This window comes from Streptomyces sp. Ru71 (assembly GCF_002920535.1).
In the GTDB taxonomy this organism is placed as follows: Bacteria; Actinomycetota; Actinomycetes; order Streptomycetales; family Streptomycetaceae; genus Streptomyces.
Genome location: NZ_PQSS01000005.1, coordinates 1 through 115343 on the forward strand (window position 1 = coordinate 1; position 115343 = coordinate 115343).

The following is a 115343-nucleotide window of genomic DNA, read 5'->3' on the forward strand; positions in this document are numbered from 1 at the left end:
GCCGCGTCAGCGCCGGCCTCGGCCTCGGCCGAGCGCGCGACATCCGCGTCGCCCGAGCGCACGACGTCCGCCTCTGCCGACCGCGCACCGTCCTGGCTGGCCGAGCCCTCCGAAGCGCTACGCGCCCGACGCGGACGCGCGGCTGCCCCGCCGGAGGTCTCCGTCGCCTCAGTCCCCGCCGAATCCGGCGCCCCCGCGGCGACCTGGCTCGCCGAGCCCTCCGAAGCACGTGCGTGCCCGACGCGGACGCGCAGCCGCCGCACCGGTGGCCTCCGCCGCCTCGGTCCCCGCCGAATCCGGCGCCCCCGCGGCGACCTGGCTGGCCGAGCCCTCCGAAGCACTACGCGCCCGACGCGGACGCGCAGCCGCCGCGCCGGTGGCCTCCGGCGCCTCGGCTCCCGCCGAATCCGGCGCCCCCGTGGCCGCCTGGCTGGCCGAGCCCTCGCCTGCGGTGCGCATCCGGCGTGCCGGACGCTCCCCCGGCGCAGCCGCGGCGCCCGCCGCGCGACCGGTGCCTGCCGCGCGGCCCGCTCCCCGTGCCGGGCGAGCCGGGGCAGGGGGGAGCTGGCCCTTGAGCGGGCCCCACTCGTTGGGGTCGGGGACGCCCGGTGGAAGCATCTGGCGGCGCTTGGGGCCGCCGTGGTCGGACTCGCCCGGTTCCTTCGCGCCGGGCCAGGCCTTGGCGACCCGCGCCGCGAGGACGAAGTCCTTGCGCAGCGGGTGGCCCTCGAAGGTGTCGGGGAGAAGGAGGTGGTCGAGGCCGGGGTGGTCCTCGAAGCCGACACCGAACATTTCGTGCGTCTCGCGCTCGTGCCAGGCCGCGCCCGCGTAGACCGAGACGGCCGACGGCAGCACAGGTGCCTCGTGCGGGACGGTCGTGCGCAGCAGCAGCCGCCGCACCGGGCCCAGCGCGGCGACGTGCGCGGCGACGCGGAAGCCGACGCCCGGTTCGTCGACGGCGCTCAGCCAGTCGAAGTAGGTGCAGCCCAGCCGGTCGCGGGCCGTGGTGAGCGCGGCGATCCAGGACGCCGGGGGGACGTCGACGGTGAGGACGTCGTAGGACTCCTCGGCCGTGGCGTCCGTACCGAAGAGGTCCTCGGCGCCGGCGGGCAGCCAGCCGACCGTGCCGCTCATCGGTCCTCCCCGGACACCGGACCCGGCGTGGCCGGCGTGGCCGGCGGCTGCACCAGGCCGCTCTGCAGGGCCGCCGGCGAGGGCTGCGAGGCACCGTGGCCGTACCGCTCCCCCAGCGACTCCCGGGCGATCTTCTCCTGCAGCTTGAGGATGCCCTGGAGCAGCGCCTCGGGGCGCGGCGGGCAGCCGGGGACGTACACGTCCACCGGGATGATCTGGTCGACGCCCTTGGTGACGGAGTAGGAGTCCCAGTAGGGGCCGCCGCAGTTGGAGCAGGCGCCGAAGGAGATGACGTACTTCGGCTCGGGCATCTGCTCGTACAGGCGCTTCACGGCCGGCGCCATCTTGTCCGTCACCGTGCCCGAGACCACCATCAGGTCGGCCTGGCGGGGGCCCGGCGCGAAGGGGATGACGCCGAGGCGGATGAAGTCGTGGCGGGACATCGACGCGGCGATGAACTCGATCGCGCAACAGGCCAGGCCGAAGTTGAAGACCCACAGCGAGTAGCGGCGGCCCCAGTTCAGGACCACCTTCATCGGCTCGGGGGCCAGGCGGGCGAGCGCGCCCAGCCGCTTGGGCTCGGGAAGCGACACCGGAGCGGGGTTCACGTCCATGCCAGGACGCCCTTCTTGTACGCGTACAGCAGGCCCACGGCGAGGAAGCCGAGGAAGATGAACATCTCCACGAGCGTCGTCGCGCCGTAGCCGGGGGCGGCGAAGACCGTCGCCCACGGGAAGAGGAAGATCGAGTCGACGGCGAAGATGACGTAGAGGAACGCGTAGACGTAGTAGCGGACCTGGGTGTGCGCCCAGCCCTCGCCGACGGGGTCCACGCCGCACTCGTAGGTCAGGAGTTTCTCGGGGGTGGGCACGACGGGCCGCAGCAGCCGTCCGGCCCCGAAGGCGACGGCCACGAAGAGCACGCCGACGACGGCGAGCAGTCCCACGACCGAATAGGAATGGAAGTAGTCCGCCGCGACGACGACGGTCGAATCCCGCACGTCCGTCTCCTCGCTCCCTGGCTTCGCGTTTGTCGGCTCTCGACGACCGTCGACAGTGTTCGACGATCTGTACGCACGGGAGTCTAGGCCCTGATAAAGAAGCGGTAAGCAGCCCGTCACGCCTTGAGACGCGACACCGGGGACGGCGGGAGGCGCCCATCGCGGACAGGGTGGGGTTTTCCCCACCGCGGCGACGGCGGGCGACCTCATGGCGCGGGGGCGCGACGCGCGGCACGCTAACCCATATGACCGCAACCGACCCCGCCCGCCGGCCGGCCGACGACGACCGTCCGCCACCGGCCCGCCTGGCCTACGACGCGCACACCTGGAAGGAGATCGCCCATCTGCTGGCGAACTTCCCGCTGGCGCTGATCGGCTTCCTCTACGTCATGACCGTGCTGCTGGTGAGCGGCACACTGACGATCACCGTGATCGGCTTCCCGCTGCTGTCGCTGGCGCTGATGGGCGCTCGGCTGCTGGGGCGGTTCGAGCGGGCGCGGGCGCGGGCGCTGCTGGGGGTGCGGGTGGAGGAGCCGAGCCGGCTGCCGCTGCACCGCGCGGACGGCTTCTTCGGCCGCATGTGGATGGTGCTGAAGGACTCGGTGGCCTGGCGGACGGCGCTGTACGACTTCGTCCGGCTGCCGTGGGGCATCCTCACCTTCACGGTGACGCTGACCTCGCTGTTCGTGCTGTGGCCGGTGCTGCCGTTCCTGGCGCGCGGGATGACCAACGTGGACCGGGCGCTGGTGCGCGGTCTGCTGTCGCCGTCGGACGAGCTGGAGCGCCGTATCGCGGAGCTGGAGTCGGACCGCGGGGTGGTCGTGGACACGGCGGCGGCCGATCTGCGGCGCATCGAGCGCGATCTGCACGACGGGGCGCAGGCCCGCCTGGTGAACCTGGCGATGGGGCTCGGCCTGGCGAAGGAGAAGCTGCTGGAGGGCCAGGCCGACGAACACGTGGCCGCGATGGTCGAGGAGGCGCACGGCGAGGTGAAGCTGGCGCTGCAGGAGCTGCGGGACCTGGCCCGCGGCATCCATCCGGCGGTGCTGACCGACCGGGGCCTGGACGCGGCGCTGTCGTCGGTGGCGTCCCGGTGCACGGTGCCGGTGAAGGTGACCGCCGAGCTGGCCTCGCGGCCGGCCGCCGCGATCGAGGGCATCGCCTACTTCACGGTGTCCGAGCTGCTGCAGAACATCAGCAAGCACAGCGGGGCGAAGTCGGCGACGGTGGACGTGTGGCGTTCCGACGACCGGCTGCTGATCCAGGTGCGGGACGACGGCCGGGGTGGTGCGTCGCTGGATCGCGGGACCGGGATGCGGGGGCTGGCGGAGCGGCTGGACGCCGTGGACGGCCTGTTCGTCGTCGACTCGCCGCAGGGCGGGCCTACGACGATCACGGCGGAGCTGCCCTGGCGGGACCGGTCGGAGGACGCCCACCGGGGGTAGGGAAAACCCCCCGCCCAAGACGCCGACGGCCTCCATGGTCCGCCGACCTGCGGCGCAGCAGGCTGGACGTACGACACAAGGCGTGCAGCCGGACGACCGCGAACGAGCAGAAACGGACGACACCGATGGCCATGGAGTACGGACAGCCTTACCGGCCGGGGTACGACGACGGCACCCGCCGGCACCGGGTGCCGGCGGCGCTGCGGGCACCGCTGGAGGCGCGCAGCTGGCGCGAGTTCGGGTACGTGCTGCTGGGCCTGCCGATCGGCATCGCGCTGTTCGTCTTCGCGGTGACGATGGTCTCCCTCGGGGTGGGCCTGCTGGTGACGTTCCTCGGGGTCCCGGTGCTGGCGGCGGCGCTGGCCGGCTGCCGGGGCTTCGGCGCGCTGGAGCGGGCGCGGGCGCGGGGGATGCTCGGTCTTGAGGTGGCCGACCCGGAGCCGCTGCGGGTGCGCCGGAACAGCCTGATGGGCTGGATCGGCGCCGTCCTGAAGAGCGGCACGTCGTGGCGGCACCTGCTGTACGCGGTGCTGCAGTTCCCGTGGGCGGTGTTCTCCTTCAGCGTGGCCGTCGCGTTCTGGGTGTACGGCTGGGCGATGCTGACGTACCCGCTGTGGTTCTGGGTGTTCCCGATGTACGCGGGGCAGGGCGGCATCCAGCTCTACGGCGACGACCACCACCGGATCTATCTCGACAACCCGTTCGAGATCACCGTGACGGTGCTGGTGGGAGCGTTGTTCACGATGGCCTCGCCGTGGATCGTGCGGGCGCTGACGACGGTGGACCGGCTGCTGGTGCACGGGCTGCTCGGGCCGTCGCGGCTGGGCGCGCGGGTGGTGGAGCTGGAGTCGGACCGCGGGGTGGTCGTGGACACGGCGGCGGCGGACCTGCGGCGCATCGAGCGCGATCTGCACGACGGGGCGCAGGCCCGGCTGGCGAGCCTGGCGATGGACCTGGGGCTGGCCAGGGAGAAGCTGCGCGAGGACCCGCAGGCGGCGGCGCGGATGGTGGACGAGGCGCACGGCGAGGTGAAGACGGCGCTCAAGGAGCTGCGGGACCTGGCCCGTGGCATCCATCCGGCGGTGCTGACCGACCGGGGTCTGGACGCGGCGCTGTCCTCGGTGGCCTCCCGGTGCACGGTGCCGGTGCGGGTGGAGGTGGACCTGCCGGCCCGGCCGGCCCCGGCCATCGAGGGCATCGCGTACTTCACGGTCTGCGAGCTGCTGCAGAACATCGGCAAGCACAGCGGGGCGAAGTCGGCCACGGTGGACGTGTGGCGGGCGGAGGACCGGCTGCTGCTGCAGGTCATGGACGACGGCGTCGGCGGCGCGCACACCGGGCAGGGCTCGGGCCTCGCCGGCCTGGCCGAGCGGATCGGCGCGGTCGACGGCATCCTCGTCGTCGACTCCCCGCCCGGCGGCCCGACCCGCGTCACGGCGGAACTCCCGTGGCGCGACACACTGGCCTGACCGGCCGACGGTGATCGGGGCCACGCCGGCCGACCTCCCCCACCGTGCCGGCCGGGCCCCGGCAGCCCCCGCCGTACCGGCCCGGCCCCCAGGGGCCTCCCCACCGTGCAGGCCCCTGGCCTCCCCCACCGTGCCGACCCCCGGCCTTCCCCACCGTGCCGGCCGGGCCCCCGGCCGCCCCGCCGTGCCCAGCCGGCCCCCGGCCTCCGCCGCCGTGCCGGCCCGGCCCCCGGCCGGACCCACGCGTCAGCCCCACCGTGTCCGCCCCCGGCCCCCTCCCACCGCGTCACCCCCACCCCGGCCGAAACCCGACACCCCCACCCCCTCGCCGCCCCTCCGCAGCCGCGTTCCGGTTCCGTTGATGGAATGCTGGACCTGTTGACACGCGGCACGCGGGGGGACGAGGGACGTGGAGGACAGGGTGCGGGTGGTCATCGCCGAGGACTCGGTGCTGCTGCGGGAGGGGCTGACCCGGCTGCTCACCGACCGAGGGCACGACGTCGTGGCCGGGGTGGGGGACGCCGAGGCCCTCGTGAAGACGATCGCCGAACTGGACGCGGAGGGCGCCCTGCCCGACGTCGTCGTCGCCGACGTACGGATGCCGCCCACCCACACCGACGAGGGCGTACGGGCGGCGGTACAGCTGCGCCGTACCCACCCGGGGCTCGGCGTACTCGTGCTGTCGCAGTACGTGGAGGAGCGGTACGCCACCGAGCTGCTGGCCGGTTCCAGTCGCGGGGTCGGCTATCTGCTGAAGGACCGCGTGGCCGAGGTCCGCGAGTTCGTGGACGCGGTGGTGCGGGTCGCCGAGGGCGGTACGGCCCTCGACCCCGAGGTCGTCGCCCAGTTGCTGGGCCGCTCCCGCAAGCAGGACGTCCTCGCCGGGCTCACCCCGCGCGAGCGTGAGGTGCTCGGGCTGATGGCCGAGGGCCGTACGAATTCGGCCATCGCCAAGCAGCTCGTCGTCAGCGACGGCGCGGTCGAGAAGCACGTCAGCAACATCTTCCTCAAGCTCGGCCTGTCCCCGAGCGAGGGCGACCACCGCCGGGTGCTCGCCGTGCTGACGTATCTGAACTCCTGACCGGTCCCGCCGGGACAGTGCCGTGCGTGGGGGAACCCGAACCGGTGACGAGCGAGGCCGCGGCTGCTGTCCGGCGGGTGACCACCATGCGAAAGGTCAAGGGAAGGCGCCCCTCACGGACGTAGGGTTGATTTTGGGAGGACCCGCGGGAGGGCCGCTCCCCGACAGCCGCCTCTAGGGAGGTCCAGTTCAGTGACCAGTCAGGTCAGCAGCCCAGCGGAGCAGGCCGACACCACCGTCGTAGGAGAGCAGCGCAGACCGGCCGGGGGCAAGGATGTGCGCCGGCTGGACCGGGTGATCATCAGGTTCGCGGGGGACTCCGGTGACGGTATGCAGCTCACCGGGGACCGTTTCACCTCGGAGACGGCGTCGTTCGGCAACGACTTGTCCACGCTGCCCAACTTCCCGGCCGAGATCCGCGCGCCCGCCGGCACCCTGCCGGGCGTGTCGTCCTTCCAGCTGCACTTCGCCGACCACGACATCCTCACCCCCGGCGACGCGCCCAACGTGCTCGTGGCCATGAACCCCGCCGCGCTGAAGGCCAACATCGGCGACATGCCGCGCGGCGCGGAGATCATCGCCAACACCGACGAGTTCACCAAGCGGGCCATGCAGAAGGTCGGCTACGACTCCAACCCGCTCGAAGACGGCTCGCTGGACGGCTACAGCCTGCACCCGGTGCCGCTGACCACGCTGACCGTGGAGGCGCTGAAGGACTTCGACCTGACCCGCAAGGAGGCCGAGCGCAGCAAGAACATGTTCGCGCTGGGTCTGCTGTCGTGGATGTACCACCGGCCGACCGAGGGCACGGAGAAGTTCCTCAAGGCGAAGTTCGCCAAGAAGCCGGAGATCGCCGAGGCCAACCTCACGGCGTTCCGCGCGGGCTGGAACTTCGGGGAGACGACGGAGGACTTCGCGGTCTCCTACGAGGTGGCGCCGGCGGCGAAGGCGTTCCCGCCCGGCGTGTACCGCAACATCTCCGGGAACCTGGCCCTGGCCTACGGCCTGGTCACCGCCTCCCGCCAGGCCGATCTCCCGCTCTACCTCGGCTCGTACCCGATCACGCCGGCCAGTGACATCCTGCACGAGCTGAGCAAGCACAAGAACTTCGGCGTGCGCACCTTCCAGGCCGAGGACGAGATCGCCGGCATCGGCGCGGCGCTCGGTGCGGCCTTCGGCGGCTCGCTCGCGGTGACGACGACCAGTGGCCCGGGCGTGGCGCTGAAGTCGGAGACGATCGGGCTCGCGGTCTCCCTGGAGCTGCCCCTGCTGATCGTCGACATCCAGCGCGGCGGCCCATCGACCGGTCTGCCGACCAAGACCGAGCAGGCCGACCTGCTGCAGGCGATGTACGGCCGCAACGGTGAGGCCCCGGTCCCGGTGGTCGCGCCGAAGACGCCCGGGGACTGCTTCGACGCGGCGCTGGAGGCGGCGCGGATCGCGCTGACCTACCGCACCCCGGTGTTCCTGCTCTCCGACGGCTACCTGGCCAACGGCTCCGAGCCCTGGCGCATCCCCGAGGTGGACGACCTGCCCGATCTGCGGGTGCAGTTCGCGCAGGGCCCGAACCACACCCTCGACGACGGCAGCGAGGTGTTCTGGCCCTACAAGCGCGACCCGCAGACGCTGGCCCGCCCCTGGGCGATCCCGGGCACGCCCGGCCTGGAGCACCGCATCGGCGGCATCGAGAAGCAGGACGGCACGGGCAACATCTCCTACGACCCGGCCAACCACGACCTCATGGTCCGCACCCGCCAGGCCAAGGTCGACGGCATCGACGTCCCGGACGTGGAGGTCGACGACCCGCAGCAGGCCCGCACCCTGGTGCTGGGCTGGGGTTCGACGTACGGGCCGATCACCGCGGCGGTGCGGCGGCTGCGCAGGGCCGGTGAGGCGATCGCGCAGGCCCACCTGCGCCACCTCAACCCGTTCCCCCGCAACCTCGGCGAGGTCCTCAAGGCTTACGACAAGGTCGTGATCCCCGAGATGAACCTCGGCCAGCTCGCCACCCTGATCCGGGCGAAGTACCTGGTCGACGCCCGCTCCCACACCCAGGTCAACGGCATGCCGTTCAAGGCGGAGAAGCTCGCCGCGGCTCTGAAGGAGGCCATCCATGACTGACGCCGAGACGCTGCTTCAGCTGGTCCCCAAGGCCGAGGCCAAGCAGTCGATGAAGGACTTCAAGTCGGACCAGGAGGTGCGCTGGTGCCCGGGCTGCGGCGACTACGCGATCCTGGCGGCGGTGCAGGGCTTCATGCCGGAGCTGGGCCTGGCCCGGGAGAACATCGTCTTCGTCTCGGGCATCGGCTGCTCCTCCCGCTTCCCGTACTACATGAACACCTACGGGATGCACTCCATCCACGGCCGCGCCCCCGCCATCGCCACCGGCCTGGCCACCTCCCGCCGCGATCTGAGCGTGTGGGTCGTCACCGGTGACGGCGACGCGCTGTCCATCGGCGGCAACCACCTGATCCACGCCCTGCGCCGCAACGTCAACCTCAAGATCCTGCTGTTCAACAACCGGATCTACGGCCTGACCAAGGGCCAGTACTCCCCCACCTCGGAACTCGGCAAGATCACCAAGTCCACGCCGATGGGCTCCCTGGACGCCCCGTTCAACCCGGTGTCCCTGGCGCTCGGCGCCGAGGCCTCCTTCGTGGCGCGGACGATCGACTCCGACCGCAAGCACCTCACCGAGGTGCTGCGCCAGGCCGCCGACCACCCGGGCACCGCGCTGATCGAGATCTACCAGAACTGCAACATCTTCAACGACGGCGCCTTCGACGCGCTCAAGGACAAGCAGACGGCCACCGAGGCCCTGATCCGCCTGGAGCACGGGCAGCCGATCGTCTTCGGCCCCGACGGCAGCCGCGGCGTGGTCCGGGACGTACGGACCGGTGACCTGCGGGTGGTGGACGTGACGCCCGAGAACGAGGCCGACATCCTCGTCCACGACGCCCACGCCGACTCGCCGAACACGGCGTTCGCGCTGTCCCGGCTCGCCGACCCCGACACCCTGCACCACACCCCGATCGGCGTGTTCCGCTCCGTCGACCGGCCGGTCTACGACACCCTCATGGCCGACCAGCTCGACACCGCGGTCGAACAGCGCGGCAAGGGCGACCTCGCCACGCTGCTGGCCGGCGGGGACACCTGGACGGTCGTCGGCTGACGACCGTCGCGCACGCGCATCAGGCCCGGGACGACGACGCGTCCCGGGCCTCGTCGTATGCCGTGCGGGCACGCTCCACGTCGGACATCCGCCGCTCGGTCCACTGCGTCAGCGCCTTCACCTGCTCGGCGGCCTCCCGGCCCAGCCCGGTCAGGGAGTAGTCGACGCGGGGCGGGATCACCGGCTTGGCGTCGCGGTGGACCAGGCCGTCGCGCTCCAGCGTCTGCAGGGTCTGGGTGAGCATCTTCTCGCTCACCTCCCGGCCGACACGGCCGATCTCGCGGCGCAGCTCGCTGAACCGGTAGGAGCGCTCCAGCAGCGCGATCAGGACGAGCACGCCCCAGCGGCTGGTGACGTGCTCCAGGACGAGCCGGTACGGGCACAGCGCCTCGGCGTCGGACGCACTCGCCTTGCTGCTTACTGCCATGCCAGTACCTTACTTCAAAGTGGGTACTTTCCAATAGTTAGCGCCATCCCTAGGGTGAGTGGTGAGACAGAGGGACCCACCCCTGAGGAGTACGCAGATCATGAGCATCGTCGTCACCGGAGCCACCGGAAAGCTCGGCCGCCACGTCGTGGAGCAGCTGCTGCAGAAGGTGGCGGCCGACCAGGTCACCGCCGTCGTCCGCAGCCCGGAGAAGGCCGCCGACCTGGCCGAGCGCGGAGTGCGCCTCGCGGTCGCCGACTACAACGCCCCCGAGACCTTCGACGGCCTGTTCGCGGCCGGCGACAAGGTGCTGCTGATCTCGGGCAACGAGTTCGACAAGGGCCGGGTGCGGCAGCACCAGGTCGTCATCGACGCCGCGAAGGCCGCCGGGGTGGCCCTGCTCGCCTACACCAGCGCCCCGGGCAGCCTCACGGCCGCGCTCGCCGACGACCACCGGGCCACCGAGGAGGCGCTGCTCGCCTCCGGGCTGCCGTACGTCCTGCTGCGCAACGGCTGGTACCACGAGAACTACACCGAGAACCTCGCCCCGGTGCTGGAGCACCACGCCGTCGTCGCGGCGGCCGGTGAGGGCCGGGTGTCCTCCGCCTCCCGCGCCGACTACGCGGCCGCCGCGGTCGCCGTCCTGACCGGCGAGGGGCACGAGAACCGCACGTACGAACTCGGCGGCGACACGGCGTGGAGCTTCGCGGAGTACGCCGCCGAGCTGAGCCGCGCCACCGGTGAGGAGATCGTCTACAACGCGGTCAGCCCGGAGGCGCTCACCGGCATCCTGACCGGCGCCGGGCTGCCCGAGCCGCTCGCCGCGATCTTCGCCGGCGTGGACGTCTCGATCGAGAAGGGCGAGCTGGAGGTCACCTCCGGCGACCTGTCCCGCCTGGCCGGCCGCCCGACGACCCCGCTGGCCGAGGCGATCGCCGCCGCGCTGAAGGGCTGAGCGTTTCACCCGCCCCGGCTGTCATGACCGTATGGCGATACGGGCATGACAGCCGGGGTCGCTCGGCGCTACCTTCGTGGACGCATGTCCACACACGAAGGAGGGACCCGTGGGCGGGACGTCGAAGGGTGAGCAGCGCATAGGTCTGCTGAACGGCTTCGCGGCGTACGGGATGTGGGGCCTGTTCCCGCTCTTCTTCCCGCTGCTGGAGCCCGCCGGCGCCGGCGAGGTGCTCGCCCACCGGATGATGTGGTCCTTCGTCGTGGTCGCCGCGGTCCTGATCGTCGTACGGCGGTGGAAGTGGGCCGGCGAGCTGCTGCGGCAGCCGCGCAGGCTCGGGCTGGTCGCGGTCGCCGCGGCCGTCATCAGCATCAACTGGGGCGTCTACATCTGGGCCGTGAACAGCGGCCACGTCGTCGAGGCCTCGCTCGGCTACTTCATCAACCCGCTCGTCACCATCGCGATGGGCGTGCTGCTGCTCAAGGAACGGCTGCGGCCCGTGCAGTGGGCCGCCGTCGGGGTCGGCGTGGCCGCCGTCCTCGTCCTGACCATCGGCTACGGCCGGCCGCCGTGGATCTCCCTGATCCTCGCCTTCTCCTTCGCCACCTACGGGCTGATGAAGAAGAAGGTGAACCTCGGCGGCGTGGAGTCGCTGGCCGCCGAGACCGCGATCCAGTTCCTGCCCGCGCTCGGCTATCTGCTGTGGCTGACCGCGCACGGCGACTCGACGTTCACCACCGAGGGCCCCGGCCACACCGCCCTGCTCGCCTCGACCGGCGTGGTCACCGCGCTCCCCCTGGTCTGCTTCGGCGCGGCCGCGATCCGGGTGCCGCTGTCCACCCTGGGGCTGCTGCAGTACCTGGCGCCGGTGTTCCAGTTCCTGTGCGGGGTCCTGTACTTCCACGAGGCCATGCCGCCCGAGCGCTGGGCCGGCTTCGCCCTCGTGTGGCTGGCCCTGATCCTCCTCACCGCCGACAGCCTGCGCACGGCCCGCCGAGCCTCCCGCCTGCGCACCGCACTCAGGGAAGCGACACCGGCCACCGAGACCGCGCCCACGGAGACACCGACGGCCCCTCGGGTGGAGGCCTAGCCGCGACCAAGGCCCCGGCGGGTGTGCTGGACCTTCCGAACTCCCCCTCGGCTTCGTGGAATTGCTCTCACGAGAGCACCACAGGACGCTATCGTTTCGATGAACGCAATGTGCAGACACATCGCCGTATGGGGCCGGGAATAGTCCTGGAGGCCGTCGTCGAGCAGCTCCTCGGCGTGGCCAACGCTGGCGGGGGTGGCGCTTCCGGAGAAGCCTGATCGCCCGCCGAGCGCTGACCGCCGCGGTTTGCTGGACGTGGCGTGGCGCGTGGTGAAGAGGCACCCCACGCCCTGCTCCGGCGGCACGCCCGGCAGGAAGGGTCCGGCGATGGCGCCGGAAGCGGCCCGTGTGTGTCTCCATGCGGAGTTGGTCGCCCCATGACCATCACAGCCGCCGCGGCGCCGCTGCGGCTTTACTTCGTCGACGATTCCGGCGACGGCAGAGCCATCGTGTCATTCGCCGCGCTCGGCCTGGATCTCCCCCAAACCAGTGGCGCCCTCGCCCACTGGCTCGCCTTCCGCGCCGAACTTGCCGCGGACGCCCGCCTGTTGATCCCGGCGACGGCCGCCCTGCACTCCCATGAACTGGCCGGTGGCCGCGGCCGGCACATTCACCACTCCCGCAGCACGGACCGCGACCTGCACCGGCGGCACGCCCGAGAGGTGATCCTGCGCGGCTTGCGCGCCGTGTCCGGCTTCCCCGGTGTCCGGGTGCGCGCGGTGTACCGCGAGACCGATGACTACGCCCGCGACCGACCGGACCTCTATGCCGCCCTGCTGGCACAGATCAGCGAGGAACTCGCCACGACCGGACACCACGGAGTCGTCATCGTGGACGGTGACGGCACCGAGACCGCGCTGCGTCACGCTCACCGCCGCCTGCCCGACCCGGGGCGCCGCGTCGTCGGAGATCCGGTCTTTCTCGCCGCCCGCACGAGCCAACTGCTCCAGGCGGCCGACATGGTGGCTTACGCCGCCTTCCAGACTGTCGCGAAGCGGGAGAACCGGCGCTTCATGTGGGACTGGTTCGGCTCCGTACTGCCCGGTGCCGACGGGCCGCGCGCCCTGTGAGACGCCGATGCCCGAGCCGCCCGGGCAGACGGTGAATCCCCTCTGTGAAGGGACTGGGCCCCGGCCGTACGACCAGGGCCCAGCCGGGCCGGACCTGGGCCCGACACCTCGGGCCAGGACCGCGTTTTCAGTCTTCCATACCAACCACCGATCCCGGAGGGTCCATGTCGAAGCCCGCCAGCCGCCCCGTCACGGTGCCCTGGGGCAAGGAGTCGATCGTCGTCTCCGACTTTCCGCGCGTCCTGCCCGACGCCTCCGACGTCGACGACCGCAACAAACTGGTGCGCGCCGGTGCCGCCCACCCGCTGACCGGACTCACCGAGGACGCCTGGCACGCGGTGGCGCGCGCCGGCACCGTCCCCTCCCTCATCACGCAGCAGTTGCGCCTGCCCCAGCAGGACGGCTCCAGCCTGCTGCTGGAGGAGCACGTGGACGGGGCGACGCTGCGCTCGGTCCACGCGCGCGTGTGGTTGAGTGAGCTCTTCCCCGGTATCCAGCCGCGCACCAGCCAGGAGCAGCTGGACGTGGACGACCCGAAGGTGATCGGCGAGGCCGAGGGGGAGAAGCCGCTCGCGCTGCTGCGCTACCGCTACCGCGACCGGCAGCATCTGTTCGATCACGTCCGGCAGACACTGTGCGCGACGCTGTACCGCAACTCCTACGCCGAGTCGATTCTGGCCCGCCGGGTGACCAGGGCCTTGATCGTTCATCCTGTGGTGTTCGAGTTCGAGGACGGTGAAGAGTCCGTCACCGCACTGGTCGCCCGGGACGGCATCACTCGACTCGCCAGCGCCTGGAAGGTCCTGGCCGGACACGGCACCACGCCCGACGACGTCGCCAAGATCGCCGCGGGTGCCCTGCTCACCCCGCGCGAGCAGTCCCCCAACGAGCCCCGCAAGCCGTTCACTCAGCGCCTCGCGCTCGGCCGTGAGCAGTACCGCAGCCAGCTGCACGCCGAGTTCTCGGACGCGGTCGCGGCCGCTGGTGCCGCCGGGGAGGTGCCGGACCGCACCGTTCGCATCGCGCAGACCTACGTGGTGCCCGCGCACATCGCGGTCGGCATCGAGGCCCACGAACTCAGCACGCTGCGGATCTCCGACGTGTTCGACGACGCGCTGCGCTCGATCCTGGCCTCGGTGCACGTGGAGTTCAAACCGTGGGACGAGTCCGCCCAGAACGTGGAGGTGGCCACCCGCGCGCTGAAGCTCGTCGTGCAGACGCGAGCGGCCGAGTGGGGCATGGAGAAACTGCTCCAAGGCGTGCACGCGCTGGCCACGGGCCGGCTGGCGGAGACCGCCGTGCCGGACGTCTTCAACGACACACGGATTCCCGGGACGCCCCTGTGGCGGGCGGTGTATCTGGTATACGCGCTGACGCGTCCTCCGCTGCACGACGAGCTGAAGGCCCGCGCGAAGGACATCAAGAACGACCGCCGGATGTCGACGAAGGGGTATGCCGGTCTTCTCGGCCCCATCATCGACCTGGCGTGGCGCTCCCAGAAGGGTTCCGCGCTGGCCCAGGCCCGCAACGCCTGGGCCAACGGCGGAGTGCTGTGCACGGACGTCCTGACCAAGGAGTGGGACCCCGTGCCGACCGACGACTTCACCGGCCTGGTGGAGCCGGCGCTGAAGGGCGACACGAACGCCCGCTGCACCCTGGCCGTCGCGGGTGGCATCGCTCTCATCGCCGACAAACTCCTCACCCGTAACGTCGGCTCCGCGGTCTCGCCGACCCGCCAAGCGGGCAAGGTGCCGTTCCGGGCCGACGTCTCGGTGGTGATCGGCGGGCTGGCCAAGGAGGGCAACGCCCACGGACTGTGGCTGCTCGCGCACGCGGCCCAGCGGTTCCGGGCGCTGACCATGCCGGGCAACACCAGCGCGCGGCCCCGGCTCGGGCAGGCGGGCAGCTCACCGCCCTACGAGCATGTCGCCATCGATCTTTCCGCGGCGGACCGCGTGGCCCGGGATGGGTCCGCCGAGCGCGCGCTGACCACGTGGGACGTCGTGTACGCGTCCGATGAGAACCGTGCCGAGGACCAGATCCGCAAAGCGCTGAGGCTGTACGCGCCGGCCACCGGGTCCGGCACGCAGCCCGCCGGGACGCAGGGCACACCCGGCGCCGGTGGTACTTCGGTGGTTTCACCCGGTCAGAGCAGCAGCCGGGGGCAGGGAGCCCAGCCGGTCGCACCGACGCTGCGGATCGAGGACGTGCGGCGGGAGCTGGCCAAGCTGCTGGAGGAAGCCAAGGAGTCGCTGACGGTGCTCGACACCCTCGGGCAGGGCCGGACGTACCCGCCGCTGCTCGGGGCCGCCGAGGAGTGGACCGAGCTGCGCGAGACAGCGATCGAGATCTTCAAGTTCATCGACGACCACGGCCCGTCCCAGGCGGACGCGGACAGCGACGGGGAGGAAGAGGAAGAGGTGCCGGCGGAGAGCGAGCCGGACGAGGAGGCGCCGGCCGCGGAGTGAGACCGGCCGAGTGCGGGTTTCTTCGTATGGTGCCGGGACCGGGGCGGTATCACTGGTTGCATGACCACGACGACACCGGCCCCGGTGCACTTCAAGATCGTCATCGACGCCGCAGATCCGCACGCGCAGGCCGACTTCTGGGCCGCCGCCCTGCACTACGAGGTGGAGGACAACGCCGCGCTCATCGAGCAGCTGCTCGCGGCCGGCGCGCTGCCGGGTGCGGCCACGGTCGAGTTCCACGGCCGTCCGGCCTTCCGCGACCTGGTCGCCGTTCGGCATCCCGACGACCCCTATGACCCGCGCAGCGGCACCGGGCTGGGGCGGCGGCTGCTGTTCCAGCGGGTGCCGGAGCCGAAGACGGTGAAGAACCGGCTCCATCTCGACCTGCACCCCGGGGACGGGCGGCGCGCGGGTGAGGTGGAGCGACTGACGGGGCTCGGGGCGAGTGTGCTGCGGGAGGTGAAGGAGCCCAGCGGGCAGTGGGTGGTGATGGCCGACCCGGAGGGAAACGAGTTCTGCGTGCACTGAGCGTGGGGCATCCGCGAGAGTCCGGTGAACGATCCGGAATGCGAACAGTACTGTCCGGATTGCGCTCTTGACGGAACGTCAGGCTCAGCTTCACCATCGGGCACCCCATTCCTCAAGGAATTCGGAGCCCCCCACATGAACCTCTCCGGTTCCGCGCGGGCGACGGCCGCTGCCGTCGTCGCCGGCGCCACCCTGCTCGCCACCGGGTCCATAGCCGGCGCGGCGCCCGCACACCCGGTCGCCGCCGCCGCACCCGACATCCCGGTCGCGGGCGTCAAGGCCCACCTCGCCCAGTTCCAGTCCATCGCCACCGCCAACGGCGGCAACCGCGCGCACGGCCGGGCCGGTTACAAGGCCTCGCTCGACTATGTGAAGGCCAAGCTGGACGCGGCCGGGTTCACCACCACCGTGCAGCAGTTCACCTCCTCGGGCCGCACCGGGTACAACCTCGTCGCCGACTGGCCCGGCGGCGACACCAGCCAGGTCCTCATGGCCGGCTCCCACCTCGACAGCGTGACCGCCGGACCCGGCGTCAACGACAACGGCTCCGGCTCGGCGGCCGTCCTGGAGACCGCCCTCGCCGTGGCGCGGGCCGGCTACCACCCCGCCAAGCACCTGCGCTTCGCCTGGTGGGGCGCGGAGGAGCTGGGCATGGTCGGCTCCCGCTACTACGTGGGCAGACTGTCCTCGGCCGACCGCGCCCGCATCACCGGCTATCTGAACTTCGACATGATCGGCTCGCCCAACCCCGGGTACTTCGTCTACGACGACGACCCGGCCATCGAGAAGACCTTCAAGGACTACTACGCCGGTCTCGGCATCGCCACCGAGCCCGAGACCGAGGGCGACGGCCGCTCCGACCACGCCCCGTTCAAGAACGCCGGCGTGCCGGTGGGCGGGCTGTTCAGCGGCGCCGACTACGTCAAGACGCAGGCCCAGGCCGCCAAGTGGGGCGGCACGGCGGGCCAGGCCTTCGACCGCTGCTACCACTCGTCGTGCGACACGACGGCCAACATCGACGACACGGCGCTGGACCACAACAGCGACGCGCTCGCCTACGCGGTGTGGGCGCTGTCTTCGTGACGCGGATGTGAGTTCCGGCTGCGCGTCAGTCGCCGTCGGCGGCGGCCCGGGCGGTGAGGCGGTCCATGCGGGCACGGGCCGACCGCAACTTCTCGGCGTCGTCGGCGGCGGGGCCGTCCTCGGCGGCGAGCTCGGTCCATACGGCGATCAGCTCGCCGCCCAGCCGCAACCCCTGCCGCGGGTCGCGCACCGCCCGCCACGCGGTGGCCGCGCTCTGCACGTTCCCGTAGGCCGCCTCCGCGTCCTGCCGCCGGCGGTGGATCAGGGCCAGGTCGAGGGAGATACGGAAGGCGTGCTCCGACTCACCGGCCAAGTAGGCGATGTAGGCGGTCAGTTCGCGCATCCTGAGCACCTCGGGGTGCTCCCGCCCCAGCGTCGCCTCGCCCTCGGCCACGATCCGCTCGGCCAGCTCCGCCGCCACGTCCGTCCGCCCCTCCCGCACGGCCTCGTTGACCCGCGCGACCTGCCCGGCGGGCAGCGCCGAGCCGACGCCGCCCTCGGCGAGCGGCACGTCCTCCAGCACGGCCTCGGCGACCGCGTCGAACCCCCGCGCGGGCGTCGGCCTGGCCTCGGCGGCGGCTTCGGCGAGGGCGGCGTAGGAGTCGCGGGTGGGGCTGGGAGCAGGGACGGGTGTCGGGGTGGGGGCGGCGGCCCGGGGCGGGGTGGGGGCCGGAACGGGTTGGGGGGCGGGTGCCGGAACGGGTAGCGGGGCGGGTGCCGGAGCGGATTCCGGGGTGGGTGCGGGTGCCGGGGCGGCGGTGAGCGGTCGCGGGTGATCCGTGACCTCGGATATCGGGGCCGTCGGCTGGGCGGGAGGTGGGGGCATCTCGGGCGGTGGGCCGAAGACGCCCAGGGGTGCGGTGACCGTGCCGGGGGCGGGCGCGTCCTGCCGGGGCTCGGGCACCGCCCGCAGCGTGACCGTCCGGGGCGTGTCCCGCCGTACCGGGTCCGACGTGAGGTGGCTGGAGCCGTCCGGGTCCACCCGCAGCGGGACGACGTAACCGATCCGCTCGTCGTGGATCGTGGCGTGCACGGCGCGGCCGCCGGCGCGGGCCAGACGATGCAGGTGGGCCAGGACGGCGTCCTGCGCCTCCTCGCCGGGCGCCACCGCGACCGGCACCCCGGCGATCCACACACCGGCGGACATCACCGCCGCGCCCCCGTCGCCCGCGTCCGAGCCGGCCGCCCTGACGTGGACCTCCAGCGGCTCGGCCGGCCACGCCGGCGGCACCGCCGGGCCCGCGGCCGGCTTCGCTTCCCGCTTCTGCGCTCGGCTGAGTCGAGTCATCGCTTCCTTCACTCCCGATGCGTCACTCGGACTCGTCGGCGAGCCGGCGGACGGCACATGCGTTTCCATGGTCCTCCCGGCGATGAAGCCGTTCGAACACGTACTGCCGAGTCTCGCCGCTCCCTCCCCCCGCGCGCGTCACCACCCCGTCACAGCCTCGTCCCGACTTCCCGCCCCGCCACGCGCGGCCCCGCGGGATTAAATGCACGCGCATGCAATGTTGACGCTCATGGCCGCCGTACACCGAGTATCAAGGGGATGCCATGACCCGCCGTTTCCTGTTCGTCCTGGGCAGCAGCCGCGACGACGGCAACACCGAACTGCTCGCCCGCAAGGCCGCCGAGCAGCTCCCCGCGGACGTCGAGCAGGAGTGGATCAGCCTGGCCGAGCACCCGCTGCCCGACTTCGCCGACCTGCGGCACGACAGCGACCACGTCCGGCCCACCGAGGGCAACACCGCACTGCTGCTGGACGCCACGCTCGCCGCGACGGACCTGGTGATCGCCTCGCCGCTGTACTGGTACTCGGTCTCCGCCCACACCAAGCGCTACCTGGACCACTGGTCGGGCTGGCTGCGCACCCCGGGCCTGGACTTCAAGGCGCGGATGGCCGGCCGCACCCTGTGGGGCGTGACCGCCCTCGCGCACCGCGAGGAGGAGGTCGCCGACCCGCTCGTCGGCACGCTCAACAACTCCGCCGCCTACCTGGGCATGCGCTTCGGCGGCGTCCTGCTGGGCAACGGCAGCCGGCCGGGCGACGTACTGAACGACCACGCGGCGCTGGTCCGCGCCAAGACGTTCTTCGACCGTACGGCACCGCTCGCCCGCTTCCCCTACGAGCGCCCGTGAACCCCTGCGAGCGCCCGTGAACCCCTGCGAGCGCCCGGTGAACCGCTGCGGGCGCCCGTGAACCGCTAGACGGTGATGTCCTTCGCCGTGAACCGGGCCCAGGCCGCCGAGCCGAACACCGCCGCGTACAGGCCCTGCAGGCCGAGGTTGCGCACCAGGTCGTCCCAGTAGACCGGCTCGCGCATCAGGTCGGCGAAGGACAGCCAGTAGTGGGAGAAGAGATACGGCTGTATCGCGTGCAGCTGGGGGAACTGGTCCAGGATCTGCACGGTGATCAGCAGGCCCACGGTCGTCGCCATCGCCGCGATGCCGCTGTTGGTGAGCGTGGAGACGAACAGGCCGAGCGCCGCCACACCGATCAGGGACGCGGCGACGACCAGCGCGATCAGCAGCGCGCGGACCAGACCCTCCGCGAAGCTGATCCGGGTGCCGGAGATGGTCGTCAGGTCACCGAGCGGAAAGAGCAGGGCGCCCACCAGCAGCGCCGAGACGGCGACGACCAGGGTCGCGATCACGCAGAACGCCATCGTCGTCGTGTACTTGGCGAGCAGCAGCCGGGTGCGGCCGGCCGGCGCGACGAGGAGGTAGCGCAGGGTGCCCGCGCCGGCCTCGCCGGCGACCGCGTCACCCGCGATCACCCCGACCGCCATCGGCAGGAAGAACGGCAGGGTCGCCGCCAGCGCGGTGAAGACGAGGAACAGGCCGTTGTTGGTGACCTGCGAGATGAACGCCGGCCCCTCACCGCCCCGGGGCCCGGCCGACGAGCCGTCCCCCGTCTCGATCTTCACGGCGATCCCGACCAGGACCGGAACCGCGGCCAGCACGCCCAGCAGCGCGAGCGTGCGCCAGCGCCGCAGGGTGACCAGCAGTTCGCTGCGGAACAGCCCGAGCGTCCACAACGGACGCACCGTCCCCGGGGACTTGACCACCGTGTCAGCCTGCGACATCGAAACCCTCCCCGGTCAGCGCCACGAACGCCTCCTCCAGCGAGGCCCGTTCCACCCCGAACCCGCGCACCCGCACCCCGGCCGTCACCAACGCGGCATTGACCTCGGCCAGTTCACGCTCCGGGGGCTCGCCCGTCACCCGGTCCTCGGCCACCACGACGTCCCCGACGCCCTGTTCCTTCAGCACCCGGGCCGCGTCGGAGGTGTCCGGCGTGGTCACCACCAGCCGTCCGCGGGCCCGCGCCGCCAGGTCGGCGACTTCGCCCTGGACGAGGAGCCGCCCGCGTGCCATCACCGCGGCGTGTGTGCACACCTGCTCGATCTCGTCGAGGAGATGGGAGGAGAGGAAGACGGTCGTGCCGTCCGAGGCGAGCTCCCGGACCAGCGCGCGGATCTCGCGCATGCCCTGCGGGTCGAGCCCGTTGGTCGGCTCGTCCAGGACGAGCAGGCGGCGGGGCTGGAGCAGGGCGGCGGCGAGCCCGAGCCGCTGCTTCATACCGAGCGAGTACGCCTTCGCCTTCTTGCCGGCCGCCGCCGTGAGCCCCACGCGCTCCAGCGCCGCCGCGACGCGGGTGCGCCGGGTGCGCGGGTCGGCGGTCGGGTCGGCGGCGTCGTAACGCAGCAGGTTGTCCCGGCCGGACAGGAAGCCGTACAGCGCGGGGCCCTCGATCAGCGCGCCGACCTGGGGGAGCACCGAGCGCACGGACCGGGGCATCGGCTGCCCCAGCACCCGCGCGGCGCCGGACGTCGGCTCGATGAGGCCCATCAGCATGCGGATCGTGGTGGTCTTGCCCGATCCGTTGGGACCGAGGAAGCCGAAGACGCTGCCCGCCGGGACGGCCAGGTCCAGCCCGTCGACGGCGAGTTGCCCGCCGCGGTAGCGCTTGGTGAGGGCGCGGGTGTGGATGACGTACTCGTCCTCCGGCACCTGCTCGCCCCGTGCGGCGGGCGCGTCGTCCATCGGCTCCCCGATCGTTTCCGTGGGTCGGCGGTGTCCCGCCGGCTTACCTGCCCGCGTCGGCGGCCTTGACGAGGGCGTCCTTGGTGACCGCGCCGACGTAGACCTTGCCGTCGTCGGTGATCAGGGCGTTGACCAGGCGGGTGGAGAACACCGTGCCCTTGCCGAACTTGCCGGAAACCTTGTCGCCGAGCGAGTCCAGGAAGCCGCCGAGGTCACCGCCGACCTCACTGCCGGAGGGCACGCCGCCCCGGGCGCCGGTGTCGAAGGTGGCGATCGCGTTCCAGCCCTCGCCGAGCACCTTGGGTCCGTCGCCCTTGGCCGCGTCGCCGCCCGGGACGGGCAGCATGTGCTCCGGGAGGCCCTTGGCAGGCCCGTCGCCCTTGGCGTGCTCCCGGTCGCCGCCCTCGGTGACCTTGGCGCCCTTCGGCGGGGTGAAGTCGAAGGTGGAGGCGGCCGGCTTGGCGAAGCTGACCTGGGTGAAGCCCGCGTCGACGACGGCGGCGCCGCCGCTCTTCGGGGTCAGGGTGAACTTCAGCGGCACACCGGTCTTGGCGTCCACGGCGATGCTGATCGCACCGACGGTGGTGCCGGACTGCTTGGGCTTGATCAGCAGCTTGTAGGCGTCGCGGCCGGCGACGTGGACGCTGCCGTCCACGGTGACCGAGGTGGTCGAGTCGACGGCCTTCAGGGCCTGTTCGGCGAAGTCCTTGGGCGTGCCGGAGAAGTCGTCCGCACCCCGCTCGTCCTGGCGGCCCTGCTCGTCCGAGGTGGCGTGGTACACCTCGTTGGACTTGCTGTCGTAGCCCCAGACGTCCTTGCCGTTGTGGATGAGGCTGTACTCGGCGGCGTCCTCCAGCACCGAGATCTTCTGCCGCTCCGGTCCGTCGGCGGCCACGCGCAACGTGTGCCGGCCGGTGGCGAGTTCGGCGACCTTGGCCGAGGGGTCGGCGGACGACCCGTCACCGGACGCGCCCGCACCGCCGCCGAACCCGCCCGCGAGGCCGCCGAAGTCGGGCAGGCCGAGGTCGGTGTTGATCCGCACGGTGCCGGACAGCTGCTGCGTGTCCGACGCCGCGATCTTCTCGATGAGCTGCTGCGCGCTGATCTCGGGCAGATCGGGGTCGCCGGAGTCGGCGAGCGCGGGGACGATCCCGATCGTCGCGGCGGCCAGCCCCACGACGGTCGCGGGGACGGCATAGCGCGCGGCTGCCCTGCGCCGCCCCCCGCGCGCCGCGCCGGGCTCCTCGGCCGCGGCCGTCGCCCTGTCGTCGGTTCCATACGGTGCCATGTGTGCGCTACCTCCGTCGTCGGCGGCGGCTGTCCGTCCCATGACCCGCGGCGTGCGCTCCCGGCGGGCCCCACCCCAAGCCGCCATTCTCACCCGAATCGGTGAGGAGTGGTGTCTTCCGTGCTTCCCATCAGACCAAATCGGCCAGGGGGACCGCGTCACCCCGCGGACGCAACTCCATGTACTGCTGGGGTATGACGTGGCGGAGGGTCAGGCCCCCCTACCCGTAGGGGATGTGGAGGGCCGGGGCATACCGGAGAGTGAGGGGCGCGGGGGATACCTGAGAGGGAGCGCGCGGGTGGGAGCGCGTTCAGGAGGGGCGCGCGGGGCACGGCGCGCGTGGCAGGGGCCCGCGTGGCAAGGGCGCGCGTGGGAGGGGCCCGCGTGGCAGGGGCCTGGGAGGCAGGCGGCTCCTCAGCCGGCCCGGTGCACCACCGCGTCGCACAGTTCGAGCAGCGCGGCCTTCGCGTCGCACTCCGGCAGCGGTGCCAGCGCGGCCCGCGCCTCCTCGGCGTACCGCACGGTGTCCCGCCGCGCCTGCTCCAGCGCGGGGTGCGCGCGCAGCGCGGTGAGCGCCTCGGTGTGCCGCGCGTCGTCGCTCAGGTCGGAGTCCAGCAGCTCGCACAGCGCGCGGTCCTCGGGCAGCCCGAGCCGCTCGGCCCGCTCACGCAGCCGCAGCACGGGCAGCGTCGCGATGCCCTCGCGCAGGTCCGTCCCCGGCGTCTTGCCCGACTCGTGCGAGTCGGACGCGATGTCGAGCACGTCGTCGGCCAGCTGGAAGGCGACGCCGAGGCGCTCCCCGTACTGCGTCAGCACGTCGACGACCGTCTCGTCGGCGCCGGACATCATCGCCCCGAACCGGCACGACACGGCCACCAGCGACCCCGTCTTGCCGCCGAGCACCTCAAGGTAGTGGTCGACCGGGTCCCGCCCGTCCTGCGGGCCGGCGGTCTCCAGGATCTGCCCGGTGACCAGCCGCTCGAACGCCAGTGCCTGTACGCGTACCGCCTCGGGCCCGAGGTCGGCGAGGATCTGCGAGGCCCGGGCGAAGAGGAAGTCCCCGGTCAGTACGGCGACCGAGTTGCCCCACCGGGTGTTCGCGCTGGCCACGCCGCGCCGCACGGCGGCCTCGTCCATGACGTCGTCGTGGTACAGCGTCGCGAGGTGGGTCAGCTCCACCACGACGGCCGACGGGACGACACCCGGGGCGTAGGGGTCACCGAACTGCGCCGCGAGCATCACGAGCAGCGGCCTGAACCGCTTCCCGCCCGCCCGCACCAGGTGCTGGGCGGCCTCCGTGATGAAGGGAACCTCGCTCTTGGTGGCTTCGAGCAACCCTTCCTCGACAGCCGCCAATCCGGCCTGGACATCGGCTTCGAGAGCCTGGTCCCGCACGCTAAGCCCGAACGGCCCGACGACGGTCACGAGGGGTCTCCTGTCTGCTGGTGCCGGTTGGCGATTACACGGTTTGTCGATAGGTCGCTGACATCACTCAAGTCAGCGTATCCGGTCACGTTTCGATCACCGATAGCGCCCACGGTTACAGGCCCGGCGGTATCGGATCACGCCCGATATGTTTACTGATCAAATCTGATCAACCGAAAAGTACCGATATGGACCACGCTCACACCCTGAAGACCACCACCTCACCCTCTGCGAACCACCGGCCCCCGCCTTGCCACAACACGACCCGACTGCCCGTTTTGCCGTAATTAATCAGCCGATTCGCCTTAGTCACCTTGGTTCCAATTGTGTGGCAGCTGTGACGCCAGTGAATTGGGTCACGCGCCCCGCCCGCCGGCCACCACCCGTCCCGCACCCCGTTTCCCCTTGCGGGCACAGGCCGGTTGGGCCTTGGCGACCGCAAAGGATCAAGCGGTCCAAACGGCCTCGACCAAGGTCAACTGGGGTGATAGGTGAATTCGGTACTTGTTCCCGGCATGCGCTCTCGCATAACTTCCCGGCCTGTCGGGCGGACGCCGAATCCTGCCGCCGTCCGGCATCACCCATCGGACCAACTCATCCGTGTACGGCAGGAGCGGGGGACCCAGGTAAGTCGCCGAACCGGGCGTCGTCAGCCGACGACACCCCGGGCCGGCTCGGGGTGAAGCCGTGCCGCCTTCGCGGCCGGCCGGGCATCTCCAGCCCGAACCCGACAGCTCACCTCGCAGGCGTGGGAGAGGAACTTCGTCATGCCTGCTGCCGGTCAGCACCGCCGCACCCGCACGTCCCGCATCGTCCGCACCCTCGCCGTCGCCGGCACCGGTGCCGCCGCCCTCGCGCTCCCGCTCTTCGGCGCGACCAGCGCCTCCGCGGCCACCCCGGCCACCACCGCCACCTCGGCGACCGTGATCACCGCCGCGAACTCGGTCTACCCGAACAACCTCGACGGCTGGATCCGCCAGTCGCTGGACATCATGGCCCAGCGCGGCATCCCCGGGACCTACGACGGCATCTACCGCAACGTGATCCGGGAGTCCTCCGGCAACCCCGCCGCCATCAACCTGTGGGACTCCAACGCGGTCGCCGGCACCCCGTCCAAGGGCCTGCTGCAGGTCATCGACCCGACGTTCCTCGCCTACCACGTGCCGGGCACCTCCATGGACCCCTACGACCCGATCGCCAACATCACCGCGGCCTGCAACTACGCGGCCGCCCGCTACGGCTCGATCGACAACGTGTTCGGCGCGTACTGAGTCACCCACCCCGTCACACCGGGTGAGCCCCTGCCTCATCAGGGGAAGAGACGTTCGAGGACGACGGCGATGCCGTCGTCCTCGTTCGACAAGGTGACCTCGTCGGCGACGGCCTTCAGCTCGGGATGGGCGTTGGCCATGGCCACTCCGCGGGCGGCCCAGGCGAACATCGGGATGTCGTTCGGCATGTCCCCGAAGGCCAGGGCCCGCTCGGGGCCCAGTCCGAGGTGTTCGGCGGCCAGCGCCAGCCCGGTCGCCTTGGTGATCCCGCACGGCTGGAGCTCCACGGTCCCCGGCCCCGACATGGTCACCGTCGCCAGCGAGCCGACCACCGCGCGCGCCGTCGCCGCCAACTCGTCGTCGGACAGGTCGGGATGGCGCAGCAGCACCTTGCTGATCGGCTCCTCCCACAGGTCGTCGCGCCGCCCGACCCGCACCGCCGGCAGGGTCGGGTGCGGCATCCGGTAGCCGGGCTCGATCAGCGTCAGCCCGTCCACCCCGTCCTGGTCGACCGCGGCGTACACCTGCCCCACCTCGGCCTCGATCTTGCCGAGCGCGGTCTCGGCCAGCTCCCGGTCGAGCGTCACCGACCACAGCAGGCGGTCCGCGCGGGCGTCGTACACCTGCGCGCCCTGCCCGCACACCGCGAGCCCCGTGGAGCCCAGGTCCTCCAGCAGCGGCCGCACCCGGGGCGCCGGGCGGCCGGTCACCACCAGGTGGCGCGCGCCGGCATCGGCCACCCGGGCGAGCGCGGCCAGGGACCGGTCGGAGAGCGTGTCGTCGCCGCGCAGCAGCGTTCCGTCCAGGTCAGTGGCGATGAGGGCATATGCGAGGGGTGCGGCCATGATCAGAGAATACGGACCCCACAGGTCACCCGTTCACCACCGGTTTCCCCCTCCCCCGGCCCACGCGGGCCCGCGGCACCGTGGGAGGCTGTTGCCTCACTGACCGTGGGGAGGCGCACCCAGTGACGACCGGACCGGACCGTTTCCAGCAGCATCTGAGGCAGGCCGCCGCAGGCGTCCTCGAACGCTTCCCCACCGCGGACGTCCCCGAGATCTACGCCCTCTCCTTCCGTATCTGGCGCGTGGACTACGACAACCGCCACCCCTACGTGGCCATCGGCTACAACACCGAGTCCCAGTACGAGCGCGAGCGGCGCCCCGAGGACCCCGGCGAGGCCCGCTGGAACTACGCCTGCTGGCTCCTCGACGGCTTCGAGACCCTCGGCAACGTCCCCGAGGACCCGGCCGGCGCCCCGCTGTTCACCGCGCGCGCCCGGCAGCTGGGGCTCTGGTTCGACGGCGACCCCGACGACCCCGCCGTGCCCGAGGCCGTGCGCGAGGAGCGGGACGCCCAGGGCGACCTGCTGCGCCAGTACTTCGCCGACTCCTGCCTCGACCTCGCCCGCCATCTGCACGCGAGCGGCCTGATCGAGAAGGTCCTCGGCCGCCCGCTGCCGGTGGTCGTCTTCGACATGGACTGCCCCGGCTGGGAGGTGGAGGCCACCGAGGCCGCCAACCCGCCGGAACTGATCACCGGCTTCCTGGCCTGGCAGCACGCGCAGGAGGCGTAGCCCTCCGGGCCGGGGGCGAGGGGCGCCGCGCCCCGCGCGCGGAGCCCTGTCAGCCGTGTGCCGCCTGCAGGTGCCGGGCCAGCCGCGGGGAGGCGAACTCCGTGCCGCACACGAACCGCATCACCGGGCCGTAGGAGGCGGCGGCCGGCAGGCCCGTGAAGTACAGGCCGGGGACCGACGACACATACCCGGCGCCGAGCCTCGGGGCGCCGCGGCTGACGGCGAGCGCGGTACGCAGTTCGTGGCCGAGGAAGTCCATGGCCGCGATGTTCACCCGGTAGCCGGTCGCCGCGATCACATGGTCGGCGGTGAGCCGCTCGGTGCGTCCGGCGTGGGTGCGGACGGTGAGGGCGGTGCCCTCGCCCGTCGCCTCCGCCCGCACGATCCGTGCCACCTCGCTGACCCGCACCTTCCCCGCGAACCGCTCGCGCAGCCACCAGGCCCCGAGCGGACCGAGGACCCGGCGGACCAGGTGGTGGCGTATCCCGGCGGGCAGATAGCGGTAGGGGTGCGGGTAGTAGCTGAGCGCCCACAGCGACCAGGCCCGGCCGAACGGCGACCGGGGCCGCAGCCGGGGCTGGTCCCACGGCGGCGCCCCGAAGGCGACCCGGCCCCGGCCACGGGCGACCACCCGGACCCGGGCACCGGCCTCGGCGGCGAGCACCGCGGTCTCCAGCGCCGACTGTCCCGCGCCGACGACGATCAGCTCGCGGCCGGCGAAGCGGGTGAGGTCGTGGTGCTGGGAGCTGTGCGAGACCGGGGCCGTGGCGGCGGGTCCGTCCGGCGCGGCCGCGGCCAGCTCGCGGGGCAGGTGGGACAGGCCGGACAGACCGGTCGCCACGACCACGGCCCGCGCGGTGAACTGCTCCCCGGAGTCCAGCTTCAGCTCGAATCCGCCGCCGGTGCGCCGGTCCACGGAGACCACCCGCACCCGCTCCAGCTCGGGCACCAGCTGCTGCTGGAACCACTCGCCGTAGGCGATGAACGTCTCGACGGGAACGATGTCCTCGTCGGTGACCAGGCGCCGGATGCCGGCCTCGGTGCAGTAGTCGGCGAGGGTGTGCCCGCGCTGCGGGCAGTCGATGTCGGAGGCCGCGGGGGTCGATTTCAGGAGCATCCCGGCGGGCATGTGGTCGCGCCAGCTGACCATGGGATCACCGAAGACGCGGACCGGGACGGCGCGCGCCCGCAGATGGGCGGCGGTGGACAGGCCGAACGGGCCCGCCCCGATGACGGCAACCGGTTGGTTCACGAAGTCCCTCCCCAGGACGTCACACTTCGTCACTTCGTGTTCCGGCCGGGACGGGTGCTACGGCTGCAGGCGTCCGCCCGGTCCGGTGCTGCCGCGGCGGTGCGTCCGCCACAGCTGATACAGGTGCTTCACGCCGGGTCGCGCGAAGCGCGCCAGCATCGTGAGGAACGGCAGCGGGTCGTCACCCGCGAACCAGGCCAGCTCCGTGCCGCTCGCCCGGGCCGGCGCGTGCGGCGTCGTATAGCCGCTGCGGCGGTAGGCGAGCAGGGCGGGCAGGTCGATGTTCTCCACGATGTAGCGGTGACCGGCGCGCTGTTCCCCCTCCGGAACGGTGCGCCCGGTCAGATCCAGGTGCATGGCGCGGACCACGTCCACTCCCGCCTCGTTCTCGAAGAGCCGGAACTGGGCGCCCATGCGCGGGTTGAAGTCGAGGAGTTTGTACAGTCCGTCGCGCCGGTCGAAGCGCAGATCGAGGTCGATGATCCCGGTGAAGCCGATCTGTTTGATGAAACGTGCGGCGAGGTCGGCGAGTTCCGGGTTGTCGACGACGTAGGCGTGCGCCGTCATTCCGGCGTGCGGCGGCCAGGAGCGGACCTTAACGCCGGTGAACATCGCCAGCGGCGTGGAGTCCGCCCCGAAGCAGGCGTGCACGATCCAGTCCTCTGCCTGCTCCCGCGGCAGGTACTCCTGCAGGATCACCCCGGGCCGCTCGCCCCAGTCCCGGGCGAGGGCCAGCAGCACGTCGCGGGTGGCGATGCGGGTGGTGCCGTTGACCGCCGGCCGCGCGCGGCGCAGGAACGCCTCCCGGTTCTTGGCCACCACCGGGAAGCGGGCCCTCTCGGCGAACGCCACGATGTCGTCGTACGACCGCGGGAACGCGGCCGCCGGGCTGGGGATGCCGTGCTCGGCGCACAGCTCGTGCAGCCCCTGCTTGCTGGCCAGCCGGCGCGGCAGGTCCGGGGCGACGCGCGGGAAGAGGAACGGCCCGGCCAGCTGCTCCTGGTGCTCGGCGATCAGCACCGCGGCCTCCTCGTCGGTGGGGATGAGCACGGCCGGCCGGCCGATCCGGCGCCCGATCCGCAGCAGCCCCTCCACCAGGCGCCCCGGCTCCTCCGTACCCGTCGTCCGCCACACGAACGCCCGCCGGAGATAGCGCGAGGCGGCGGCCGGCGTGCAGCGGTCCTCGGTGATCGCGTACATGGGCACGCCGAGGCGCCCCAGACTGCGGATCGCCCCTACACCGCCGTGATGCAGCGGATAGTCACCGAACTTCACGATCAGGCCCGGCACCCCACGGTCGGCCTCGAACGGCACGCTTCCGGCACTCCTGGCCACGGGTCCCCCCACGTGTCCCCCCGACGGAACGGATGGCTCCGCCCGTGTTTCCCCGCAAAGGACGCTAAGCCGGAATTGCCACCTCCGACAAGACCAAAAGGGACATTGCAAACTCTTTAGACACTGCCCAAGACAGGTGCCTCCGCCGTAACGTGTGCCGCGACCACCTGACCGCACGGCCCTGGCGCCGTGTCCCACGTGCACGAAAGCGAGGCTGCACCGCATGCCCCCCTTCGACGTCCCCGAAGGCGACCCCTTCGGTGCGCACAATCTTCCGTACGGCGTCTTCTCGCCGGCCGGTTCTCCGGCCGAGCGGCGGGTCGGCGTCCGGCTCGGCGACCACGTGCTCGACGCCGGCGCGGCGGCCATGGCGCTCGGTTCCCCCTACGCCGCCCTGCTCGCCCAGCCCTCGCTGAACCCGCTCCTCGCCGCCGGCCGCACCACCTGGTCCGACGTACGGCGCGCACTGACGGCGTGGGTGACGGTGCCCTCGCACCGCGAGGCCGTGGAGCCGTTCTTCCACCCCCTGTCCTCGGTGACCCTGCATCTGCCCTTCGAGGTCGCCGACTACGTCGACTTCTACGCGTCCGAGAACCACGCCCGCAACGTCGGCCAGATCTTCCGCCCCGACGCCGCCGACTCCCTCACCCCCAACTGGAAGCACCTGCCCATCGGCTACCACGGCCGCTCCGGCACCGTGGTGGTCTCCGGCACCGACATCCGGCGCCCCTCGGGCCAGCGCAAGGCCCCGACGGACGCGGCACCCGTCTTCGGCCCCTCCGTCCGCCTCGACATCGAGGCCGAGGTCGGCTTCGTCGTCGGCGCCCCCTCCGCCCTCGGCGAGCCGGTCGCCCTCGGCGACTTCCGCGACCACGTCTTCGGGCTGTGCCTGCTCAACGACTGGTCGGCCCGCGACATCCAGGCCTGGGAGTACGTCCCCCTCGGCCCCTTCCTCGGCAAGTCCTTCGCCACCTCGGTGTCGGCGTGGATCACCCCGCTGGAGGCCCTGGAGGAGGCCCGGGTGGCACCCCCGGAGCGCACCCACCCGCTGCTGCCCTACCTCGACGACTCCACCGACGAGCCCGGCGGCTACGACCTGCGCATCTCCGTCGCCATCAACGGCCATGTCGTCTCCGAGCCCCCCTTCTCCACCATGTACTGGACGGCCGCCCAGCAGCTGGCGCACATGACGGTCAACGGCGCCTCGCTGCGCACCGGCGACCTCTACGGCTCCGGCACGGTCAGCGGCCCCGAGCCCGCGCAGCGCGGCTCCCTGCTGGAGCTGACCTGGAACGGCCGCGACCCTCTCGAACTCCCCGAAGGCAAGCGGACCTTCCTTCAGGACGGCGACGTGGTGACCCTGTCCGCCTGGGCTCCCGGCCCGGACGGCGCCCGGGTGGGCCTGGGCGAGGTGACGGGCCGCATCGTCACGGACTGACACCCCGGACCCGGGGCCGGCGTCACGGGCCGACACCCCCGGCCCCGGGCCGTCGTCACGGGCCGACACCCCCGACCCCGGGCCGTCGTCACGGCCTGACACCCCCGACCCCGGGCCGTCGTCACGGGCTGACGTGTCACCGCTGGGGCCGTCATACTGGCGGCGGACGCGCTCACCGAGCCGCCGAGCGACCGCGTCCGCCGCCCGCACGACCACCCCTGCCCCCGTCCGACCAGGATCCGGAGCCCGTGGCATGACCGTCTGCCTGCTCCTGCTGAGTGTCGTCGCCCTCACGGCCGCCGTACCGGTCCCGCGCGCGCTGACCCGGGCCGCCTGGCCCGAGCGGGAGCCGGTCGTCGCCCTGTGGGTGTGGCAGTGCCTCGTCGCGACCGTCCTGCTGTGCTGCCTGGCCGCCCTGGCGCTCAGCACCGCCGCCGTCTTCCACACCGTGCGCACCCAGCTGTTCGCGCCCGCGCCTCCGGGTGTGACCGAGGCGTACGACCTGGCGTCGGCGCCGGCCTGGGCGGTGGCGCTCACCCTGCTGCTGGCCTGCGGTGCCGCCTGGACCACCGCGATGCTCGCCCGTGAGCTGGTGGAGGCCCGGAAGCGCCGCGGCCTGGCCCGGGCCCATCTGCGCGAACGCGCCCCCGAGCTGCCGGCCGGGCTGGGCCCGGCGCGCGGCCCGCTGCTCGTGCTGGAGGACGAGTACCCCGACGCCTGGTGGATGCCCGGCCATCCGCCCCAGCTGGTCGTCACCACCGGCGCCCTGCACCGCCTCACCTCCCACCAGCTCGACGCCGTCCTCACCCACGAGCGCGACCACGCCCGCGCCCACCACGACTGGCTGCTGCACCTGTCCACCGCACTGGCCACCGGTTTCCCCCGCGTTCCGCTCTTCGCCCACTTCTGCGACCAGACCCACCGCCTGGTCGAACTGGCCGCCGACGACACCGCCTCCCGCCGCTGCGGCCACCTGACCACCGCCCTGGCCCTGATCGAGCTGAACCAGCACCGCGGCGTGCTCTCCTGCGCCTCCAGCCACCGCCTGCTGGGCGAGCGGGTCGACCGCCTGCTCCAGCCCCCGCCCCGGCTGGACCGCCGCCGCCGGGCCCTGACGACGACCGTGGCCGCGCTGGTCCCCCTGCTGCCGCTGCTGATCGCCTTCGCCCCCGGGCTGACAGCGCTGACCTGACGCACACCGGGCGTCCAGTCCAGGGCACCGACCGTCCGCACCGAGCGGCCAGGCCAGGGCACCGGCCGTCCGCACCGAGCCGCCCGGCCAGGACGTCGGGCGCCCGCACCGAACCCGCTCAAGGAGTGGCAGATCTTTCCCGCTGCCACTCGAAGCCCCAGGTCAGATCCACATCCGACGGGTCGTCAAGTGGCGCAACACTTCGGCAACACTCCGTTTCCTACCTCGTCGGTATGGTTCCAGCCATGCCAGCCACCGACCGCATCCGGGACCACGCCGGGCAGGGCGCGACCACCGTCGCCGCCCACCGCGCACGGCGCCGGCTGCGCGCCGACCGGGCCCGGCAGCTCGCCGATCTGCTCCGCCGCCAGCTCCTCACCGGCGGCTTCGAGACCGGCACGCTCCCCCATGAATCCGTCCTCGCCACCGACTACCGCACCTCCCGCAACACCGTCCGGCAGGCTCTCGACCTCCTGCGCTCCGAGGGCCTCGTCGACCGCCTGCCCGGCGTCGGCACGGTCGTCGTCGCCCGTAAGTACCCCCATGGGCTCGACCGTCTGATGGGCCTGGCCGAAACCCTGCACGAACACGGCCGGGTCACCAACGAGGTCCGCACCATGGGCCCCGTCCCCGCGCCGGGACCCGTTGCCGACCGGCTGCACGTCCCGCCCGGAGCCGACGTCCTCTACATCGAGCGGCTGCGCCGCCTGAACGGACTGCCGCTCTCGCTCGACCTGACCTACATCCCGCTCGACATCGGCACCGCCCTGCTCGGCGCCGATCTGGAGAACACCGACGTCTTCCGTCTCCTGGAGGCCATCACCGGCCTGCGTCTCGGCCATGCCGAGATCACCCTGGAGGCGGTGAACGCGGACGCCCACTCCGCCGCCGTACTGGAGGCGCCGCGCTCAGCGGCCGTCCTGATGCTGGAGCGTCTCACGCACCTGTGTGACGGGCGCCCGGTGGACCTGGAGTTCATCCGCTTCCGCGGCGACCGCATCTCCATGAGCGGACTGCTGCACCGCTCCGTCTGACACCTTCCCGTACCCATCCCGCCCCCTTCCGGTCCGCTCCGGTCCCGCCGGCCCTTCACCTCTTCATCGTTCGGCAGGGCCCGATCGGTTCACGGCCGCGGCGACTTCTCCCGCGGACATCCCTGCGGACTTTTCCGGATCTCTGGAGACAGCCATGCCCTTGGTGCCCCAGCGGGCCGACGTGCCCGTGACCATCGACGAGTCCAAGTGCATCGACGGCTGCACGCTCTGCGTGGACATGTGCCCGCTGGACTCCCTCGCCATCGACACCTCCAGCGGCAAGGCGTACATGCACGTCGACGAGTGCTGGTACTGCGGCCCGTGCGCGGCCCGCTGTCCCACCGGAGCCGTCACGGTCAACATGCCCTATCTGCTCCGGTGAGAGGTCCCCACCCCATGAAGCCCCAAGCCCTTGCTGTCGCCGTCGTGCTCCTCGCGTCCGTGACCGCCTGCGGCGGCAACGCCGCGGCGGGCGGTGACGGCGCCACGGTCACCGTCACCGTCGGCTACCAGTCCCGGACCATCAACACCGTCACCGCCGGCACCCTGCTGCGCTCCCTCGGCTCGTTCGAGAAGCAGCTGAACGCCCTGCACGACGGCCACAGCTACAAGGTCGTCTGGCAGGACTACGCCACCGGCGCCCCCATCACCGCCCAGATGACCGCCGGCAAGATCGACATCGGTTCGATGGGCGACTTCCCGCTGCTCATCAACGCCGCCCGCGGCAAGCAGCTGAACCGCCCCACCCACCTGGTCTCCGTCACCGGCTACAACCTCCGCGGCGGACTCAACACCATCGTCACCGCGCCCGACTCCCCGCTCGCCTCCCTGACCGACCTCAAGGGCAAGAAGGTGTCCACCTCCGTCGGCTCCGCCGCCGACGGCACGCTCGTCCGGGCCCTGCAACGCGCCGGCATCGACCCCGACAAGGGCATCGAGAAGCTCAACCAGCAGCCCGCCGTCGGCGCCTCCGCCCTGACCGCGGGGAGCGCCGACGCGCTGTCGCAGTTCGTCGCCTGGCCCGGCCTGCTCGCCTACCAGGGCAAGGCGAAGGCGCTGTACGACGGCGCCCAGCTGAACCTGCCCACCTTCCACGGCGTCACCGCACGCGAGGACTTCGCGAAGAAGCACCCGGCCGTGCTGGAGGCCTTCCTCAAGGCCCAGACCGAAGCCACCGACTACCTCGGCGCCCACCCCGTGACCGCCGCCGAGAAGGTCGCCGACGCCACCGGGCTGCCCGCCGAGGTCGTCTACCTCTACAACGGCGCCCACGGCATCGCCACCTTCGACCCGGCCGTCAAGCCTCAGCTCGTCGCCGCGCTCAAGCAGGACGTGGCGATCCTGAAGGCGGCGAAACTGACCGGCGACATCGACGTGGACGCCTTCGTCGACGACCACTACGTCAAGCAGGCCCTCGGCGCCGACTACACCCGGCGACTGACCGCCACCCCCGCCCCGGCCGCCGCCGAGGTCTGGCCCAAGGGCGCGGACAAGACGCTTCAGCTGCCCTCCCCCGCGGCCCTGCTGAGCCATGTGAAACGGCACCGCGACACCGTCCGCGCCGCCTACGTCGCCGACGCCACCACCGGCACCCCGTGGTTCGCCGACAAGGCGGTGTGGGTGGCCGACGGCACCAAGCTGCTGCCGTTCGTCGCCCCGGCGACCGCCCGGGCCTACGTCGACGGGCACGGCGGCGCGCGGGTCGTCACGTACGCCGAAGCACTGGAGCGGGCCTCATGACCCGGTACGCGCTGCGCGTCCTGTCGCTGGCCGCCGCTCTCGGCGTGTGGCAGCTGCTGACCAGCCTGGACGTCGACCTGTGGCTGCGCTTCTCGCAGTTCCCCACGGTCACCGACGTCGTCCGCACCTTCGCCGAGCGGGTGAGCGGCCCCGACTACTGGACGGACCTCACCGACAGCCTGACCCGTATCGCCTCCGGCTTCCTCCTCGCGGCCGTCCTGGGCGTCGCCACCGGCGTGCTCGTGGCCCGCTCGCGGCTCGCCGAGGACCTGCTCGGCCCACTGCTGGAAGTGGTCCGTCCCATCCCCGCCATCGCCCTCGTCCCCGTCGCGATCCTGCTCTTCCCGTCCAACGAACAAGGCATCGTCTTCATCACCTGCACCGCCGCCTTCTTCCCCGTCCTGGTCTCCACCCGGCACGCGGTGCGCGCCCTCACCCCGGTCTGGGAGGAGGCGGTGCGCACCATGGGCGGCGGGCGGTGGCGCGTCCTCGGCTCGGTCGTCCTGCCGGGCGCGCTGCCCGGCATCTTCGGCGGACTGTCGGTCGGCATCGGCGTGTCCTGGATCTGCGTGATCTCCGCCGAGATGATCTCCGGCCAGTACGGCGTGGGCTATCGCACCTGGCAGGACTACACCGTCGTCGACTACCCGGGCGTGTTCGTCGGCATGGTCACCATCGGCGTGCTCGGCTGGATCACCTCCACCGCCGTGGAACTCCTCGGCCGCCGCCTCACTCACTGGCTGCCCCGCACCTCCCAGGTCCCCGCGGTACGCGTCCGTCCGGCCTCGCCGAAGGTGCCGAGAGGCGCCGTCGTGGCCACGGCGTCCCCGTCGCGAAGCGAGGAGGCACGCGATGAGCACCTCGTCTGAAACCCGCACCGCCACCCGGCCCACGCCCCGTCCGGCCCAGGCCGCGCGCGGCACCCGGCTCACCCTGCGCGGCGTCACCCTCGGCCGCCCGGACGCACCCGCCATCGCCGGCGTCGACCTGGACATCGCGCCCGGCGAGATCCTCACCGTCGTCGGCCCCTCCGGCTGCGGCAAGTCGACCCTGCTGCGCACTCTCGCGGGGCTGCTGCCCCCGCTGGCCGGAACGGTGGAGCAGGACGGCCGGCCACTGACCGGACCGGCGGCCGAGCGTGCCCTGGTCTTCCAGGAGGACGCGCTGCTGCCCTGGCGCACGCTGCGGGCCAACGTGGAACTCCCCCTCGCCATCTCCGGCGTCCCGCGCCGCGCCCGCCGGGTGGAGGCCGAGGAATGGCTCACCCGCGTCCATCTCGCCGAGCAGGCCGGGCAGTTGCCCCACCGTGTCTCGGGCGGGCAGCGCCAGCGTGCCCAGCTGGCCCGCGCCCTGGCCGGCCGCCCCCGTGCCGTGCTGATGGACGAGCCGTTCGGCGCGCTGGACGCGCAGACCCGCGCCGGTATGCAGGACCTGCTGGTGGAGGTGTTGCACGGCACGGGCGCCACCGTCGTCTTCGTCACCCACGACGTCGACGAGGCCCTCTTCCTCGGCGACCGCGTGGCGCTGCTCGGCTCCGGCGAGCTCACCGCCGTGACCGATGTGCCCCGTCCCCGCGACCGTGCGGCGCACGACGACCCCGCGCGCACGGCGCTGCGCCGCGACATCCTCACCTCGCTCGGTAGTTGAAAGGCACCCCGGTGACTGACGTGAACACCACTGCGGACACTCCCCTGGCGATCCCCGCCCTCGGTGACGCCGAGGAGCTGACCTGCGACGTCCTCGTCATCGGCGGCGGCACCGCCGGGACGATGGCCGCGCTGACCGCCGCCGAGCACGGCGCGAACGTCCTGCTGCTGGAGAAGGCCCACGTCCGTCACTCGGGCGCGCTCGCCATGGGCATGGACGGCGTCAACAACGCGGTCGTCCCCGGCCGGGCCGAACCCGACGACTACGTCGCCGAGATCACCCGCGCCAACGACGGCATCGTCGACCAGTCCACCGTCCGCCAGACCGCGACGCGCGGCTTCTCGATGGTGCAGCGGCTGGAGTCCTACGGCGTGAAGTTCGAGAAGGACGAGCACGGCGAGTACGCGGTCCGCCAGGTCCACCGCTCCGGCTCCTATGTGCTGCCGATGCCGGAGGGCAAGGACGTCAAGAAGGTCCTCTACCGGCAGCTGCGCCGCCGGGAGATGCGGGAGCGGATCCGCATCGAGAACCGGGTGATGCCGGTGCGGGTGCTGACCGCGCAGGGCCGGGCGGTGGGCGCGGTCGGCTTCAACACCCGCACCGGCGCGTTCGTCACCGTCCGCGCGGGCGCGGTGATCCTCGCCACCGGCGCCTGCGGCCGCCTCGGCCTGCCCGCCTCCGGCTACCTGTACGGCACCTACGAGAACCCCACCAACGCCGGCGACGGCTACGCCATGGCCTACCACGCCGGTGCCGAGCTCACCGGTATCGAGTGCTTCCAGATCAACCCGCTGATCAAGGACTACAACGGTCCCGCCTGCGCCTATGTCGCCAACCCGTTCGGCGGCTACCAGGTCAACCGGCACGGTGAGCGCTTCGTCGACTCCGACTACTGGTCGGGGCAGATGATGGCCGAGTTCGCGGCCGAGGTCGCCTCCGACCGGGGCCCCGTCTACCTCAAGCTCAGCCACCTCCCGGAGGAGTCGGTCACGGCGCTGGAGTCGATCCTGCACTCCACCGAGCGCCCCACCCGCGGCACCTTCCACGCCGGACGCGGCCACGACTACCGCACCCACGACATCGAGATGCACATCTCCGAGATCGGCCTGTGCGGCGGCCACTCCGCCTCCGGCGTCCGCGTGGACGACCACGCCCGTACGACCGTGCCCCGCCTGTACGCGGCCGGCGACCTGGCCTGCGTGCCGCACAACTACATGATCGGCGCGTTCGTCTTCGGCGACCTGGCCGGCGCGGACGCCGCCCAGTACACCGCCTACGAGGGCGAGCTGCCCGAGGAGCAGCTGCGCGAGGCGCACGAGCTGATCTACCGCCCGCTGCGCAACCCGGCCGGCCCCCCGCAGCAGCAGGTCGAGTACAAGCTGCGCCGCTTCGTGAACGACTATGTCGCCCCGCCGAAGTCGGGCGCCCGGCTCTCCCTTGCGCTGGAGGCGTTCGAGCGGATGCGCGCCGACATCGCCGCGATGGGCGCGCGTACCGCGCATGAGCTGATGCGCTGCGCGGAGGTCACCTTCATCCGCGACTGCGCGGAGATGGCCGCGCGTGCCTCCCTGGCCCGCACGGAGTCCCGCTGGGGCCTCTACCACGAGCGCCTCGACCATCCGGCGCGCGACGACGCCTCCTGGTTCCACCATCTCGATCTGCACAAGTCCCCCTCTGGTGCGATGGAGTTCACGGCCCGCCCCGTGGCTCCCTATCTGGTCCCCGTGGAGGGGTACGTGCCCGTCGGCGGCCCCTCCCGCTCCCTCGGCGAGGTCCACGCACAGGACGTGGCGACGGCCGGGTCGCGGGACGCGGCACCCCTGGCGGTCCGGCCCGCCGGCGACGACTCCGAGCGGCGCCCCGCTCCCCGGACGGCTCCCCCGGCCCAGCCCGACGCCGGACAGGACGCGGAGCGCCTCCTGCAGCTCGTCGCCCTCGCCGAGGAACAGCCCGAACTGGACGCGCTGCGCCCCTACTTGGCCGACCCGTCAGCCGCCGTCCGGCGCGAGGCGGTGGCCGTCCTGACCGAGACGCTGCCCGCCGGCACCGGGCCCGCCCTGGCCGCCGCACTGCGCGACCCCGCCGCCGAGGTGCGGTCCGCCGCCGCTGCCTCCCTCCGTGAGCTCGTCGAGACCCTTCCGCCCGAACCCGCCCTGCGCGACGGCCTCGCCGCCGCCCTGACCGAGCCGGACGCCGTGGTCCGCGCCGCCGCGCTCGACGTACTGCGCGCCCTGCGCCTGGGGGACGCCGCACTGTTCGCCGGGTCCCTGACCGACGCCGACATCACCGTCCGCATCGCGGCCGTACGGGCCCTGGTCTCCGTCGACGCCGCCGACGAACTGGCCCGCGCCGCCACCGCCGACCCCTCCCGCGAGGTCCGGGTGACGCTCGCCAAGGCGCTGGCCACGGTGGCGGCGACCACCCGCGCGAACGCCGCGGAGCCCGGCACCCTGCACCAGGCCCTCGGCGGCCTCACCGAGGACCCCGACGCGCTGGTGCGCGGGGCGGCCTACGAGGCGCTGGGCACCGCCGGCTGCCCGGCCCCCCTGGCCGCACGGGCCGTCGCCGCCCTGACCGACCCGGCCTGGCAGGTACGCGCCGGTGCCGCGACCGCCCTGTCGGCCGTGGCCGCCGACCTGGCCGTGCCCGCGCTCGCCAAGGCCGTCGCCGACCCGAACGCCGACGTACGCAAGGCCGCGGTCCTCGCCCTCACCCGGCACGGCGACGCCGAGGGAGCCCGGGCGGCGCTCGCCACGGCCACCGCGGACACGGACGCGGACGTCAGGGCGTACGCGGCACGGGGGCTGTGACGAGCGGGGCTTCAAGGTGTGCGGCGGACGCCGTCCGAGAGCGACCGCCGCACACCGCGCGCCCTATATCCAGTCCTCCGGCTCCGGTTCGGCGTCGGGCCAGTCGTCCATCGCGCCCGGATCCTGCTCGCCGGGCGTGGCCGACGCCAGCGTCCTCGCCACGCTGGGCGGCCCGTCCAGGCCCGCCAGGACGGCGAGCACGCCCTCCCCGTACGTCTCCAGCTTCTTCAGGCCGACCCCGCTGACCGTGCCCAGCTCACGCACCGACGTCGGCCACGCCGTGACGATCTCCCGCAGCGTGGCGTCGTGGAAGATGACGTACGCCGGGACGCCCTGCTCACGGGCCTGTTCGGCACGCCAGGCGCGCAGGGCCTCGAAGGCCGGCTGAAGCGCCTCGGGCAGCTCGGCCGCGGCTGCCTTGGGCCGGCGTTCACCGCCACGGCCCGAGGAACCGGCCGAGCCCGACCGCGACGCCGTCGGCTTCTTCGGCTCCTTGCGCAGCGGCACCTCCCGCTCACGCCGCAGCACCGACCCGCTGGCCTCGGTCAGCACCAGCGTGCCGTACTCGCCCTCGACGGCGAGCAGCCCCTGGGCGAGCAACTGGCGCACCACACCGCGCCATTCGCCCTCGGTGAGCTCCTGGCCGATGCCGAACACCGACAGCTGGTCGTGGTCGAACTGGATCACCTTGCCGGTGCGCTTGCCCAGCAGGATGTCCACGATCTGCCCGGTGCCGAACTTCTGTCCGCGCTCGCGCTGCAGCCGCACCACCGTCGACAGCACCTTCTGCGCGGCGACCGTGCCGTCCCAGGTCTCCGGCGGGGTCAGGCAGGTGTCGCAGTTGCCGCAGCCCTCCGCCCCCGGCTCCTGCCCGAAGTAGGCCAGGAGCTGGCCACGCCGGCACCGGGCCGTCTCGCACAGGGCGAGCATGGCGTCCAGGTGGGACTGGGCCCGCCGCCGGAAGGCCTCGTCGCCCTCGCCGGACTGGATGAGCTTGCGCTGCTGGATGACGTCGTTGAGGCCGTACGCCATCCAGGCCGTGGAGGGCAGCCCGTCACGGCCGGCGCGGCCGGTCTCCTGGTAATAGCCCTCGACCGACTTCGGCAGGTCCAGATGGGCGACGAAGCGCACGTCCGGCTTGTCGATGCCCATGCCGAAGGCGATGGTCGCCACCACGACCAGGCCGTCCTCGCGCAGGAAGCGGGACTGGTGCGCCGCGCGCGTGCCGGCGTCCAGGCCCGCGTGGTACGGGACCGCCTCGACGCCGTTGGCGGTGAGGAACTCCGCCGTCCGCTCCACCGAGTTGCGCGACAGGCAGTACACGATGCCGGCGTCGCCCGCGTGCTCCTGGCGCAGGAAGCTCAGCAGCTGCTTCTTCGGGTCCGCCTTGGACACGATCCGGTACTGGATGTTGGGCCGGTCGAAGCTGGCCACGAAGTGGCGGGCCCGCGGCATGTTCAGCCGCTCGGTGATCTCCTGGTGCGTCGCGCGGGTCGCCGTGGCGGTGAGCGCGATGCGCGGGACGTCCGGCCAGCGCTCGCCGAGCAGCGACAGGGTGAGGTAGTCGGGCCGGAAGTCGTGGCCCCACTGGGAGACGCAGTGCGCCTCGTCGATGGCGAAGACCGAGATCTTCCCGCGGGCGAGCAGGTCCAGGGTGGCGTCGAGCCGCAGCCGCTCCGGCGCCAGGTAGAGCAGGTCCAGCTCACCCGCCAGGAACTCGGCCTCCACCACGCGCCGCTCGTCGAAGTCCTGCGTGGAGTTGATGAAGCCGGCGCGCACGCCGAGCGCCCGCAGCGCGTCCACCTGGTCCTGCATGAGCGCGATGAGCGGCGAGACGACGATCCCCGTACCGGCTCTGACCAGGGACGGGATCTGGTAGCACAGCGACTTTCCGCCGCCGGTCGGCATCAGGACGACCGCGTCGCCGCCGGCCACCACATGCTCGATGATCGCTTCCTGCTCGCCGCGGAAGGCCCCGTATCCGAAGACCCGGTGCAGCGTGGCCAGCGCCTCGCTCGCGCCCACGCCCGGCACCTCGGTCATCTCTGCCATCTCGCTGATCACGCCCGTCCCGGCCATTGTCCCGTCCCCCGTGCGTCGTCCCTCGACCACTGCCTCCACGATAGGGGCCCGCGCCGACAGCGCCGGAGTTATCCACAGGCGAGCGGTGTGATCATCGGACCTCGTCGTCGGCCTCGCGTGCCGTCGTCGTACCTCAGTCCAATGGCCCGTCCGACGTGGCGAGCCCCTGACGTGCGGGACATGCTGCTCGGGCGGGACCGGGGGGATCCCGCACCCACCCTGTCCCGCTGCCGTCGAGGAGTTCTCCGCATGCGCCCCCGTCTCGCCAAGGCCGTCCTCGCCCTGACCGCGTCCCTCTGCCTGCCCCTGACCGCCGCGCCCGCCCACGCCGACGCCGCCGATCCCGGCCCGGCCCTGCAGGGGCGGCTCGCCCGCACCTACGCGGCGACCGCGAAGTACAGCTACCTGCCGAACGCGCTCGCCGACGGCTACGAGGCGCACATGTGCCTGGCCCGCGACCAGGGCGGCATGGGCTACCACTACTTCAACGAGTCCCTCTTCGGCTCGCTGGACCCGGAGAAGCCGGCCGGTCTGCTCTACGAGGACGACGGCAACGGCGGACGCCGGCTGGTCGGGGTGGAGTGGGTCGTCCCGACCGCCGACGCCACGGGCGGGCGGCCGCAGATCTTCGGGCAGGACTTCCAGGGGCCGATGGCCGGGCACTACCCCGGCATGCCGCGCCACTACGACCTGCACGCCTGGCTGTACAAGCCGAACCGCAACGGCCTGTTCGCCCAGTGGAACCCCGACGTGACCTGCCCGGCCTCCGACATGCCGCACGCCTGACGCACGCCCTGCCCCCGGTCGGGCACGCGTGGGCCCCGGTTCCTCGGGGAAGGAACCGGGGCCCACGGCCGTAGGAGAGCGAACGGCTCAGCGCACGAAGACACCCGCCTGGCTCGCCAGGTCCAGGAAGTACTGCGGCGCCACACCGAGCACCAGCGTGACCGCGACACCCACGCCGATCGCCGTCATCGTCAGCGGCGACGGCACGGCGACCGTCGGCCCCTCCGGACGCGGCTCGCTGAAGAACATCAGCACGATCACCCGGATGTAGAAGAACGCCGCGACGGCCGACGAGATCACACCGATCACGACCAGCGGGGCCGCGCCGCCCTCGGCGGCCGCCTTGAACACGGCGAACTTCCCGGCGAAGCCGGAGGTGAGCGGGATGCCCGCGAAGGCCAGCAGGAACACCGCGAACACCGCCGCCACCAGCGGCGAGCGCCGGCCGAGCCCCGCCCACTTGGACAGGTGCGTGGCCTCGCCGCCCGCGTCGCGCACCAGCGTCACCACGGCGAACGCGCCGATGGTCACGAACGAGTACGCGGCCAGGTAGAACAGCACCGACGAGACGCCGTCCGGCGTGGTGGCGATGACACCCGCGAGGATGAATCCCGCGTGCACGATCGACGAGTACGCCAGCAGCCGCTTGATGTCGGTCTGGGTGATCGCGACGATCGCACCGCCCAGCATGGTGACGATCGCGACGCCCCACATGACCGGCCGCCAGTCCCAGCGCATGCCCGGCAGGACGACGTACAGGATGCGCAGCAGGGCGCCGAAGGCCGCCACCTTGGTCGCCGCGGCCATGAAGCCGGTCACCGGCGTCGGGGCGCCCTGGTAGACGTCCGGCGTCCACATGTGGAAGGGCACCGCGCCGACCTTGAACAGCAGGCCCATCACGATCATCGCGGTGCCGAGCAGCAGCAGCGCGTCGTTGCCCATGGTGTTGGCCAGGGCCGGGTCGACGTTGCTGATCGTGCCGTCGACGACCTGGGCGATCGTGCCGTAGGACACCGAGCCGGCGTAGCCGTACAGCAGGGCGATGCCGAACAGGGTGAACGCGGAGGCGAACGCGCCGAGCAGGAAGTACTTCACCGCGGCCTCCTGCGACATCAGCCGCTTGCGGCGGGCCAGTGCGCACAGCAGGTACAGCGGGAGCGAGAACACTTCCAGCGCGATGAACAGGGTCAGCAGGTCGTTGGCCGAGGGGAAGACCAGCATGCCGGCGACCGCGAACAGCAGCAGCGGGAAGACCTCGGTGGTGGTGAAGCCGGCCTTCACGGCCGCCTTCTCGCTGTCGCCGCCCGGTACGGCCGCGGCCTGCGCGGCGAAGGAGTCCACCGGCCGGCCGTGCGCCGCGGGGTCCAGACGCCGCTCGGCGAAGGTGAACAGGCCGACCAGGGCCGCCAGCAGGATCGTCCCCTGCAGGAACAGCGCCGGGCCGTCGACGGCGATCGCACCCATGGCGGCGATGCGCGCCTTGGTGGTGCCGTAGCCGTCCGCGGCGAGCGCGACGACCGCGGCGAAGGCGGCCGCCAGCGCCACGACGGAGACGAACAGGTGTGCGTAGTAGCGGGTTCTGCGCGGGACGAACGCCTCGATGAGGACTCCGACGATCGCGGCGCCGATGACGATCAGGGTGGGCGACAATTGCCCGTATTCGATCTTCGGCGCGTCGATCTTCGCGATCGGGTCGGCCGCGGTTGTCCACAGGCTGTGGACGGCTGCTGTGCTCACTTGGCCGCCTCCACCTCGGGCCGGGGGTCCTTCTTGTGTACGTCCGACAGGGTCTGCTTGACCGCCGGGTTGACGATGTCCGTGACGGGCTTCGGGTAGACGCCCAGGAAGATCAGCAGGACGACCAGCGGGGCGACGACCACCAGCTCGCGCACCCGCAGGTCGGGCATCGCCGAGACCTCCGGCTTCACCGGGCCGGTCATCGTGCGCTGGTACAGCACCAACGTGTAGAGCGCGGCGAGGACGATGCCGAAGGTGGCGATGATGCCGATGGCCGGATAGCGGGAGAACGCGCCGACCAGGACGAGGAACTCGCTGACGAACGGCGCGAGTCCGGGCAGCGACAGGGTCGCCAGACCGCCGATCAGGAACGTGCCGGCGAGCACCGGGGCCACCTTCTGCACACCGCCGTAGTCGGCGATGAGCCGCGAGCCGCGCCGGGAGATCAGGAAGCCCGCGACCAGCATCAGCGCGGCCGTCGAGATCCCGTGGTTGACCATGTACAGCGTCGCGCCGGACTGACCCTGGCTGGTCATCGCGAAGATGCCCAGGATGATGAACCCGAAGTGCGAGATCGACGCGTACGCCACCAGGCGCTTGATGTCCCGCTGGCCGACCGCCAGCAGCGCGCCGTAGATGATGCTGATCAGCGCCAGGACGAGGATGACCGGCGTCGCCCACTTCGACGCCTCCGGGAAGAGCTGGAGGCAGAAGCGCAGCATCGCGAAGGTGCCGACCTTGTCGACGACCGCCGTGATGAGGACGGCCACCGGGGCGGTGGACTCCTGCATGGCGTTGGGCAGCCAGGTGTGCAGCGGCCACAGCGGCGCCTTCACCGCGAAGGCGAAGAAGAAGCCGAGGAACAGCCAGCGTTCGGTGCTGGTCGCCATGTCCAGCGAGCCGCCCGCGCGGGCCTGCGCGATCTCGGTGAGGGAGAAGCTCCCGGCGACCACGTACAGGCCGATCACCGCGGCCAGCATGATCAGACCGCCGACCAGGTTGTAGAGCAGGAACTTCACCGCCGCGTACGACCGCTGGGTGGCGGCCGTCTCCTCGCCGTGCTCGTGGGCACGGTCCCCGAAGCCGCCGATGAGGAAGTACATCGGGATGAGCATGGCTTCGAAGAAGATGTAGAAGAGGAAGACGTCGGTGGCCTCGAAGGAGAGGATCACCATCGCCTCGACGGCCAGGATCAGCGCGAAGAAGCCCTGGGTGGGCCGCCAGCGCCGGCTGCCGGTCTCCAGCGGGTCGGCGTCGTGCCAGCCCGCCAGGAGGATGAACGGGATCAGCAGCGCGGTCAGCGCGATCAGCGCCACCGCGATGCCGTCCACGCCCAGTTCGTAGCGCACCCCGAATTCCTTGATCCAGGCGTGCGACTCGGTGAGCTGGTAGCGGTCGCCGTCGGGGTCGAAGCGGACCAGGACGGTGGCGGCCAGGGCGAGCGTGGCGAGCGAGAACAGCAGCGCCAGCCACTTGGCGGCGGTGCGCCGCGCGGCCGGGACGGCGGCCGTGGCGATGGCCCCGATGGCCGGGAGCGCCGCCGTCGCTGTCAGCAGAGGAAAGGACATCGGTATCAGACCGCCCTCATCAGCAGGGTCGCGGCAATGAGGAGTGCCGCACCGCCGAACATCGAGACCGCGTACGACCGCGCGAAGCCGTTCTGCACTCGCCGCAACCGTCCGGACAGGCCGCCGACCGAGGCCGCCGTGCCGTTGACGACACCGTCGACCAGGGTGTGGTCGACGTAGACCAGGGAGCGCGTCAGGTGCTCGCCGCCGCGGACCAGGACGACGTGGTTGAAGTCGTCCTGCAGCAGGTCGCGGCGGGCGGCCCGGGTGAGCAGCGAGCCGCGCGGGGCGACCGCCGGGACGGGCTTGCGGCCGTACTGCGCCCAGGCGATGGCCACGCCGATGACGAGGCACACCATGGTGGCGCCGGTGACCGTCGCCGCGCTGAGCGGCGAGTCGCCCTCGCTGTGCCCGGTGACCGGCTCCAGCCAGTTCAGGAAGCGGTCGCCGATGCTGAAGAACGCGCCGCCGAAGACCGAACCGACGGCCAGCACGATCATCGGGATCGTCATGACCTTCGGCGACTCGTGCGGGTGCGGCGCGCTGTACTCGCCGCGGGTCTCGGCGGCCGGCTCCACACTGGGCTCGGCCGGGGACGGCGTCGGCGCGTTGCGCCAGCGCTCCTCGCCGAAGAACGTCATCAGCATCACGCGCGTCATGTAGAAGGCGGTGATGGCCGCGCCCAGCAGGGCCGCGCCGCCGAGGATCCAGCCCTCGGTGCCGCCCTTGGCGAACGCCGCCTCGATGATCTTGTCCTTGGAGAAGAAGCCGGACAGGCCCGGGAAGCCGATGATGGCGAGGTAGCCGAGGCCGAAGGTGATGAACGTGATCGGCATGTACTTGCGCAGGCCGCCGTAGCGGCGCATGTCGACCTCGTCGTTCATGCCGTGCATGACCGAACCGGCGCCGAGGAAGAGGCCGGCCTTGAAGAAGCCGTGCGTCACCAGGTGCATGATCGCGAAGACGTAGCCGATGGGGCCGAGACCCGCGGCCAGCACCATGTAGCCGATCTGCGACATGGTCGAGCCGGCCAGCGCCTTCTTGATGTCGTCCTTGGCGCAACCGACGATCGCACCGAACAGGAGCGTGACCGCGCCGACCACCGTGACGACCAGCTGCGCGTCGGGCGCCGCGTTGAAGATCGCGGCGGAGCGGACGATGAGGTAGACACCCGCGGTCACCATCGTCGCGGCGTGGATCAGGGCCGAGACCGGGGTCGGGCCCTCCATGGCGTCCCCGAGCCAGGACTGCAGCGGCACCTGGGCGGACTTGCCGCAGGCCGCGAGCAGCAGCATCAGGGCGATCGCGGTGAGCTTGCCCTCGCTCGCGTCACCGGCCAGGCCGGGCTCCTCGTGGGTGCCGAGCAGCGGGCCGAAGGCGAAGGTGCCGAAGGTGGTGAACATCAGCATGATGGCGATGGACAGGCCCATGTCGCCGACGCGGTTGACCAGGAAGGCCTTCTTCGCCGCGGTGGCCGCGCTGGGCTTGTGCTGCCAGAAGCCGATGAGCAGGTAGGAGGCGAGACCGACGCCCTCCCAGCCGACGTACAGCAGCAGGTAGTTGTCGGCGAGGACGAGCAGCAGCATCGCCGCGAGGAACAAGTTGAGGTAGCCGAAGAAGCGGCGGCGGCGCTCGTCGTGCTCCATGTACCCGACCGAGTACAGGTGGATCAGCGAGCCGACACCGGTGATCAGCAGGACGAACGTCATCGACAGCTGGTCCAGGCGGAAGGCGACGTCCGCCTGGAAGCCCTCGACCGGGATCCAGCTGAACAGGTGCTGGGTCAGCGTGCGGTCCGCTGCGTCCTTGCCCAGCAGGTCGGAGAAGAGGACGAGGCCGAACACGAAGGACAGGGCGGACAGGGCCACGCCGATCCAGTGGCCGACGCGGTCCAGGCGCCGGCCACCGACCAGGAGGACGGCCGCTCCGAGCAGGGGCGCCGCGATGAGCAGCGCGATCAGGTTCTCCACGATTCTTCCGACCCCTTACAGCTTCATCAGGCTGGCGTCGTCGACCGAGGCCGAGTGGCGGGTACGGAACAGCGACACGATGATCGCGAGCCCGACCACGACCTCCGCTGCGGCGACGACCATCGTGAAGAACGCGATGATCTGGCCGTCGAGGTTGCCGTGCATCCGGGAGAAGGCGACGAACGCGAGGTTGCAGGCGTTCAGCATCAGCTCGATGCACATGAAGACCACGATGGCGTTGCGCCGGATCAGTACGCCGGTGGCGCCGATCGTGAACAACAGGGCCGCCAGGTACAGGTAGTTGACCGGGTTCACTTCGACGCCTCCTCGGTCCGCTTGAAGGCCGCCGGCTCGATCGCGCCCCGCTCCAGACGCTCCGCCGCGCGCTGCTCCAGCGCCTTGAGGTCGTTGAGGGCCTCGGCGGACACGTCACGGATCTGGCCGCGCTCGCGCAGCGTCTTGCTGACGGTGAGCTCGGACGGGGTGCCGTCGGGCAGCAGGCCCGCGATGTCCACGGCGTTGTGCCGGGCGTACACACCGGGCGCCGGCAGCGGCGGGATGTACGTGCCCTCGCGCACCCGCTGTTCGGCCAGCTCGCGCTGGGTCCGGGCGCGCTCGGTGCGCTCGCGGTGGGTGAGCACCATGGCGCCGACGGCGGCCGTGATCAGCAGGGCGCCGGTGATCTCGAAGGCGAACACGTACTTGGTGAAGATGAGGGACGCGAGCCCCTCCACGTTGCCGTTCGCGTTCGCCTGGCCGGTGCCGTTGAACTCCTTCAGGGAGGCGTTGCCGATCCCGGCGAACAGCAGGATGCCGAAGCCGAGTCCGCACACCAGGGCCAGCCAGCGCTGGCCCTTGATGGTCTCCTTCAGGGAGTCCGCCGCGGTGACGCCGACGAGCATCACCACGAACAGGAACAGCATCATGATCGCGCCGGTGTAGACGACGATCTGCACGATGCCGAGGAAGTAGGCGCCGTTGGCGAGGTAGAACACCGCCAGGACGATCATGGTCCCGGCGAGGCAGAGGGCGCTGTGCACGGCCTTCTTCATGAAGACGGTGCACAGGGCGCCGATCACCGCGATCGTGCCGAGGACCCAGAACTGGAAGGCCTCTCCGGTGGAGGTGGAGTAGGCGGCGAGTTGCGCGGTCATCGGCCGATCACCTTCTCCGACGCCGGTTCCTCCTCGCCGAAGGTGGACGCGGCCTCCTGCGGGACCTCGCCCTTGGAGACGGCGACCTGCCGGACCGTGCCGGGGGCGGCCTCGGTGACCAGGCCCCGGTAGTAGTCCTGCTCGTCCATCCCCGGGTAGATCGCGTGCGGGGTGTCGACCATGCCCTCTTCGAGGCCGGCGAGCAGCTGTTCCTTGGTGTAGATGAGGTTCGCGCGGCTGGAGTCGGCCAGCTCGAACTCGTTGGTCATCGTCAGCGCGCGCGTGGGGCACGCCTCGATGCACAGCCCGCACAGGATGCAGCGGGCGTAGTTGATCTGGTAGACGCGGCCGTACCGCTCGCCCGGCGAGTAGCGCTCCTCGTCGGTGTTGTCGGCGCCCTCCACGTAGATGGCGTCGGCGGGGCAGGCCCAGGCGCACAGCTCGCAGCCGACGCACTTCTCCAGGCCGTCCGGATGGCGGTTGAGCTGGTGCCGTCCGTGGAACCGCGGAGCCGTGGTCTTCTTCTGCTCCGGGTACTGCTCGGTCAGCCGCTTCTTGAACATGGCCTTGAAGGTCACGCCGAAGCCGGCCACCGGGTTGAGGAAACCGGGCTTGGTCTCCTTGGGCTCCTCAGCCATCGGACGCCTCCTTTCCATCCAGAGATCCGTCACTGTGAGTATCGGGCCCACCACTGACAATCAGCTCACGCTCGCGGCGTGAACGGCGCCGGGGCACCGGCGGCAGCTCCTGCCCGGGCAGCGGCGGCACGGGGAATCCACCGGCCATCGGGTCGAAGCCGGCGGGCTGCTCGGCGACCCGCTCCTCCTTCTTCGTCTTCTCGCGGAACATGTCGACGACGAAGGACAACAGCAGCAGGGCCAGGACACCGCCGCCGACGTAGAGGGCGATGTCGGCGAAGTCGTAGTTCTCGTTGCGCAGTGCCCGCACGGTCGCGACCAGCATCAGCCACACCACCGACACCGGGATGAGGACCTTCCAGCCGAGCTTCATCAGCTGGTCGTAGCGGACGCGGGGCAGCGTGCCGCGCAGCCAGATGAAGAAGAACAGCAGCAGCTGCACCTTGACCACGAACCACAGCAGCGGCCACCAGCCGTGGTTGGCGCCCTCCCAGAAGGTGCTGATGGGCCAGGGTGCACGCCAGCCGCCGAGGAAGAGGGTGGTCGACACCGCCGACACCGTCACCATGTTCACGTACTCGGCGAGCATGAACATCGCGAACTTGATCGAGGAGTACTCGGTGTTGAAGCCGCCGACCAGGTCGCCCTCGGACTCCGGCATGTCGAAGGGGGCGCGGTTGGTCTCGCCGACCATGGTGACGATGTAGAGGATGAAGGAGACCGGCAGCAGCAGGATGTACCAGCGGTCGTGCTGCTGCTCCACGATCGTCGACGTCGACATCGACCCGGAGTACAGGAACACCGAGGCGAACGCGGCGCCCATGGCGATCTCGTAGGAGATCATCTGCGCGCAGGAGCGCAGTCCGCCGAGCAGCGGGTACGTCGAACCGGAGCTCCAGCCCGCCAGCACGATGCCGTAGATGCCGACCGAGGCGACCGCGAGGATGTAGAGCATCGCGATCGGCAGGTCGGTGAGCTGCATCGTGGTGCGCTGGCCGAAGATCGAGATCTCGTTGCCGGCCGGGCCGAAGGGGATCACCGCGATCGCCATGAACGCCGGGATGGCGGCGACGATCGGCGCGAGGACGTAGACCACCTTGTCCGCGCGCTTGACGACGACGTCCTCCTTCAGCATCAGCTTGATGCCGTCGGCGAGGGACTGGAGCATGCCCCAGGGTCCGTGCCGGTTCGGGCCGATGCGCAGCTGCATCCAGGCGACGACCTTGCGCTCCCAGACGATGGAGAACAGCACGGTCACCATCAGGAAGGCGAAGCAGAAGACCGCCTTGATGACGACCAGCCACCACGGGTCGTGGCCGAACATGGAGAGGTCTTCAGCGGCGAGGTACGGGCTCATCCCTCCACCTCCTTCGGGGCGTCGGCGACGGCGGTCGCCGGACCGATGCGGACGAGGGAGCCGGGCAGCGCCCCGGTGTCGGAGGCGACACCGCCGCCGACGGAGTTCAGCGGGAGCCAGACGACGCGGTCGGGCATCTCGGTGATCTGCAGGGGGAGTTCGACGACGCCGGCCGGGCCGGTCACGGCGAGCAGGTCGCCGTCCTTGACGCCGGACTCGGCGGCCGTCGCGGCCGACACGCGCGCGTGGGCCGCGTGCCGGGTCCCGGCGAGCGCCTCGTCGCCCTCCTGCAGCACGCCCTGGTCGAGCAGCAGCCGGTGTCCGGCGAGCACCGCCTCACCGGCCGCGGGCCGGGGCAGCTGGCCCGCGCTCTCCACCGGGTCGGTGGCGCGCGGCCCGTCCCAGGGGCCGAGCCGGTCGATCTCCGCGCGCGTGGTGCGCAGGTCCGGCAGGCCCAGGTGGACGTCCATGGCGTCGGCGAGCATCTGCAGCACGCGCGCGTCGGCGGGCGGCAGCGGGCGGGTCATCTGGTCGGGCTTGAGCGCCGCCTCGAAGAAGCGCACCCGGCCCTCCCAGTTCAGGAAGGTGCCCGCCTTCTCGGCGACCGCCGCGACCGGCAGGACGACGTCGGCGTGCTCGGTGACCTCGCCGGGCCGCAGCTCCAGCGACACCACGAAGCCGACCTCGTCGAGCGCGGCACGCGCGCGTGCCGGGTCGGGCAGGTCGGCGACCTCCACGCCGGCGACGAGCAGCGCCTGGAGTTCGCCGCTCGCGGCGGCCTCCACGATCTGCCCGGTGTCGCGGCCGAAGCGGTGCGGGAGTTCGGCGACGCCCCAGACGGCGGCGACCTCCTCACGCGCGCGCGGGTCGGTGGCCGGACGGCCGCCCGGCAGCAGCGACGGCAGCGCACCGGCCTCGATCGCACCGCGCTCCCCGGCCCGGCGCGGGATCCACACCAGGCCGGCGCCGGTCGCGGAGGCGATCCGCACGGCGGCGGTGAGACCGCCGGCCACCGCGGCCAGCCGCTCGCCGACGACGATCACCGCGCCCTCGGTGCGCAGCGCCTCGGCCGCCGCCGCGCCGTCCTCCTCCAGGCCGACGCCGCTGGCGAGGGCGTCCAGCCATTCGGTCTCGGTGCCGGGAGCGGCCGGCAGCAGCGTGCCGCCCGCCTTCGTCAGACCGCGGGTGGCGTGCGTGGCGAGCGCGAACACCTTCTGCCCGTGCTTGCGCCAGGCCTTGCGCAGGCGGAGGAAGACGCCGGGCGCCTCCTCCTCCGACTCGAAGCCGACCAGCAGGACCGCCGGCGCCTTCTCCAGCGCGGTGTAGGTGACGCCCGTGCCGTCGAGGTCACGGCCTCGGCCGGCCACGCGCGCGGCCAGGAAGTCGGCCTCCTCGCTGCTGTGCACGCGCGCGCGGAAGTCGATGTCGTTGGTGTCGAGCGCCACGCGCGCGAACTTGCTGTACGCGTAGGCGTCCTCGACGGTGAGCCGGCCGCCGGTGAGCACTCCGGTGCGGCCGCGCGAGGCGAGCAGGCCCTGTGCGGCGATCCGCAGCGCCTCCGGCCAGGACGCCGGCTCCAGCTCACCCTCAGCGTTGCGCACCAGCGGCGTGGTGAGACGGTCCTTCTGCTGGGCGTAGCGGAAGGCGAAGCGCCCCTTGTCGCAGATCCACTCCTCGTTGACCTCGGGGTCGAAGCCGGCCAGGCGCCGCATGACCTTGCCGCGCCGGTGGTCGGTGCGCGTGGCGCAGCCGCCCGAGCAGTGCTCGCACACCGACGGCGAGGAGACCAGGTCGAAGGGTCGGGAGCGGAACCGGTAGGCCGCCGAGGTGAGCGCGCCGACCGGGCAGATCTGGATGGTGTTGCCGGAGAAGTACGACTCGAACGGGTCGCCCTCGCCGGTGCCGACCTGCTGCAGGGCGCCCCGCTCGATCAGCTCGATCATCGGGTCGCCGGCGATCTGGTTGGAGAAGCGGGTGCAGCGCGCGCACAGCACGCACCGTTCGCGGTCCAGCAGCACCTGCGTGGAGATCGGGACCGGCTTCTCGTAGGTGCGCTTCCTGCCCTCGAAGCGGGACTCGGCCTGGCCGTGCGACATGGCCTGGTTCTGCAGCGGGCACTCGCCGCCCTTGTCGCAGACCGGGCAGTCCAGCGGGTGGTTGATGAGCAGCAGCTCCATCACACCCTTCTGCGCCTTCTCCGCGACGGGCGAGCTGAGCTGCGTCTTCACGACCATGCCGTCGGTGCAGGTGATCGTGCAGGACGCCATCGGCTTGCGCTGGCCCTCGACCTCGACGATGCACTGCCGGCAGGCGCCGGCCGGGTCGAGCAGGGGGTGGTCGCAGAACCGGGGGATCTCGATGCCGAGCTGTTCGGCGGCCCGGATGACCAGGGTGCCCTTGGGCACGCTGATCTCGACGCCGTCGATGGTCAGCGTCACCAGGTCCTCCGGCGGGAGTGCCGCCTCTCCCCCGCCCTTGGCGGCGTCGGTGGTCACGGTCATGCGTTCACCTCCGTGCGGTCGGCCCAGGCCGTCGACTTGGCCGGGTCGAAGGGGCAGCCGCGGCCCGTGATGTGCTGCTCGTACTCCTCGCGGAAGTACTTCAGCGAGGAGAAGATCGGCGAGGCGGCACCGTCGCCGAGAGCGCAGAAGGACTTGCCGTTGATGTTGTCGGCGATGTCGGCGAGCTTGTCGAGGTCGCTCATCGTGCCCTTGCCGGCCTCGATGTCCCGCAGCAACTGCACCAGCCAGTAGGTGCCTTCACGGCAGGGCGTGCACTTGCCGCAGGACTCGTGGGCGTAGAACTCCGTCCAGCGGGTCACGGCGCGCACGACGCAGGTGGTCTCGTCGAAGCACTGCAGGGCCTTGGTGCCGAGCATGGAGCCCGCGGCGCCCACGCCCTCGTAGTCGAGGGGCACGTCGAGGTGCTCGTCGGTGAACATCGGGGTCGAGGAGCCGCCCGGCGTCCAGAACTTCAGCCGGTGCCCGGGGCGCATGCCGCCGCTCATGTCGAGCAGCTGGCGCAGGGTGATCCCGAGCGGCGCCTCGTACTGGCCGGGGCTCGCGACATGGCCGGAGAGGGAGTAGAGCGTGAAGCCCGGGGACTTCTCGCTGCCCATCGACCGGAACCAGTCCTTGCCCCGGTTCAGGATCGCGGGAACCGACGCGATCGACTCGACGTTGTTCACAACAGTCGGGCAGGCGTACAGGCCGGCCACAGCGGGGAAGGGGGGACGGAGCCGCGGTTGACCCCGGCGGCCTTCGAGCGAGTCGAGCAGCGCGGTCTCCTCACCGCAGATGTACGCCCCCGCACCGGCGTGCACGGTGAGGTTCAGATCGAGTCCGCTGCCCAGGATGTTCTCGCCGAGGAAGCCCGCCGCGTAGGCCTCGCGCACGGCCTCGTGCAGCCGCCGCAGAACGGGGACGACTTCACCACGCAGATAGATGAAGGCATGCGACGACCTGATGGCGTAGCACGCGATCACAATGCCCTCGATGAGGCTGTGCGGGTTCGCGAAGAGGAGCGGGATGTCCTTGCACGTCCCGGGCTCCGACTCGTCGGCGTTGACAACCAGATAGTGCGGCTTTCCATCGCCCTGCGGGATGAACTGCCACTTCATGCCCGTCGGGAATCCCGCGCCGCCGCGCCCGCGCAGACCGGAGTCCTTGACGTACGCGATCACGTCGTCCGGTGACATGGCGAGCGCCTTGCGGAGTCCCTCGTACCCCTCGTGCCGCCGGTAGACGTCCAGGGACCAGGACCGGTCCTCGTCCCAGAAGGCCGACAGCACGGGTGCGAGCAGCTTCTCCGGGCTGTTCTCCTTCAGTTCGGGTGCCAAGGTCATCACTCCCCCTCCTCGGCAGTAGGACCGGCCGGGTGGGCCGGGTCGCTGGCCGACGTGTCCTGCGGCGCGTCATGGGAGCTGAGGTGCTCGGCCGGCGAGGGCTCGTGCACCCTGTCCTGCGGCTCCTCATGAGGACCTCCGCGCGGATGGACCACGCGCGCGGGTGCGGCCTCCCCCTTGGCCAGGCGGAGGCCCACCAGCGACGCCGGTCCCGCGCTGCCGCCCGCCTCGACGGCCCCCGGCCGCTCGTCGGGGAAGCCGGCCAGGATCCGCGCGGTCTCCTTGAAGGTGCACAGCGGCGCACCGCGCGTGGGCGTGACCGGGCGTCCCGCGCGCAGGTCGTCCACGAGACGGCGGGCGCTGTCGGGGGTCTGGTTGTCGAAGAACTCCCAGTTGACCATCACGACGGGTGCGAAGTCGCAGGCCGCGTTGCACTCGATGTGCTCCAGGGTGACCTTGCCGTCGTCGGTGGTCTCGCCGTTGCCGACGCCGAGGTGCTCCTGGAGCTCGGCGAAGATCGCGTCGCCGCCCATCACCGCGCACAGCGTGTTGGTGCACACACCGACCTGGTAGTCGCCGCTCTTCCTGCGCCGGTACATGGTGTAGAAGGTGGCGACCGCGGTGACCTCGGCCGTGGTCAGGCCGAGCATGTCCGCGCAGAACTGCATCCCGGTGCGCGTGACGTGGCCCTCCTCCGACTGCACCAGGTGCAGCAGGGGGAGGAGCGCCGAGCGGGAGTCGGGATAGCGGGCGATGATCTCGCGCGCGTCCGTCTCCAGCCGGGCCCGGACCTCGTCCGGGTAGTCGGGCGCGGGCAGCTCGGGCATGCCCAGGCTGACGCCCCGCTCCGAAGAAGAGGTGGTCACCGGTCGACGCCTCCCATCACGGGGTCGATGGACGCGACGGCGACGATGACGTCGGCGACCTGGCCGCCCTCGCACATCGCCGCCATGGCCTGCAGGTTGGTGAAGGACGGGTCACGGAAGTGGACCCGGTAGGGGCGGGTGCCGCCGTCGGAGACGGCGTGCACACCGAGTTCGCCCTTGGGTGACTCGACCGCCGCGTACGCCTGTCCCGGCGGGACGCGGAAGCCCTCCGTGACCAGCTTGAAGTGGTGGATCAGGGCCTCCATGGAGGAGCCCATGATCTTCTTGATGTGGTCCAGGGAGTTGCCCAGTCCGTCCGGTCCCAGGGCGAGCTGGGCGGGCCAGGCGATCTTCTTGTCGGCGACCATGACCGGGCCGGGCTGGAGCCGGTCCAGGCACTGCTCGACGATCCTGAGCGACTGGCGCATCTCCTCCAGCCGGATCAGGAAACGGCCGTAGGCGTCGCAGGAGTCGGCGGTCGGGACCTCGAAGTCGTAGGTCTCGTAGTCGCAGTACGGCTGGGTCTTGCGCAGGTCGTGCGGCAGGCCGGTGGCGCGCAGGATGGGCCCCGTCGCGCCGAGGGCCATGCAGCCGGCCAGGTCGAGGTAGCCGATGTCCTGCATACGGGCCTTGAAGATGGGGTTCCCGGTGGCGAGCTTGTCGTACTCCGGGAGGTTCTTGTTCATCTTCTTCACGAACTCGCGGATCTGGTCCACCGCGCCGGGCGGCAGGTCCTGGGCGAGTCCGCCGGGGCGGATGTAGGCGTGGTTCATGCGCAGGCCGGTGATGAGCTCGTAGAGGTCGAGGATCATCTCGCGGTCGCGGAACCCGTAGATCATGATCGTGGTCGCGCCGAGCTCCATGCCGCCGGTGGCGATGCACACCAGGTGGGAGGAGAGCCGGTTCAGCTCCATCAGGAGCACCCGGATGATCTTGGCCCGTTCGCTGATCTGGTCCTCGATGCCGAGGAGCTTCTCCACGGCGAGGCAGTACGCGGTCTCGTTGAAGAAGGACGTCAGGTAGTCCATGCGCGTCACGAACGTGGTGCCCTGCGTCCAGGTCCGGTATTCGAGGTTCTTCTCGATGCCGGTGTGGAGGTAGCCGATGCCGCAGCGGGCCTCGGTGACCGTCTCGCCCTCGATCTCCAGGATCAGCCGCAGCACGCCGTGGGTGGAGGGGTGCTGGGGACCCATGTTGACGACGATGCGCTCGTCGTCGGCCCTGGCGGCGGACTGGACGACCTCGTCCCAGTCGCCGCCGGTGACCGTGTAGACGGTGCCCTCGGTGGTCTCGCGGGCCGAGGCCGCCGACGCGGCGTGTGACTGCGTGTTGCTCACGAGTACGACCTCCGCTGGTCCGGAGCCGGGATCTGGGCGCCCTTGTACTCGACGGGGATGCCGCCGAGGGGGTAGTCCTTGCGCTGCGGGTGGCCCTGCCAGTCGTCCGGCATCATGATCCGGGTCAGGGCCGGGTGACCGTCGAAGACGATCCCGAAGAAGTCGTAGGTCTCGCGCTCGTGCCAGTCGTTCGTCGGATAGACGGAGACCAGCGACGGGATGCGCGGGTCGGCGTCGGGGGCGCTGACTTCGAGGCGGATCAGCCGGTTGTGGGTGATCGAGCGCAGGTGGTAGACGGCGTGCAGCTCGCGCCCCTTGTCGCCCGGGTAGTGCACGCCGCTGACGCCGGTGCACAGCTCGAAGCGCAGGGCCGGGTCGTCGCGCAGGGTCTGCGCCACGCGCAGCAGGTGCTCGCGCTCGATGTGGAAGGTGAGCTCGCCGCGGTCGACGACCGTCTTCTCGATGGCGTTCTCCGCGAGGAGTCCCTGTTCCTCCAGCGCGCCTTCGAGTTCGTCGGCCACCTCGTCGAACCAGCCGCCGTAGGGCCTGCTCGCCGGTCCCGGGAGGCGGACCGAGCGGACCAGGCCGCCGTAGCCGGAGGTGTCGCCGCCGTTGTTCGCGCCGAACATGCCGCGCTGGACGCGGATCTCCTCGCCGCCCTGGCCGCGCTGGCCGGGGAGGTTGGAGGCGCTGAGGTCCTTCTCCGGGTTGACCCCGTTCGCGCCGTTGGACCCGTTCGCACCGTTGGCCGAGGTGCCGTTCGCGTCGCTCACCGCAGCAGCCCCTTCATCTCGATCGTGGGCAGGGCCTTGAGCGCCGCTTCCTCAGCCTCCCGGGCCGCCTCCTCGGCGTTCACGCCGAGCTTGGAGGTCTGGATCTTCTGGTGGAGCTTGAGGATCGCGTCCATCAGCATCTCGGGCCGCGGCGGGCAGCCGGGCAGATAGATGTCGACGGGGACGATGTGGTCGACGCCCTGGACGATCGCGTAGTTGTTGAACATGCCGCCCGAGGAGGCGCACACGCCCATGGAGATCACCCACTTGGGGTTCGGCATCTGGTCGTAGACCTGCCTGAGCACCGGCGCCATCTTCTGGCTGACCCGGCCGGCGACGATCATCAGGTCGGCCTGGCGCGGCGAGCCGCGGAAGACCTCCATGCCGAAGCGGGCCAGGTCGTAGCGGCCGGCGCCGGTGGTCATCATCTCGATGGCGCAGCAGGCGAGGCCGAAGGTCGCGGGGAAGACGGACGCCTTGCGCACCCAGCCCGCGGCCTGTTCGACGGTGGTCAGCAGGAAGCCGCTCGGAAGCTTTTCTTCGAGTCCCATGTCTTTAGGCCCCTCAGTCCCATTCCAGGCCGCCGCGCCGCCAGACATAGGCGTAGGCGACGAAGACGGTGAGCACGAAGAGCAGCATCTCCACGAGCCCGAAGATCCCCAGGGCGTCGAAGGTGACGGCCCAGGGGTAGAGGAAGACGATCTCGATGTCGAAGACGATGAAGAGCATCGCCGTCAGGTAGTACTTGATGGGGAAGCGCCCGCCGCCGGCCGGCGTGGGGGTCGGCTCGATACCGCACTCGTAGGCTTCGAGTTTGGCGCGGTTGTACCGCTTCGGACCGATCAGCGTGGCCATGACCACGGAGAAGATCGCAAAGCCTGCCCCGAGGGCTCCCAGTACGAGGATGGGCGCATACGCGTTCACCGCTCCTCGCTCCTCTCAGTCGGCACTGACTGCTGGCGGTTGCGGTCGGTCTCACAGCCGCCCCATCAGCCCCATGAACCCCGCCTGCCCCGGCGAAGATCGGGAACATGTGAAGCAGGTCACAAGCCCAACCGCGTGCATCTTATGCCCGCCGGTCTGTGATCTGCGACACGGGGTATTGCACAACCTTTGTGATCTCCACCACCTGACGAAGGATCATGAAGTCGTATGAGCGGTGATCTTCACACAGGAAGCGTCCGAGTGATCACCAGAGGTGACATTTTCGCTCGTCAGAGCAGCTCAGAGGGGTCGCCTCAATATCAAGCCGATCCGGCGGCAGGCAAATTCGCCCTGGACGTGATCTCTTGCTAGAGGCCGCGTTCACACATCAGGGGGACGCGCGGCACGGCCGTGGACGCGTGCACGCGTTCACGAAGTCCCCGCCGTCGTGATCCGGCCGTGATCAACTCCCGGGGACGCGGGCGGTGCGGTGACCGTTCCGTGACCTCCGCCACATCGATGAGAGGCCCATGAGAACCGGGCTTGGCCAACCAGCCCAACCAGTGGTAGGCGGAGGGCAATTCGGGCGTAATGACGAAAGTACGTGATCAAAGCCGTGTTGAGCTGCGCCCGCAATGTCCGTTACGGCGTCAATAAAGAACGACACGCCCGGGATTCACGGGCTTGGTTGAGCAACTGTGGCGCAGGACACGTTTCTTGAAGGTATGAAGGAGCCCCTGATACCGGTTGTTTCCATGTCCCACACCGCTCACATACGCAGCCACCGGAAGCCCCGCCGCAGCGCGTCGAAAATCGCGATGCGGGCCGGAGTTGCCGGTGGCGTCCTCAGCACCCTGGCAGTGGCCGGCGCGTCGGCCTCGTCGGCGAACGCCGCCGAGCCGGTGACGCAGACGCTCGAACTGCCCACCCTGACGGCGGACATATCCGCCCAGGTCGCCCAGTCCGCGGAGGCCACGCAGCTGGCGGCCGCGAACTACGAGCTGCGTGCCGAGCGTGACGCGGCTGCCGCGAAGGCCGCGAAGCAGGCCGAAAAGGACCTCGCCGAGGCCAAGAAGAAGGCGGCGGAGGCCAAGAAGAAGGCCGAGGAGGCCGCGCGCAAGAAGGCCGCCGAGCGTGCCGAGCGCGCTTCCCGCAGCTCCGAGCGGACCACGCTGTCCGCCTCCGTGAGCGCCGACGTCTCCACCAGCTCGTCCTCCGCGACCGGTTCGGCCGCCGCGGTCGTCGACTTCGTCAAGGCGCAGGTCGGCAAGGCCTACGTCTCCGGCGCCACCGGCCCGTCCGCCTACGACTGCTCGGGCCTGGTGCAGACGGCCTTCAAGCAGGTCGGCATCGACCTCCCGCGCGTCTCGCAGGACCAGTCCACCGCGGGCACCCAGGTCTCGCTGAGCAACCTTCAGCCCGGCGACATCCTCTACTGGGGCAGCGCGGGCAGCGCGTACCACGTGGCCGTGTACGTCGGCGGCGGCATGTTCGTCGGCGCGCAGAACCCGTCCTCGGGCGTCGTCGAGCGGGACCTGTCCTACGACCCGCCGAGCGGAGCGGTGCGCGTCCTCTGACACACGCACACATCATGGGCGTTCGCCTGACACAGGCGCACGTACAGCCGTAAAAGGGGCGAAGGGTCGCAGCCGGTCGAGGCAGCGACCCTTCGGCGTACGCACCGGGCGCCCTCGCCGCGCGCACCGGGGGCCCTGTGCCACGCACGCCGGGCGCCCTCGCCGCGCACACCGGGCAGGCCCCCTCGGCGTACACACACGGAAAAGCCGGCGCCCCCGCTGGGAGCGCCGGCCGTGGGTGGCCGCCCGGAGGGCTATGCCTTCGGGGCCACCTTGCTCAGGCCGTTGATGATGCGGTCCATCGCGTCGCCGCCCGTCGGGTCGGTGAGGTTGGCGAGCAGCTTGAGGGTGAACTTCATCAGCATCGGGTGGGTCAGGCCGCGCTGCGTGGCGATCTGCATGACCTTCGGGTTGCCGATGAGCTTCACGAAGGCGCGGCCGAGCGTGTAGTAGCCGCCGTAGGTGTCCTTCAGGATGCGCGGGTAGCGCTGCAGGGCGAGTTCGCGCTGCCCGGGCGTGGCCCGCGCGTGCGCCTGGACGATGACGTCGGCGGCGAGCTGGCCGGACTCCATGGCGTAGGCGATGCCCTCGCCGTTGAAGGGGTTCACCAGGCCGCCGGCGTCGCCGACCAGCAGCAGGCCCTTGGTGTAGTGCGGCTGGCGGTTGAAGGCCATGGGGAGGGCGGCGCCGCGGATCGGGCCGGTCATGTTGTCCGGGGTGTAGCCCCAGTCCTCCGGCATGGAGGCGCACCAGGCCTTGAGCACCTCGCGCCAGTCCAGCTCCTTGAAGGAGTCGGAGGTGTTGAGCACGCCGAGGCCGACGTTGGAGGTGCCGTCGCCCATGCCGAAGATCCAGCCGTAGCCGGGCAGCAGGCGGTCCTGGGGGCCGCGGCGGTCCCACAGCTCCAGCCAGGACTCCAGGTAGTCGTCGTCGTGGCGGGGGCTTTCGAAGTACGTCCGCACGGCCACGCCCATCGGGCGGTCCTCGCGACGGTGCAGGCCCATCGCCAGGGACAGCCGGGTGGAGTTGCCGTCGGCGGCGACGACGAGCGGCGCGTGGAAGGTGACCTCGCGCTTCTCCTCGCCGAGCTTGGCGGTGACGCCGGTGATGCGGCCGGTGCGGTCGTCGACGATCGGGCCGGAGACGTTGCAGCGCTCGAAGAGCCGCGCGCCCGCCTTCTGCGCCTGGCGGGCCAGCTGCTCGTCGAAGTCGTCACGCTTGCGGACCAGGCCGTAGTTCGGGAAGGAGGCGAGATCCGGCCAGTCCAGCTGCAGCCGCACCCCGCCGCCGATGATCCGCAGGCCCTTGTTGCGCAGCCAGCCGGCCTCCTCGGAGATGTCGATGCCCATCGCCACGAGCTGCTTGACGGCGCGCGGGGTGAGGCCGTCGCCGCACACCTTCTCGCGCGGGAACGCGGTCTTCTCCAGCAGCAGCACGTCGAGCCCGGCGCGGGCGAGGTGGTAGGCGGTCGTGGAGCCGGCCGGGCCCGCGCCCACGACGATCACATCTGCGGTGTTCTCGGAGAGGGGCTCGGTCACGACACTCACAGCGGGATCTCCCCAAGTTCGAAATCTGTGTGCCGACCGGCACTGGACATGGGCAGTCTATTCAGCAGAATTGATCAACCGGCTGAAGGGCTGCCCCGTGAACCGAACTCTGCCCGTGGTACGGCTGCGCGTCCCCACCGACGAGGACGCGGTGGCCTGGCACCGGATCTTCGCCCACCCGGACGTCATGGAGTTCCAGGGCGGTCCCGCCGAGCTGTCCGTCTACGAGGAGCTCACCGCCCGGCAGCGCAGACACGACGCCGAGCGCGGCTTCTGCCTGTGGACCATGGTCGACGAGCAGGACCGGGTCGTCGGCTTCACCGGCGCCCAGCCGTGGCCGTACGCGTGGGGACCGGCCGGCGAGATCGAGATCGGCTGGCGGCTCGGCCGCGAGCACTGGGGCAAGGGGTACGTCACCGCGGCGGCGCTGATGACGCTGGAACGGGTGCGTGCGGCGGGCGTGGGCAGCGTCGTCGCCATGGTCGACGCCCGCAACGCCCGCTCGATCGCGGTCACGCAGCGGCTGGGGATGCGGCTCGCGGAGACGTTCGTGTCGCCGGAGCGGAAGCGGCAGGGCCACTGCTACCGCCTGGAGCTGTAACCCTGAGTAATAGTTCGCTACGGAACGCGACTTGACGCTTCCGGTCGGCACCCCCGGGCGGTTACCCTTCCAGTACCGCTGGGGGTGACATCCGTGCCGATAACACCCAGAACACCCGAAGTCCGTGTGCCCAGGCTCGTCGGTCTGATGGCCGTTGACGCGCGCGAGAGAGCCACCGCGCACGGAGTCCTGCTCGCCGCGCCCGACCGGCCCGACTTCCGCCGCACGGTGGTCGACCACGTCGTACGGCAGTACCCGCCGCCCGGCGTCGAGGTGCCGCGCGGGGCCGTGGTCACCGTGTGGTTCGACTTCGGCGAGGGCGAGGGAGGCGGCGGTGCGGGCGTGCACGAGCCGCGCCTGCCGCATACGCCGCGCGGCGGGTTGCAGCGGGAGCTGGACGAACCGGGCGATCCGTACGCGGTGATCGGCAGCGGCTGAGCAGGCCGGCCTCCCCGGGCGTGGCGATACCGGCCCCGCGAAGACGCGGGTGCCCTCAGCTCTCCTTGAACCCCCGGTGCAGCGCCACCACGCCACCCGTCAGGTTGCGCCAGGCCACCTTGGTCCAGCCGGCCTTGCGCAGCCGTTCGGCGAGGGCGGGCTGGTCCGGCCAGGCGCGGATGGACTCGGCGAGGTAGACGTACGCGTCCGGGTTGGAGGACACCGCCCGGGCCACCGGCGGTAGGGCGCGCATCAGGTACTCGGTGTAGACGGTCCGGAACGGCGCCCACGTCGGGTGCGAGAACTCGCAGATGACCACCCGGCCGCCCGGGCGTGTCACCCGGTACATCTCGCGCAGGGCCGCGTCGAAGTCCTGCACGTTGCGCAGCCCGAAGGAGATCGTCACCGCGTCGAAGGTGTCGTCCTTGAACGGCAGCCTCGTCGCGTCGCCGGCGGTGAAGGGCAGCCAGGTGTGCTTGCGCTTGCCCACCTGCAGCATGCCGAGCGAGAAGTCGCAGGGCACGACGTAGGCACCGCTCTGCGCGAAGGGCAGCGAGGAGGTCGCCGTACCGGCGGCCAGGTCGAGCACCTTCTGCGCGGGCCGGGCGTCGACGGCCTTGGCCACCTCCTTGCGCCAGCGGCGGTCCTGCCCCAGGGACAGCACGTCGTTGGTCAGGTCGTACCGTTCCGCCACGTTGTCGAACATCGAGGCGACTTCGTGCGGCTGCTTGTCCAGGGATGCGCGGGTCACGCGCCCATTGTTGCAGTACGCCCTCCCGGCAGGAGCCGCGGCTTCTTGCGCGCGGCGACGTCCTCCACCCACCCGCACAGCAGCACGAACGCGCCGATCAGCAGCCAGCCGACGCCGAACAGGAACCACTGGCTGCCCAGCGGCAGATGGGCGGCGAAGGCCGGCACGTCCCACAGCCGGTCGGTCAGCGGCACCGCGAGGATCAGGGCGATCTCGTGCCAGAGGTAGAGCGTCACCGCGCGGGCGTTGAAGACGGTGACCAGCCGGTCCAGCCGGGGCAGGCGGGCGAGCCCGGCGAAGTCGGTCCGCAGGCGTTCCTTGGCCCACATCAGCAGCGCCACGAACCCGGCCGACCAGAAAGCCTGCGCGAGCGGGTTCTCGTCCAGGTCGTAGGTGCCGAACTCGGCGCGGTGGGCGAAGGCGTACCAGCCGCCGAACGCGAGCGCGGCGAGCGAGAACACGACGACCGGAGCGGGCCGCGTCCGCGCGAGCACCCCGTCGCGGTGCGCGAAGCCGAGCAGCCAGCAGAACAGGTAGGTCGCCAGGTCCCACAGGGCGCTGCCGAGCCGGCCGTCCGGCGGCTGCCGGACGTACTGGAAGACGACGACCGGGAGGAGCGAGACAAGCAGCACCGGCACCGGAGCGAGCCGGAAGACCCGCAGCAGCAGCGGGGACAGCAGCACGAACCACAGATAGGTGCGCAGATACCAGAGGATCTCCCAGGCCTGCTCGCCCCACGCGCTGCCCGGCGCGTCGCCGAGCGGCACGATCCAGTAGACGGCCTGCCATCCCGGCATCCAGCCGTGCACCAGCATGGCGAGGACGACGAAGACACCCCAGAACCAGAACGGCGGCAGGAGGCGGCGCAGCCGGCCGCGCACCACCGCGAGCGCCGGCCGCTCCAGCGACCTCGCCATCAGGGTCCCGGCCAGGCCGAACATGACCCCCATCGAGGGGAAGACGTATCCGGCCCAGGCCCAGCCGAAGGTGTGGTAGGTGACGACTCGGACCAGGGCCACGGCCCGGAGCGTGTCGAAATAACGGTCCCGGCCGGACGCGGGGGCGGCCCGCACGGCCCGTACCGCGCTCCTGCTGTGCGCCCCCACCTCAGCTCACCCCCGCCGGCGTGCCGACCTCGCCGGTGCGCTTCAGCTTCTGCCAGCGCAGCCGGCCGCCGGTCAGCGCCGTGACGCAGGAGTGGATGAGGACGAGGTACATCATCTGCCGGTAGGCCAGCTGCTGGAGCGGCATCATCAGCAGATAGCGGTACTTCTCCCGGTCCAGACGGAAGGCGTACGCCGCGCACAGCAGCTGCACGCCGAGCACGGCGAGCCAGGCCAGCAGGGCCGCCCGGAAGTCGATGAAGATCATCGAGTAGACGGTGAACACGTCGATCAGCGGCGCGAAGACCGGCGTGACGATCTGGAAGAGGACGACCAGCGGCATGCCGACGCGCCCGAAACGCCCCGAAGGTCCCCGGTCCGTGAGCGACTTGCGGTGCTTCCACAGGGCCTGCATCGTGCCGTACGACCAGCGGTAGCGCTGCGACCACAGCTGCTTGAGCGAGCCCGGCGCCTCCGTCCACGCGCGCGCGTGCTCCTGGTAGACCACCCGCCAGCCGGCGCGGTGCAGGGCGATGGTGATGTCGGTGTCCTCGGCGAGCGTGTCCTCGCTCATCCCGCCGACCTCCAGCACGGCCTCCCGCCGGAACGCGCCGATGGCCCCGGGGATCGTCGGCATGCAGCGCAGCAGGTCGTACATGCGCCGGTCGAGGTTGAAGCCCATGACGTACTCGATGTGCTGCCAGGCCCCGATGACCGTGTTCCGGTTGCCCACCTTGGCGTTGCCCGCGACCGCGCCGACGGACGGGTCGGCGAAGGGCTGGACCAGCTGCCGCACGGTGTCCGGTTCGAAGACGGTGTCGCCGTCCATCATCACGACGATGTCGTACGAGGCGTGCCGCACGCCGTTGTTGAGCGCGGCCGGCTTGCCCGCGTTCTCCTGCCGGACGACGCGCACGTTGGGCATGCCGAGCGACTCGGCGATGCCGGCGGTGCCGTCCGTGGAGCCGTCGTCCACCACGATGATCTCGATCGGGTGGGTGCTCCGCGCCAGTGAGGCGAGGGTGTTGGCGATGCACTCCTTCTCGTTGTACGCCGGGACGATCACGCTGACCGGGCGGGTGACCGGCTCTCCCCAGCGGAAGCGGCGCCGGTTGCGCCGGCGGTGGTGGCGGCGGGCCAGGAGCAGCATCATCCCGAACCGGCCCATCACGGCCACGCCGACGACCAGCAGTCCGGCCGACAGCACCGGCACGGTCCACTCGGCCACGGCGACGGCGGCGATGAGCGCCTTGCCCTCGTACAGGGTGGCGCCGGTGGCGGTGCGGTGGGCGCCCTGGAGCCCGCCCGGCCCCGGCCCGCCCACGCCGACGGAACTCCCCGATGCCCCGGCACCGGTGCGCTGCTTCTCCATGACCCCGCTGATGGTGGTGAAGGTGTATCCCTTCGCCCGCATCTCCTTGATGTACCGGGGCAGCGCCGCGATGGTCTGCGAGCGCTCGCCGCCCGCGTCGTGGAACAGCACCGAGGCGCCCTTGCCGTCCTTCGGCGTGGCCCACTGGACGATCTTCGACACGCCGGGCCGCTTCCAGTCGTCGCTGTCGGTGTCGATGAACACGCTGGTGTAGCCGTCCTCGCCCAGCTCGCGGTAGACCGGCCAGCTGTAGTCGTCGATGGCGTCGGTCCGGGAGGAGTACGGCGCCCGGAACAGCGTGGTCGTGATCCCGGCGGCGCCCGCGAGCGCCAGCTGGGTCTGGGTCATCTCCCGCCGGACGCGGGCGTCGCTCTGGTAGGAGAGGTCGACATGGGTGAAGGTGTGGACGCCCACCTCGTTGCCCTGCTCGACCATCGACCTGACGATCCCCGGGTAGCGCGAGACCATCGAGCCGACCAGGAAGAACGTGCCGGGGACGTCGTACTCCTCAAGGATCTTCAGCACCTGGGGGGTCCAGGTCGGGTCGGGGCCGTCGTCGAAGGTGAGCGCGATCGTCTTGTCCGGCACCGAGACGGTGGTCGCCCGTCCGCCCCGGAAGGTGAGGATCGGCCCGCCGTCGAGGATGCTCTGCGGCACCTGGCCGGCACTCGCACCGGTGCGCACGCGCTGGTCACCGCCGACCTCCGCGCGCAGATAGCCGTCGAGGAGCATCACGCTGGTCAGCGCCAGCAGGAGCAGCAGGGCGACGATGACGCGCGGGCGCTGCAGGGCCGCGGCCTTGCCGGCCGCCCGCTCGATACGGGTGGGGGCGCGTCGGCGGCCGCGGGAGGAAGAGATGGGCATGGGGTCGTGTCGCTCCGGTCAGTCGGCGGCGGGGACCGCGGAGGCGGACGGGACGGTGGTGGGTACGGCGGTGGGGGCGGCGCCGCCGTAGGGGCGGAACTGCCCGGGCAGGTCCCGGCCACCGCCCGCCGTGCCGCCGAACGGCAGCAGCGAGGAAGGGGTCAGTGAGATGCCCCAGCCCATGAACGCCAGGACCAGCACGGCCGCGTACCCGAGGCAGACCGCGCCGACCAGCAGGCCGAGTCGGCGCAGCAGCTTGGCGCGGCGGCCGGAGGTGTCCACGAACACGGGCCCGTCGGCGGCGTGTTTTTCGATGACGTGCTCGGAATGCATTCCCCGGACATTAGGGAGCGTTCATATGGAAAGCTCGGGATGCGTTATGAGCCACCCATGAATGCCGCCGGCCTGTCTGTTTCCTGAGAAGGAACCTGTGCCGCCGCACAGGTGGCTGTGACAGTTTCCGGGCCATGAGGAGTCACAAGAGGTGGGCGGCCGCGCTCGGTTGCCTTTTCGTCCTGGCCACGGCGGGGTGCGCCCCCGACCAGAACGCCGCCGAAAGCGCCCCGAGCAACACTTCACCCAGCACTTCACCCAGTACTTCACCGAGCACGCTCTACGAGCCCTACGTGAGCGCCACCACCGCCTCGGCCCTCGACTCCGCAGGCTCCCCGACGACGTACAACGCGGCCTTCGTCATAGCGAACGGCACTGCTTGCACCGCGAGTTGGAACGGAACCCACGCCCTCACCGACACGTCGGTGACTTCCCGGATCGCGGCGCTGAAGAAGAACGGCTCCGACGTCCGCGTCTCCTTCGGCGGCGCCTCCGGCAAGGAGCTGGCGGCGGTCTGCGGCAGCGTCTCCGCACTGGCGCAGGCGTACGGCGCCGCCCTGGACGCGGTGGGCGCCACCCGGGCCGACTTCGACATCGAGGGCGACGAGCTGACCGACTCCGCCTCCGTCGCCCTGCGCTCCCGGGCCATCGCCGAGCTGCAGAAGGAACGGCCCGGCCTGGAGGTCTCCTTCACGCTGCCGGTGATGCCGGCCGGGCTGGACGCGGACAGCCTGGCGCTGCTGGCGTCCGCGAACACGTACGACGTACAGGTCTCCACGGTCAACCTGATGACCATGAACTACGGCGAGTCGTACGCCGGTGACATGGGCGGCTACGCCGTCACCGCCGCGACCGCCGCCCACGCCCAGCTGAAGCAGGTGTTCGGCGGCTCGGACGCGGCGGCCTGGCGGGGCATGGCGCTCACCTCGATGATCGGCGTGAACGACGTCGCCGGTGAGACGTTCACGCTCGCCGACGCGGCGGAGGTGCGGGAGTTCGCCGTGCGGAAGGGCATCGCATGGGTGTCGATGTGGTCGACGTTCCGCGACCGGCAGTGCGCGGACGGCTCCTCCGCCGAGGACGTGGCCACCGATTGCAGCGGGGTGGAGCAGCAGGACGGGGCGTTCGCGCAGGCGTTCTCGGGGTAGTCAGCGGCGCCGGTACACCAGGCGTCCCGCGACGACCGTCGCCACGCACGTGCCGGCCCCGCGTTCCGCCAGCTCCGAGACGTCCCGTACGTCGAACACCGCGAACCGGGCTGCCGAGCCGGCCTCCCGTTCGGGCGCGAACTCCACGGGCGCCCCGCAGGAGTACGGGTCGAGGGAGGCGGGCCCCTGCGGTCTGCCGAGGCGGCCCACCACACCCAGCCCGGTGCGCCGCACCGCGTCCTGCACCGCGCGGTTGGCGAGCGGCTCGCAGGCCGCCGCGACCGTGCCGTGCGCCAGCATGCGCTGCACCCCGCGCCGGGCGCTCGCACCCCAGCGCACCTCGTCCAGCGCGAGCGCCGCCAGCGCCTCCCCCGTCAGCGGCTCGGTGCCGAGTTCCGCGGCCTCCCGCGGGTCCGGGTGGTAGGCCTCCTCCAGCAGCTCGTTGCCGTACAGGTTGACCAGCCCCGGGGTGAGGATGCCCGGCCACTCGCGCACGCGGGCCGCCGGATGCGCGGCGCGCACCTCCTCCAGGGGCCCGGCGGTGGCGATCCACTCGCCCTGCACGGCCAGCGCGCGGCCCCGGGAGTCGGCGTGAATCGTCAGCACGGCGGCGTCAGTTGGACGCGAGCAGCTTCAGCTCGGGGTGGGCCGTGCCGCCCTCGATCGCCGTCGAGGAGATGTGGGAGACCACGCGGTCGTCGACCGGGTCGTTCGCCGGGTCGTCGTGCACGACGAGGTGCTCGTACGTCGTCGAACGCTGCGCCGGGACGCGGCCCGCCTTGCGGATCAGGTCGATGATCTCCATGCGGTTGGAGCGGTGCTTGGCACCGGCGGAGGAGACCACGTTCTCCTCCAGCATGATCGAGCCGAGGTCGTCCGCGCCGTAGTGCAGGGAGAGCTGCCCGACCTCCTTGCCGGTGGTCAGCCAGGAGCCCTGGATGTGGGCCACGTTGTCCAGGAACAGACGGGCGACCGCGATGATGCGCAGGTACTCGAAGAGGGTCGTCTGGGTGCGGCCCTTCAGGTGGTTGTTCTCCGGCTGGTAGGTGTACGGGATGAACGCGCGGAAGCCGCCCGTGCGGTCCTGCACGTCGCGGATCATCCGCAGGTGCTCGATGCGCTCGGCGTTGGTCTCGCCGGTGCCCATCAGCATCGTCGACGTCGACTCCACGCCCAGCCGGTGCGCGGTCTCCATGATCTCCAGCCAGCGCTCGCCGGACTCCTTCAGCGGGGCGATGGCCTTGCGCGGCCGCTCGGGCAGCAGCTCGGCGCCGGCGCCCGCGAAGGAGTCCAGGCCGGCCTCGTGGATGCGGGTGATGGCCTCCTCGACCGACACACCGCTGATCCGGGCCATGTGCTCCACCTCGGACGCGCCCAGCGAGTGGATCACCAGCTGCGGGAAGGCGTCCTTGATGGCCTTGAAGTGCGTCTCGTAGTACTCGACGCCGAAGTCCGGGTGGTGGCCGCCCTGGAACATGATCTGGGTGCCGCCCAGCTCCACGGTCTCCGCGCAGCGGCGCAGGATGTCGTCGAGGTCGCGGGTCCAGCCCTTGTCGCTCTTCGGCGGGGCGTAGAAGGCGCAGAACTTGCACGCCGTGACGCACACGTTCGTGTAGTTGATGTTCCGCTCGATGATGTACGTCGCGATGTGCTCGGTGCCCGCGTACCGGCGGCGGCGCACGGCGTCGGCGGCGGCGCCGAGCGCGTGCAGCGGGGCGTCCCGGTAGAGGTCGAGCGCCTCCTCGGGGGTGATCCGTCCGCCCGCGGCGGCACGGTCGAGGACGGACTGGAGGTCGGCCTTCTCGGTCACCGGAGCGTCCCTTTCGTAAGGGGTGTAACGGACCGAACCAGCGTACGCCAGGCGTCCGACGCCGCTGACCTCAGGCCGTGTACGCGCCGACCAGCAGCCCCGCGAAAGCCCCCGCGAGCAGGAACGGCCCGAACGCGATGGCCGTGCGCCGCCCGGCGCCCCGCGCGACGACCAGGAAACCGCCGTACAGCGCCCCGAACAGGAACCCGGCGAAGGTGCCCAGCAGCAGCGTCGGCCAGCCGTACCAGCCGAGGACGGCCCCCACTCCCAGCGCCAGCTTCACATCGCCGAAGGCCATGCCGGCCGGGTTGATCAGGAACAGCAGGAAGTAGCCGCCGCCCAGGGCGAGGGCGCCGAGCAGGGCCGTCGTCCAGTGCCCGGCATGCTCGGGCGCCAGCGCGGCCAGGCCCAGCAGCAGCGCGGCGGCCCCGGCCAGCGGCAGGGTGAGCGGGTCGGGCAGCCGCTGCACCCGCAGATCCACGAGGGCGAGCAGGACGCCGGCGGGCGCCAGCAGCAGCCACACGCCCAGCTCGGGCCGGATGCCGGTGGCGGCGGCGAGCGCGGCGCACAGCAGGGCGGTGACGAGCGCGAGGGGCCAGGCATGGGGGCCGTACGACTGCCGGCACGTGCGGCAGGGGGCCGGGCCGAGCCAGCCCCGGACGGGGTGCCCGTGCGGGCACTCCCGCCGCCACCCCTCCTGCTCCTCGCCCTCCTGCGCGGAGGGCACGCAGAAGCGGTACGCCGCCCTCGGCAGCAGCGCCCCCGCCACCGCGCCCCACAGCGCGGCGGCGACGACGATCAGAGGGCCCGGGTCGCTCATCCGACGGCCGCGGCGCCCTCACGCCACGTCGGCAGCAGCTCGTCGAGCAGTGCCTCGGTGCGCGGCGGCAGGCCGCGGGCGCCGCTGCGGGACACGAGGTCCGCGGCGAGCGCCTGGAGCCGCTCCGGGTCACCGGTGGCGTGCGTGGCGCGCAGCAGCTCGTGCCACAGCCGCTCGTCGTCCGGAGCGGTCCGCAGCGCGGCGTTCAGCGCCTCGATCGCCCGCTCGGCGCGGTCCTTCTCCAGGTGGAACTCCGACAGCGCCAGCCCGATGTCGGCGACCAGCAGCGGCAGCTGGGCGTCGACGATCTCGTGGGTGAGCCAGCGGTAGCGGCCGGCGGGACGGTCGGCGAGCAGCGGGCCGCGCACCAGGACGAGCGCGTCGGTGAGCAGCCGTCCGCGCACGGCGCGGCTGCCGACGCCCCGGCCCTGCGTGGCCTCGTGGTAGAGGGAGCGCAGCACGTCCAGGTCGGAGACGACCGACTTGGCGAGGACGAGCCGTCCGGTGGCGTCGGTGGTCAGGCGCGGGGTGCCGTCCGGGTCGGTGCCGAGCCAGGCGCGCAGCCGCTCCAGCAGCGCCTCGCGGACGTCGTCGGTGACGCCGCGCGGCCACAGCGCGGAGGACAGCACGCGCGGGTGCACGCCCTCGCGGTGCAGGAGCAGCAGGGCGAGCGCCTCGTGCAGCAGCGCGCTGCGCTCGTCGTCGGGCGCCTCCAGGCCGATGATCTCGTACGACCCGACCAGGCGGGCGTAGACGGCGGGGCGGCCCTGCTCGCTGACGTCGACGAGGAACGGCGGGGTGGTCGTCGGTCCGTCCGGGCCGCCGTGCTCGGGGTCCGCCTCGACGAACAGCTCGACGACGGCCTGCCGCTGGGCGGCGGGCAGCATCTGCGCGTCCAGCTCCAGGCCGAGCAGCGGGGCGCGCAGCTTGCCGTCGCCGGAGATCTCCATCTCCCAGGCGGCGCCGGGCAGTTCACCGCTCTCGCTGCCGATGAGGTAGCCGATGCCGAGGCGGCTGGCGTCGGCGGCGAGCTCGGCGAGCCGGCGGGCCTCCTCGGCGGAGGGCTGGGCGGCGAGCAGGACGAGGTGCGGCGCCCAGCGGGCGTGCTGGGCGGGACCGGTACGGCCGGTCAGCACCGAGTCGTGGCCGGCGGCGCCGAGCGCGCCGCGCCGCTGCCGGGTCTCGGCCTCCATGGTCTCCAGCAGGGCCTCGATGCCGTCGAGGTGGCGCAGCCGGTTGGGGGCGAGCGCGGTGAGGTCCTCGCCGAAGCCGACGAGGGTGATGGTCATGCGGTCCGACCAGCCGTTGGTGGCCAGTTCGGCGGCCACGGAGGCGAAGACGGCGTCCCGGTCGGCCTCGCGGCCGCTCAGGGAGACGATGCCGGGCACGGCCTCCAGGTTGAGCAGGAGGCGGGAGTCGTCCATGGTGCCGAGGGAGACCAGACCCGGGTAGGGGGCGGCGGTGTCGCTGTCGCCGTAGTTCTGGGCGTCGTTCTTCGCCAGCACCCAGAAGGTCTGGTCCTGGCCGAGCTGCCAGGGCGCGGGCGGCTTGCCGGCGGGCTGGGCCAGCTGCAGGTGCAGGTCGCCGCCGGTCAGCCAGGCCGCGTACACGACGGGCAGCGGCCGCGACTCCTGCGCGAGGGACGCGGCGAGCCCGCGCAGCGAGCGGTCGAGGAGGCGTACGCCCTCGGGGTCGGCGCCGACGAGCAGCGCGTCCTGCGCGTCCAGCGCGTCCCCGGTCGGGGTGGGCGGCTCCATGCCGCGCCGGCCCAGCGTGCCTATCGCCGACTGCCACAGCGCCTGCCGGCGGCGCCGGCCGAGGGCGCCGAGCAGACCGGCGGCGAGGAGCGGGGCGGCGAGGAGGGCCTGGGGCAGCCCGAAGTCACTGGTGTCGTGCTGCTGCTGTGCGTGCGGGGCGGGCTGGGCGGGCTGCTGGTGGGGCTGCTGGTGGTCGGGGGCGGGCCGCTGCTCGGGCACGGAGACATGCCCGCCGCCCTGAGCGCCACCACCCTGGGCCTGGTCACCCTGCGCATGCTGACCGCTCTTGGCGTAGTCGTGGATCTGCTGCTGGACCTCGGGCGAGACCTGGGCGGCGTCGTCCGGCATCTCGACGAGGTCGCCGCCACGGGCGTCACCGGGCATCTCCATGATCCAGCCGGGCCGGATGAGGCTGGCCTCGGACAGCCGGGAGCCGTCGGGCTGGATGCGGTCCTTGTTGAGCTCGTAGATCTCCTTGTACCGGCGGCCGTCGCCGAGGTGCCGCTCGGCGATCTCCCACAGGGAGTCGTGGTGACGCCCCTCCGGCGGCTGGATCCGGTAGTACTTGGTGTCCCCGTGCCTGGCCTGGCTGTCGGCACGCGCGTGTGCCGCCTGCTCGGCCAGCGCGGAGGCGGCGTTCGCCGTCTGCTCCTGCGTCTGCGCGAACAGTCCCGGCGTCTGCTGGGCGGCGGCGACGGTGGGCTTCTGGTTGCCCTCCAGGCTGTGCCCCAGCTGCGACAGACCCGGCGTCAGGCTGGCCGCCGTCGCGCCGACGAGCAGCAGCGCGGCGACGAGCTGCCGGGCGAGCAGCTGACTCGGCCCGGCACCGGGCACCCGGCCCGGCACGCCGACCCCCGACACGGCGGCCTTGACCTCGACGAGCACGCACGCGGTGAACTGCGCCCAGGCCAGCCACACCACGACGGTGAGGATGTGCAGGAAGGTCTGGACGGTGATCTCCTGCTGGAGCCAGTCCAGGCTGGGCGCACCGCTCGGCAGCGGCCAGCCCACCTGCGACGCCAGCGCCAGGGGCACACCGACGACGAGTGCGGCCAGGGCGACGAAGGCGAGGAACGCCTTCACGAAGTCCCCGAACGTACGCCGCCGCACCCGCACCGGCTGTGGAGTCCGGTTCCGCGGGCCCGTCGAATTGCCCGAGCTTCCCGTCGAGCTGGAAGTCCTGCGTCGCGCCATGGCGGGTGTCCTGGGGTCGAGTGTGGAGGGATGGTCTGGTGACGGTCTGGTGCGTGGGGGTGGGTGGTTTGAGCCTACAGAGATCTTATTGACTACGACTGACAGCGCCATGGCACCGGGACGGAACCGGAACATGTGCGGGGGATTGCTCACGGGGTGCCGGAAAGGCGGCAGTTGCCCGCATGCGGACCGGGTGGCGGCCGGGGTGGCGACCACATCACACACTCCTCACCTTCCCCACACGATCCCCCGAAGCCCCGCAAACCCTCTTTACGGCCCCCTGCTAGCGTCACTGACTGCATCGTGCATGCCCTTACGCCGACCACCGGGGGAGAACGACCGTGGCCCGACGCGCCCTGACCGCCACCACGCTCGCCGCGACGGCGGCCCTCCTACTGACCGCCTGCGGCGGCGGGGACGACAAGTCGACGGACGACATCAAGGGGGCGGACACGGGGTCGGGGAGCCCGTCGGCTACGGCGTCACCCTCGGGGGCGTCGGATGCGAAGCGGCCGGTGGTCACGCTTCCGGGCAGCTTCCAGGCCGAGTTCCAGAGCTGGACGAACAGCGACCCCGAGCTGCAGACGGCCCTCAACGACGGCAAGGAGCGGCTCAGGGCGTCGTACGCGGCCATCATCGCGGGGAATCCCCAGTACGACGCGCTGGCCTTCTACAGCGGAACGTCGGCGATGAGCACCGGCTCCGCCTGGGTAAAGGGCTACAAGGGGTTGACGATCGTCGGCAAGGTCACGGTCTCCGATCCCCAGATCTCCTACCTCGGCGAGACGAAGAAGCGAGCCACGCTCTTCTACTGCGTCGACGAGAGCAAGGGGTACAGCAAGGACCTGAAGACCGGCGAGACCGCGGGCACCCCCAAGGGCGAGTCCCCCAAGGTGCAGTACCGGACGAGCCTGGCCAAGCAGGCGAACGGCGTGTGGAAGACCCTGACAGTCGAGACCCAACCGGGGGCGTGCTGACGATGAACACCACTCGACGCGTCGGCGTGGGACTGCTGCTCTCGCTGGCACTCGGCGCGGCTCTGCTCCCTTCGCCCGCCGTCGCCCTGGGCAGTCCCGGGCATGAAGGCGAATCGAAGAAGCCGTCCGGTGGCGCCGACGACGGGGACATCTACGCCTCCGCCACCTACTCCCGTATCAAGGTCCGTCAGGTCAGCGGCCCCACCGGCGGCAAGCGCGGCGCCGTGTCCTCCGTGGACGTGAACTGGAAGCCGCCGGCGTGCTGGTACGAACCCGTCTTCACCGGCGAGCAGCTCAAGGCGTTCGTGGACAGGACGGACGGCAACGGAGACGTCGGCATCCACGAGTCCTGGTTCGGCAAGGGACTGTGGACGGACCACTACCAGGACGGCAAGCCGGAACACAACTTCGACGACGCGTACACCGTCGCCGAGGGCTACAAGAACTACAACATCGGCAAGGACGGCTACTTCTGGCGCAGCGTCGCCCCCGACGCCTCCGACCCCGAATCCTGGGACTGCGGCAGGATCATGTTCTGGCAGGACGCCGGCCAGGTCCCGAAGATCCCGCACGCGCCGACGCCGAAGATGCTGGCCGAGTACGCCTACAACCACGTCAAGGTCCCCGAGACCGAGATCGAGCTGAAGCCCGCCGGCAAGTCGACCGTGAATCTGCCGACCTGGGTCTGGCTGGACAAGGGCACCTTCCAGGAGGTCAAGGTCCGCGCCGAGTTGCCCAACACGGGGCTGTGGGCGGAGACCACCGCCAAGCCGGTCGCCCTCCACCTGAACCCCGGTACCGAGGACGCCGAGACCTTCCCCGCCTCCGGTGACTGCACGATCAACACCGACGGCTCGATCGGCACCCCGTACACCGCGGGCGACGCCGGCAAGACCCCGCCGTGCGGCATCCGCTACCTCCGCGCCACCAACGGCGCCCCGTACCACCTCAAGGCATCCATCACCTGGCAGATCTCCTGGCAGGGCACGGGCGGCGCCAAGGGCGACCTCCCGGACGGCACCTTCGAGACGACACAGGACATGAACGTCCAGGAGATCCAGTCGGTCAACCGCTGACCTCGCCGACGAGGCGCTCGCCTCCTTCTGACCGGTACGGCCTGCGTGAACTCCACACAGCCCTCGGTGTCGCCGATCGCTACGGGACCTCCGCCGAGGCGTTCCATGACATCTTTGACGCGGTGACGCGTACGTTTCGCTTCGTCTGATCCGAGGGGGTCCCGGCATGGGCAAGGGAAAGCCCGATCTCGCGCTGCCGCTGAGCGAGTTGGAGGGTTACGGCGGCCGGCTGCGGTCGCTCAAGTCGCGGCTGAACCACACCAAGAAGCTGTTCGAGTCGTTCAGGGACGACATCGGCGACGGCAGCGTCAACGACGCCCTCGACGACTTCGAGTCCAACTGGGAGGACGGCCGCGAGGACATCTCCCAGCAGTTCGACGCCCTCGCCGACATGGCCGACGCCGTCGTCCGCGAGTTCAAGAAGCTCGACGACGACCTGGCGAAGAAGGCCGGCGAGGGCGTGAAGACGGAGGAGAAGGGCGGCGGCAAGGGCGACGGCGGGAAGTGAGGGCCGGGCACCCAGAGAGATCCGCAAGCACTTCGGCTGATCGCACGGGACCGCCCTTCACGCTTCCCGCAGCACCGCCACCGCGAACGCCAGCCGTCGGTCCAGCCACGGGGCGTGGGGCAGGTACGTCCGCACGCCCTCGAGGGGCACCGAGGTCAGGACGACCGTTTCCGTCTCGTCCTGCGTGCGCCAGGTGACCGGGCGCGGTGCGCGGGCCGGCTGGTCGCCGCCCTCGCTCCCGTCGAGGAGGGCAGCCACCACACCCCCGACGGCCGCGCCGGCCCCCTGCGCCAGCCGTTCCCTGCCCCGCCCCACGATCTCCTTGGCGCTGCCCCGCGCCCAGTGGTAGCGGGCGACGACGTCCGGGTGGCCGGCCTGCTGAAACCACCAGGTGTGCTGCAGGGTGCGCTTCGCGGCCGGCGTGCGGTGGATCAGACCGAGCTCCGCGCCGTCGGCATCGGTGACGCGGTAGCGAGCGCCGGACTCCTCCGGGGTGAGCGCGCACAGGAGGACGTCCGGCGCGGTGGCGTCGTGCAGCGCGTACGACGGCGTCTCCCCGCCCGCCGCGGTCACGAGCACGGAGGGCGCGTAGTAGCGCACCCCCTTGATCTCCGTGGGGAAGCGGACCGCCCGCCGGTCCCGCACCGCCTTACGGGCCAGCCCGGGCGGCCGCAGCACGTCCCCGACCAGAAAGTGGCCCGCGCGGTCCCAGGAGACCGGGTCGATCACCGGGTCGCTCTTCTGACGGCCGAACACGCTGCAACCTCCCTGGGCGGGCTCTGGATCGATCGGACAGGTCAGACCGCTCAGCCCACCTGGTTCTCCGCCACCGCCTGACCGTGGACCACCACGTCGCCGCCGTAGAACATGCCGGTGAAGACCGGGCTGTACGTCAGCTGGACCTCGACCTCCACCCGCTGGGCGTTGGCTGCCACGCAGTGGGTCGCGGCGATGTCCGCGCCGGTCATGTCCATCTCGCGGGCGAACGCCTTCACGCGGGCGTCGCAGTTCTGGTAGTTGATCGGCGCCGGGCCGCCCTCGTTGTCGTAGAGGGCTTCCTTGTCTATGTCCTGGGCGGCGTAGCGGGCCGCCTGCTCCGCGATGTCCGCCGCGCGCTCCCGCTTGGAGATGGACAGGCCGCCGTCGATCACGAAGGCCGACAGGGAGAGGAAGACGATCGCGAAGATGATCACCGCACCGGCCCCGGAGCCGCGGTCGTCCAGACGGGAGACACGCTCATGCCACCACTGCCTCACGCCGACCTCCGGAAGGGGTCCAGCGGAGAACTGAACGACGCCGACAGGGTCGTCGGAACGTTCAGACCGAGCATCGCCAAGCCTCGCACCTGGCAGCTGACCTCGACCGTGAAGATGGTGTCCGGCGCGAAACCCTGGCTGGTCTGCACGACCGACACCGGGCCCGAGCAGACGTCCGCGAGGTCCGACTCGGCCACCTTGCGCGCCTCCGCCATGGCTGTGCCGTGGTCCTTCTGGATGGACCCCGCCCGCGCCGCGTCCCGCGCCGCCCCGTCGAGGGCTCCGCGGCCCTCGACCAGCTGGCCGAAGGCCACCAGGACCAGGATGAACAGGATCATCACCGGTGCGAGGATCACCACCTCGACCGTCGACAGGCCCCGGTCGTCGCCGAAACCCCGTTGCCGCAGGGAGCGCATCTACCCCTCCCCCTCCCGCACGAACCGCTCCACCGGCCCCACCGACTGTGCGTGCACCGTCAGGTCCAGGCCGGGGAAGACCGTCGGGATGCGGGCCGAGATCTCCACGCCGACCGTGTTCTGCTCCGGCTGGAGCATCTTCACGTCCGGCGACAGCACCAGCTGCGGGCCGAGCTGGCTGATGTAGTCGTCGACCACGTCACGCGCCTTGCCTCGCCACGCCCCCGGCTGGTCGTGCGCCGTGGCGCGGGCCTTGCGGGCGCCCGCCTGGGCCGCCGCCTGGGCGACGTGGTCGGCGAAGAAGTACAGCGCGAACTGCACCGTCGCGAAGATCATGAAGAACAGGACGGGGGTGAGCAGCACGAACTCGATCGCCGTCATGCCGGAGTCGCCCCGGGCGCCCGCCGCCTCACGCGCGGCCGACACCCTGCGGCGCATCCATCTGCCCACGCCCACGTGTATCCCCGTCAACCCCGTAGTTACGGCACTCAGCAGGTCTTGCCCGCGTCCGCGCCCTTGATGCAGTCGCCGACCTTGTTGGCGCCCTCGCTCAGCGCGGCGTTGATGATCGCGGCCACCACTCCCACGATCGCCACGACGACCGCGGAGATGATGACCCACTCGACCGCGGAGGCACCGCGGTCCAGCTCGCCGGAGCGGGCACGCTCGACGCGGCCGCGCAGGAAGGTGACCAGGAAGTCCACGGCCGGGATGCCGGTGGAGAAGTTCCGTCCGTTCATGGTGAGTTGTCCTCTCGAAGGCCTGTCGAAGGCTGTCGAACATTTGACTTGGGTCGTCTTTGACGTCAGACGTGTCAGACCTGGAACACCCGCATCGCCGCCGGGAAGATCAGGAACACCAGGAATCCGGCGCACAGCAGCAGCTGGGCCACGAGCATCGACTGCGACTTCTCGCCCGCGCTGCCCTCGATCTCGGCCAGCTCGCGGTGGCGCATGGTCTCGGCGCGGGAGGCGAGGGACTCGCGGACCTTGGCGCCGTCGTCGGCCACCAGGGCGAGGGAGGCGGAGAGGTCCTTCAGCTCCTCCACGCCCAGCTCCTCGCCGAGCGCCCCGAGCGCCTGCCACTGGCTGACGCCGGTGATGCGGGCGTCAGCGAGGGCGTACTTGATGCGCTGGTTGGCCCAGCCGTCGGAGACCTCCGCGGCCGCCATCAGCGCCTCCGGCAGACCGCGCCCGCCCGCCAGGCTCATCGACACCAGGTCCAGGTACGCCCCGATGACGCGCCGCAGGTCGCGCCGCTTGTCGGCGGCGTCGCGCCGGACCTCCAGGTCGGGCAGGAAGAAGAACAGCGCGCCGCACATCAGCGCCAGCCACACCGGGATGATCGGGCTCTTGCCGAAGCCCAGCGTCCACACCACCGCGAACAGGAACGGGCCGAAGAACAGGCCCGCACCCCCAGCAGCGCCTTGGTCGCCAGGAACTTCTCCCAGCTGCGGTCCAGCACCGCCAGGTCCGCCCGCAGCGAGCGCTGCTCCCAGCCCTGCTGGAGGTAGAACTCGGCGACACGGGTGCCGACCTGGGCCCGCAGGGTGCCGAGCCGGCCGGTCTCCTGGGCCCGCGCCTGCGTCTCGTACGCCGAGCCCCGCGCCCGCATCGCGTCGATCCGGGCGACCTGCTGGATCGCGCTGCGTCTGGTCGGCATCAGGGCGCGGACGAGGGCGTAGACGCCCAGACCGAAGACCACGCCGACCACGATCGGCATCGTGAGGTTCATCGGCGTACCCCCTCCTCCTGCTGCTGCATGGGCGTACGGGGCCGGACGAACTGCACCGACGACTCGTCACGGACCAGGAAGCGTTCCGGCGTCTCGATGGTGGACAGCTTGCGCAGCCACCAGAAGCCGAGCGCGAACAGGCCGCAGACGCAGGCCAGCACGAGCTGGCCTGCCGGCGTGCCGTACGGGGAGACGAAGTCGCGGTTGAAGATGGACAGGCCGAGCACGAAGGCGATGGACACCGCCACCACGATCTGCACCGAGCGGCGGGTCGAGGCGCGCTGCGCCATCACGCGCTGGCGCATGTCGACCTCCTCGCGCGCCGACTTGGCGAGCGCGCCGAGCACCTGCCGCAGACCGGGGCCGCGCAGACGGGCGTTGAGGATGAGCGCCGCGACGATGATGTCGGCGGAGGCGTCGTCGATCTCGTCGGCGAGCAGCTGCAGCGCGTCCGGCAGCGGGGTGCGCGAGCGCAGCCGGTCGACGAGGGCGTCCAGGTGGGGTCGGAGGATCGGGGCCGCGGCCCGCGCGGAGGCGGGGATGGCCTGCTCCAGGCCGACCGCGCCGGCGATGGTGTCGCGCAGCGACTCCGTCCAGGAGGCGAGGGCCTCCACGCGGCGCATGGCGGCACGTTCCTCCGCGGCGCCGCCGAAGAGGCGGTCCCAGAAGAAGACGAGGACGGCCGCCGCGGCGCCGGCCACCACCCAGCGGGTCAGCAGCAGCACGGCCAGGCCGACGATGGCGGCCAGCGAGCCGCGCTGACCGGCGAACCGGATCAGCTCGCCTGCGCGCTCGCTCGCCTTCTGCTTCTCGTGCTCGGGCTTGGCGGGCAGGCCGCGGATCGCCAGCATGAGCAGCGCGAGTCCGCCGCCGACGGCGACGCCGCAGGCGAGTGCGTACAGGACGGTGGTGGAGAACAGGCCGCCCATCGAACCGAGCGAGCCGAGCGCCAGATCGGTCGTCATGCTCACCCCCATGTCCCGTGCGGCTGGTAGCCGTGTGCGATCAGGTCCTCCAGGCAGGCGATGGGCGCGTGCGGTACGACCCGGCCGTCGGGCGCCTCCGCGAACACCTCGCTGGACAGCACGCGCCCGTCGACGCCGTTGACCTCGCGCACGGAGGTGACCATGCGCTGCAGGCGGCCGCCGGTGGCGTAGTTGTTGCGCCGCTGGATGAAGACGACGAAATTCACCGCGCCCGCGATCAGCATCTGGCTGGCCTCGATGGGCAGCCGCTCGGCGGCCTGCAGGGCGTAGGTGGAAATACGGTTGAACACCTCGTGCGAGCTGTTGGCGTGGATCGTGGACAGCGAGCCGTCGTTGCCCTGCGACATCGCGTTCAGCATGGTGACGATCTCGTCGCCGAGGACCTCACCGACGATGACCCGGGAGGGGTTCATACGCAGCGAGCGGCGCACCAGTTCGGCCATGGAGATGGCGCCCTGCCCCTCGGAGTTGGGCAGCCGCTCCTCGAACGCCACCACGTTGGGGTGGAGATCGGGGAAGGTGTCCAGGCCCAGCTCCAGGGCGCGCTCGACGGTGATGAGGCGCTCGTGCGGCGGGATCTCGTTGGCGAGGGCGCGCAGCAGCGTCGTCTTACCGGCGTTGGTGGCACCCGCGATCATGATGTTCTTGCGGGCGCGGACCGCGCAGGCCAGGAAGTGCCCGAGCTCCGGGGTGAGGGTGCCGTTGCCGACCAGGTCGGAGATGAACACCTTGCCCATGCGGGCGCGTCGGATGGACAGCGCCGGCCGCCGGGCCACGTCCATGACCGCCGACAGACGCGAGCCGTCGGGCAGCCGCAGGTCGAGCTGCGGATTGGCGGAGTCGAAGGGGCGGGAGGACAGACCCGAGTAGGCGCCGAGCACCTGGATGAGCTCGATGAGCTCCTCGTCGGTCTCGGCGACCGGCTCGCCCTTGGTCTCACGCCCGTCGGCGTAGCCGATGAAGACCTGGTCGCAGCCGTTGATGTCGATGTTCTCGACCTGCGGGTCGTCCAGCAGCGGCTGGAGCCGGCCGACGCCGAACAGCGCCGCGTGCACGGCGGCCGCGTACTGCTCCTCGGTCTCCGCGTCCAGCGGAGTGCGGCCCGCGTTGATCTCCGCGCGGGCGTACTCCTCCAGTATCTGGGCTATGACGGCACGGGCGTACTGCCGCTCGTCCTCGCTGGACATCGGCGTGACACCGCTCGCCTGGTCCAGGCGCCGCTGCTCGGCGATGCGGTCGCCGGCGTCCTGCCGGAACCGCTTGACCAACTGGTGGTCGACAGCGGTCATCGGCCGGCCCCCGCCTGCCCGCTCATCGGGTGCCCGCCCGCGGGCACGGACCAGGCGGCGCCGTACTGCTGGTACAGGTCGGCGGTGACCTTGCGGGCGGAACGGATCAGCAGCGACTTGTCCAGGCGGCCGCGCCGGCGGCCGGCGAGCTGCTCGGCGCCCGCCGGGTCGTCGGCGATGGTGCCGACCACGCGGGCGCCGGTCTGCGCGTGGACGAGCATGTCGTTGACCTGGTTGACCAGCTTGCCCGCGTTGCTCGGGTCGGCGACCAGGACGACGCCGATCACCGGGTTCGCCAGGCTCGCCGCGCCGCGCGGCCCGCCGTGCAGCTTGGCGGCCAGCGCTGCGGCACGGTCGCGGACCCGGGCGAGGGACTCGGGCTCGGTGCGGGAGATCAGCAGGACCAGGGCGGCGTGCGGGAACAGCTCGACGGCCGGGGTGTCCCCGCTGATCCGGCCGCAGTCGGCGATGACGTCGGCGGGGGCGTTCGGGGAGTCGGCCAGCGCGGCGAAGGCGTGCCCGAGGGTCGGCCACAGCCCGGTCAGACCGGCGGCCTGCTCGGCGATGCCGAGCCCGACGAGCACCTCCAGGCCGCCACTGAGCGGCTGGACGTGGTCCCACAGCTGGTCGGGGACGAGACCGCGGCGGGCGGTCGCGGCGATCGACAGCATGCCGAGGTTCGGGTTGAGCGGTCCGCCGTGCGCGGCGGCGCTGCGGTAGACGAGGTCACCGCCGGCCGGGTCGGTCTCGGCCAGTAGCACCCGCCGCGGCCAGACCGCCGCGAGGGCGACGGCCGCGGTGGTGACGCCGGGGGAACCCTTGTCGGCGGCGAGGGCGATGAGGGCCATGGGTCGGGTGCCGCCTTCTAGTTGCCGGAGACGCGCACGATGGCGACCGCGTTCGCCGAAGCGGCACGGGCCACGGCAGCGGCGTCCGCCTGGTCGACGAGGAGGGTCAGGGAGAGGTTGCCCGTGCTGATGGTGGAGTCGCTCTTGTCGGCGACGTTGTTCACCTTGGCCTTGGCGACGAGCAGACCACCGGAGGAGGTGGAGCCGGCGCCCGACTTGTCCGAGCCGGAGCCCGAGCCGGCCGCGTCCACGTTGTACACGGCCACCGTGTCACCGGACTTGATGTCCGCCGGGTACTGGCCCTCCTTCAGGGCCACGCCGACGGAGGCCTTGCCGGCCGGGGTGGTCTCCCCCGCGGCGAACATCTGGCCGACGAGGACCGTTCCCGCGTAGATGGTCGACTTCGCCTTCAGGGACTTCAGGGCGCCCAGCTGCGACCACTTGATGTAGTCGATGCTGTCGTCGGCGGCGACCATCACCGAGGTGACGTTGGAGTCGGAGACGGACTCGCCCGCCTCGATCGTGCCCTTGGCCTGAATGACCTCCACCCGGTCCCCGGCGCGCAGCACGAGCATCGTCGCGCCCAGCGCACCCACCAGGATCAGCAGCACCGCCAGCGCCGCGAGCGCCGGCTTGCGCTCCCGCGGCGGCGTGGGAAGCCGGTCACCGACCATCGGCTGAGCCGGAGCCGCGGAACGTCCCGCGCCCGCCCCCGTACGCTCCTGGATCTTCACGCAACCGCTCCCCGTACACCCAAGCTGTTGTCGGTCAACTACTTTGCCTTCATGGCAATTCCGGACACTTCACCAGAGATCCACGGAGACCCGTCGAGATCCACCGAGAACCGCGCGTTTAACCGGCGCGGGGGCGAGTGTCAAGCGATCGCACGGTATCAGCCGTGCATAAGCCCCTCAAGGCGAGCCGGGCCGCATGCGGTGCACCCCACACCCGGTTGTTCATCTGCAACTACGGCAGCGTGACACACCGTTGAACAGCGGACCCCACCTGCCTTCACCAGCTGTGCGCCAGCGAAGCGGCGCACCTGTCACGGCCGGCCGCCGGCTGTTGCTTCGTCACCCGGCACGCACGATCTCTGCACCATTCACTCACGGAGGCACGGAAGGGGCATGCCATGATCTTTACCCATGACGTCCACGACTTCCGCGACCATGACGTCCACCACTTCCATGCCTCCGAAGTCCACGACTTCCACGCCTCCGACGTCCCCCGCGAGCAAGCGTGGCGCGTTGACCACGGCCGCACTCACCGTCGTCGCCCTGGCCGCCCTCGCCGCGTGCTCCGGCAACGGTTCGGACGCCTCGGGCGGCTCGGACGGTTCCGGCAAGTCGAGCGGTTCCGCCGCGCCGACCCGGCAGGCCGGCCCGGCCGAACGCCTCGCGCAGCTGATGGTGACCCCGGCGCAGGTGGGCGGCCGCAGCGTGGAGAAGCCCGGCGAGGACTACGCCTTCGCCGCCTCCCCCAGCGAGGTGCGGCTCGACAAGGCCGTCTGCGCCCCGCTGGCGTACGCCATGAACCAGCTGCCGCTCGGCGAGCCGCAGGCCGACCTCACGCGGGTCGTCAAGACCGACAGCATGAGCGACGCCCCCACCTACGTGACGCTCACCGCCTACGCCCCGGGAGGCGCCCGGTCGGCGCTGTCCGGTCTGGAGAAGGCGGTGGGCGCCTGCGGCGCAGGGTTCACCGCCACGTCGAAGAACGCCGGCACCACCTACGCCTCCGTCGCGGCCGAGCAGCCCACCGCCCCGGCCGGCGACGAGCGGACCGCCTTCAAGGCCACACTGACCGTCAACGGCGTCACCCACGCCCTGCACACCGAGGCCGTACGCGCCGGCGACGTCGTGGCCGTGTACTTCTCCGTCAACGGCATGGCCATCGCCCAGAACCGGCCCAGCGACGCCAAGCCGATGCCGGCGGTGGTGAACGCGCAGAACGCCCGGCTCCGATGAGCGCGACCGTCTCGCGACCGGCGAACAAGGCGGGAGCGCTGGGCCGGTATGCGGGGTAAAAAGGTGGAGGGGTGAGGGGAATGAGGGTCGCGTCCGGTCATCGCAGTAGGGGCGCACTCACCGGGCTCCTCGTCCTGTGCGCGCTGCTGCTCGGCACGGCGGCCTCGGCGACGGCGGCCGACGACAGCACCCCGGCCTCCACGAAGACCGCCGACGACAGCGCCGCCGGCCAGGCCGCCTACCTCGCCGGGCGGCTGCGCACCGACCCGGTGTACGTCACCGACCAACTCCCGCGCGAGGTACCGGTGTCCACGGCGGCGCCGTTCCTGCGCCGGCAGGCCCAGCGCACCGGCGTACCGACGTACGTCATCCTCCTGCCCACCCTCGGCACCCGGGACGGCAAGGCGCTGCTCGGCGCGGTGCACGACCGGCTCGGCCGGGACGGGCTGTACGTCCTGCTCGACGACATGGGCGTCCAGCAGGCCGCCCCGTTCGGCGTCCGGGCGCCCGCCGACGACGCGTGGACCGTGACGGTGTACGAAGTGCCCTACGACGCCGGCCCCCTGTACAACTTCCAGACGTTCGTGGACGTCATCGCCGAGGGCCCCGCCAAGGCCGCCGCGCGCGCGGAGGCGGCCCGTGAGAAGTACGGGGACGGCGCCGAGCCCGCCGAGATGTACCTCGGCCCGGTCGACCGCGACAACCAGTCGTTCCTCACCGGCATCCTGCTCACCGGCGTACCCCTGCTGATCCTGCTGTCGGCGCGGTACGTGAGGCGACGCGGGGAGGGCGCCAAGGGCGCCCGGAGGCGGACGGGCTGGATCGCGCCCGCCGCCGCGCTGCTCGCCGCCGCCGCGATCGCCGTGACCGCGCCGCTCGTCTTCGACCAGACCAAGTCGGGCCCCGAGCCCCCGCCCACCGAGGGCGACCTGACGGCCCGCGTCACGCGCGTGGCGACGGCGCTGGCCCACGACCCGGTCTACGAGGACCCGGAGAGCCCCCGGGTGCTGGACGCGGCGCAGCGACGGCATCTGCACGAGCGCATCGCGTCCTTCGCCCGTTCCACGGGCGGCGGCCCGGTGTACATCGCACTCGTCCCGCAGACCCCGGACGACGAGTCCGGCGGCGACGAGGAGGTGTTCGCCGCCGCGGTCCAGGCGAGGCTGCACCGGGACGGCGTGTACGTCGTGGCAGACCCGTCGTCCGGCTCCATCGACGTCTTCAACCACGGCCTGCGCCTGGACGGTTCCCACCTGACCTACGACCTGCCCGAGTCCATCGCCTACGGCGACGACAAGGCGGACCGTGCCGTGGACCACCTGCTGGGCGAGCGCCTCGACGCGCTGATGACCCACCTGGACAGGACGCCGCGCACGACGGACCCGGACACGTTCACCGCAGCCGACCCGGAGCCGGTCGAGGGCACGGCCCTGCGCCCGCTGTACTCCGGCGACTTCTGGCCCGGCCTTGCGGTCGGCGCCCTCGCCGCGGGCCTGCTCTTCGGCGTGCTGGCCGCCCTGCTGGGCATCGTCCGCGCCCTCCTGCGACGCCGCCGCCCGGCCCCGGCCACGCCGCTCAAGGCACCGACCGCGCCGTCACTTTCGTACCTCAGACGCACGGCACGCACCGAACTGAAGGCCTTCCTCACCGACTTGACCCTCCCGCAGGACGACGGCCCGGCCGCCTCCCGCATCCGGGACTGCTACGACGCCTCCCTGCTGCTCCTGGACGGCGACGCCACCCGCCTCGCACGCACCCGGGAGCCCGCCACGCTGCTCGCGGTGATCGTCCTGGCCCGCGCGGGCCGGGCCGCCCGGGCGGGCGAGGTCGTCGACCGGTACTGCGCGGTCAACCCGCTGCACGGCCCGGCGGCCGCCCGCCGCCAGGTGCGGGTGCACGCCCACGACGGCCTGCGCCGCCGGCTGCCGGTGTGCGAACAGTGCCGGGACACGTCGGTGACGAACCCGGCGTCCGTCCCCGGCCGCTTCCTGACCCTGCCGGCCCCCGGCGGCGGCCCACGCGTGCGCCACGACGACTCCGGCGGCCCGCTGACGGCGCTGGCCGACGGGGTCGTACGACTGACGGAGAAGGTGAGGGAGTCGGCCCATGTCGCATGACACGCCCCCGCGGGCCGGGTACACCGTGACGGCGCTGCTGGCCGCGGTTCTCCTGCTGCTTCTGCCCGGCGCCGCGCCCGCCCTCGCCGCGGACCCGTCGAGCGCGGGCGAGCGCATCGCCGACGCGCTGCGCACCTCGCCGGTCTACGTCGCCGACGCGTACGCCGGAGCCGTACCGCCCGCCCGGCAACGGCAGCTGGCCGCGCGGATCGCCCGGACCGGACTGCCGATCAAGGTGGTGCTCACCCCGCTGGTGCGCGGCGACGCGTTCGACGGGGACCCGGAGGTGCTCGCCGGGGTCGTCCGGGACCGGCTGGCGCAGCGCGAGCTCATCCTCATCACCACGGACGGCGACTTCGCCGACTCCCTCAACGGCTACGAGTGGCCGAGCGACACCCACCAGTCCCGGGACGCGGCCGCCGCGGTCGGCTTCCTGGACGAGATGCGGGACGCGGGGCTGGCGGACCGGGCGGCCAAGGCGGTGGACCTGGTCGCGGAGGGCGACGGGACGGCGGTGTACGAGGAGGCGACGAAGGACCTGGACGGCTCCACTCCCCCGACCCCGTCGCCCCGCCCGTCGACTTCGCATTCCGCCCTGCCCTGGTGGCCCCTGACCGCCGTACCCCTCGTGGTCCTCGCGGCGATGCTCCTCCTCCGCAGCCGCCGCCACCGCCCCACCCCCCTGCGCGACGTGGTCCTCGCCTCGGCCCGCGCGGCCGACGAGGCGGCGGTACGGCGCCGGGCCGAGGCGGAGATCCTGGCGCTGGGCGAGGCCACGCGCCAGGCGGACCCCGCGACGACGCCGGGCCTGCAGCGGGCCCTGGACGCCTACGCCGCGGCGGGAGCGGTGCTCGACGCGGCACGGGGCCTGCCGGACCTGGCCGGCGCGCTGGCCCTGACCGCCGAGGGCCGCGACGCCCTCTCGGGCACCAGCCGCCCCCTGTGCTTCTTCAACCCCCTGCACGGCGAGTCCACCACCCGCCGCACCTGGCGCCCCCTGGGCCGCCGCGAGGGCCTCGACATCGCCCCCTGCGCGAGGTGCGGGGAGGCACTGTCCAAGCGCCGCCCCCCGGAGGTCCTGACGGACACGACCCCGGACGGCCGAACGGTCCCGTACTTCGACGTCCCCGCCGAGCGGAGCGTATGGGCGGCGACGGGGTACGGCTCACTGCTACGAGAGGCCGACGACGGCCTGGCGAACCGGGTCGGCCGGGGCGACTTCAGCCGGGGCCGACGCGGGCATGGCTGAGTCGCTGAGGGAACGACTGGGCACGGGGCCGAACTTCAGGGCCCGGGTCACCATCATCGGGGCACCGCTGTTCACCTTGCTGGTCGGGGCGACCTGGGTCGTCGAGCGGGTCCGGGGCCAGGGTGCCGCACGGTGAGGCGGAGGCCACAGGGCCATGAGGTCGGTTTTGCCCCGTTGCTCAGGGAAGTTCGCTCTGGCGAAACCAACTGCCGCGCCGATACCGTCTGTGCCCTTGACTGAACATCTGTCTCACGGGGAGTCCACTGTGAAGCGCCGCACTTTGCCCGTTGCTGCCGCGCTCGCCGCGACCGCAGCCCTGCTGCTGACGGCCTGCGGTGGCGGCGACGGGAAGTCCGAGGACAACGACAAGATCGCGGGGGCGGACACGGGCGACACGTCGGCTTCGGCGTCGCCGAGCTCCTCGGCGAACCAGGTCCAGCGTCCCGACCTGACCCTCCCGAAGGACGTCACGGAGACGTTCGAGGGGTGGAAGACGGGGGACGCCGCGAAGGACGAGGTCCTGGCGGACGCCGGCCGAGCACAGTCCGCGGTGACCTACGCCGTCACCCAGGGCGATCCGAACTCCAAAGCTCTCGCCTTCTACCAGACCGGTACCGCGCTGGCAGGCAGCCAGGACTGGGTCAAGGGCATCGTCGACGCCGGGCTCACCTACTCGGGCGCGGTGCGCTACTACGCCCCGGACATCAGCGTCTTCGACGCGAAGAGCGCCGGAGTGACCTATTGCGCCGACGAGACGAAGGCGTTCAACAAGAACCGGAAGACTCAGAAGGTCGACCGGACACCCGCCACGAACGACTCGTACGTGCTGTACAGCACGCGCCTGGAGAAGAACGACAAGGGTGTCTGGCAGACCACCAAGCTGGAATCGGAGCGGGGGAACAAGAGGTGCACTCCATAACGCGCAGACGCCACTGGCTGGTGGTGGGACTCGCCGCAGGAGCCCTGGCCCTCACGCCCGGCGTCGCCTTCGCCTGGGGCACACCCGGCAAGTCGAACGGGCAGAAGGCCGAGACGAGCGGCGGCCAGGACGGCACGAGCATCGTGTCCAAGGTGACCTACAGCGGCTCCGTCTCCAGCGGCAGAAGCGGAAGTGCGGGGAAGGTCCAGCCGGTCGGCGACTGGACCCCGCCGGCCTGCTGGTACGAGCCGCGAAGCGCCGACGAGTTCTCCAAGTACGTCGAGAACATGTACAACGAGACAATCAACACACCCGGCCAGCACAGCTACGCCAAGACGTCCGTCGGCATGTTCCGGAACGAGTACAAGGACGGCAAGTACAAGAACTACAACCTCGACCAGAAGGACAAGGGCAACTGGTGGGTCGCGGTCGTCGACGAGGACCGCTGGATGGAGCCGGCAGCCCAGGCCTGCAACGAGCCGCCGTTCTGGGTGGAGAACGGCGCCGCCCCGCCCGTCAAGAACGCGATCACGCCGGAGATCCTGGCCGAACTCGCCTACAACCGGATCCAGTTGCCGACGACCAAGGTCACCCTGGCCCCGGCCGGCACGACCAAGGTCAACCTCCCGACGTGGGCCTGGCTCGACAAGGCCACGTTCAAGGAGGTCTCCGTCACCGCCGCCATCAACGTGGGTGGCCTCAACATCCAGGCCACCACCACCGCCAAGCCCATCTCGCTCAAGCTTGAGCCGGGTACACCCGACGCCGAGACCTACCCGGCATCGGGCGAGTGCACCATCAACAACGGCTCGGTCGGAGAGCCGTACGCCAAGGGGAAGGCGAACCTGACACCCCCCTGCGGTATCAAGTACCTGCGCTCCTCGGGCACCGGCACCTACAACCTCCGCGCCACGGTGACCTGGCAGATCACCTGGACGGGCACGGGCAACCCGCGACCGACCGAACTCCCCAAGGGCACTTTCGGCAACAACCAGGCCGTGAAGGTGCAGGAAGTCCAGTCGGTCAACAGGTAAGGAAGCAGAACCACACGGGACCCAGGCCGTCAGCGGTTGACGGCCTGGATCTCCCGCACCGTCATCGCCTGCGTCGTCTCGAACACCCCGTCCGGCAGATCCCCCTTGGCCCCACCGGAGCCCTCCCACGAGATCTGCCAGGTGATCGACGCCTTGAGCCGGTACGCCCCACCGTCGCTGGCCCGCAGGTACGTGATCCCGCACGGCGGCGTCCTACCCGCACTCCCCGCGGTGTACGGCGTACCGATGCTCCCGTCGGCGTTGATGGCACAGTTCCCCGACGCCGGGTAGGTCTGCGCGTCGGCGGTCCCGGGATCCAGATGCAGCGCGACCGGCTTGGCCGTCGTCTCCGCCCACACCCCGGCCTCCGGCAGCTCGGCACGCACCTTGACCTCCTGGAACTTGGCCTTGTCCAGCCACACCCAGGTCGGCAGATTCACCGTCGACCGCCCCTCGGGCTTCACCTCGATCTCGGTCTGCGGCACATGCACCTTGTCGTAGGCGTAGGCGGCCAGGACGTCGGGGGTGGGGGCGTGCTTGTCGGCGGGGAGGGTGCGGCCGTCCTGCCAGAAAAGCGTGCGCTCGCAGTCGTACGACGCCGGGTCGTCCTCCCGGTCCTTGTTGATCACCCCGCGCCAGAACATCCCGTCCTTGCCGAGGTTGTAGTTCTTGTAGACCGGTTCGCTGTCGTCGGCCCGGCCCTTCTCGTAGTGGTTCACCATCAGGTCCTCGCCCCAGCTGAGCGAGGGCGTGACGGGCACGAGGTCCCCGCCCTTCTTCAGACGCTCGACGGCGTCCTTGAGCTGCTCGGGCGTCGCGACCGGCTCGTACCAGCAGGCCGGCGGCTCCCAGTTGACGTCCACGGGAGCGAGCGGCTTGGTCGATCCGCCAGAGGAACCGCCACTGACCTGCTTGACCCGGATCTGCGTGGTCGTGGCGGAAGCGGTGAGGGTGTTGCCGGAGGCGTTGCCCGACGGCCCGCCGGAGGGAGCCTTGTCACCCTCGTCGCCGATGGCGTGCGCGGCCGGCGAGGCCAGGAGGGAGACACCGACCGCCGCGGCGAGGAGAACGGCCGCGCTGGCTGCCCGACGCATCAGTTGCACCCCCCGGGCACGACGTTCACGGAGCTGAGCTTCCACACGCCCTGCGCGCTCTTGTCGAGCCGGGTCCGGTACTGGAGCACGTGCTTCGGCGTGTTGGGCGTGTTCGTGACCTTCCCGGACTTGCGCTCCTTGGTGGAGGCCTTGCGCTCGTCCACGCAGTAGAAGAGCACGCCCGACCCGCTGTCGCTGATGTGGACCTGCGGGTCGAAGACGGTCACCTTGCCGATTAGGGTCTCGTCGTGGTCGACGAACTGCTTGATCCACTTACGGGTGTTGGGCAGTGTGGCGTCCGAGTTGTAGAACGCCACGGCCGGAGAGTTCACGTCGGCCTCACCGACCGCCGCGTACTCGGCACGCAGTTCCTCCCGCCCGTCGTCGAGGATCGCCTGCAGCTTCGGGTCACTGTTCGTCCAGCTCTGGAACTCGGCCTCGAACCCCTGGGGCAGGGTGATCGCCGGCCGCTTGACTCCGCCCTGCTGGGCCGTGGGAGAGGGAGACGAGGACGCCCCACCCGTGTCCGCCCCCTTGATCTTGTCCGAGGACGAGCTGTCGCCCCCTCCCGATCCGCAGGCGGTCAGCAGCAGGGCCGCGGATACGGTGAGCGCGGCTGTCAGTAGCCGGGCGGGGCGGTTCACGGTCAACGACTCCCTCAGGACGCGGCTTTGCTTACGACAAGATCGTACGCAAGCGGCCGAAGCCCCCGAGTCCGGAGAAGTGATGCCGGACAGGCGGGCCGGTGAAGCTTCCTTCACACGAGCGGACCGTCATGGTGTCGCTGGCGGTGCTTCACTCCAGGAGGTTCACGGTGAACCGCACGGCTACACCGCCTCCATGGCCTCCTCGGAGGGATCCACGAAAGAGACCGTCTGCAGAATGGCACCCATCAGGTCGATGAATCGGGTCCAGTAGTCCACAGCCGCTGTGAAGAGCGTGAAGACGGCGGTGTACGGGCCTGTAGGGAACGGGATGTGCACCTGGATCTGAGCGGTGACCAGCTCGGTCGCCTCGCCGCTCGCTGTCACCTGCGGGTTGAGTTTGAATTCGCGCCACGTGACGCATGACACCGCGGGACCGCACGGCAGATCGAGCCATTGGACGTCGTGGTACGGATCCTTGGACAGGGCTGCAAGAATTCCCTGGGCCACTACGTCGGTATCGACGTCCTCCTGGTCGGTGGGGACGGCCGCCAGGGTGAAGGCGCACTGAGCAGCACCGTCGGACGGATCGCGCCTGACGACGTCGCCTTCGGCAGTGCTTTCCTCTTCGGACGTGGAGAACAGGCCCATCGCGGCGTAGGAGACACCGGAGCCCTCCAGAAGTTCGGCCATCGCCGAGAAGTAGGGGGCTGCGGGACCCCAGAGGGTTTCGTCGCCACGGGAGTAGAGCTCACGGACGAATGCCTGCGCGCGTTCTGTGCGCTCTTCGGCGGTGGCGGCCAGAGGGAGCGCGAAGAATCCTTCCGGGGCCAGGAACCAGATGGGCGGAGGATCATTCTCTGCGGGGGCCGAGCGGAGGAGCATTGGGTCGTCAGTGAAGGATGTCATGGGCGTATGGCCGTTCCGAGTCGATGACCGCGAGCGTCAGAAGTCTTCTGGGTGATAATCCACGATATCAACCTCATCGCCCTCGGAGTCCATCAAGATACTCGTCTCCGATGCCCCGAAAGCGGAGGTGAACCTACTCGGCAGCAGAATATCGACCCAGTAATGCCCGCAAGAATTACGGGCGATGATGGGGGAGACGGATTCCGGCATCTGAACGCTTGCGGCGAAGGCCAGGACAGTTTCGCGCTGCTTTGCATTCAAAGATTCCAGAGGGAGGATCTCCACTGGCTCAACGAGATACCGCGTGAGCTTCCTCCGCCAGTTGCAGGAGAGCCTGCACCACGAACCGTCCACGAAAACGACTTTGAAGTCGTTTCCGTCCTTGAAGTCCTTCAGCTCGACGTTACGAATGTCCGCTCGCGAGCATTCCCACAGGACGTCATCGTCGATCGCCTCAAAATCCTTCTTGTTGAAGGGAAGACTGACGATGACGAGTCTGCGGTCGGTGACGATCGCATGGGTGCAGTGGTGCTTTTGATCGAAACGGTCTTGATCCAGCTGCCACGGAAGCGTGCGGGCGATTGTTCCGGGCGCCGCCCACATCACCGGAAAGTCGTCGACTTCCTCCGACGGGTCGTCGGGGGTGTCGGAACCGGAGTCATCGGACGGCGTGCTGAGGTTGCCTCCCGCAGCGCTGATCACAGCCATGATGGCCGCCCCCACCACCATGGCAGCGCCCTTGAGGGACTTCCGGGCCGCAATGCCTGTCGTCGAACGCGCGGTGAAGGAGGGGCCTTCGGGCCAGCCCGGCAATTCGTGCTGAATGTCGTTGCCGTCGGTGTCGCGAAACCAGCGCATCCCCTTGACGCGCGTGGCAGCACCTGTCGCAAACGTCACGGGGGCGCGGGAAAGGAGTGTCTCACCGGGCTCAGGCTGCCAAACGTTCATTCCGTGCGCACTCCCTACGCGGGTCGATACAGATTCTCAGCCTAATCACCTGAAACGGCCTCTTTGATGTTGGAGGCGATCTTGGGTGCGATCTTGAGAGTACCGTCGACGAGCCTTCCCGCGTCGCTCAGCGGATCGACGTTCCACTTCGTGAGAGTGTTGATGCCCTTGGTACCGAGCCATTGCCCCTCGTGGTAGCCGGCACTGACGAGGCCTCCCATTCGCGATGCCAAGCCGCTACCCGCATGTGAAACCTCGTAGACGTAGTCCGACTTGCCTCCGATCTTCACCAGGCCACCGATCCCGAGTCCACCCTTGAGGTCCTTCGAGGCCTTGCCCATGGACATGAGAATCCTTGACGCACCGAGCTCAGTGGCCTGGAAGCCCTTGCCCAGCAGACCGACCTTGGCAAGCGCTGCCCCTCTGGCGAGTTTGGCGGTCCCGCCCGCGACCTTGATGCTCCTGCTGAACATGCCGATACCCGGCAACAGTCCCAGCGCATCGGTCCCCATCGTCAGCCAACTCACGTCTGCGCCTGCCGCCATGGCAATTCCGTGGGCCGCGAGGGAAAGACCGCTGCCGATGAGTGCGGCGGTGCCGAAAATGGCTGCGAGAGGCGGGAATGGCAGCGTGACGATGGCGAGCAGGCCCATCAACGCCGTGATGTTGCTGAGGACGTCACCGATCGCCTTGATGAGATCGGCGTGTTCCTTGAGCCATTCGCCGGTCGCGTCCCAGGCGTCCGCGATGCCCTTGCCCAGCTTGTCCCAGAAGCCGGGCTCGTCGGGAGCAAGGTTGCCGGCCTTGTCCAGTTCCTTGCTGATGAGCGCGGCGGCCCGCCGGAAGCGGTCCTCCAGGTCGTGGACGTCCCGGATGACCTTGTCGACCGCCCCCGATGCCTTGCCGAGTTCGTCGCTGCCCTTGCCGCCCGCCTTCGCCTTGGCGTCGGCCTCGGCGCCGAGCTTCTCGCCGGCCACCTTCTCCAGACCGTTGGCCTCCGCCTGGAACTCCTGAAGCTGGTTCGCCCACCGGTGCAGGGCCCGCGAGGCCTTGTCGAAGGACTCGTAGCTCTTGCGGATCAGCGGCGTGACGTCCTCGCCGACGTACTTGACGAAGGCGACCGCGGTCTTCCCCTTCCACGCCCCGCACTCGATCTGCTCCAGCTCCCGCACGGCGGTTCCCAGGTCGCCTGCCAGAGCGCCGAGCTTCTTGGCCAGCTCACGAGTGTCTTCCACACTGCCCGGGGTGGGGTCCCAGCCGATGTGCGGAAAGGACGGCCGCGCCACGCCTACTTCCCCTTCTTCTTGGACCGGAGCGACTCGGCGAGGTCGACGTCGAGCTTGTCGAAGGACTCACCGATCTTGTTGATCAGCTTCACCGCGCCGTGCGTGTGCTTGCCCAGTTGTTTGATGCCGTAGGCCCAGTCGTCGGCGAACTCCTGCACGTCCTCGACGAGACCGCCCTCACCGACGGCGGATGCGTCCGCGCCCCGCAGCGTGCGGCGAGTGGCTTCCATACGGTCACTGATGGTGGAGAACGTCGTCCGCAGATCAGCGAAGATCGTGTCGTCGAGTCGCAGGTCACTCATGCAGTAGCCCCCCTGGCAGACGTGGTCATCGATGGATCAGCGGCCGTGCCACCTGCGGCAGCGTCCGCATGCGCAAAGATCCTACGGATGTGACCAGTGGGGCCACACCGGGGTTCTGCCATGAACTGGCTCGATCTCGACCCCGGTTGACGTGTTGGTGACGACGTTGCAGGCCATCGCGATCGATAACCAGCAAGGAAGGGCGCGACATGTCTGGGATTCCGCCCGAAAGCGGCGGTCGCGCCCGTCTCACTCCTGTTCGGAGTCGCTCACCTCGTTGGTCGCCTCGGCCTCAGCCGGGTAGGCGACGCCGTACACCGCCTGATGACACAGACGCCCCGCCTCCCGGTCCGCATGTGTGCCCGGTGCCAACGCTTCACCGGCACCCCGGTTCTGGTGCACGAGGTCCACGCGGCCACCGGCCCCGGCTTCAACGTTTACGCGTGGTCCGAGTGCGCCGTCCACTACCCAACCACCACCGACGTCCTGGACCTCCTCGGCCCGACGGAACGCCGTTCACGCCTCACCCTTCGCGTCTACCGAATCGCAGCCGACGGGAGGGTGGTCGACGACCGCGGCAAAACCGAGTACCTGGCCGTCGGACACGCTGACCAACCCGTGCCTTTCACGTCGGTCTATCCTCCGTGCACATGCCCGCGTTGCAAGGCGCCCCCCTAGCGAAGGCCCGGGGCGATCGGGCGGTCCAGCTTCATTCGACTGTTGAGCTGGTGGCCGATGACGGGTCCGAGTTCCCCGAGAACGGTCAGGGCCGCGAGGGCTCCGACGGCAAAGGCTGCTCCGTGGCTGGAGGCCAGCCCAGCGAGCGGAATCAGGCTGTACAGCGTGACCACGAGTACCTCGGCTCCGCCGACTACCGACAAGTGCCGGCTGGTTCGCCTGCGGGCTTCCTTGGCTGCGATCGGGGACATCCTCATGGCGTCGGCGGCCAGGGCATGCCGCTCCCACCACCGACTGAGATCTTGAGAGGGCCGAACCTTCTCGTCCACGGCGGGTACGCCTAGAGCGTCCACGAGACGGGCCCACCTCTCCGGGCCCGACGGGCCGGCAAACCACCATTTCCAAGGGAGGAGCGCCCGCGCGGCGTTGGCGCCGTCCCTGAGTTCGACGCCCAGAAAGGCTCCCGAAGAGCCGTCAAGCAGCCGCACCAGCCGAACGACTCCGTGCCCCGTGTTCCGGGCCAGCCAACGCTCCTCACCGACAGCGTTCGTCAGAACGACGTCTGTCGGCAAAATCCGCACCGCTGCCGTCTCGACGAATCGTCGGGATGCTCCGCCACCCGGTTCGGGTGAGGGCCTGACCACTGTCGCCTTTTCGAACGGTGCGTCACCCCTGGTGCGCGACCAGTGCACCAGTCGCGCCGCAACTTCGGTTCCCGGCAGGAGGAATAGTCCGACGGCGGCGATCAGGAAAGTCCACGTTCCGCCGTTACCGGACATGGGAAGGAGCAGGAAGAACACAAACCAAACGAACGTGCCGAGTCCCCGCAGCCAGCTGTGCCAGGCAGGCACATCATGGAGAGTCGCCCGCTTGGGGTGTCCCTCGGAGCCCGCGTCCGATGTCGGCTGCTCCGTCCCGCCCCATGAGATGCCCAGTCCCGCCGCGAGCGCACGCAGGCCGGTGCGCTCCAGGCAATCTTCGGGGCTGAGGTGGAGCAGGCCGACGAGTCCGGTCTCGGGAAGCCAATCGGCCAGCGGCACACGCAGGATGGGCGTGCCATCGGAAGCCTGGAAGTCGACCACACCCCACCGGTCGGTGAACGGTGATTTCGTGGAGGTGTTCCGACCGGACGGCGGAACGAAGACCGCGCGGGTGATTCCATCCCGCCCCACGGGATACCGGCGTTCCCGTAAACTCCGATCGCGGACGATCAGTGCACGACCGTCCCCATAGATGCGGGCGTGCCGCGGGAGGTCGACAGCGTAGGCCGGCGCCATGCGCGGCCGTACAGCGTGGGAGAGACCCGCAGCGGTGGGCAAGCTTCGGTCAGCCATCACTCGTCGTCCATGCATGGGTTCTCTTCACCCCACCCGGCGGCTCTTCCCCTTGCCCTTCTTGCGGAGCCTGCGCAGCCGTTCCCGCTCATCCGCCCGGCGGCGATCCGCGCGGGTGGTCCGGACGCGGTACGTCGTCCAGCCCGCCAGGGCCAGCGTCGCGGCGCATGCCGTCAGGGCCGGGCCCGAGCCGGGGATGTACTCGCAGCCGGTGCGGTAGGAGGGGCAGTTGCGGCCGGGCAGGGACATCAGCAGGTACAGCACGGGGCCGAGGGCGAGTGCGGTGCACAGCGCGATGGCGGAGAGGCGGGTCGTGCGGTGGAGCGGGGTGTCGGGCGGAGGCTGGTCGTGCAGCTTCCAGGCGGTGAGAGCGGCGGTCAGTGCGACCGCTCCCGACACGATGCCGAAGGCTACGGATGTGCCCGTTCCGTCGAACAGCTCCGGTGCCGTCGTGCGGGCGAACCACTTTCCTGCCCCCAGGGCCAGGACGATGCCCGCGCCGGCGCCGAGTATCGCTGCCAGGGCGCCGGTGCTCCTTGCTGATTCCCGCATACGCCTCAGGCCCAGTGCAGCGTTTCCGCCACCGTGTCGAACAGCTGGACCATCTGGTCGGCGAGCGGGTCGACCGGGGTCGAGAAGTTCAGCATCAGCCAGCGGGCGGTGGCCGGGATCGGGACGTAGTACGTGAGGGTCGTCGTGGGCATGGTGTTGCCCAGCTGGCGCGCGGGGTCCGCCGCCTCCTTGTAGCGGACGCGTACCGCCCGGCCGGCCGCCGGGAGCGTGACCACGTCCACCTCGCCGCCCTTGCCGTGGCCGCCGCCCGCCAAGTGCTCGGCGAGTTCCTCGGCGTCGTCGGTGCGCGGCCACTCGTCCGGTGCCGGGACGCTGACCAGCAGCGAGGAGGCGAGCGGCACCGGGCCGACGGTGAGCGTGGAGAGGTACAGCTCGGTTCCGCCGACGCGGTAGGCGTCCTTCGCCTTCCGCTGGAGGTCCTGCATGAACTCCTTCTTCAGGTGCGGCGCGTTGTCCACACCGCGGAAGGTCAGGTCGCCGAGCGCCACGATGGAGCGGTCGCGCTCGTCCGGCGGATCGAGCGGGATCTGGAACCAGCCGTCCGGCACGATGACGCGGTAGTCCGAGGGGGGCGAGGTGAACTGCTCCGCCGTCTTCATGCCTTCCCTCCGTCGGCCGGCGCGGTGTGGCCGCCGGAAGGCAGCAGGTTGATCCGCATGGTCTTCACGGCCTCGTCGGCCAGTTCCGTGATCTCGTCGCTGAGCGCGACCTTTTCCCAGGTCACCGTGACGACGATGAGCGTCTGCATCCCCGGCGGGAAGACGGCGTAGCGGACGAACTCCGTCAGCTTGCGGCCGAGCCCCAGCATGCGCTTGACCTTCAGCAGCGACTGCACCCGCACCGCCGGCCCGGCGGGCAGTTCGAGGCGGGTGATCTGGGGTTCCCCGGTGGCCTCGCCGTTCGCCCACTGCAGCAGCAGCGGGGTGACCTCCTCGACGCTCGGCCGGGGCACGCCCTCGTCGCCGTAGCCGTCGACCACGAGGTTGGCGAGCGCCTCACCCGCCTCCGTGTAGTACGCCGCCGCCAGGACCGGGACGTCCTCATTGAGGTCGACCGCCCGCTCCACCATGTCGTCGAAGACCGCGCTCTTCTCGATCTCCAGGCCGAGCGGATTGAGGCGATTCACCACCTCCGTGGCCAGCGCCTTGGCCGCCGCCTTCGTGCCGTCCTGAAGCGTCAGGTCGATCCAGCCGGGCTGGAACTCGAAGATGCACTCGTAGGTCTCGGCCAGCGGGGCGCCCTCGTTCGGTGGGGTCACGTCTCTTTCCTTTCAGCGGGGCGTCAGCCGAGGAGCGGGTCGAGGTTGCCGTCCAGGCCCAGCCCGCCCAGCGTAATGCCGGCTCCCACCACCGACATGCGGCTGGCCGTCTTGGAGATCTTGTTCAAGGCACTGGCGTCGAACTGTCCGCCCAGCGCGGCCGTTCCCAATTTGACCGACTTGAGGTCGGAGGCGACTCCCGGGTCGGCCATGGAGAACGACTTCGGAAGGCCCTTGAGAAGGCTGCCGCCGCCTCGGCCGCGCAGTTCGTTCCAGGCCTGGCTGTAGTTTCCGCTGCCGGGCTTGAGGGTTTTGAGGTTCTGGCTCCAGGCACCCTTGGAGAACGGCTCGGTGAAAGGCTCCTTCAGCGACTTCCACACATCGCCCTTGGCCAGGTTGTTCTGCTTTCCGGACAGTCGCCGCAGGTTCTTGTTGGCCCGGCTGATCTGGCGTGCTGTACGGGCGACCCCCGCCTTGCCCAGCTTGGCCAGAGCCCCCTTCGCGAACTTTCCGGCGATCTTGGAGAAGCCCTTGCCGACGCCCATCATCAAAAAGCCCAGGGCGGCCATTCCCAGGTCCATCCACTCCGCGTTGCCCTGGAGCACCTGGACGAAGGTGGCCACGAAATTGATGATGGTCGCGATCATGGCGATGGCGCCGAGCACACCGGCCAAGGCTTGTCCGATCACCGGGATCCAGCCGACGATCAACGACAGGATTCCGCAGACCGTCGCGATCCATGACGTGATGTCCGCGATGTCCTTGACCAGCTTGTCCCAGAAGCCGTCCTTCAGGGAGTCGTGGTTGACGATCGCGTCGATGGAGTCCGCGGCGCGCTTGGCCGCCTCGTCGCGGATCTTCTTGGCCTCGTTGATCTTCTCGCGGGCGGCGTCGATCTCGTCCTTGGCCGCGTCCCGCTTGGCCTCCAGGTCCTTGCGGTCCTTGTCGACGTCCTCTTTCTTGCGCCCCTTGTCGGACAGGCCGTCGATGCTCTTCTGCGCGGCGCCCTTGCGGCCCTCGGCCTCCTGGGCGTCCTTCAGCGCGGCGTCGGCTATCTCCTGGGCGCGGTTGAGGTCGGAGGCGTAGTCGCGGTACGGGGCGTGCACCTTGTCCGCGTAGGTGCCGCCGACTTCGACGACCGCGTTCCCGATGGCCGTCGCCGCGGTGTCGTACCGCTTGAAGGCGGCCTCCAGCTTTTTGACGTTGCCCTTCGCCTTTTCGCGGAACTCCTTGCCCGCCTTGCTGTCCCAGGCGTCGACCTCGCAGACCGCCTTGAGATTCTTGATCTGCCGTTCGAGTTCGTCGGCGGTCTTGCGCAGGGTCTTGCCCAGCGACGCGATACGGTCCGGGTCCCCGGGGATCGGATCACTGTCCGCCACCGGGTGCCAGTCGCGCGGCCTTCCTCCCATGGCTACTTCCCCTTGACCTTCGGACCGACCTTCGGACCCTGGGTCTTGCCCTTGGGGTCCTGAGCACCGCGAATCGCCTCGGCCAACTGGTGGTCGACGTCGTCGTACGCCTTCGCGGCCGCCTTCGCGATCTGCGCCAGCGCGTCGACCTCGCCGGTCAGCTTCTCCCGGCTGATCTCCCAGTTGTCGGCGAAGTCGCCGAACTTGTCGGCCAGATGGTCGCTGCCGAAGTCGTCGGAGTAGTCGTCCAGTTTGCCGATTCCGTCGAACGCCTTCTTGATGCTGCTCAGTCCCTTGCCCATGCTCTCGATCACATCGAGATCGAGCCGTTGGTAATCGCTTCCGTTGCCCACAACGCCCCCATGATGTCGATCCGCCGGCTCAGGGCGGACCGCGCGGAACCAATGCGGTGCGGCGGGACAGTCGCGTCCCGCCGCACCGAAGGACCGTCAGCCGGTCCGGTCAGCCCTTGGCACCCTTGGCCAGCTGGTCGTCCAGGTCCTCGTACGCCTTCTTCGCGTTCGTCAGGAACTTGGACAGACCGTGCAGGCCCTGGATGGTCTTCGCCGCGCCCTTGGTGAAGTCCTTGATGGAGTCCTCGTAGGCGCCGGAGGCCTTCTGCGTCGTGAAGCCGTTCTGGACGAGCTCCTCGACGCCGCGCTCGATGCCCTTCAGCTGGCCTTCCATGTCGTGCATCGCCTTGATGAGATCACCGGCCTTCTTCTCCATCTCGGCGTAAGTAAGATTCGCGTCTCCCTTGCCGGCCATGACGGCTCCCTCCCGTTTCTGATGTGCCGCAGGGCCTTCCCCCGTCGGCTGACGTCACGCGGTTCCTCCGGCGCACACCGCCGCAGCGTCCGCATGAGCAAAGATCCTACGGGTGGGGCCCGTGCGGCTGCAGGCCGGTTGTGCGAGAGATTCGTGAACCCGTGCGTATCCCGTTGTCGCCCCGAAAGCGAAGGCGGCTAAGGTCGCTGGGACTGTGTTGAGCGTTCCGGGGGCGGCTCCAGCCCTGCGAGGAGGACGAACGTGCGCCTGAGTCTGACCGTCGTCGACCCCATCGTCGGTGCCAGTGCCGACGTGGTGCTCGACGCCGATCCGGAGTCGACGGTCGGCGACGTCACTCGGGAGCTGGCGCGGCTGGTCGGAGCGGGCGACGGGGCGCAGATCATTCCCATCGGAGGCCAGCGGGGCCACGGCGGTGCCCCCGCCGCCTTCGTCGACGGCTATCCGCTGGATCCGTCCGCGACCGTCGTCGGGTCGCCGCTGCGCGAGGGTGCCGTCGTCAGCCTGCACGACCCCGCGGGGTGCGTGCTCGGAGAGCCCACCGGTGTCGTGGAGTTCCGGGTCGTCGGCGGGCCGGCGGCCGGCGCCGTGCACCGGCTGGGGGTGGGGCGGTACGACATCGGCAGCGGGCCCGCCGCGCAGTTGCGCATCGACGACCCCGAACTCGCCGACCGCGCCGCCACCTTGTCCATCGCCATCGACGGCACCTGCAAACTCGTCGTCCACGAGGCGGCGGACGACGCCCGGCTCGACGGCGAGGCGCTCGACGGGGACTCGTGGCCGCTGGGGGCGCAACTCGCCCTCGGCAACAGCCTGTTCGAGCTCGTCGCCTACACTCCCCCGGACGCCGCCCTGAAGTGGTCGGACGACGGGATCGGCCTGGACTACAACCGGCCCCCGCGACTGCGGCCCCCCGAGCGCAAGACCCACTTCCGGCTGCCCACTCCGGTCAAGGAGTTCGAGGCGCGGCCGCTGCCCTGGCTGATGGCGCTGATGCCGCTGGTGGGCGCGGTCGTCTCGGTCATGGTCTTCAAGCGCTGGTACTACCTCGTCATGGCCGTGATGAGCCCGATCATGCTCTTCGCGAACTACTACGTGGACAAGAAGCACGGCCGCAAGTCGCACGCCAAACAGCTCAAGGAGTACAAGGAGCACAAGGCCCGCATCGAGGCCGACGCGCAGGAGGCGCTGCGCACCGAGCGCTCCGACCGGCGTGCCGCGATCCCCGACCCGGCCGCCGTGCTCGCCTTCGGCACCGGCCCGCGCACCCGTCTGTGGGAGCGCCGGCGCACCGACGCCGACCATCTGCTGATCCGTGTCGGCACCGGCCGGGTCCGCTCCGAGGTGCTGCTCGACGACCCCGAGCAGGACGAGCACAAGCGCCAGGTGAGCTGGTACATCGAGGACGCGCCCGTCGCCCTGCCGCTGAAGGACCTCGGCGTGATCGGCATCGCCGGACCCGGGGACTCCGCACAGGCGCTGGGCCGGTGGGCGGTCGCGCAGAGCGCCGTCCTGCACAGCCCGATGGACGTGCAGTTCTACATCCTCACCGAGAACGAGGCGCACCCCCGCTGGGACTGGGTGCGCTGGCTGCCGCACGCCCACCCCTCCAGCGGGCAGGACGTCAACGTGCTCATCGGCACCGACTCCGAGACCGTCGGCGCGCGGGTCGGCGAGCTGACCCAGCTGCTGGACGCCCGGCAGAAGGCGCTGAAGGAGTCCGGCAAGCGCGGGGACGGGCCGGCGTTCTCCGACCCCGACATCGTCGTCGTCTGGGACGGCTCTCGGCGGCTGCGCTCCCTGCCGGGTGTCGTACGGCTGCTGCGCGAGGGCCCGGCCGTCGCCATCTACGCCATCTGCCTCGACGAGGAGGAGCGGTTCCTGCCCGGCGAGTGCCAGGGCGTCGTCGTCGCCGAGCCGCGCCGCAGCGAGGACGGCGCCGCGCCCGCGACGACGGCCGTACCGCAGCCCGCCGCCGGTGGCTTCCCCTCCTTCCAGGCCTGGCATCAGGCTGCCGAGCAGGCCTCCTACCGGGAGGCGGACCAGGCACTGGAGCTGCGGCTGCGGGTGCAGCAGAGCGGCGCGCGCCGGATGACCGACGTACGGCCGGACTTCGTCTCGCCCGCCTGGTGCGGCCGGCTGTCGCGTTCGCTGTCGCCGCTGCGCGACATCAGCGGCGAGACCGAGGACTCCGCGCTGCCGTCGGCCAGCCGCCTGCTGGACGTGCTGCAGCTGGAGCCGCCGACCGGTGACGCGATCGCCGCGCGCTGGCGGATGGGCGGGCAGTCGACGATGGCGGTCATCGGCGAGTCCTACGACGGCCCGTTCGGCATCGACATGCGGCGGGACGGCCCGCACGGCCTGATCGCCGGTACGACCGGTTCCGGTAAGTCGGAGCTGCTGCAGACCATCGTGGCGTCGCTGGCCGTGGCCAACACGCCGGAGAACATGACGTTCGTGCTCGTCGACTACAAGGGTGGTTCGGCGTTCAAGGACTGTGTGAAGCTGCCGCACACCGTCGGCATGGTCACCGACCTCGACGCGCACCTCGTCGAGCGCGCCCTGGAGTCGCTGGGCGCCGAGCTGAAGCGGCGCGAGCACATCCTGGCCGCCGCCGACGCCAAGGACATCGAGGACTACCAGGACCTGGTGCGCCGCGACCCGTCGCACGCGCCGGTGCCCCGACTGCTCATCGTCATCGACGAGTTCGCGTCCATGGTGCGTGACCTGCCCGACTTCGTCACCGGCCTGGTCAACATCGCCCAGCGAGGCCGCTCCCTCGGCATCCACCTGCTGCTCGCCACCCAGCGGCCGAGCGGTGTCGTCTCGCCCGAGATCCGCGCCAACACCAACCTGCGCATCGCGCTGCGCGTGACCGACGCCGGCGAGTCGACGGACGTCATCGACGCGCCCGACGCCGGGCACATCAGCAAGTCCACGCCCGGCCGGGCCTACGTCCGGCTCGGCCACGCCTCCCTGATCCCCTTCCAGTCGGGCCGCGTCGGTGGCCGTCGCCCCGGTGCCGCCGACCCGCAGACGCTCGCGCCGTGGGCCGGTCAGCTGACCTGGCCGGACCTGGGCCGGGCCGCGCTGGCCAAGCCGAAGACCGAGGCGCGCGAGGACGACGAGATCACCGACCTCAAGGTGCTGGTGGACGCCGTACGGGAGGCCAACCAGGCCCTCGGCATCCCCGCCCAGCACTCCCCGTGGCTGCCCGCCCTGGAGGAGACGCTGCTGCTGGAGCAGATCCCGGAGGTGCGCAGCGAGGGGGCGCTGCCGGCCGCGCCGTACGGTGTGGCGGACCTGCCGGCCGACCAGACCCGGCGGCCGGTCGTCGTCGACTTCGCCACCTTCGGGCACCTGCTCGTCGCGGGCGCCCCGCGCAGCGGCCGCTCGCAGGTGCTGCGGACCATCGCCGGTTCGCTGGCCCGCACGCTGTCGAGCGCGGACGTCCACCTGTACGGCATCGACTGCGGCAACGGCGCGCTGAACGCGCTGACCCGGCTGCCGCACTGCGGCGCGGTCGTCGGCCGCAACCAGCTGGAGCGGATCGTCCGGCTGTTCAACCGGCTCACCGGGGAACTCACCCGGCGCCAGGAACTGCTGGCGGACAAGGGCTTCGCGGACATCGGGGAGCAGCGGGCCGCCGTCGTCGAGGACGAGCGGCTGCCGCACATCGTGGTGCTGCTCGACCGGTGGGAGGGCTGGCTGCCCACGCTCGGCGAGTACAACCACGGGGACCTCACCGACCAGTTGTTCGCGATGATGCGGGAGGGTGCGAGCGTCGGCATCCACATGGTGATCACCGGTGACCGGCAGCTGCTGACCGGGCGGATCTCCTCGCTGACGGAGGACAAGTACGGTCTGCGTCTCGCCGACCGCGGTGACTTCTCCATGCTGGACATCAACGCCCGCAAGGTGCCCGAGGAGATCCCGCCGGGGCGGGCGTACCGCGCCGAGACCGCGACGGAGACGCAGTTCGCGCTGCTCGCGGAGGACACCACCGGTCAGGGGCAGGCGGCCGCGCTCGTCGAGATCGGCGAGGCGGCGGCGGCGCGCGACGCGGGGGTGCCGCGGGCGCGGCGTCCGTTCCGGGTGGACGTGCTGCCCAGCCGGATCTCCTTCGAGGACGCCTGGGCGATGCGGGACCCAGCCACGAGCGCGTCCCCGCTGTGGGCGCTGGTGGGTGTCGGCGGCGACGAACTGACGGCCTTCGGGCCGGACCTCGGCGAGGGCATCCCGGCGTTCGTGATCGGCGGGCCGGCGAAGTCCGGGCGCAGCACGGTGCTGATGACCATGGCGCGGTCGCTGCTGGAGCAGGGCGTGCGGCTGGTGCTGGCCGCGCCGCGTCCTTCGCCGCTGCGGGAGCTGGAGGGGCGGGAGGGTGTCCTGAAGGTCTTCACCGGGCGCGACATCGACGAGGACGAGCTGGAGGAGATCGTCGGGACGGCCGATCCGTCGCGGCCGATCGTCGTCCTCGCGGACGACGCGGAGGTGTACGACGACTGTGACGCCGAGGACGTCTTCAAGCGCATCGTCGAGCGGGGGGCCGACGAGGGGCTGGCCGTGGTCATCGCCGGTGACGAGGAGGAGATCTGCGACGGGTTCTCCGGCTGGCAGGTCGACATGAAGAAGGCGCGGCGGGGCATTCTGCTGTCGCCGCAGGACAGCTCCGCCGGTGAGCTGATCGGTATCCGGACCAACCGGAGCATGGTGGGTGGGGCGGTTACGCCGGGGAAGGGGATGCTGCACCTTGGGGTGGGAGCATCTGACGGTTACTACGCCGGTGTGACCTCCGGTGGGTTGTTGGTTGTCTGCGGGTGTCGTTGTGGTTGCTCGCGGGTGCCTGCGGCGGCCTGTGCGGGTTGCGTCGTGGCTGGTCGCGCAGTTCCCCGCGCCCCTTATATGCCTGCGGCGGCCCGTCGCTGTCGCGTCGTGGCTGGTGTAGCGCCTTGGGTCCGGTGGGTGAGTCGGGGCCGGGTGGGGGGTATCCGTCCTCGGTCCGGCCCACTGTCTCCGACGCGGTGAGGGTCGGCGGTGCCGGCCGCTGCGGGCGGACACCCCCCACCCCGTCCCCTTCTCGCCGTACGCGGGTGCCGCGCCGTCGTGGCTCACCTAGGTGCGGGCAGTCGTGCCTCCCCACCCCCGGCCCGACGCAGCGCCGGCCAACGTTGGACTACGTCTCCAGTAGGTCGACCTTCACGTTCGCCGGGAAGCCTGTCGTTGGGCCTACTCGGCGGGCGAATTCTGCTACCGCCTCCAGTTGGGGGGTGCCGAAGCTGAAGTCGAGGGTGGTGAAGTAGCGGGCCAGGGTCGGCTCGTCGAAGGCTTCCCAGCGGGCGGCCTGTTCGGCGACCTTGGTGACCTCTTCCAGGGAGAGGTTGCGCGAGGCCAGGAAGGCCTCGTGGACCTGGCGGGTGATCAGCGGCTCGCGGGCGGCATAGTCCCGGCGCGCGGCCCAGACCGCGAAGACGAAGGGGAGGCCGGTCCAGTCCTTCCAGAGCTGGCCGAGGTCGTGGACCTCCAGGCCGTAGCGCGGGCCGTCGATCAGGTTGGCGCGCAGGGCCGCGTCGCCGATCAGTACGGCGGCCTCCGCCTCCTGCATCATCAGGCTGAGGTCGGGCGGGCAGGTGTAGTAGTCGGGCCGTACGCCGAAGCGTTCCGCCAGCAGCAGCTGGGCGAGGCGGACCGAGGTGCGGGAGGTGGAGCCGAGGGCGACGCGGGCGCCGTCCAGCCGGTCCAGCGGGACCTGGGAGACGATCACGCAGGACATGACGGGGCCGTCGCAGCCGACCGCGATGTCGGGGAAGGCGACCAGGTCGTCGGCGTTGCGCAGGAACTCGACCAGGGTGACGGGCCCGATGTCGAGGTCGCCGCGGATCAGCCGCTCGCTGAGCTTCTCGGGCGTGTCCTTGGTCAGCTCGAAGTCGAGGAGCGTGCCCGTTCTCGCGAGCCCCCAGTACAGGGGCAGGCAGTTGAGGAACTGGATGTGGCCGACACGCGGCCGGGTGCGAGAATTGTCCACATCGCGAGACTAGACCCCATCACCCACCGACCTTCCGTCGACCCCGGCCGCGCGTTACGTCAACCGGCCGCACGTGTGTCAAACATCCGGGTGACGTGATCTTGACCTCTATTGCTTTCCGGCTCTGCCGTGCTAGGCTCGCCACAAGTTGCAGTTTGGTTTCCCTTGCAGTACAGAGCCTGCGGAGCATGTGACCGCGGGCTCTAGTCGTTTTCAGAAGAATGCAGTTGTGCGGCATGACTTGTTTTCACACTTGCAGGTTCTGGAGCAGGGCAACCCTTTTGAGCCCAAGGAGGGCTTATGGCTACCGGAACCGTTAAGTGGTTCAACGCCGAAAAGGGCTTTGGCTTCATCGCCCAGGAGGGCGGCGGCCCCGACGTCTTCGTTCACTACTCCGCGATCAACGCCACCGGCTTCCGCTCCCTTGAGGAGAACCAGCAGGTGAGCTTCGACGTGACCCAGGGTCCGAAGGGCCCGCAGGCCGAGAACGTCACCCCGGTCTGATCGCGTCCTAGCGCAGCACCCAAGGAGCCCCGCGCCGGTCTTCCGGCGACGGGGCTCCTGCCTTTTCGTCCACTCGCAGACCCCGGACCGGATGAATTTCCGGTGAATTCGCCGGTACGGGCCGAGCTCTCAGATGTGCTGCATCACCAGCACGAACGTCGTCCCGGGCTCCAGCGCCTCGTACGAGTGCGGAACGTCCCCGCGATACGTCATGTAATCGCCGGGCCCCAGCTCGGCCTCCTCCCCCGCCGGGCCCGCCTTCACCCGCCCCGTGCTGACGATCAGGTGCTCCACCGTCCCCGGGATGTGCGGTTCCGACTCGCGGGCCGGGCCCGGTTCCGCCCGCAGCCGGTAGATGTCCCGCCGGGCGCCCGGCGGGCTCGCCGACAGCAGGGTCGCCGCGTACCGGGCCTGCTCCGAGCCCACCTCGGGTCCCTGACCCGCCCGGATCACCTGGACCGTCGACGCCGGCGGCTCCACCAGCGCGCTGAACGGGACGCCGAGCGCCACCGCCAGGGCCCAGATCGTCTCCATGCTCGGGTTGCCGCTCGCCGCCTCCAGCTGGGACAGCGTCGACTTCGCGATCCCGGCCCGCTTGGCCAGCTCGGACAAGGACAGACCAGCACGGGTGCGCTCACGCCGCAGACTCGCGGCGATCCATTCCAGGGGCAGTCGGGGCGGGCGCTGCGCGCCGTCGGCAGTCATGGTGTTGTTCGCTCCACAAGTACGATCGTTCGCCTTGACGAACACGGCGGGACTGTTCATCGTAGAAAACATGCGTTCGCTGCTCCGAACACCGGCTTCCATCCTGACACCTCTCGCCCGCGACGCCTCCCTGGTCTGGGTGGCCAGCGGAGTCGTGGGCGTCTCCTTCGGCGCGGTCTGCGTCGCGGGCGGACTGCCGGTGTGGGTGCCGGTCGCCATGTCCCTGCTGGTGTACGCCGGGTCGGCCCAGTTCAGCGCGGTCGGCGTGCTCCTCGCCGGGGGCGGTCCGCTCGCCGCCGCGGCGACCGGGCTGCTGCTGAACACCCGCACGGCCGCCTTCAGCCTCGCCGTGGCCGACGTGATCGGCACCGGGCGGCTGGCCCGGCTCGTCGGTGCGCACCTGGTGACCGACGAGACCGTGGCCTTCGCCCTCGCCCAGTCCGACCCCGCGCGCCGCCGGGCCGCCTTCTGGATCTCGGGGCTCGGTCTGTTCGCCGTGTGGAACGTCGGCGTGCTGTGCGGTGCCCTGGCCGGGACGGCGCTCGGGGACACCGCCACGTATGGTCTCGACGCCGCGTTCCCTGCCGTGCTGGTCGCCCTGGTACTGCCCGTCCTGCGCACCGACTCCGCCGTGCGGCGCTGCGCGCTGCTCGGCGCCGTGCTCGCCGTGGTGGCGACGCCGCTCGTTCCCGCCGGTGTGCCCGTCCTGCTGGCGCTCGCCGGACTCGCCGCCGCGACGGGGGTACGGCGATGAGCCCGACGGTCGCCGTGATCCTCGCGCTGGCCGTGGGAACGTACGCGTTCCGGTTGGTCGGTCCGGTGCTGCACGGGCGTGTGGCCGTTCCGGCGCGTCTTCAGGAGTTGTTGTCCACGGGCGCCGTCGTGCTGCTCGTCGCCCTTCTGGCGACCGGGGCGCTGACCGACTCCGGCGGCTTCGCGGGCTGGGCCCGGCCGGCGGGGGTACTGGCGGGCGCCGCCCTGGCCTGGCGGCGTGCGCCGTTCGCGGTGGTCGTCCTGGGCGCGGCGGCAACGACGGCACTGCTGCGGGCGGCGGGGGTGGCGTAACGGGGCCCGACCGTCGAAGAGGGGCTCAGCTGAGGTACATCCGCTGTCACCCGGAGCCGTGGCGGGCCGGGGGTTGGTCACGCAGCCCGGCGCGACGGGGTGCCGCTGCGCCCACCCGTGCCGCCCCAGCGGCACGACTGCCCGCAGCGGCGGCAGACGGAAGTCCCGACCACGGCTGCCCGCAGCTAGGCGGTAGCGATGGCGGCCTGCAGCCGCACACGGCGAGAAGGGGACGGGGTGGGGGGTGTCCGCCCGCAGCGGCCGGCACCGCCGACCCTCACCGCGTCGGAGACAGTGGGCCGGACCGAGGACGGATACCCCCCACCCCGGCCCCGACCCACCCACCGGACCCAAGGCGCTACACCAGCCACGACGCGACAGCAACGGGCCGCCGCAGGCATATAAGGGGCGCGGGGAACTGCGCGAGCAACCACGACGCAACCCGCACAGGCCGCCGCAGGCACCCGCGAGCAACCACAACGACACCCGCAGGCGACATGATCCGTTGCCACCCCAACCCCCGTACCCAGTACGCTCTTTCCCGCGCTGAGCGAACGGGGAGACAGTGAACGGCGAACACGGCTTCGACCTCACCGGCAGCGGAGCCGAACCGCTTCAGGAGGACGATCCACAGCGCATCGGCCCCTTCCCGCTGATCGGGCGGCTCGGGTCGGGCGGCATGGGCCGGGTGTACCTCGGCGTGCACGAGCACGGGTACGCCGCCGTCAAGCAGGTGCTGCCCTCCGTGGCCGGCGAGGACAAGGACTTCCTGCGCCGCTTCGGACACGAGCTGGACAACCTGGCCCGGCTGCCCGAGCACGCCACCGCACGCCTCATCGCCGGCGACCGCGAGGCCCGCCCGCCGTGGTTCGCCACCGCCTACGTCCCCGGCCTCACCCTGCGCGAGGCCGTCGACCTGCACGGGGGCCCGCTGCCCGCAGGAGCCCTGTGGCTGCTGCTGCGCGAGGCCGCCAAGGGGCTCGCCGCGGTGCACGAGCTCGGCATGGTGCACCGGGACGTCAAACCGTCCAACGTGATGCTGACCGTGGACGGCGTGACCCTGATCGACTTCGGTGTCGCCCGCGCCGCCGAGCAGAGCCAGCTGACCCGCACCGGCATGGTGGTCGGCACGCCCGCCTACATGTCCCCGGAACAGGCCTCCGGGGCCCGCCGGCTCACCGGCGCCGTGGACGTGTTCGCGCTGGGCTCGGTGGCCGCGTACGCGGGATGCGGGCGGCCGCCCTTCGGCGACGAGTCCGGGCACGCCGTGCTGTACCGGATCGTGCACGAGGAACCCGACCTGGAACCCCTGCGCGCGCTCGACGCCGAGCTGGCCTCCGTGGTGGCGTCCTGCCTGGACAAGGACCCCGAGGGCCGGCCCACCGCCGAGGAACTGCTCGACCTCGCAGCCGCCCACGCCCCGGAACACCCCGGCTGGCCCGACACCCTCACCGAACGCCTCACCGAGCGCGCCGCCTTCGCGGCAACGCCCCCACCCACCCCGACCCCCACGGCGACGACCCCGGCTCCGGCACCGACACCACCACCCACCCCGAAACAGCCGGAACCCAAGGACACTCCGGACCGCAAGCGCCGCCGCACCCGCGTACTCCTGGCCGTCGTACCGATCGTCGTGGTCACCGCCGCCACCACCGTCGTCCTGCAACTGCTGCCGTACGCCTCCTCCCCCTCCCACGGAGAGGCAGGCCCGAGCGCGTCCGCGCAGGTCACCTCCACGCCCGCCCCCACCGCCCCGGCGAACGCCTCGCCCGGCGCCTCGCCCGCCACCCGCCCGCCGGGCACACGGCCCCCCGCCTCCCCCACCACCGCGCCCCCCACGGGCGGCGGCACGCAGGGCGGCACGGGCGCGAGCGGAACCACAACCTCCGGCAGCACCAACGGCTCCACGTCCGGCACGGGCGGGACCACCGGCTCAAACTCGAACTCCGGCTCAGACACCGGCTCCACCACCACCGGAACCACCACCGGCACCGGCACCACCCCCCAACCCCCTCCCCGCCTACGCCCACCTCCGCAACGGCGAGAACGGCAAGTGCCTCACCCAGGTCTACGGCTCCACCGGCTTCGGCGCCTGTTCCGGCTCCGCCGCCTCCTGGACCTTCCGCAGCGCGGGCGACGGCACCGTCAAGGTCGTCAACCGCTCCAGCGGCTCCTGCCTGAAGGCCAACATGAACGGCCAGGCCGTCTTCGTGGACGACTGCGCCCTGGGCAGCAGCGCCATGCTCTGGCGGACGGGCCCCGGCTCCAGCCTGGTCAGCGTGTTCAACGGCGGCTGTCTGGACGTCGCTTTCGGTGGCGGTGTGTCGACCCAGACGTGCCGCGCCGGGGCGGCGTCCCAGCAGTGGGCGAGGACCTAGAACGGCCGCCATCGGCAGGGCCGATGACCCCATCGGCAAGGCCCCGCACTGGCGCGTGGACCAGGCCCGCCGCGCGCTCGTAGCGTCGTGGACATGACCTCAACGCAACGGGGCACGGCCCAGCTGACGACCGCGATGGTGCTCTCCGGCACCCTCGGCGTCTTCGTCGTCGAGTCGGGCGCCTCGCCCTTCAACGTCGTCTTCTTCCGTGTCCTGTTCGGCGCCCTCGCCCTCGGCGGCTATGTCATCGCCCGCGGCTGGCTGCGCGACCACGGCTTCACCCCGCGCACCCTCGGCCTCGCCGTGCTCGGCGGCGTCTTCATCGTCTTCAACTGGGTGTTCCTGTTCGAGTCGTACGAGAACACCTCGATCTCGGTGGCCACGGTCGTCTACCACACCCAGCCCTTCTACGTGGTGCTGCTGGGCGCCCTCCTCTTCCGGGAGCGGCTGACCGCCGCCAAGGTCGGCTGGGTCGCCGTGGCCTTCGCCGGGCTCGTCCTCGTCTCCGGTGTCACCCCCGACGACCTCGCGAGCGGCGGCGGAACGTACATCCTCGGCGTCGGCCAGGCGCTCCTCGCCGCGCTGCTGTACGCCCTGTCCACCCTGGTGACCAAGCGGATCTCAGGGGTCCGGCCGCACCTGATCGCGCTCGTGCAGGTGCTCGTCGGCATCCCCCTGCTGCTGCCCTTCGCCGACTTCGGCGCGATGGCCGGCACCGGCTGGGACTGGGGCTGGCTGGTGGGGCTCGGGTTCGTCCACACCGGCGTGATGTACGTCCTGATGTACGCCGCCTACGCCCAGCTGCCCACCGCGAAGATCGCCGTCCTGGCATTCGTCTACCCGGTGGTGGCGATGGTGGCGGACTGGGCGGTGTACGGCCACCACATCGGCCTGGTGCAGGCTCTCGGCATCCCGCTGATCGCCGGGGCCAGCCTCAAGGTCACCCTTGCTCGGACACCAGCCGCCGCGCCCGCTCCAGGAACAGCCGGGCGTGCCGCGGCAGCCGCTTCCCGGCCCGCCACGCCAGCTGCGTCGAAAGCGTGAACGGCGGCTGCCACTCCAGCCGTACGAGTGAGCCCTCCGCGAGTTCGGCGGCGACCGTCACCTCGGGCAGCAGACAGATCCCGAGGCCGGCCGCCGCCGCGCGTTTGGTGGCCTCGATCGTGCCGAACTCCCGGAACTCCACGGCCGCCACGGCCGTCAGCTCCCGCTCGAACAGGTCCCGGTAGGCGCAGCCGGGCTCGGTGGCCAGCAGCGGCTCGCGCACCAGGTCGGCGACGGTGACCTCACCGCCGTACAGCCGATGGCCCGGCGCCGCGACGAGCGCCAGCGGTTCGACGGCCAGCACCTCGCTCTCCAGGCCCGGGTGCTCGGTCTCCTCCTCCATCAGGAAGCCCAGGTCGTAGGTGCCCTGGCGCAGCGCCTGCCGGGTCTCGTCGCCGAGGGTGGGGCGCAGGGTGAGGCGGACCTTCGGGTAGCGGTGGTGGAAGAACTCCAGCAGCGGCGGGAGCCGGTAGTTGGTCAGCGACTCCATCGTGCCGACGGCGAGTGTGCCGGAGGGCTCCTCGGTGCCGGCGACGGCCGCGCGGGCCTCCTCGGTCAGCTCGATGATCTGCCGGGCGTACGGCAGCAGCCGCTCGCCGGCCTCGGTGAGCCGGATGCGGCTGCCGAGCCGGTCGAACAGCTGGCTGCCGAGGGCGTCCTCCAGGGCGCGGATCTGGGCGGTCACGCTGGACTGGGCGTAGTTCAGCTCGGCCGCCGCGCGGGTGAAGCTCAGCACGGTGGCGACCTTCTCGAAGGTGACCAGCAGCCGCAGTTCCATCAGCTCTGCTCGTCCTCGCCGCGCTCCTTGCGGCGCAGCTCCTCCTCGCGGCGGCGCAGGTCGGCCTCCCACTCCTTGAGCAGGGCCTCGTCCTTCTTGTTCTCCTCGCGCAGCGACTTCAGGAACTCGGGGTTGTCGTCGGGGGCGACCCACTCGGTGCGGTGGCCGCGGTGCCATTCCGAGGGGGTGGAGCCGGAGGCCGGACGCGGGCCGCGCTCCTTGCCGGCCACCAGCCAGGCGACCGGCCCGACCAGCACCTCGCCGAAGAGCAGGATGATGATCACCCACACCACCTTGGGCAGCCCCCGCACCTCTTCCTCGGGAGTGTTCAGGCAGTCGATGAAGGCGTAGATCCACAGCGCCAGCACCAGCAGGAAGGGCAGATACCTGAGCATGGACGGGAGATCCCCCAGGAGACGGCGAGGGGCGTGAGACGGCCCCGGTGACGGGCTCAGACTAGCCCGTGACCGATACTGGATCGCATGGCTTACGACGATCTTCGCTCCCTGCTCAGGGCGCTGGAGCGCGAGGGCGACCTCAAGCGCATCAAGGCCGAGGTGGACCCGTATCTGGAGGTCGGGGAGATCGTCGACCGGGTGAACAAGGCCGGCGGTCCCGCCCTCCTCTTCGAGAACGTCAAGGGGTCCGCGATGCCCCTGGCGATGAACGTCTTCGGCACCGACCGCCGTCTGCTGAAGGCGCTCGGCCTGAAGTCGTACGGCGAGATCTCCGACCGCATCGGCGGGCTGCTGAAGCCGGAGCTGCCGCACGGGTTCGTCGGGGTGCGCGAGGCGTTCGGCAAGCTCGGCGCGATGACCCACGTACCGCCGAAGAAGGTCAAGGACGCCCCGGTCCAGGAGGTCGTCCTCACCGGCGACGACGTGGACCTGGAGCAGCTGCCCGCGCTGTTCACCTGGCCGAAGGACGGCGGTTCCTTCTTCAACCTGGGCCTGACCCACACCAAGGACCCGGAGTCGGGCGTCCGCAACCTCGGCCTGTACCGCCTCCAGCGCCACGACAAGCGCACCATCGGCATGCACTGGCAGATCCACAAGGACAGCCGCAACCACTACCAGGTGGCCGCGCGGCGCGGTGAACGGCTGCCGGTCGCCATCGCGTTCGGCTGCCCGCCGGCCGTGACCTACGCCTCGACCGCCCCGCTCCCCGGTGACATCGACGAGTACCTGTTCGCCGGGTTCGTCGCGGGCAAGCGGATCGAGATGGTCGACTGCAAGACGGTCCCGCTGCAGGTCCCGGCGAACGCCGAGGTCGTTCTGGAGGGCTGGCTGGAGCCGGGCGAGATGCTCCCGGAGGGCCCCTTCGGCGACCACACCGGCTTCTACACGCCGCAGGAGCCGTTCCCGGCGCTGAAGATCGACTGCGTGACCATGCGCAGGCGCCCGCTGCTCCAGTCGATCGTGGTCGGCCGTCCGCCGACCGAGGACGGCCCGCTGGGCCGGGCGACGGAGCGTTTCTTCCTGCCCCTGCTGAAGATCATCGTGCCGGACATCGTGGACTACCACCTGCCCGAGGCCGGCGGCTTCCACAACTGCGCGATCGTCTCGATCGACAAGAAGTACCCCAAGCACGCGCAGAAGGTGATGCACGCGATCTGGGGCGCGCACATGATGTCCCTGACCAAGCTGATCGTGGTCGTCGACGCCGACTGCGACGTGCACGATCTGCACGAGGTCGCCTGGCGCGCGCTCGGCAACACCGACTACGCCCGTGACCTCACGGTCGTCGAAGGCCCCGTCGATCACCTCGACCACGCCTCCTACCAGCAGTTCTGGGGCGGCAAGGCGGGCATCGACGCGACGAGGAAGTGGCCCGAGGAGGGCTACACGCGCGACGGCGGCTGGCCGGACATGGTCGAGTCCGACCCCGCGACGGCGGCCCTGGTGGACCGCCGCTGGAAGGAG

104 protein-coding genes, 4 pseudogenes and 1 riboswitch (1 of these 109 running past the window's edge) are annotated in these 115343 nt (G+C 71.1%); of the genes and pseudogenes, 44 read left to right on the forward strand and 64 right to left on the reverse strand.

Translation table 11 applies throughout. The features are described from left to right. From C3489_RS04600 to C3489_RS04610, 3 genes and pseudogenes are all read right to left on the reverse strand, one after another. Positions 1-1134: pseudogene (locus C3489_RS04600) on the reverse strand (NADH-quinone oxidoreductase subunit C); the annotation flags it as partial. Continuing rightward, positions 1131-1748, reverse strand: a complete 618-nt coding sequence (locus tag C3489_RS04605) for an NADH-quinone oxidoreductase subunit B (RefSeq protein ID WP_103780153.1) — start codon at positions 1746-1748, stop codon at positions 1131-1133. The gene C3489_RS04605 and the pseudogene C3489_RS04600, both read right to left, overlap by 4 nt. Beyond that, the gene (locus C3489_RS04610) at positions 1739-2134 is read right to left on the reverse strand and encodes an NADH-quinone oxidoreductase subunit A (protein WP_103780155.1); all 396 of its coding nucleotides are present in this window, start codon (positions 2132-2134) and stop codon (positions 1739-1741) included. The genes C3489_RS04605 and C3489_RS04610 overlap by 10 nt, the downstream gene beginning before the upstream one ends. Before the next feature lie 245 nt (positions 2135-2379). Between C3489_RS04610 and C3489_RS04615 the strand changes: the two genes are divergently transcribed. The 5 genes from C3489_RS04615 (at position 2380) to C3489_RS04635 (ending at position 9301) form a co-directional block, all read left to right on the forward strand. Continuing rightward, positions 2380-3579, forward strand: coding sequence for a sensor domain-containing protein (locus C3489_RS04615; protein ID WP_103780156.1), 1200 nt, complete (start codon positions 2380-2382; stop codon positions 3577-3579). A 125-nt stretch (positions 3580-3704) separates the two neighbouring features. Further along, positions 3705-5048 (forward strand): sensor histidine kinase, encoded by a 1344-nt coding sequence (locus C3489_RS04620; protein ID WP_103780158.1) that lies wholly within the window; start codon positions 3705-3707, stop codon positions 5046-5048. Positions 5049-5457: 409 nt separating this feature from the next. After that, positions 5458-6129 (forward strand): response regulator transcription factor, encoded by a 672-nt coding sequence (locus C3489_RS04625; RefSeq protein ID WP_103780160.1) that lies wholly within the window; start codon positions 5458-5460, stop codon positions 6127-6129. Between the two features lie 192 nt (positions 6130-6321). Beyond that, positions 6322-8250: a 2-oxoacid:acceptor oxidoreductase subunit alpha gene (locus tag C3489_RS04630; RefSeq protein WP_103780162.1), complete on the forward strand. Its 1929-nt coding sequence runs from the start codon at positions 6322-6324 to the stop codon at positions 8248-8250. After that, positions 8243-9301: a 2-oxoacid:ferredoxin oxidoreductase subunit beta gene (locus C3489_RS04635; RefSeq protein ID WP_103780164.1), complete on the forward strand. Its 1059-nt coding sequence runs from the start codon at positions 8243-8245 to the stop codon at positions 9299-9301. The genes C3489_RS04630 and C3489_RS04635 overlap by 8 nt, the downstream gene beginning before the upstream one ends. Before the next feature lie 19 nt (positions 9302-9320). On the opposite strand, the gene C3489_RS04640 is transcribed toward C3489_RS04635, so the two are convergent. Then, entirely contained in the window at positions 9321-9728 is a 408-nt protein-coding gene (locus C3489_RS04640; protein ID WP_103780166.1) for a helix-turn-helix domain-containing protein, read from the reverse strand. Between the two features lie 100 nt (positions 9729-9828). Between C3489_RS04640 and C3489_RS04645 the strand changes: the two genes are divergently transcribed. The 6 genes from C3489_RS04645 (at position 9829) to C3489_RS04670 (ending at position 16922) form a co-directional block, all read left to right on the forward strand. Next, positions 9829-10683: an SDR family oxidoreductase gene (locus C3489_RS04645; RefSeq protein ID WP_103780168.1), complete on the forward strand. Its 855-nt coding sequence runs from the start codon at positions 9829-9831 to the stop codon at positions 10681-10683. Between the two features lie 109 nt (positions 10684-10792). Then, entirely contained in the window at positions 10793-11773 is a 981-nt protein-coding gene (gene rarD, locus C3489_RS04650; protein ID WP_181139489.1) for an EamA family transporter RarD, read from the forward strand. Positions 11774-12150: 377 nt separating this feature from the next. Continuing rightward, positions 12151-12843, forward strand: coding sequence for a DUF3800 domain-containing protein (locus C3489_RS04655; RefSeq protein ID WP_103780170.1), 693 nt, complete (start codon positions 12151-12153; stop codon positions 12841-12843). Positions 12844-13007: 164 nt separating this feature from the next. Next, positions 13008-15311, forward strand: a complete 2304-nt coding sequence (locus C3489_RS04660; protein ID WP_103780172.1) for a hypothetical protein — start codon at positions 13008-13010, stop codon at positions 15309-15311. 60 nt (positions 15312-15371) lie between these two features. Further along, on the forward strand, positions 15372-15839 hold the full coding sequence (locus tag C3489_RS04665; protein WP_103780174.1) for a VOC family protein: 468 nt from the start codon (positions 15372-15374) through the stop codon (positions 15837-15839). A gap of 135 nt (positions 15840-15974) precedes the next feature. Beyond that, complete coding sequence (locus C3489_RS04670; RefSeq protein ID WP_103780176.1) at positions 15975-16922, forward strand: M28 family metallopeptidase; 948 nt, start codon at positions 15975-15977, stop codon at positions 16920-16922. 25 nt (positions 16923-16947) lie between these two features. Here C3489_RS04670 and C3489_RS04675 read toward each other — a convergent pair whose 3' ends face one another. Next, entirely contained in the window at positions 16948-18210 is a 1263-nt protein-coding gene (locus C3489_RS04675; protein ID WP_103780178.1) for a hypothetical protein, read from the reverse strand. Between the two features lie 263 nt (positions 18211-18473). Here C3489_RS04675 and C3489_RS04680 point away from each other — a divergent pair, with 263 nt between their 5' ends. Beyond that, entirely contained in the window at positions 18474-19058 is a 585-nt protein-coding gene (locus C3489_RS04680; protein ID WP_103780180.1) for a flavodoxin family protein, read from the forward strand. Between the two features lie 65 nt (positions 19059-19123). Here C3489_RS04680 and C3489_RS04685 read toward each other — a convergent pair whose 3' ends face one another. The 4 genes from C3489_RS04685 to C3489_RS04700 all read right to left on the reverse strand — a co-directional run bounded on the left by C3489_RS04685 (position 19124) and on the right by C3489_RS04700 (position 23679). Further along, on the reverse strand, positions 19124-20005 hold the full coding sequence (locus tag C3489_RS04685; protein ID WP_103780182.1) for an ABC transporter permease: 882 nt from the start codon (positions 20003-20005) through the stop codon (positions 19124-19126). Continuing rightward, entirely contained in the window at positions 19992-20966 is a 975-nt protein-coding gene (locus C3489_RS04690; RefSeq protein ID WP_103780184.1) for an ABC transporter ATP-binding protein, read from the reverse strand. The genes C3489_RS04685 and C3489_RS04690 overlap by 14 nt, the downstream gene beginning before the upstream one ends. A gap of 43 nt (positions 20967-21009) precedes the next feature. Beyond that, the gene (locus tag C3489_RS04695) at positions 21010-22254 is read right to left on the reverse strand and encodes an outer membrane lipoprotein carrier protein LolA (RefSeq protein ID WP_103780186.1); all 1245 of its coding nucleotides are present in this window, start codon (positions 22252-22254) and stop codon (positions 21010-21012) included. Positions 22255-22668: 414 nt separating this feature from the next. Continuing rightward, positions 22669-23679, reverse strand: a complete 1011-nt coding sequence (locus C3489_RS04700; protein WP_103780188.1) for a polyprenyl synthetase family protein — start codon at positions 23677-23679, stop codon at positions 22669-22671. A gap of 577 nt (positions 23680-24256) precedes the next feature. Continuing rightward, positions 24257-24441: riboswitch (cyclic di-AMP (ydaO/yuaA leader) on the forward strand. 5 nt (positions 24442-24446) lie between these two features. On the opposite strand from C3489_RS04700, the gene C3489_RS04705 reads away from it, so the two are divergent. Then, positions 24447-24950, forward strand: a complete 504-nt coding sequence (locus C3489_RS04705; RefSeq protein WP_103780190.1) for a transglycosylase SLT domain-containing protein — start codon at positions 24447-24449, stop codon at positions 24948-24950. 38 nt (positions 24951-24988) lie between these two features. Here the strand turns inward: C3489_RS04705 and C3489_RS04710 are convergent, their stop codons facing one another. Next, positions 24989-25795, reverse strand: a complete 807-nt coding sequence (locus C3489_RS04710; protein WP_103780193.1) for an HAD family hydrolase — start codon at positions 25793-25795, stop codon at positions 24989-24991. Positions 25796-25917: 122 nt separating this feature from the next. On the opposite strand from C3489_RS04710, the gene C3489_RS04715 reads away from it, so the two are divergent. Next, entirely contained in the window at positions 25918-26526 is a 609-nt protein-coding gene (locus tag C3489_RS04715) for a hypothetical protein (RefSeq protein ID WP_258054556.1), read from the forward strand. Positions 26527-26575: 49 nt separating this feature from the next. Here C3489_RS04715 and C3489_RS04720 read toward each other — a convergent pair whose 3' ends face one another. Together C3489_RS04720 and C3489_RS04725 are read right to left on the reverse strand one after the other, a co-directional pair. Then, positions 26576-27778, reverse strand: coding sequence for an FAD-dependent oxidoreductase (locus C3489_RS04720; RefSeq protein ID WP_103780195.1), 1203 nt, complete (start codon positions 27776-27778; stop codon positions 26576-26578). Positions 27779-27835: 57 nt separating this feature from the next. Continuing rightward, a complete protein-coding gene (locus tag C3489_RS04725; protein WP_103780197.1) occupies positions 27836-29092 on the reverse strand; it encodes an ATP-grasp domain-containing protein in 1257 nt (418 codons plus the stop codon). Between the two features lie 244 nt (positions 29093-29336). Between C3489_RS04725 and fahA the strand changes: the two genes are divergently transcribed. The 8 genes from fahA to C3489_RS04760 all read left to right on the forward strand — a co-directional run bounded on the left by fahA (position 29337) and on the right by C3489_RS04760 (position 38974). Next, positions 29337-30551, forward strand: a complete 1215-nt coding sequence (gene fahA, locus C3489_RS04730) for a fumarylacetoacetase (protein WP_103780199.1) — start codon at positions 29337-29339, stop codon at positions 30549-30551. 253 nt (positions 30552-30804) lie between these two features. Beyond that, positions 30805-31743 carry a M56 family metallopeptidase gene (locus tag C3489_RS04735; protein WP_103780201.1) on the forward strand — a complete coding sequence of 313 codons (939 nt, stop codon included), beginning with the start codon at positions 30805-30807 and terminating at the stop codon, positions 31741-31743. A gap of 245 nt (positions 31744-31988) precedes the next feature. Next, positions 31989-32777 (forward strand): GntR family transcriptional regulator, encoded by a 789-nt coding sequence (locus C3489_RS04740; RefSeq protein ID WP_103780203.1) that lies wholly within the window; start codon positions 31989-31991, stop codon positions 32775-32777. 154 nt (positions 32778-32931) lie between these two features. Continuing rightward, positions 32932-33159: a ferredoxin family protein gene (locus C3489_RS04745; RefSeq protein WP_053852588.1), complete on the forward strand. Its 228-nt coding sequence runs from the start codon at positions 32932-32934 to the stop codon at positions 33157-33159. Positions 33160-33173: 14 nt separating this feature from the next. Next, complete coding sequence (locus C3489_RS04750; RefSeq protein ID WP_103780205.1) at positions 33174-34517, forward strand: ABC transporter substrate-binding protein; 1344 nt, start codon at positions 33174-33176, stop codon at positions 34515-34517. Then, positions 34514-35386, forward strand: a complete 873-nt coding sequence (locus tag C3489_RS38540; RefSeq protein ID WP_181139490.1) for an ABC transporter permease — start codon at positions 34514-34516, stop codon at positions 35384-35386. Before C3489_RS04750 ends, C3489_RS38540 begins: the two co-directional genes overlap by 4 nt. Next, positions 35370-36164 carry an ABC transporter ATP-binding protein gene (locus tag C3489_RS04755; protein WP_181139491.1) on the forward strand — a complete coding sequence of 265 codons (795 nt, stop codon included), beginning with the start codon at positions 35370-35372 and terminating at the stop codon, positions 36162-36164. Before C3489_RS38540 ends, C3489_RS04755 begins: the two co-directional genes overlap by 17 nt. 20 nt (positions 36165-36184) lie before the next feature. Continuing rightward, the gene (locus C3489_RS04760) at positions 36185-38974 is read left to right on the forward strand and encodes a fumarate reductase/succinate dehydrogenase flavoprotein subunit (protein WP_103780207.1); all 2790 of its coding nucleotides are present in this window, start codon (positions 36185-36187) and stop codon (positions 38972-38974) included. 63 nt (positions 38975-39037) lie between these two features. Here the strand turns inward: C3489_RS04760 and recQ are convergent, their stop codons facing one another. Continuing rightward, positions 39038-41053 carry a DNA helicase RecQ gene (gene recQ, locus C3489_RS04765; RefSeq protein WP_103780209.1) on the reverse strand — a complete coding sequence of 672 codons (2016 nt, stop codon included), beginning with the start codon at positions 41051-41053 and terminating at the stop codon, positions 39038-39040. Positions 41054-41305: 252 nt separating this feature from the next. Here recQ and C3489_RS04770 point away from each other — a divergent pair, with 252 nt between their 5' ends. Beyond that, a complete protein-coding gene (locus tag C3489_RS04770) occupies positions 41306-41842 on the forward strand; it encodes a hypothetical protein (RefSeq protein WP_103780211.1) in 537 nt (178 codons plus the stop codon). Positions 41843-41929: 87 nt separating this feature from the next. Here the strand turns inward: C3489_RS04770 and nuoN are convergent, their stop codons facing one another. The 14 genes from nuoN to C3489_RS04840 are packed head-to-tail and all read right to left on the reverse strand — an operon-like array spanning position 41930 to position 58010. Further along, positions 41930-43579: an NADH-quinone oxidoreductase subunit NuoN gene (gene nuoN, locus C3489_RS04775; RefSeq protein WP_103780213.1), complete on the reverse strand. Its 1650-nt coding sequence runs from the start codon at positions 43577-43579 to the stop codon at positions 41930-41932. Further along, positions 43576-45147, reverse strand: a complete 1572-nt coding sequence (locus C3489_RS04780) for an NADH-quinone oxidoreductase subunit M (protein ID WP_103780215.1) — start codon at positions 45145-45147, stop codon at positions 43576-43578. The genes nuoN and C3489_RS04780 overlap by 4 nt, the downstream gene beginning before the upstream one ends. 5 nt (positions 45148-45152) lie before the next feature. Continuing rightward, positions 45153-47117 (reverse strand): NADH-quinone oxidoreductase subunit L, encoded by a 1965-nt coding sequence (nuoL, locus tag C3489_RS04785; RefSeq protein WP_103780217.1) that lies wholly within the window; start codon positions 47115-47117, stop codon positions 45153-45155. 15 nt (positions 47118-47132) lie between these two features. Further along, on the reverse strand, positions 47133-47432 hold the full coding sequence (gene nuoK / locus C3489_RS04790) for an NADH-quinone oxidoreductase subunit NuoK (protein WP_028420845.1): 300 nt from the start codon (positions 47430-47432) through the stop codon (positions 47133-47135). Next, positions 47429-48271, reverse strand: a complete 843-nt coding sequence (locus C3489_RS04795) for an NADH-quinone oxidoreductase subunit J (RefSeq protein ID WP_103780219.1) — start codon at positions 48269-48271, stop codon at positions 47429-47431. Before C3489_RS04795 ends, nuoK begins: the two co-directional genes overlap by 4 nt. After that, on the reverse strand, positions 48268-48909 hold the full coding sequence (gene nuoI, locus C3489_RS04800; protein WP_103780221.1) for an NADH-quinone oxidoreductase subunit NuoI: 642 nt from the start codon (positions 48907-48909) through the stop codon (positions 48268-48270). The genes C3489_RS04795 and nuoI overlap by 4 nt, the downstream gene beginning before the upstream one ends. Beyond that, positions 48902-50266 carry an NADH-quinone oxidoreductase subunit NuoH gene (nuoH, locus tag C3489_RS04805; protein WP_103780223.1) on the reverse strand — a complete coding sequence of 455 codons (1365 nt, stop codon included), beginning with the start codon at positions 50264-50266 and terminating at the stop codon, positions 48902-48904. The genes nuoI and nuoH overlap by 8 nt, the downstream gene beginning before the upstream one ends. Continuing rightward, a complete protein-coding gene (locus C3489_RS04810) occupies positions 50263-52767 on the reverse strand; it encodes an NADH-quinone oxidoreductase subunit G (protein WP_103780225.1) in 2505 nt (834 codons plus the stop codon). The genes nuoH and C3489_RS04810 overlap by 4 nt, the downstream gene beginning before the upstream one ends. Continuing rightward, complete coding sequence (gene nuoF, locus C3489_RS04815) at positions 52764-54110, reverse strand: NADH-quinone oxidoreductase subunit NuoF (RefSeq protein ID WP_103780227.1); 1347 nt, start codon at positions 54108-54110, stop codon at positions 52764-52766. The genes C3489_RS04810 and nuoF overlap by 4 nt, the downstream gene beginning before the upstream one ends. After that, entirely contained in the window at positions 54110-54976 is an 867-nt protein-coding gene (gene nuoE / locus C3489_RS04820) for an NADH-quinone oxidoreductase subunit NuoE (protein ID WP_103780229.1), read from the reverse strand. The genes nuoF and nuoE overlap by 1 nt, the downstream gene beginning before the upstream one ends. After that, a complete protein-coding gene (locus tag C3489_RS04825) occupies positions 54973-56313 on the reverse strand; it encodes an NADH-quinone oxidoreductase subunit D (protein ID WP_103780231.1) in 1341 nt (446 codons plus the stop codon). Before C3489_RS04825 ends, nuoE begins: the two co-directional genes overlap by 4 nt. Beyond that, entirely contained in the window at positions 56310-57086 is a 777-nt protein-coding gene (locus tag C3489_RS04830) for an NADH-quinone oxidoreductase subunit C (RefSeq protein ID WP_103780233.1), read from the reverse strand. Before C3489_RS04830 ends, C3489_RS04825 begins: the two co-directional genes overlap by 4 nt. After that, entirely contained in the window at positions 57083-57637 is a 555-nt protein-coding gene (locus C3489_RS04835; RefSeq protein WP_003998928.1) for an NADH-quinone oxidoreductase subunit B family protein, read from the reverse strand. Before C3489_RS04835 ends, C3489_RS04830 begins: the two co-directional genes overlap by 4 nt. A 13-nt stretch (positions 57638-57650) precedes the next feature. Then, positions 57651-58010 carry an NADH-quinone oxidoreductase subunit A gene (locus tag C3489_RS04840; protein ID WP_003992243.1) on the reverse strand — a complete coding sequence of 120 codons (360 nt, stop codon included), beginning with the start codon at positions 58008-58010 and terminating at the stop codon, positions 57651-57653. Between the two features lie 755 nt (positions 58011-58765). On the opposite strand from C3489_RS04840, the gene C3489_RS04845 reads away from it, so the two are divergent. Beyond that, positions 58766-59587 carry a C40 family peptidase gene (locus C3489_RS04845; RefSeq protein WP_103780235.1) on the forward strand — a complete coding sequence of 274 codons (822 nt, stop codon included), beginning with the start codon at positions 58766-58768 and terminating at the stop codon, positions 59585-59587. Between the two features lie 254 nt (positions 59588-59841). On the opposite strand, the gene C3489_RS04850 is transcribed toward C3489_RS04845, so the two are convergent. After that, positions 59842-61134, reverse strand: a complete 1293-nt coding sequence (locus C3489_RS04850) for a geranylgeranyl reductase family protein (protein ID WP_103780237.1) — start codon at positions 61132-61134, stop codon at positions 59842-59844. Positions 61135-61231: 97 nt separating this feature from the next. Here C3489_RS04850 and C3489_RS04855 point away from each other — a divergent pair, with 97 nt between their 5' ends. Both C3489_RS04855 and C3489_RS04860 read left to right on the forward strand, forming a co-directional pair. Then, complete coding sequence (locus C3489_RS04855) at positions 61232-61735, forward strand: GNAT family N-acetyltransferase (protein ID WP_103780433.1); 504 nt, start codon at positions 61232-61234, stop codon at positions 61733-61735. Positions 61736-61828: 93 nt separating this feature from the next. Further along, complete coding sequence (locus C3489_RS04860; protein WP_103780239.1) at positions 61829-62173, forward strand: PASTA domain-containing protein; 345 nt, start codon at positions 61829-61831, stop codon at positions 62171-62173. 55 nt (positions 62174-62228) lie between these two features. Here C3489_RS04860 and C3489_RS04865 read toward each other — a convergent pair whose 3' ends face one another. The 4 genes from C3489_RS04865 to C3489_RS04880 are packed head-to-tail and all read right to left on the reverse strand — an operon-like array spanning position 62229 to position 66596. Then, a complete protein-coding gene (locus tag C3489_RS04865) occupies positions 62229-62924 on the reverse strand; it encodes a demethylmenaquinone methyltransferase (protein WP_103780241.1) in 696 nt (231 codons plus the stop codon). Continuing rightward, positions 62921-64030 (reverse strand): acyltransferase, encoded by a 1110-nt coding sequence (locus C3489_RS04870; protein WP_103780243.1) that lies wholly within the window; start codon positions 64028-64030, stop codon positions 62921-62923. Before C3489_RS04870 ends, C3489_RS04865 begins: the two co-directional genes overlap by 4 nt. A gap of 1 nt (position 64031) precedes the next feature. Beyond that, a complete protein-coding gene (locus C3489_RS04875; RefSeq protein WP_103780245.1) occupies positions 64032-66263 on the reverse strand; it encodes a bifunctional polysaccharide deacetylase/glycosyltransferase family 2 protein in 2232 nt (743 codons plus the stop codon). 18 nt (positions 66264-66281) lie between these two features. Next, on the reverse strand, positions 66282-66596 hold the full coding sequence (locus C3489_RS04880; RefSeq protein ID WP_258054558.1) for a hypothetical protein: 315 nt from the start codon (positions 66594-66596) through the stop codon (positions 66282-66284). 134 nt (positions 66597-66730) lie between these two features. Between C3489_RS04880 and C3489_RS04885 the strand changes: the two genes are divergently transcribed. Beyond that, entirely contained in the window at positions 66731-67744 is a 1014-nt protein-coding gene (locus tag C3489_RS04885) for a chitinase (RefSeq protein ID WP_103780247.1), read from the forward strand. On the opposite strand, the gene C3489_RS04890 is transcribed toward C3489_RS04885, so the two are convergent. The 4 genes from C3489_RS04890 to C3489_RS04905 form a co-directional block, all read right to left on the reverse strand. Continuing rightward, positions 67745-68350 (reverse strand): hypothetical protein, encoded by a 606-nt coding sequence (locus C3489_RS04890; RefSeq protein ID WP_103780249.1) that lies wholly within the window; start codon positions 68348-68350, stop codon positions 67745-67747. Between the two features lie 7 nt (positions 68351-68357). Next, a complete protein-coding gene (gene mqnC / locus C3489_RS04895; protein ID WP_103780251.1) occupies positions 68358-69554 on the reverse strand; it encodes a cyclic dehypoxanthinyl futalosine synthase in 1197 nt (398 codons plus the stop codon). A gap of 70 nt (positions 69555-69624) precedes the next feature. Beyond that, positions 69625-70374 carry a prepilin peptidase gene (locus tag C3489_RS04900; RefSeq protein ID WP_103780253.1) on the reverse strand — a complete coding sequence of 250 codons (750 nt, stop codon included), beginning with the start codon at positions 70372-70374 and terminating at the stop codon, positions 69625-69627. Beyond that, entirely contained in the window at positions 70371-73325 is a 2955-nt protein-coding gene (locus tag C3489_RS04905; RefSeq protein WP_103780254.1) for a BTAD domain-containing putative transcriptional regulator, read from the reverse strand. The genes C3489_RS04900 and C3489_RS04905 overlap by 4 nt, the downstream gene beginning before the upstream one ends. Before the next feature lie 341 nt (positions 73326-73666). On the opposite strand from C3489_RS04905, the gene C3489_RS04910 reads away from it, so the two are divergent. The 3 genes from C3489_RS04910 (at position 73667) to C3489_RS04920 (ending at position 75886) form a co-directional block, all read left to right on the forward strand. After that, positions 73667-74302 carry a hypothetical protein gene (locus C3489_RS04910; RefSeq protein ID WP_103780256.1) on the forward strand — a complete coding sequence of 212 codons (636 nt, stop codon included), beginning with the start codon at positions 73667-73669 and terminating at the stop codon, positions 74300-74302. A gap of 2 nt (positions 74303-74304) precedes the next feature. After that, a complete protein-coding gene (locus C3489_RS04915; RefSeq protein ID WP_103780437.1) occupies positions 74305-75378 on the forward strand; it encodes a hypothetical protein in 1074 nt (357 codons plus the stop codon). Positions 75379-75544: 166 nt separating this feature from the next. Beyond that, positions 75545-75886, forward strand: coding sequence for a hypothetical protein (locus C3489_RS04920; RefSeq protein WP_103780258.1), 342 nt, complete (start codon positions 75545-75547; stop codon positions 75884-75886). A gap of 57 nt (positions 75887-75943) precedes the next feature. Here C3489_RS04920 and C3489_RS04925 read toward each other — a convergent pair whose 3' ends face one another. The 10 genes and pseudogenes from C3489_RS04925 to C3489_RS04970 form a co-directional block, all read right to left on the reverse strand. Next, positions 75944-76642: a hypothetical protein gene (locus tag C3489_RS04925; protein ID WP_103780260.1), complete on the reverse strand. Its 699-nt coding sequence runs from the start codon at positions 76640-76642 to the stop codon at positions 75944-75946. Between the two features lie 50 nt (positions 76643-76692). After that, on the reverse strand, positions 76693-77142 hold the full coding sequence (locus C3489_RS04930; protein WP_103780262.1) for a TadE/TadG family type IV pilus assembly protein: 450 nt from the start codon (positions 77140-77142) through the stop codon (positions 76693-76695). Continuing rightward, a complete protein-coding gene (locus C3489_RS04935) occupies positions 77139-77558 on the reverse strand; it encodes a TadE/TadG family type IV pilus assembly protein (protein ID WP_103780264.1) in 420 nt (139 codons plus the stop codon). Before C3489_RS04935 ends, C3489_RS04930 begins: the two co-directional genes overlap by 4 nt. Next, on the reverse strand, positions 77559-77996 hold the full coding sequence (locus C3489_RS04940) for a TadE family protein (RefSeq protein WP_103780265.1): 438 nt from the start codon (positions 77994-77996) through the stop codon (positions 77559-77561). 50 nt (positions 77997-78046) lie between these two features. Beyond that, the gene (locus C3489_RS04945; RefSeq protein WP_103780267.1) at positions 78047-78298 is read right to left on the reverse strand and encodes a hypothetical protein; all 252 of its coding nucleotides are present in this window, start codon (positions 78296-78298) and stop codon (positions 78047-78049) included. 74 nt (positions 78299-78372) lie between these two features. Continuing rightward, positions 78373-79292 (reverse strand): annotated as a pseudogene (locus C3489_RS04950) (type II secretion system F family protein). Then, positions 79289-80221, reverse strand: coding sequence for a type II secretion system F family protein (locus tag C3489_RS04955; RefSeq protein ID WP_181139503.1), 933 nt, complete (start codon positions 80219-80221; stop codon positions 79289-79291). Before C3489_RS04955 ends, C3489_RS04950 begins: the two are co-directional and overlap by 4 nt. A gap of 38 nt (positions 80222-80259) precedes the next feature. Further along, positions 80260-81567, reverse strand: a complete 1308-nt coding sequence (locus tag C3489_RS04960) for a CpaF family protein (RefSeq protein WP_103780269.1) — start codon at positions 81565-81567, stop codon at positions 80260-80262. Next, the gene (locus C3489_RS04965) at positions 81564-82415 is read right to left on the reverse strand and encodes a hypothetical protein (protein ID WP_103780271.1); all 852 of its coding nucleotides are present in this window, start codon (positions 82413-82415) and stop codon (positions 81564-81566) included. The genes C3489_RS04960 and C3489_RS04965 overlap by 4 nt, the downstream gene beginning before the upstream one ends. A gap of 17 nt (positions 82416-82432) precedes the next feature. Beyond that, positions 82433-83149: a hypothetical protein gene (locus C3489_RS04970; protein ID WP_103780273.1), complete on the reverse strand. Its 717-nt coding sequence runs from the start codon at positions 83147-83149 to the stop codon at positions 82433-82435. Between the two features lie 513 nt (positions 83150-83662). Between C3489_RS04970 and C3489_RS04975 the strand changes: the two genes are divergently transcribed. From C3489_RS04975 to C3489_RS04995, 6 genes are all read left to right on the forward strand, one after another. Beyond that, positions 83663-84382, forward strand: coding sequence for a hypothetical protein (locus C3489_RS04975; RefSeq protein WP_181139493.1), 720 nt, complete (start codon positions 83663-83665; stop codon positions 84380-84382). Positions 84383-84462: 80 nt separating this feature from the next. Then, positions 84463-86499, forward strand: a complete 2037-nt coding sequence (locus C3489_RS04980) for a hypothetical protein (protein ID WP_103780275.1) — start codon at positions 84463-84465, stop codon at positions 86497-86499. Further along, positions 86489-87748: a hypothetical protein gene (locus tag C3489_RS04985; protein WP_103780277.1), complete on the forward strand. Its 1260-nt coding sequence runs from the start codon at positions 86489-86491 to the stop codon at positions 87746-87748. The genes C3489_RS04980 and C3489_RS04985 overlap by 11 nt, the downstream gene beginning before the upstream one ends. Beyond that, positions 87741-87884: a hypothetical protein gene (locus C3489_RS38545; protein ID WP_181139494.1), complete on the forward strand. Its 144-nt coding sequence runs from the start codon at positions 87741-87743 to the stop codon at positions 87882-87884. The genes C3489_RS04985 and C3489_RS38545 overlap by 8 nt, the downstream gene beginning before the upstream one ends. Before the next feature lie 129 nt (positions 87885-88013). Then, positions 88014-88667 carry a hypothetical protein gene (locus C3489_RS04990; RefSeq protein WP_181139495.1) on the forward strand — a complete coding sequence of 218 codons (654 nt, stop codon included), beginning with the start codon at positions 88014-88016 and terminating at the stop codon, positions 88665-88667. Then, positions 88655-89701 carry a hypothetical protein gene (locus C3489_RS04995; RefSeq protein WP_258054559.1) on the forward strand — a complete coding sequence of 349 codons (1047 nt, stop codon included), beginning with the start codon at positions 88655-88657 and terminating at the stop codon, positions 89699-89701. Before C3489_RS04990 ends, C3489_RS04995 begins: the two co-directional genes overlap by 13 nt. 29 nt (positions 89702-89730) lie before the next feature. Here C3489_RS04995 and C3489_RS05000 read toward each other — a convergent pair whose 3' ends face one another. From C3489_RS05000 to C3489_RS05065, 14 genes are all read right to left on the reverse strand, one after another. Then, the gene (locus C3489_RS05000; RefSeq protein WP_103780278.1) at positions 89731-90795 is read right to left on the reverse strand and encodes a hypothetical protein; all 1065 of its coding nucleotides are present in this window, start codon (positions 90793-90795) and stop codon (positions 89731-89733) included. After that, positions 90795-91439 carry a hypothetical protein gene (locus C3489_RS05005; RefSeq protein ID WP_103780280.1) on the reverse strand — a complete coding sequence of 215 codons (645 nt, stop codon included), beginning with the start codon at positions 91437-91439 and terminating at the stop codon, positions 90795-90797. The genes C3489_RS05000 and C3489_RS05005 overlap by 1 nt, the downstream gene beginning before the upstream one ends. 183 nt (positions 91440-91622) lie before the next feature. Next, positions 91623-92348, reverse strand: coding sequence for a hypothetical protein (locus tag C3489_RS05010; RefSeq protein WP_258054560.1), 726 nt, complete (start codon positions 92346-92348; stop codon positions 91623-91625). Between the two features lie 36 nt (positions 92349-92384). Next, positions 92385-93296, reverse strand: a complete 912-nt coding sequence (locus C3489_RS05015; protein WP_103780284.1) for a hypothetical protein — start codon at positions 93294-93296, stop codon at positions 92385-92387. Positions 93297-93337: 41 nt separating this feature from the next. Beyond that, positions 93338-94582 (reverse strand): hypothetical protein, encoded by a 1245-nt coding sequence (locus C3489_RS05020; protein ID WP_103780285.1) that lies wholly within the window; start codon positions 94580-94582, stop codon positions 93338-93340. Between the two features lie 2 nt (positions 94583-94584). Beyond that, positions 94585-94884: a hypothetical protein gene (locus tag C3489_RS05025; RefSeq protein ID WP_103780287.1), complete on the reverse strand. Its 300-nt coding sequence runs from the start codon at positions 94882-94884 to the stop codon at positions 94585-94587. A gap of 249 nt (positions 94885-95133) precedes the next feature. After that, on the reverse strand, positions 95134-95295 hold the full coding sequence (locus C3489_RS38550; RefSeq protein WP_181139496.1) for a hypothetical protein: 162 nt from the start codon (positions 95293-95295) through the stop codon (positions 95134-95136). Positions 95296-95558: 263 nt separating this feature from the next. Beyond that, positions 95559-96644 (reverse strand): hypothetical protein, encoded by a 1086-nt coding sequence (locus C3489_RS05035; protein ID WP_103780291.1) that lies wholly within the window; start codon positions 96642-96644, stop codon positions 95559-95561. Positions 96645-96923: 279 nt separating this feature from the next. Continuing rightward, positions 96924-97448, reverse strand: a complete 525-nt coding sequence (locus C3489_RS05040; RefSeq protein ID WP_103780292.1) for a hypothetical protein — start codon at positions 97446-97448, stop codon at positions 96924-96926. A 5-nt stretch (positions 97449-97453) separates the two neighbouring features. Continuing rightward, the gene (locus tag C3489_RS05045; RefSeq protein WP_103780294.1) at positions 97454-98068 is read right to left on the reverse strand and encodes a hypothetical protein; all 615 of its coding nucleotides are present in this window, start codon (positions 98066-98068) and stop codon (positions 97454-97456) included. Then, positions 98065-98727, reverse strand: coding sequence for a hypothetical protein (locus tag C3489_RS05050; RefSeq protein ID WP_103780296.1), 663 nt, complete (start codon positions 98725-98727; stop codon positions 98065-98067). The genes C3489_RS05045 and C3489_RS05050 overlap by 4 nt, the downstream gene beginning before the upstream one ends. A 23-nt stretch (positions 98728-98750) precedes the next feature. Continuing rightward, positions 98751-100136 (reverse strand): putative T7SS-secreted protein, encoded by a 1386-nt coding sequence (locus C3489_RS05055; RefSeq protein ID WP_103780297.1) that lies wholly within the window; start codon positions 100134-100136, stop codon positions 98751-98753. Positions 100137-100138: 2 nt separating this feature from the next. Then, positions 100139-100438, reverse strand: coding sequence for a hypothetical protein (locus tag C3489_RS05060; protein ID WP_146075275.1), 300 nt, complete (start codon positions 100436-100438; stop codon positions 100139-100141). Positions 100439-100598: 160 nt separating this feature from the next. Further along, complete coding sequence (locus C3489_RS05065; RefSeq protein ID WP_258054561.1) at positions 100599-100904, reverse strand: WXG100 family type VII secretion target; 306 nt, start codon at positions 100902-100904, stop codon at positions 100599-100601. 261 nt (positions 100905-101165) lie between these two features. On the opposite strand from C3489_RS05065, the gene C3489_RS05070 reads away from it, so the two are divergent. Further along, a complete protein-coding gene (locus C3489_RS05070; protein WP_219821924.1) occupies positions 101166-105950 on the forward strand; it encodes an FtsK/SpoIIIE domain-containing protein in 4785 nt (1594 codons plus the stop codon). A gap of 148 nt (positions 105951-106098) precedes the next feature. On the opposite strand, the gene C3489_RS05075 is transcribed toward C3489_RS05070, so the two are convergent. Continuing rightward, positions 106099-106947 carry a menaquinone biosynthetic enzyme MqnA/MqnD family protein gene (locus tag C3489_RS05075; RefSeq protein ID WP_103780303.1) on the reverse strand — a complete coding sequence of 283 codons (849 nt, stop codon included), beginning with the start codon at positions 106945-106947 and terminating at the stop codon, positions 106099-106101. A 300-nt stretch (positions 106948-107247) separates the two neighbouring features. Here C3489_RS05075 and C3489_RS05080 point away from each other — a divergent pair, with 300 nt between their 5' ends. Next, positions 107248-107451, forward strand: coding sequence for a cold-shock protein (locus C3489_RS05080; protein ID WP_004984723.1), 204 nt, complete (start codon positions 107248-107250; stop codon positions 107449-107451). A gap of 129 nt (positions 107452-107580) precedes the next feature. Here C3489_RS05080 and C3489_RS05085 read toward each other — a convergent pair whose 3' ends face one another. Next, positions 107581-108156, reverse strand: a complete 576-nt coding sequence (locus tag C3489_RS05085; RefSeq protein WP_103780305.1) for a helix-turn-helix domain-containing protein — start codon at positions 108154-108156, stop codon at positions 107581-107583. Positions 108157-108226: 70 nt separating this feature from the next. Here C3489_RS05085 and C3489_RS05090 point away from each other — a divergent pair, with 70 nt between their 5' ends. From C3489_RS05090 to C3489_RS05105, 5 genes and pseudogenes are all read left to right on the forward strand, one after another. Then, positions 108227-108910 carry an AzlC family ABC transporter permease gene (locus C3489_RS05090; RefSeq protein WP_103780306.1) on the forward strand — a complete coding sequence of 228 codons (684 nt, stop codon included), beginning with the start codon at positions 108227-108229 and terminating at the stop codon, positions 108908-108910. Continuing rightward, on the forward strand, positions 108907-109221 hold the full coding sequence (locus C3489_RS05095; RefSeq protein ID WP_103780308.1) for an AzlD domain-containing protein: 315 nt from the start codon (positions 108907-108909) through the stop codon (positions 109219-109221). Before C3489_RS05090 ends, C3489_RS05095 begins: the two co-directional genes overlap by 4 nt. 679 nt (positions 109222-109900) lie before the next feature. After that, positions 109901-110563: pseudogene (locus tag C3489_RS39785) on the forward strand (serine/threonine-protein kinase); the annotation flags it as partial. A gap of 739 nt (positions 110564-111302) precedes the next feature. Then, a pseudogene (locus tag C3489_RS39790) lies at positions 111303-111599 on the forward strand (ricin-type beta-trefoil lectin domain protein); the annotation flags it as partial. Positions 111600-111692: 93 nt separating this feature from the next. Continuing rightward, positions 111693-112643 carry a DMT family transporter gene (locus tag C3489_RS05105; protein WP_103780312.1) on the forward strand — a complete coding sequence of 317 codons (951 nt, stop codon included), beginning with the start codon at positions 111693-111695 and terminating at the stop codon, positions 112641-112643. On the opposite strand, the gene C3489_RS05110 is transcribed toward C3489_RS05105, so the two are convergent. Both C3489_RS05110 and C3489_RS05115 read right to left on the reverse strand, forming a co-directional pair. Next, the gene (locus tag C3489_RS05110; RefSeq protein WP_103780314.1) at positions 112540-113421 is read right to left on the reverse strand and encodes a LysR family transcriptional regulator; all 882 of its coding nucleotides are present in this window, start codon (positions 113419-113421) and stop codon (positions 112540-112542) included. The genes C3489_RS05105 and C3489_RS05110 overlap by 104 nt on opposite strands. Further along, positions 113421-113816, reverse strand: a complete 396-nt coding sequence (locus C3489_RS05115) for a PLD nuclease N-terminal domain-containing protein (RefSeq protein WP_103780316.1) — start codon at positions 113814-113816, stop codon at positions 113421-113423. The genes C3489_RS05110 and C3489_RS05115 overlap by 1 nt, the downstream gene beginning before the upstream one ends. Positions 113817-113903: 87 nt before the next feature. Between C3489_RS05115 and C3489_RS05120 the strand changes: the two genes are divergently transcribed. Then, positions 113904-115343, forward strand: the 5' portion of a protein-coding gene (locus C3489_RS05120) for a menaquinone biosynthesis decarboxylase (RefSeq protein WP_103780318.1). The gene runs 12 nt beyond the window's last position; the window shows 1440 of its 1452 coding nt (coding positions 1-1440); the start codon lies at positions 113904-113906; the stop codon falls past the right edge of the window.

Excerpts from the sequence above, each read along its gene's own strand:
- C3489_RS04690 (WP_103780184.1), bottom strand. The coding sequence starts at position 20,966 with ATGGACGACGCGCCCGCCGCACGGGGCGAGCAGGTGCCGGAGGACGAG.
- C3489_RS38545 (WP_181139494.1), top strand. The coding sequence starts at position 87,741 with ATGGCTGAGTCGCTGAGGGAACGACTGGGCACGGGGCCGAACTTCAGG.
- C3489_RS04750 (WP_103780205.1), top strand. The coding sequence starts at position 33,174 with ATGAAGCCCCAAGCCCTTGCTGTCGCCGTCGTGCTCCTCGCGTCCGTG.
- C3489_RS04645 (WP_103780168.1), top strand. The coding sequence starts at position 9,829 with ATGAGCATCGTCGTCACCGGAGCCACCGGAAAGCTCGGCCGCCACGTC.
- C3489_RS04810 (WP_103780225.1), bottom strand. The coding sequence starts at position 52,767 with ATGACCGTGACCACCGACGCCGCCAAGGGCGGGGGAGAGGCGGCACTC.
- C3489_RS05015 (WP_103780284.1), bottom strand. The coding sequence starts at position 93,296 with ATGAACGTTTGGCAGCCTGAGCCCGGTGAGACACTCCTTTCCCGCGCC.
- C3489_RS04745 (WP_053852588.1), top strand. The coding sequence starts at position 32,932 with ATGCCCTTGGTGCCCCAGCGGGCCGACGTGCCCGTGACCATCGACGAG.
- C3489_RS04615 (WP_103780156.1), top strand. The coding sequence starts at position 2,380 with ATGACCGCAACCGACCCCGCCCGCCGGCCGGCCGACGACGACCGTCCG.
- C3489_RS04955 (WP_181139503.1), bottom strand. The coding sequence starts at position 80,221 with ATGGGCGGCCTGTTCTCCACCACCGTCCTGTACGCACTCGCCTGCGGC.
- C3489_RS04770 (WP_103780211.1), top strand. The coding sequence starts at position 41,306 with ATGCGCCCCCGTCTCGCCAAGGCCGTCCTCGCCCTGACCGCGTCCCTC.
- C3489_RS04915 (WP_103780437.1), top strand. The coding sequence starts at position 74,305 with ATGAACACCACTCGACGCGTCGGCGTGGGACTGCTGCTCTCGCTGGCA.
- C3489_RS04675 (WP_103780178.1), bottom strand. The coding sequence starts at position 18,210 with ATGACTCGACTCAGCCGAGCGCAGAAGCGGGAAGCGAAGCCGGCCGCG.
- C3489_RS05110 (WP_103780314.1), bottom strand. The coding sequence starts at position 113,421 with ATGGAACTGCGGCTGCTGGTCACCTTCGAGAAGGTCGCCACCGTGCTG.
- C3489_RS04845 (WP_103780235.1), top strand. The coding sequence starts at position 58,766 with ATGTCCCACACCGCTCACATACGCAGCCACCGGAAGCCCCGCCGCAGC.
- recQ (WP_103780209.1), bottom strand. The coding sequence starts at position 41,053 with ATGGCCGGGACGGGCGTGATCAGCGAGATGGCAGAGATGACCGAGGTG.
- C3489_RS04935 (WP_103780264.1), bottom strand. The coding sequence starts at position 77,558 with ATGCGCTCCCTGCGGCAACGGGGTTTCGGCGACGACCGGGGCCTGTCG.
- C3489_RS04710 (WP_103780193.1), bottom strand. The coding sequence starts at position 25,795 with ATGGCCGCACCCCTCGCATATGCCCTCATCGCCACTGACCTGGACGGA.
- C3489_RS04900 (WP_103780253.1), bottom strand. The coding sequence starts at position 70,374 with ATGAGCGACCCGGGCCCTCTGATCGTCGTCGCCGCCGCGCTGTGGGGC.
- C3489_RS05115 (WP_103780316.1), bottom strand. The coding sequence starts at position 113,816 with ATGCTCAGGTATCTGCCCTTCCTGCTGGTGCTGGCGCTGTGGATCTAC.
- C3489_RS04880 (WP_258054558.1), bottom strand. The coding sequence starts at position 66,596 with ATGCATTCCGAGCACGTCATCGAAAAACACGCCGCCGACGGGCCCGTG.
- C3489_RS05055 (WP_103780297.1), bottom strand. The coding sequence starts at position 100,136 with ATGGGAGGAAGGCCGCGCGACTGGCACCCGGTGGCGGACAGTGATCCG.
- C3489_RS05085 (WP_103780305.1), bottom strand. The coding sequence starts at position 108,156 with ATGACTGCCGACGGCGCGCAGCGCCCGCCCCGACTGCCCCTGGAATGG.
- C3489_RS04885 (WP_103780247.1), top strand. The coding sequence starts at position 66,731 with ATGAGGAGTCACAAGAGGTGGGCGGCCGCGCTCGGTTGCCTTTTCGTC.
- C3489_RS05060 (WP_146075275.1), bottom strand. The coding sequence starts at position 100,438 with ATGGGCAAGGGACTGAGCAGCATCAAGAAGGCGTTCGACGGAATCGGC.
- C3489_RS04945 (WP_103780267.1), bottom strand. The coding sequence starts at position 78,298 with ATGAACGGACGGAACTTCTCCACCGGCATCCCGGCCGTGGACTTCCTG.
- C3489_RS05095 (WP_103780308.1), top strand. The coding sequence starts at position 108,907 with ATGAGCCCGACGGTCGCCGTGATCCTCGCGCTGGCCGTGGGAACGTAC.
- C3489_RS04605 (WP_103780153.1), bottom strand. The coding sequence starts at position 1,748 with ATGGACGTGAACCCCGCTCCGGTGTCGCTTCCCGAGCCCAAGCGGCTG.
- C3489_RS04685 (WP_103780182.1), bottom strand. The coding sequence starts at position 20,005 with ATGTCGCAGGCTGACACGGTGGTCAAGTCCCCGGGGACGGTGCGTCCG.
- nuoI (WP_103780221.1), bottom strand. The coding sequence starts at position 48,909 with ATGGCTGAGGAGCCCAAGGAGACCAAGCCCGGTTTCCTCAACCCGGTG.
- C3489_RS04640 (WP_103780166.1), bottom strand. The coding sequence starts at position 9,728 with ATGGCAGTAAGCAGCAAGGCGAGTGCGTCCGACGCCGAGGCGCTGTGC.
- nuoH (WP_103780223.1), bottom strand. The coding sequence starts at position 50,266 with ATGAGCCCGTACCTCGCCGCTGAAGACCTCTCCATGTTCGGCCACGAC.
- C3489_RS04740 (WP_103780203.1), top strand. The coding sequence starts at position 31,989 with ATGCCAGCCACCGACCGCATCCGGGACCACGCCGGGCAGGGCGCGACC.
- C3489_RS04875 (WP_103780245.1), bottom strand. The coding sequence starts at position 66,263 with ATGCCCATCTCTTCCTCCCGCGGCCGCCGACGCGCCCCCACCCGTATC.
- C3489_RS04620 (WP_103780158.1), top strand. The coding sequence starts at position 3,705 with ATGGCCATGGAGTACGGACAGCCTTACCGGCCGGGGTACGACGACGGC.
- C3489_RS04985 (WP_103780277.1), top strand. The coding sequence starts at position 86,489 with ATGTCGCATGACACGCCCCCGCGGGCCGGGTACACCGTGACGGCGCTG.
- C3489_RS04965 (WP_103780271.1), bottom strand. The coding sequence starts at position 82,415 with ATGGCCCTCATCGCCCTCGCCGCCGACAAGGGTTCCCCCGGCGTCACC.
- C3489_RS05010 (WP_258054560.1), bottom strand. The coding sequence starts at position 92,348 with ATGACATCCTTCACTGACGACCCAATGCTCCTCCGCTCGGCCCCCGCA.
- C3489_RS04980 (WP_103780275.1), top strand. The coding sequence starts at position 84,463 with ATGAGGGTCGCGTCCGGTCATCGCAGTAGGGGCGCACTCACCGGGCTC.
- C3489_RS04660 (WP_103780172.1), top strand. The coding sequence starts at position 13,008 with ATGTCGAAGCCCGCCAGCCGCCCCGTCACGGTGCCCTGGGGCAAGGAG.
- C3489_RS04705 (WP_103780190.1), top strand. The coding sequence starts at position 24,447 with ATGCCTGCTGCCGGTCAGCACCGCCGCACCCGCACGTCCCGCATCGTC.
- C3489_RS04670 (WP_103780176.1), top strand. The coding sequence starts at position 15,975 with ATGAACCTCTCCGGTTCCGCGCGGGCGACGGCCGCTGCCGTCGTCGCC.
- C3489_RS04655 (WP_103780170.1), top strand. The coding sequence starts at position 12,151 with ATGACCATCACAGCCGCCGCGGCGCCGCTGCGGCTTTACTTCGTCGAC.
- C3489_RS05000 (WP_103780278.1), bottom strand. The coding sequence starts at position 90,795 with ATGCGTCGGGCAGCCAGCGCGGCCGTTCTCCTCGCCGCGGCGGTCGGT.
- nuoF (WP_103780227.1), bottom strand. The coding sequence starts at position 54,110 with ATGACCTTGGCACCCGAACTGAAGGAGAACAGCCCGGAGAAGCTGCTC.
- C3489_RS05045 (WP_103780294.1), bottom strand. The coding sequence starts at position 98,068 with ATGAAGACGGCGGAGCAGTTCACCTCGCCCCCCTCGGACTACCGCGTC.
- C3489_RS04905 (WP_103780254.1), bottom strand. The coding sequence starts at position 73,325 with ATGGCGCGACGCAGGACTTCCAGCTCGACGGGAAGCTCGGGCAATTCG.
- C3489_RS04735 (WP_103780201.1), top strand. The coding sequence starts at position 30,805 with ATGACCGTCTGCCTGCTCCTGCTGAGTGTCGTCGCCCTCACGGCCGCC.
- C3489_RS04960 (WP_103780269.1), bottom strand. The coding sequence starts at position 81,567 with ATGACCGCTGTCGACCACCAGTTGGTCAAGCGGTTCCGGCAGGACGCC.
- C3489_RS04835 (WP_003998928.1), bottom strand. The coding sequence starts at position 57,637 with ATGGGACTCGAAGAAAAGCTTCCGAGCGGCTTCCTGCTGACCACCGTC.
- C3489_RS05080 (WP_004984723.1), top strand. The coding sequence starts at position 107,248 with ATGGCTACCGGAACCGTTAAGTGGTTCAACGCCGAAAAGGGCTTTGGC.
- C3489_RS04635 (WP_103780164.1), top strand. The coding sequence starts at position 8,243 with ATGACTGACGCCGAGACGCTGCTTCAGCTGGTCCCCAAGGCCGAGGCC.
- C3489_RS04795 (WP_103780219.1), bottom strand. The coding sequence starts at position 48,271 with ATGACCGCGCAACTCGCCGCCTACTCCACCTCCACCGGAGAGGCCTTC.
- C3489_RS04780 (WP_103780215.1), bottom strand. The coding sequence starts at position 45,147 with ATGTCCTTTCCTCTGCTGACAGCGACGGCGGCGCTCCCGGCCATCGGG.
- C3489_RS04695 (WP_103780186.1), bottom strand. The coding sequence starts at position 22,254 with ATGGCACCGTATGGAACCGACGACAGGGCGACGGCCGCGGCCGAGGAG.
- C3489_RS04680 (WP_103780180.1), top strand. The coding sequence starts at position 18,474 with ATGACCCGCCGTTTCCTGTTCGTCCTGGGCAGCAGCCGCGACGACGGC.
- C3489_RS05040 (WP_103780292.1), bottom strand. The coding sequence starts at position 97,448 with ATGCGGGAATCAGCAAGGAGCACCGGCGCCCTGGCAGCGATACTCGGC.
- C3489_RS04665 (WP_103780174.1), top strand. The coding sequence starts at position 15,372 with ATGACCACGACGACACCGGCCCCGGTGCACTTCAAGATCGTCATCGAC.
- C3489_RS04940 (WP_103780265.1), bottom strand. The coding sequence starts at position 77,996 with ATGCGCCGCAGGGTGTCGGCCGCGCGTGAGGCGGCGGGCGCCCGGGGC.
- C3489_RS04920 (WP_103780258.1), top strand. The coding sequence starts at position 75,545 with ATGGGCAAGGGAAAGCCCGATCTCGCGCTGCCGCTGAGCGAGTTGGAG.
- C3489_RS05105 (WP_103780312.1), top strand. The coding sequence starts at position 111,693 with ATGACCTCAACGCAACGGGGCACGGCCCAGCTGACGACCGCGATGGTG.
- C3489_RS38540 (WP_181139490.1), top strand. The coding sequence starts at position 34,514 with ATGACCCGGTACGCGCTGCGCGTCCTGTCGCTGGCCGCCGCTCTCGGC.
- C3489_RS05025 (WP_103780287.1), bottom strand. The coding sequence starts at position 94,884 with ATGAGTGACCTGCGACTCGACGACACGATCTTCGCTGATCTGCGGACG.
- C3489_RS05065 (WP_258054561.1), bottom strand. The coding sequence starts at position 100,904 with ATGGCCGGCAAGGGAGACGCGAATCTTACTTACGCCGAGATGGAGAAG.
- C3489_RS04755 (WP_181139491.1), top strand. The coding sequence starts at position 35,370 with ATGAGCACCTCGTCTGAAACCCGCACCGCCACCCGGCCCACGCCCCGT.
- fahA (WP_103780199.1), top strand. The coding sequence starts at position 29,337 with ATGCCCCCCTTCGACGTCCCCGAAGGCGACCCCTTCGGTGCGCACAAT.
- C3489_RS05090 (WP_103780306.1), top strand. The coding sequence starts at position 108,227 with ATGCGTTCGCTGCTCCGAACACCGGCTTCCATCCTGACACCTCTCGCC.